100 protein-coding genes, 1 tRNA gene and 1 pseudogene (1 of these 102 cut by a window edge) are annotated in these 87801 nt (G+C 68.0%); 55 read left to right on the forward strand and 47 right to left on the reverse strand.

Annotation, left to right across the window (positions count from 1 at the left end; all coding sequences use genetic code 11):
* Positions 1-262, forward strand: the final stretch of a protein-coding gene (locus H7J06_RS17790; protein WP_264040339.1) for an LCP family protein. Its footprint begins 1772 nt before the window's first position; 262 of the gene's 2034 nt are visible here — the last part of the coding sequence; its start codon lies off the left edge, out of view; it ends in the stop codon at positions 260-262.
* 90 nt (positions 263-352) lie between these two features.
* Positions 353-1021 (forward strand): phosphate signaling complex protein PhoU, encoded by a 669-nt coding sequence (gene phoU, locus H7J06_RS17795; RefSeq protein WP_264040341.1) that lies wholly within the window; start codon positions 353-355, stop codon positions 1019-1021.
* Here phoU and H7J06_RS17800 read toward each other — a convergent pair.
* Positions 1015-1533, reverse strand: coding sequence for a MarR family winged helix-turn-helix transcriptional regulator (locus H7J06_RS17800; protein WP_264040343.1), 519 nt, complete (start codon positions 1531-1533; stop codon positions 1015-1017). The two genes, phoU and H7J06_RS17800, sit on opposite strands and share 7 nt — an antisense overlap.
* A gap of 80 nt (positions 1534-1613) precedes the next feature.
* Between H7J06_RS17800 and H7J06_RS17805 the strand changes: the two genes are divergently transcribed.
* Entirely contained in the window at positions 1614-2588 is a 975-nt protein-coding gene (locus H7J06_RS17805) for a quinone oxidoreductase family protein (RefSeq protein WP_264040344.1), read from the forward strand.
* Between the two features lie 17 nt (positions 2589-2605).
* Here H7J06_RS17805 and pstB read toward each other — a convergent pair whose 3' ends face one another.
* From pstB to H7J06_RS17835, 6 genes are all read right to left on the reverse strand, one after another.
* Positions 2606-3382, reverse strand: coding sequence for a phosphate ABC transporter ATP-binding protein PstB (gene pstB, locus H7J06_RS17810; protein ID WP_263993824.1), 777 nt, complete (start codon positions 3380-3382; stop codon positions 2606-2608).
* A gap of 9 nt (positions 3383-3391) precedes the next feature.
* Complete coding sequence (pstA, locus tag H7J06_RS17815) at positions 3392-4306, reverse strand: phosphate ABC transporter permease PstA (protein ID WP_264040345.1); 915 nt, start codon at positions 4304-4306, stop codon at positions 3392-3394.
* Positions 4303-5352 carry a phosphate ABC transporter permease subunit PstC gene (gene pstC, locus H7J06_RS17820; RefSeq protein ID WP_264040346.1) on the reverse strand — a complete coding sequence of 350 codons (1050 nt, stop codon included), beginning with the start codon at positions 5350-5352 and terminating at the stop codon, positions 4303-4305. Before pstC ends, pstA begins: the two co-directional genes overlap by 4 nt.
* A gap of 48 nt (positions 5353-5400) precedes the next feature.
* The gene (gene pstS / locus H7J06_RS17825) at positions 5401-6543 is read right to left on the reverse strand and encodes a phosphate ABC transporter substrate-binding protein PstS (protein WP_372515341.1); all 1143 of its coding nucleotides are present in this window, start codon (positions 6541-6543) and stop codon (positions 5401-5403) included.
* 124 nt (positions 6544-6667) lie between these two features.
* Entirely contained in the window at positions 6668-7588 is a 921-nt protein-coding gene (gene mshD / locus H7J06_RS17830) for a mycothiol synthase (RefSeq protein WP_264040347.1), read from the reverse strand.
* The gene (locus tag H7J06_RS17835; protein WP_264040349.1) at positions 7585-8370 is read right to left on the reverse strand and encodes a winged helix-turn-helix transcriptional regulator; all 786 of its coding nucleotides are present in this window, start codon (positions 8368-8370) and stop codon (positions 7585-7587) included. Before H7J06_RS17835 ends, mshD begins: the two co-directional genes overlap by 4 nt.
* A gap of 176 nt (positions 8371-8546) precedes the next feature.
* On the opposite strand from H7J06_RS17835, the gene lmeA reads away from it, so the two are divergent.
* From lmeA to H7J06_RS17865, 7 genes are all read left to right on the forward strand, one after another.
* On the forward strand, positions 8547-9344 hold the full coding sequence (gene lmeA, locus H7J06_RS17840) for a mannan chain length control protein LmeA (protein ID WP_264040350.1): 798 nt from the start codon (positions 8547-8549) through the stop codon (positions 9342-9344).
* Entirely contained in the window at positions 9341-9757 is a 417-nt protein-coding gene (locus tag H7J06_RS17845; RefSeq protein ID WP_264040351.1) for a TlpA family protein disulfide reductase, read from the forward strand. The genes lmeA and H7J06_RS17845 overlap by 4 nt, the downstream gene beginning before the upstream one ends.
* A 29-nt stretch (positions 9758-9786) precedes the next feature.
* Positions 9787-9879 (forward strand): Ms5788A family Cys-rich leader peptide, encoded by a 93-nt coding sequence (locus H7J06_RS32660; RefSeq protein WP_372515342.1) that lies wholly within the window; start codon positions 9787-9789, stop codon positions 9877-9879.
* Positions 9880-9965: 86 nt separating this feature from the next.
* Positions 9966-10430, forward strand: a complete 465-nt coding sequence (locus tag H7J06_RS17850; protein ID WP_264040352.1) for a DUF4395 domain-containing protein — start codon at positions 9966-9968, stop codon at positions 10428-10430.
* Positions 10431-10467: 37 nt separating this feature from the next.
* On the forward strand, positions 10468-11301 hold the full coding sequence (locus H7J06_RS17855; RefSeq protein ID WP_264040353.1) for a sulfurtransferase: 834 nt from the start codon (positions 10468-10470) through the stop codon (positions 11299-11301).
* A 1-nt stretch (position 11302) separates the two neighbouring features.
* The gene (locus tag H7J06_RS17860) at positions 11303-11605 is read left to right on the forward strand and encodes a DUF1416 domain-containing protein (protein ID WP_056560256.1); all 303 of its coding nucleotides are present in this window, start codon (positions 11303-11305) and stop codon (positions 11603-11605) included.
* 250 nt (positions 11606-11855) lie between these two features.
* The gene (locus H7J06_RS17865; RefSeq protein ID WP_264040434.1) at positions 11856-12494 is read left to right on the forward strand and encodes a heme-binding beta-barrel domain-containing protein; all 639 of its coding nucleotides are present in this window, start codon (positions 11856-11858) and stop codon (positions 12492-12494) included.
* Between the two features lie 487 nt (positions 12495-12981).
* Here H7J06_RS17865 and H7J06_RS17875 read toward each other — a convergent pair whose 3' ends face one another.
* Positions 12982-13836 (reverse strand): aminodeoxychorismate lyase, encoded by an 855-nt coding sequence (locus tag H7J06_RS17875; RefSeq protein WP_264040436.1) that lies wholly within the window; start codon positions 13834-13836, stop codon positions 12982-12984.
* A 61-nt stretch (positions 13837-13897) separates the two neighbouring features.
* On the opposite strand from H7J06_RS17875, the gene ygfZ reads away from it, so the two are divergent.
* Both ygfZ and H7J06_RS17885 read left to right on the forward strand, forming a co-directional pair.
* Entirely contained in the window at positions 13898-14977 is a 1080-nt protein-coding gene (gene ygfZ, locus H7J06_RS17880) for a CAF17-like 4Fe-4S cluster assembly/insertion protein YgfZ (RefSeq protein WP_264040355.1), read from the forward strand.
* A gap of 147 nt (positions 14978-15124) precedes the next feature.
* A complete protein-coding gene (locus tag H7J06_RS17885) occupies positions 15125-15313 on the forward strand; it encodes a DUF3073 domain-containing protein (protein ID WP_056560264.1) in 189 nt (62 codons plus the stop codon).
* Between the two features lie 35 nt (positions 15314-15348).
* Here the strand turns inward: H7J06_RS17885 and purM are convergent, their stop codons facing one another.
* Positions 15349-16428 carry a phosphoribosylformylglycinamidine cyclo-ligase gene (gene purM, locus H7J06_RS17890; RefSeq protein WP_056560266.1) on the reverse strand — a complete coding sequence of 360 codons (1080 nt, stop codon included), beginning with the start codon at positions 16426-16428 and terminating at the stop codon, positions 15349-15351.
* A gap of 68 nt (positions 16429-16496) precedes the next feature.
* Here purM and H7J06_RS17895 point away from each other — a divergent pair, with 68 nt between their 5' ends.
* Together H7J06_RS17895 and H7J06_RS17900 are read left to right on the forward strand one after the other, a co-directional pair.
* Positions 16497-16934 (forward strand): cupin domain-containing protein, encoded by a 438-nt coding sequence (locus tag H7J06_RS17895; protein WP_264040356.1) that lies wholly within the window; start codon positions 16497-16499, stop codon positions 16932-16934.
* A gap of 73 nt (positions 16935-17007) precedes the next feature.
* The gene (locus tag H7J06_RS17900; RefSeq protein WP_264040357.1) at positions 17008-17985 is read left to right on the forward strand and encodes an NAD(P)H-binding protein; all 978 of its coding nucleotides are present in this window, start codon (positions 17008-17010) and stop codon (positions 17983-17985) included.
* 29 nt (positions 17986-18014) lie between these two features.
* Here H7J06_RS17900 and purF read toward each other — a convergent pair whose 3' ends face one another.
* A complete protein-coding gene (gene purF, locus H7J06_RS17905) occupies positions 18015-19562 on the reverse strand; it encodes an amidophosphoribosyltransferase (RefSeq protein WP_264040358.1) in 1548 nt (515 codons plus the stop codon).
* A gap of 143 nt (positions 19563-19705) precedes the next feature.
* Between purF and H7J06_RS17910 the strand changes: the two genes are divergently transcribed.
* On the forward strand, positions 19706-20992 hold the full coding sequence (locus H7J06_RS17910) for a DoxX family protein (protein WP_264040359.1): 1287 nt from the start codon (positions 19706-19708) through the stop codon (positions 20990-20992).
* On the opposite strand, the gene H7J06_RS17915 is transcribed toward H7J06_RS17910, so the two are convergent.
* On the reverse strand, positions 20989-21381 hold the full coding sequence (locus tag H7J06_RS17915; RefSeq protein ID WP_264040360.1) for a sterol carrier family protein: 393 nt from the start codon (positions 21379-21381) through the stop codon (positions 20989-20991). The genes H7J06_RS17910 and H7J06_RS17915 overlap by 4 nt on opposite strands.
* Positions 21382-21397: 16 nt before the next feature.
* Here H7J06_RS17915 and H7J06_RS17920 point away from each other — a divergent pair, with 16 nt between their 5' ends.
* On the forward strand, positions 21398-22603 hold the full coding sequence (locus H7J06_RS17920; protein ID WP_264040361.1) for an MCE family protein: 1206 nt from the start codon (positions 21398-21400) through the stop codon (positions 22601-22603).
* Here H7J06_RS17920 and H7J06_RS17925 read toward each other — a convergent pair.
* From H7J06_RS17925 to H7J06_RS17945, 5 genes are read right to left on the reverse strand one after another with little or no spacing between them, the layout of a single operon-like run.
* A complete protein-coding gene (locus tag H7J06_RS17925; RefSeq protein WP_264040362.1) occupies positions 22573-23214 on the reverse strand; it encodes an Rv0804 family intramembrane glutamic endopeptidase in 642 nt (213 codons plus the stop codon). The genes H7J06_RS17920 and H7J06_RS17925 overlap by 31 nt on opposite strands.
* Before the next feature lie 43 nt (positions 23215-23257).
* Entirely contained in the window at positions 23258-25555 is a 2298-nt protein-coding gene (gene purL, locus H7J06_RS17930) for a phosphoribosylformylglycinamidine synthase subunit PurL (protein WP_308205803.1), read from the reverse strand.
* Positions 25556-25564: 9 nt separating this feature from the next.
* On the reverse strand, positions 25565-26767 hold the full coding sequence (locus H7J06_RS17935) for a cation:proton antiporter domain-containing protein (protein WP_264040363.1): 1203 nt from the start codon (positions 26765-26767) through the stop codon (positions 25565-25567).
* Between the two features lie 22 nt (positions 26768-26789).
* The gene (locus tag H7J06_RS17940; RefSeq protein ID WP_264040364.1) at positions 26790-27137 is read right to left on the reverse strand and encodes a VOC family protein; all 348 of its coding nucleotides are present in this window, start codon (positions 27135-27137) and stop codon (positions 26790-26792) included.
* Between the two features lie 16 nt (positions 27138-27153).
* A complete protein-coding gene (locus H7J06_RS17945; protein ID WP_264040365.1) occupies positions 27154-28398 on the reverse strand; it encodes a M18 family aminopeptidase in 1245 nt (414 codons plus the stop codon).
* A 100-nt stretch (positions 28399-28498) separates the two neighbouring features.
* Between H7J06_RS17945 and H7J06_RS17950 the strand changes: the two genes are divergently transcribed.
* The 3 genes from H7J06_RS17950 (at position 28499) to H7J06_RS17960 (ending at position 31171) form a co-directional block, all read left to right on the forward strand.
* Complete coding sequence (locus H7J06_RS17950; RefSeq protein WP_264040366.1) at positions 28499-29527, forward strand: Dyp-type peroxidase; 1029 nt, start codon at positions 28499-28501, stop codon at positions 29525-29527.
* Complete coding sequence (locus H7J06_RS17955) at positions 29524-30321, forward strand: family 1 encapsulin nanocompartment shell protein (protein ID WP_264040367.1); 798 nt, start codon at positions 29524-29526, stop codon at positions 30319-30321. The genes H7J06_RS17950 and H7J06_RS17955 overlap by 4 nt, the downstream gene beginning before the upstream one ends.
* 100 nt (positions 30322-30421) lie before the next feature.
* The gene (locus tag H7J06_RS17960; RefSeq protein WP_264040368.1) at positions 30422-31171 is read left to right on the forward strand and encodes an SDR family NAD(P)-dependent oxidoreductase; all 750 of its coding nucleotides are present in this window, start codon (positions 30422-30424) and stop codon (positions 31169-31171) included.
* A 58-nt stretch (positions 31172-31229) separates the two neighbouring features.
* Here the strand turns inward: H7J06_RS17960 and H7J06_RS17965 are convergent, their stop codons facing one another.
* From H7J06_RS17965 to purS, 6 genes are all read right to left on the reverse strand, one after another.
* Positions 31230-32555, reverse strand: coding sequence for a 9-bladed beta-propeller domain-containing protein (locus tag H7J06_RS17965; RefSeq protein WP_264040369.1), 1326 nt, complete (start codon positions 32553-32555; stop codon positions 31230-31232).
* Positions 32556-32587: 32 nt separating this feature from the next.
* Positions 32588-33325, reverse strand: coding sequence for a hypothetical protein (locus H7J06_RS17970; RefSeq protein WP_264040370.1), 738 nt, complete (start codon positions 33323-33325; stop codon positions 32588-32590).
* The gene (locus H7J06_RS17975; RefSeq protein ID WP_264040371.1) at positions 33322-34680 is read right to left on the reverse strand and encodes a WXG100 family type VII secretion target; all 1359 of its coding nucleotides are present in this window, start codon (positions 34678-34680) and stop codon (positions 33322-33324) included. Before H7J06_RS17975 ends, H7J06_RS17970 begins: the two co-directional genes overlap by 4 nt.
* Before the next feature lie 3 nt (positions 34681-34683).
* A complete protein-coding gene (locus H7J06_RS17980) occupies positions 34684-34968 on the reverse strand; it encodes a hypothetical protein (RefSeq protein ID WP_264040372.1) in 285 nt (94 codons plus the stop codon).
* Between the two features lie 75 nt (positions 34969-35043).
* The gene (gene purQ / locus H7J06_RS17985; RefSeq protein WP_264040373.1) at positions 35044-35718 is read right to left on the reverse strand and encodes a phosphoribosylformylglycinamidine synthase subunit PurQ; all 675 of its coding nucleotides are present in this window, start codon (positions 35716-35718) and stop codon (positions 35044-35046) included.
* The gene (gene purS, locus H7J06_RS17990; protein WP_264040374.1) at positions 35715-35954 is read right to left on the reverse strand and encodes a phosphoribosylformylglycinamidine synthase subunit PurS; all 240 of its coding nucleotides are present in this window, start codon (positions 35952-35954) and stop codon (positions 35715-35717) included. The genes purQ and purS overlap by 4 nt, the downstream gene beginning before the upstream one ends.
* A gap of 73 nt (positions 35955-36027) precedes the next feature.
* Here purS and H7J06_RS17995 point away from each other — a divergent pair, with 73 nt between their 5' ends.
* The 3 genes from H7J06_RS17995 to H7J06_RS18005 are packed head-to-tail and all read left to right on the forward strand — an operon-like array spanning position 36028 to position 37713.
* On the forward strand, positions 36028-36678 hold the full coding sequence (locus tag H7J06_RS17995; RefSeq protein WP_264040375.1) for an MBL fold metallo-hydrolase: 651 nt from the start codon (positions 36028-36030) through the stop codon (positions 36676-36678).
* On the forward strand, positions 36679-37296 hold the full coding sequence (locus H7J06_RS18000) for a hypothetical protein (RefSeq protein ID WP_264040376.1): 618 nt from the start codon (positions 36679-36681) through the stop codon (positions 37294-37296).
* A gap of 39 nt (positions 37297-37335) precedes the next feature.
* Positions 37336-37713 (forward strand): hypothetical protein, encoded by a 378-nt coding sequence (locus H7J06_RS18005; protein WP_264040377.1) that lies wholly within the window; start codon positions 37336-37338, stop codon positions 37711-37713.
* 44 nt (positions 37714-37757) lie between these two features.
* Here the strand turns inward: H7J06_RS18005 and H7J06_RS18010 are convergent, their stop codons facing one another.
* The 5 genes from H7J06_RS18010 to H7J06_RS18030 form a co-directional block, all read right to left on the reverse strand.
* Positions 37758-39404: an FAD-binding dehydrogenase gene (locus tag H7J06_RS18010; protein ID WP_275079571.1), complete on the reverse strand. Its 1647-nt coding sequence runs from the start codon at positions 39402-39404 to the stop codon at positions 37758-37760.
* Between the two features lie 23 nt (positions 39405-39427).
* Positions 39428-40141, reverse strand: coding sequence for a DUF2334 domain-containing protein (locus H7J06_RS18015; protein WP_308205804.1), 714 nt, complete (start codon positions 40139-40141; stop codon positions 39428-39430).
* Between the two features lie 70 nt (positions 40142-40211).
* The gene (locus tag H7J06_RS18020; protein ID WP_264040380.1) at positions 40212-40700 is read right to left on the reverse strand and encodes a glutathione peroxidase; all 489 of its coding nucleotides are present in this window, start codon (positions 40698-40700) and stop codon (positions 40212-40214) included.
* A complete protein-coding gene (locus H7J06_RS18025) occupies positions 40697-42826 on the reverse strand; it encodes a S9 family peptidase (RefSeq protein WP_264040382.1) in 2130 nt (709 codons plus the stop codon). Before H7J06_RS18025 ends, H7J06_RS18020 begins: the two co-directional genes overlap by 4 nt.
* A complete protein-coding gene (locus tag H7J06_RS18030; protein WP_264040383.1) occupies positions 42823-43713 on the reverse strand; it encodes a phosphoribosylaminoimidazolesuccinocarboxamide synthase in 891 nt (296 codons plus the stop codon). Before H7J06_RS18030 ends, H7J06_RS18025 begins: the two co-directional genes overlap by 4 nt.
* A gap of 40 nt (positions 43714-43753) precedes the next feature.
* On the opposite strand from H7J06_RS18030, the gene H7J06_RS18035 reads away from it, so the two are divergent.
* Both H7J06_RS18035 and H7J06_RS18040 read left to right on the forward strand, forming a co-directional pair.
* Entirely contained in the window at positions 43754-44368 is a 615-nt protein-coding gene (locus tag H7J06_RS18035) for a hypothetical protein (protein ID WP_264040384.1), read from the forward strand.
* A 137-nt stretch (positions 44369-44505) separates the two neighbouring features.
* Positions 44506-45330, forward strand: a complete 825-nt coding sequence (locus tag H7J06_RS18040; protein ID WP_264040385.1) for an endonuclease domain-containing protein — start codon at positions 44506-44508, stop codon at positions 45328-45330.
* A 7-nt stretch (positions 45331-45337) separates the two neighbouring features.
* Here the strand turns inward: H7J06_RS18040 and H7J06_RS18045 are convergent, their stop codons facing one another.
* Together H7J06_RS18045 and purB are read right to left on the reverse strand one after the other, a co-directional pair.
* Positions 45338-46540 (reverse strand): cytochrome P450, encoded by a 1203-nt coding sequence (locus H7J06_RS18045; RefSeq protein ID WP_264040386.1) that lies wholly within the window; start codon positions 46538-46540, stop codon positions 45338-45340.
* Positions 46537-47955 (reverse strand): adenylosuccinate lyase, encoded by a 1419-nt coding sequence (purB, locus tag H7J06_RS18050; RefSeq protein WP_264040388.1) that lies wholly within the window; start codon positions 47953-47955, stop codon positions 46537-46539. The genes H7J06_RS18045 and purB overlap by 4 nt, the downstream gene beginning before the upstream one ends.
* Before the next feature lie 40 nt (positions 47956-47995).
* Between purB and relZ the strand changes: the two genes are divergently transcribed.
* On the forward strand, positions 47996-49711 hold the full coding sequence (relZ, locus tag H7J06_RS18055; RefSeq protein WP_264040389.1) for a bifunctional ribonuclease/(p)ppGpp synthase: 1716 nt from the start codon (positions 47996-47998) through the stop codon (positions 49709-49711).
* Position 49712: 1 nt separating this feature from the next.
* On the opposite strand, the gene H7J06_RS18060 is transcribed toward relZ, so the two are convergent.
* On the reverse strand, positions 49713-50570 hold the full coding sequence (locus H7J06_RS18060; protein ID WP_264040390.1) for a methyltransferase: 858 nt from the start codon (positions 50568-50570) through the stop codon (positions 49713-49715).
* Between the two features lie 102 nt (positions 50571-50672).
* On the opposite strand from H7J06_RS18060, the gene H7J06_RS18065 reads away from it, so the two are divergent.
* A complete protein-coding gene (locus H7J06_RS18065) occupies positions 50673-51491 on the forward strand; it encodes a class I SAM-dependent methyltransferase (RefSeq protein ID WP_264040391.1) in 819 nt (272 codons plus the stop codon).
* Positions 51488-52465 carry a phytanoyl-CoA dioxygenase family protein gene (locus H7J06_RS18070; RefSeq protein ID WP_264040392.1) on the forward strand — a complete coding sequence of 326 codons (978 nt, stop codon included), beginning with the start codon at positions 51488-51490 and terminating at the stop codon, positions 52463-52465. Before H7J06_RS18065 ends, H7J06_RS18070 begins: the two co-directional genes overlap by 4 nt.
* Here the strand turns inward: H7J06_RS18070 and H7J06_RS18075 are convergent, their stop codons facing one another.
* From H7J06_RS18075 to H7J06_RS18085, 3 genes are all read right to left on the reverse strand, one after another.
* Entirely contained in the window at positions 52466-53890 is a 1425-nt protein-coding gene (locus H7J06_RS18075) for an APC family permease (protein WP_264040393.1), read from the reverse strand.
* 54 nt (positions 53891-53944) lie between these two features.
* On the reverse strand, positions 53945-54247 hold the full coding sequence (locus H7J06_RS18080; RefSeq protein ID WP_264040394.1) for a Rossmann-fold NAD(P)-binding domain-containing protein: 303 nt from the start codon (positions 54245-54247) through the stop codon (positions 53945-53947).
* Between the two features lie 192 nt (positions 54248-54439).
* Complete coding sequence (locus H7J06_RS18085; RefSeq protein WP_264040395.1) at positions 54440-55051, reverse strand: TetR/AcrR family transcriptional regulator; 612 nt, start codon at positions 55049-55051, stop codon at positions 54440-54442.
* A gap of 70 nt (positions 55052-55121) precedes the next feature.
* Here H7J06_RS18085 and H7J06_RS18090 point away from each other — a divergent pair, with 70 nt between their 5' ends.
* Entirely contained in the window at positions 55122-55556 is a 435-nt protein-coding gene (locus H7J06_RS18090) for a DoxX family protein (protein ID WP_264040397.1), read from the forward strand.
* Entirely contained in the window at positions 55553-56467 is a 915-nt protein-coding gene (locus tag H7J06_RS18095) for an alpha/beta hydrolase (protein WP_264040438.1), read from the forward strand. The genes H7J06_RS18090 and H7J06_RS18095 overlap by 4 nt, the downstream gene beginning before the upstream one ends.
* Positions 56468-56471: 4 nt before the next feature.
* Here the strand turns inward: H7J06_RS18095 and purD are convergent, their stop codons facing one another.
* A complete protein-coding gene (purD, locus tag H7J06_RS18100) occupies positions 56472-57740 on the reverse strand; it encodes a phosphoribosylamine--glycine ligase (RefSeq protein WP_264040439.1) in 1269 nt (422 codons plus the stop codon).
* A gap of 74 nt (positions 57741-57814) precedes the next feature.
* On the opposite strand from purD, the gene H7J06_RS18105 reads away from it, so the two are divergent.
* The 3 genes from H7J06_RS18105 to H7J06_RS18115 are packed head-to-tail and all read left to right on the forward strand — an operon-like array spanning position 57815 to position 60199.
* Positions 57815-59041 (forward strand): cytochrome P450, encoded by a 1227-nt coding sequence (locus H7J06_RS18105; protein ID WP_264040441.1) that lies wholly within the window; start codon positions 57815-57817, stop codon positions 59039-59041.
* A gap of 26 nt (positions 59042-59067) precedes the next feature.
* Positions 59068-59685 (forward strand): TetR/AcrR family transcriptional regulator, encoded by a 618-nt coding sequence (locus tag H7J06_RS18110; RefSeq protein ID WP_264040398.1) that lies wholly within the window; start codon positions 59068-59070, stop codon positions 59683-59685.
* Positions 59686-59704: 19 nt separating this feature from the next.
* Positions 59705-60199, forward strand: a complete 495-nt coding sequence (locus H7J06_RS18115) for an EspA/EspE family type VII secretion system effector (RefSeq protein ID WP_264040442.1) — start codon at positions 59705-59707, stop codon at positions 60197-60199.
* On the opposite strand, the gene H7J06_RS18120 is transcribed toward H7J06_RS18115, so the two are convergent.
* The 5 genes from H7J06_RS18120 to H7J06_RS18140 are packed head-to-tail and all read right to left on the reverse strand — an operon-like array spanning position 60196 to position 64949.
* Positions 60196-61422, reverse strand: a complete 1227-nt coding sequence (locus H7J06_RS18120) for a hypothetical protein (RefSeq protein WP_264040399.1) — start codon at positions 61420-61422, stop codon at positions 60196-60198. The two genes, H7J06_RS18115 and H7J06_RS18120, sit on opposite strands and share 4 nt — an antisense overlap.
* Positions 61412-61855: a carboxymuconolactone decarboxylase family protein gene (locus H7J06_RS18125; protein ID WP_264040400.1), complete on the reverse strand. Its 444-nt coding sequence runs from the start codon at positions 61853-61855 to the stop codon at positions 61412-61414. The genes H7J06_RS18120 and H7J06_RS18125 overlap by 11 nt, the downstream gene beginning before the upstream one ends.
* A gap of 3 nt (positions 61856-61858) precedes the next feature.
* Positions 61859-62710: an NAD(P)-dependent oxidoreductase gene (locus tag H7J06_RS18130; protein WP_264040401.1), complete on the reverse strand. Its 852-nt coding sequence runs from the start codon at positions 62708-62710 to the stop codon at positions 61859-61861.
* A complete protein-coding gene (locus tag H7J06_RS18135) occupies positions 62707-63468 on the reverse strand; it encodes an SDR family oxidoreductase (RefSeq protein ID WP_264040402.1) in 762 nt (253 codons plus the stop codon). Before H7J06_RS18135 ends, H7J06_RS18130 begins: the two co-directional genes overlap by 4 nt.
* Positions 63469-63479: 11 nt before the next feature.
* Entirely contained in the window at positions 63480-64949 is a 1470-nt protein-coding gene (locus H7J06_RS18140; RefSeq protein ID WP_264040404.1) for an aldehyde dehydrogenase, read from the reverse strand.
* Positions 64950-65133: 184 nt separating this feature from the next.
* On the opposite strand from H7J06_RS18140, the gene H7J06_RS18145 reads away from it, so the two are divergent.
* The 10 genes from H7J06_RS18145 (at position 65134) to H7J06_RS18190 (ending at position 72817) form a co-directional block, all read left to right on the forward strand.
* Positions 65134-65742, forward strand: a complete 609-nt coding sequence (locus H7J06_RS18145; protein ID WP_264040405.1) for a TetR family transcriptional regulator — start codon at positions 65134-65136, stop codon at positions 65740-65742.
* On the forward strand, positions 65739-66941 hold the full coding sequence (locus H7J06_RS18150; protein WP_264040406.1) for a cytochrome P450: 1203 nt from the start codon (positions 65739-65741) through the stop codon (positions 66939-66941). Before H7J06_RS18145 ends, H7J06_RS18150 begins: the two co-directional genes overlap by 4 nt.
* The gene (locus H7J06_RS18155) at positions 66942-67769 is read left to right on the forward strand and encodes an SDR family oxidoreductase (protein ID WP_264040407.1); all 828 of its coding nucleotides are present in this window, start codon (positions 66942-66944) and stop codon (positions 67767-67769) included.
* Positions 67766-69118, forward strand: a complete 1353-nt coding sequence (gene cyp51, locus H7J06_RS18160; RefSeq protein WP_264040408.1) for a lanosterol 14-alpha demethylase — start codon at positions 67766-67768, stop codon at positions 69116-69118. The genes H7J06_RS18155 and cyp51 overlap by 4 nt, the downstream gene beginning before the upstream one ends.
* 5 nt (positions 69119-69123) lie before the next feature.
* On the forward strand, positions 69124-69330 hold the full coding sequence (locus H7J06_RS18165; protein ID WP_079924352.1) for a ferredoxin: 207 nt from the start codon (positions 69124-69126) through the stop codon (positions 69328-69330).
* A gap of 2 nt (positions 69331-69332) precedes the next feature.
* Positions 69333-69872 (forward strand): nuclear transport factor 2-like protein, encoded by a 540-nt coding sequence (locus tag H7J06_RS18170; protein ID WP_264040409.1) that lies wholly within the window; start codon positions 69333-69335, stop codon positions 69870-69872.
* A gap of 96 nt (positions 69873-69968) precedes the next feature.
* Positions 69969-71096, forward strand: a complete 1128-nt coding sequence (locus H7J06_RS18175) for an NDMA-dependent alcohol dehydrogenase (protein ID WP_264040410.1) — start codon at positions 69969-69971, stop codon at positions 71094-71096.
* A 4-nt stretch (positions 71097-71100) separates the two neighbouring features.
* Entirely contained in the window at positions 71101-71532 is a 432-nt protein-coding gene (locus tag H7J06_RS18180) for a nuclear transport factor 2 family protein (protein WP_264040411.1), read from the forward strand.
* Positions 71529-72377: an SDR family NAD(P)-dependent oxidoreductase gene (locus H7J06_RS18185; protein WP_264040443.1), complete on the forward strand. Its 849-nt coding sequence runs from the start codon at positions 71529-71531 to the stop codon at positions 72375-72377. The genes H7J06_RS18180 and H7J06_RS18185 overlap by 4 nt, the downstream gene beginning before the upstream one ends.
* A 35-nt stretch (positions 72378-72412) precedes the next feature.
* The gene (locus tag H7J06_RS18190) at positions 72413-72817 is read left to right on the forward strand and encodes an HIT family protein (RefSeq protein WP_264040412.1); all 405 of its coding nucleotides are present in this window, start codon (positions 72413-72415) and stop codon (positions 72815-72817) included.
* On the opposite strand, the gene H7J06_RS18195 is transcribed toward H7J06_RS18190, so the two are convergent.
* Both H7J06_RS18195 and H7J06_RS18200 read right to left on the reverse strand, forming a co-directional pair.
* Positions 72814-74265, reverse strand: coding sequence for a sensor histidine kinase (locus H7J06_RS18195; protein WP_264040444.1), 1452 nt, complete (start codon positions 74263-74265; stop codon positions 72814-72816). The genes H7J06_RS18190 and H7J06_RS18195 overlap by 4 nt on opposite strands.
* A 69-nt stretch (positions 74266-74334) precedes the next feature.
* Positions 74335-75054: a response regulator transcription factor gene (locus H7J06_RS18200; RefSeq protein ID WP_264040413.1), complete on the reverse strand. Its 720-nt coding sequence runs from the start codon at positions 75052-75054 to the stop codon at positions 74335-74337.
* Between the two features lie 109 nt (positions 75055-75163).
* Between H7J06_RS18200 and H7J06_RS18205 the strand changes: the two genes are divergently transcribed.
* From H7J06_RS18205 to H7J06_RS18220, 4 genes are all read left to right on the forward strand, one after another.
* Positions 75164-75979 carry a hypothetical protein gene (locus tag H7J06_RS18205; protein ID WP_264040414.1) on the forward strand — a complete coding sequence of 272 codons (816 nt, stop codon included), beginning with the start codon at positions 75164-75166 and terminating at the stop codon, positions 75977-75979.
* Between the two features lie 21 nt (positions 75980-76000).
* Positions 76001-76075 (forward strand) — tRNA-Thr (locus tag H7J06_RS18210).
* 39 nt (positions 76076-76114) lie between these two features.
* Entirely contained in the window at positions 76115-76519 is a 405-nt protein-coding gene (locus tag H7J06_RS18215; RefSeq protein WP_264040415.1) for an HNH endonuclease, read from the forward strand.
* A 50-nt stretch (positions 76520-76569) separates the two neighbouring features.
* The gene (locus H7J06_RS18220; protein WP_264040416.1) at positions 76570-76929 is read left to right on the forward strand and encodes a hypothetical protein; all 360 of its coding nucleotides are present in this window, start codon (positions 76570-76572) and stop codon (positions 76927-76929) included.
* Positions 76930-77059: 130 nt separating this feature from the next.
* Here H7J06_RS18220 and H7J06_RS32410 read toward each other — a convergent pair whose 3' ends face one another.
* Positions 77060-77716 (reverse strand): hypothetical protein, encoded by a 657-nt coding sequence (locus tag H7J06_RS32410; protein WP_264040417.1) that lies wholly within the window; start codon positions 77714-77716, stop codon positions 77060-77062.
* On the opposite strand from H7J06_RS32410, the gene H7J06_RS18230 reads away from it, so the two are divergent.
* Together H7J06_RS18230 and H7J06_RS18235 are read left to right on the forward strand one after the other, a co-directional pair.
* Positions 77679-79259, forward strand: coding sequence for a glycoside hydrolase family 183 protein (locus H7J06_RS18230; protein WP_264040418.1), 1581 nt, complete (start codon positions 77679-77681; stop codon positions 79257-79259). The genes H7J06_RS32410 and H7J06_RS18230 overlap by 38 nt on opposite strands.
* 8 nt (positions 79260-79267) lie before the next feature.
* A complete protein-coding gene (locus H7J06_RS18235) occupies positions 79268-79747 on the forward strand; it encodes a hypothetical protein (protein WP_264040419.1) in 480 nt (159 codons plus the stop codon).
* A 7-nt stretch (positions 79748-79754) separates the two neighbouring features.
* On the opposite strand, the gene H7J06_RS18240 is transcribed toward H7J06_RS18235, so the two are convergent.
* Positions 79755-80660, reverse strand: coding sequence for a DKNYY domain-containing protein (locus H7J06_RS18240; protein WP_264040420.1), 906 nt, complete (start codon positions 80658-80660; stop codon positions 79755-79757).
* A gap of 29 nt (positions 80661-80689) precedes the next feature.
* Between H7J06_RS18240 and H7J06_RS18245 the strand changes: the two genes are divergently transcribed.
* Positions 80690-81832, forward strand: a complete 1143-nt coding sequence (locus H7J06_RS18245) for an XdhC family protein (protein WP_264040421.1) — start codon at positions 80690-80692, stop codon at positions 81830-81832.
* Between the two features lie 82 nt (positions 81833-81914).
* On the forward strand, positions 81915-82262 hold the full coding sequence (locus H7J06_RS18250; RefSeq protein ID WP_264040422.1) for a DUF732 domain-containing protein: 348 nt from the start codon (positions 81915-81917) through the stop codon (positions 82260-82262).
* Between the two features lie 7 nt (positions 82263-82269).
* Here H7J06_RS18250 and H7J06_RS18255 read toward each other — a convergent pair whose 3' ends face one another.
* On the reverse strand, positions 82270-83109 hold the full coding sequence (locus tag H7J06_RS18255) for an SDR family oxidoreductase (RefSeq protein ID WP_264040424.1): 840 nt from the start codon (positions 83107-83109) through the stop codon (positions 82270-82272).
* A gap of 212 nt (positions 83110-83321) precedes the next feature.
* Here H7J06_RS18255 and H7J06_RS18260 point away from each other — a divergent pair, with 212 nt between their 5' ends.
* The 5 genes from H7J06_RS18260 (at position 83322) to H7J06_RS18280 (ending at position 86318) form a co-directional block, all read left to right on the forward strand.
* Positions 83322-83678 (forward strand): intersectin-EH binding protein Ibp1, encoded by a 357-nt coding sequence (locus tag H7J06_RS18260; RefSeq protein WP_264040425.1) that lies wholly within the window; start codon positions 83322-83324, stop codon positions 83676-83678.
* 71 nt (positions 83679-83749) lie between these two features.
* Positions 83750-84127, forward strand: a complete 378-nt coding sequence (locus H7J06_RS18265; protein WP_264040426.1) for an intersectin-EH binding protein Ibp1 — start codon at positions 83750-83752, stop codon at positions 84125-84127.
* A 125-nt stretch (positions 84128-84252) separates the two neighbouring features.
* Positions 84253-84612, forward strand: coding sequence for an intersectin-EH binding protein Ibp1 (locus H7J06_RS18270; protein WP_264040427.1), 360 nt, complete (start codon positions 84253-84255; stop codon positions 84610-84612).
* A 47-nt stretch (positions 84613-84659) separates the two neighbouring features.
* A complete protein-coding gene (locus tag H7J06_RS18275; RefSeq protein ID WP_170220004.1) occupies positions 84660-84824 on the forward strand; it encodes a hypothetical protein in 165 nt (54 codons plus the stop codon).
* A complete protein-coding gene (locus H7J06_RS18280; RefSeq protein ID WP_264040428.1) occupies positions 84825-86318 on the forward strand; it encodes an alpha,alpha-trehalose-phosphate synthase (UDP-forming) in 1494 nt (497 codons plus the stop codon).
* Here the strand turns inward: H7J06_RS18280 and H7J06_RS18285 are convergent.
* The 3 genes and pseudogenes from H7J06_RS18285 to H7J06_RS18295 all read right to left on the reverse strand — a co-directional run.
* The gene (locus H7J06_RS18285; RefSeq protein WP_264040429.1) at positions 86305-86799 is read right to left on the reverse strand and encodes a mammalian cell entry protein; all 495 of its coding nucleotides are present in this window, start codon (positions 86797-86799) and stop codon (positions 86305-86307) included. The genes H7J06_RS18280 and H7J06_RS18285 overlap by 14 nt on opposite strands.
* Complete coding sequence (locus H7J06_RS18290) at positions 86799-87515, reverse strand: Rv1363c family protein (RefSeq protein ID WP_264040430.1); 717 nt, start codon at positions 87513-87515, stop codon at positions 86799-86801. The genes H7J06_RS18285 and H7J06_RS18290 overlap by 1 nt, the downstream gene beginning before the upstream one ends.
* 44 nt (positions 87516-87559) lie before the next feature.
* Positions 87560-87801 (reverse strand): annotated as a pseudogene (locus H7J06_RS18295) (mammalian cell entry protein); the annotation flags it as partial.

Consider the following 87801-nt stretch of genomic DNA (forward strand, 5'->3'; position numbering starts at 1 on the left):
GTTCTTCTCCTCCGGCAACGAGCAGGCCGCCGCCACCGTCGCCTCGTCGTTCGCCACTCCCGCCATCCCGCCGATCGAGCGCGTGTCCGGCATGGGCAACGTGATTCGAGTGGTGCTCGGGTCCGACTTCAATGCTGTGAACGCGCCGTCCCCGAGCGGGTCGTCGGTGCAGGTTCACCTGGTGCACGACCGCAGCGGCGAGAAGTCACATCTACCCGAAGACCTGACGGTCACCAACGCCGCCGACACCACCTGCGAGTGACCCGCTAAAGCCATTGCGGCAGGTGGCATTCACCTTTCGTTCATCCGGCAGGTCGTGACGATCGCAATGTGCAGCCCGTAGGCTTGGTACATGCGTACCGCCTACCACGAGCAGCTGGCCTCCTTGACGGACCAGCTCGGTGAGATGTGCGGCCTTGCCGGGGTAGCCATGGAGCGTGCGACCCAGGCCCTCCTCCAGGCCGACCTGGTTCTTGCCGAGCAGGTCATCACCGACCACGAGCAGATCGCCGCGATGAGCGCGCGCGCCGAGGAGTCCGCGTTCGTGCTTCTCGCGTTGCAGGCCCCCGTCGCGGGCGACCTCCGTGCGATCGTCAGCTCCATTCAGATCGTCGCCGACGTCGACCGGATGGGCGCCCTGGCGCTGCACGTCGCCAAGATCGCCCGCCGCCGCCATCCTCAGCACGTCCTCCCCGAGGAGGTCAACGGCTACTTCGCCGAAATGGGCCGGCTCGCCGTCGATCTCGGCAACAGTGCCCAGGAGGTCCTGGTCAGCAGGGATCCGGAGAAGGCGGCACGCATCCGCGAGGAGGACGACGCGATGGACGACCTCCATCGCCATCTGTTCTCCGTGCTGATGGATCGGGAGTGGCGCCACGGCGTGATCGCCGCCGTCGACGTGACGCTGCTCAGCCGGTTCTACGAGCGGTTCGCCGACCACGCCGTCGAGGTGGCACGGCGCGTCATCTTCCAGGTCACCGGTCGCTTCCCCGACGAGGAAGCCATCCCGGCACCTCAGTGACGAACGATCCGCACGCCGTCCTTGGTGGCGGCTAGCAGATCCCGCAGGACGGTCGCGACGACCTGGAGTTCGGCGTTGCCGTAGGCCGCCAGGAAGTCGCGTCGCGCGGCATCCATCTCGTCGTGCAGCTGCTGGTGGGCGGCGGCGACCAGCTCTCCGTCGTCGGTGAGCACCAGTTCCACCTCCTTGCGATTGCCCGGAATCGCCCGGCGGGCGACCAGATCGGCCTCGACCAGGCGTTGAACGTGCTTGGACACCGTTCCCTTCAGTTGACCGGACCGCGCCGCCAAGCCGACCACGCTGACGGGCCCGTCGGCGATCGCCGCGAGCAGATGCATCGACAGCGTCGACGCCTCGTGGACGCGGGCCGACAGACGGGCCGGACAGCGCTGGGCGATGAAGTCGCGTTCGGCGTCGTCGTCCTCACTGCCGGTCATCTCGATCTCGAACTTGTCCCCGACCGCTCCCAACAAGTCGACGACGTCGGCGACCAGTGCGGACTTGGTTTTCACGGAAACCATCTTGCCATCGCCAACTCGGCGTCGTACATTGTTTCCAGAGAAACCATATTTCTGGAAACGAAGGAGTCACCATGAAGGCCGCCGTCGTCGAACAGTGGGGCCAGGCACCGATCTACACCGACCACCCCGAACCCGTCGTCGTCGACGGCGGCGTGATCGCCACCGTGGAGGCGTCCGCCCTGACCAACCTCACCAAGGGTCTGGTGTCCGGAAAGCACTACGCCAGCCGGGAACTCGTGCTCCCGGCGATCCCCGGCGCGGACGGCGTCGCCCGGCTCGAGGACGGCACGCGCGTGTACACGGGAGCGCTCAAGCCGTACGGGATGATGGCCGAGCGCACCTTGGTCAACCCCCATGGCGCGGTGGTTCTGCCCGACGACGTCGACTCCGTGACGGCCGCAGCCATCCCCAACCCTGGGGTGTCGGCATGGATGTCACTCGAGCATGCCGCCGCGGTCCGTCCTGGCGATCACGTCCTGGTCCTCGGGGCCACCGGTGTCACCGGCTCCACGGCGGTCCAGTTGGCCAAGTCCGCCTTCGGCGCCGGTCGGGTGGTCGTGGCGGGCCGCGACACCACGCGGCTGGAATGGCTGCGCACCGTCGGCGCCGACGACGTGATCGCCATCGGGAACGAGGACCTGGGCGCCCGCGTGGCGAGCCTGCACGCCGAGCGCCCCTTCGACGCCGTCCTCGACTACCTGTGGGGCGAGCCGGCCGAGCAGGTGCTCGAGGCGCTCGGCTCCAACGAGCTCATGGCGCGCTACCACCACACCCGCTTCGTCCAGATCGGCTCGATGGCCGGGCTGACGATGACTCTGCCGGCGGGCATCCTTCGCAGCGCCGGCATCACCGTCAGCGGCGTCGGCCTCGGCAGCGTGCCGCCGGACGTGCTGGGACGCATCCGGGTCGAGGCGCTGCCGAAGATGTTCGCCATGGTGGCGTCGGGCGAACTGCAGCTACGGGTGGAACCGAGACCGCTGGCCGAGGTCGAGCGGGCGTGGACCGCGAAGGAGCCCTCGGGCACCCGAGTAGTGCTGACGCCCTAGGGGTTTCGCTGACTTCGCTAGCCGAAGCGGCCCGAGATGTAGTCCTCGGTCGCCTTCTGCGTCGGGTTGGAGAAGATCTTCTCGGTGTCGTCGATCTCGATCAGCTTGCCGGGCTTGCCCGTCGCCTCCAGATTGAAGAAGGCGGTCTGATCACTGACGCGGGCTGCCTGTTGCATGTTGTGCGTCACGATCACGATGGTGAAGTCCTGCTTGAGCTCGGAGATGAGGTCCTCGATGGCCAGCGTGGAGATCGGGTCCAGCGCCGAGCACGGCTCGTCCATGAGCAGAACGTCGGGCTGCACGGCGATCGCGCGGGCGATGCAGAGCCGCTGCTGCTGTCCGCCGGACAGTCCGCCGCCAGGCTTGTCCAAGCGGTCCTTGACCTCGTTCCACAGGTTGGCGCCCTTGAGGGACTGCTCGGCGACCTCGTCGAGAGCCTTCTTGCTGTGCCGGCCCTGCAGCTTCAGCCCGGCGACGACGTTGTCGCGAATAGACATGGTGGGGAACGGGTTTGGCCGCTGGAACACCATGCCGATGGTCTTGCGCACACCGACCGGGTCGACGCCCGCGCCGTAGATGTCCTCGCCGTCGAGCAGCACCGAGCCCTCGACGCGGGCACCCGGAATCACCTCGTGCATGCGGTTGAGGGTGCGCAGCACCGTCGACTTGCCGCAACCCGAGGGGCCGATGAACGCCGTCACGCTGCGCGGCTGCACCGACAGCGCTACGTCGGCCACCGCATGGAACGACCCGTAGTAGATGTTGACGTCTTTGAGATCGAGGCGCTTGGCCACGGGATGCTCCTAAACTTTCTTGGGAGAGAAGATCTTTGCGACCAGACGCGCCGCGACGTTGAGGATGGCGATCAGCAACACCAACGTCAGGGCCGCGCCCCACAGTCGGTCGGTGGGGACCGGGTTGGCGCCGGCACCGGCGGAGATCTGGTCGTACATCATGCCGGGCAGCGAGCCCATGAATCCGGCGAACATGTCGAAGTTGATCGACGCCGCGTACCCCACCAGGATCAGCAGCGGCGCCGTCTCGCCCATTACGCGGGCCAGCGACAGCATGATGCCGGTCACGATGCCCGACAGCGCCGTCGGAATGACGATGCGGACGATGGTCTTCCACTTCGGAACGCCCAGTGCATAACTCGCCTCGCGAAGGTCCATCGGGACGATCCGCAGCATTTCCTCGGTGGCCCGCACGATGACCGGAATCATCAGCAGCACCAGCGCCAGCGAGACCGCGAACCCCGACCGTTCGAAGCCGAGCGTCGCCACCCACAGTGCGTAGATGAACAGCGCGGCCACGATCGACGGCACGCCGGTGAGGATGTCGACCATGAACGTGGTGATCTTGCCCAGTCGCGTGCCGCCGCCGTACTCGACGAGGTACACCGCGACCATCACGCCGACCGGAATCGAGATCAGCGAGCACACCACGCCTTGGAGCAGCGTGCCCATGACGGCGTGGTAGACGCCGCCGCCCGGCGAGAACGCCGTGGTGCCCGCTTGGGAATTGGTGAACCAGACCGGCGAGGTGACCGCCGCGAGCCCCTTGCTGAACACCGAGTACAGCACCCAGATCAGCGGCACCAACGCCACCAGAACCGAGACCGAGACCAGCACGGTGGCCACGTTGTTCGTCAGCTTGCGCTTGGCGCTGACACCCTGGAACGTCGGCGCCTTGACCGGCTTGTCGAGTGTGGCCGTCATGCCTTCGCTCCCCGGCCCGCGACCGCCGCACGAGCCAGCGAGTTCACCACGAACGTGAGGATGAACAGCACCAGGCCCGCAGCGATGTAGGCGCCTGCCTTGTATTGGTCGTTGAATTCGCTCGCCGCCGAGGCGATCTTGCTGGCGAAGGTGTAGCCGCCGTCGAACAGCGACCAACCGAACGCCGTCTGGGTGCCGCGCAGGATGATCAGCAGGGCGATGGTCTCGCCCAGCGCACGGCCGAGCCCGAGCATGGCACCGCTGATGTAGCCCGACAGTCCGAACGGCAAGACCGTCGTCCTGACGACCTCCCAGCGGGTGGCGCCAAGTGCGAGCGCCGCTTCGATCTGACCGCGCGGGGTCTGGATGAACACCTCGCGGGAGACCGCCGTGATGATCGGAAGGATCATCACGGCCAGCACGATGCCCGCGGTGAAGATGGTGCCGCCGCCGGCCACCGACGCGGTGCCCGTCTTGAACAGGAACAACCAGTCCAAGTGGGTGTTGAGCCACACCGCGAACGGCTTGAGCACCGGAGCCAGCACGTACAGGCCCCACACGCCGTAGACGATCGACGGCACCGCGGCCAGCAGGTCGACCACGTAGGCAAGCGGCCCCGCCAGGCGCCGAGGCGAATACTGCGTCAGGAAGATCGCGATGCCGAGCGCGATCGGCATCGCGATCACCAGCGCGAACAGCGACACGAAGATCGTCACCTGGATCAGGTCGAAGATGCCGAAGGTCATCTTCGACGTGTCGGTGGTGATCCAGTTGCCGCCGTAGGTGAAGAAGTTCGCCTCGTTACGGCTGAGCGCGGGGATCGCGCGCCACAGCAGGAACACCGCGATCGCCGCGATCAGAACGACGACGGCGATGCCTGCACCCTGCGCCAGACCGCCGAAGATGCGGTCGCCCAGGCGCACCTTGGCGCCCTTCGAGGGGTTGGTGGTGATGGGTTCTGGAGAGGGAAAGGGCGAAGCGATCACTTCGCCCGATCCCGCGCCGGTTGGGTTCGGTGTCGTCACTGTCATCCCGTTGTCGGTCATTGCTTCCAGAACCCATCCTCACCGCGTTGGTGGCGGTATGCCAACCGACTAGGCAATTGCGTCGACGGACTTGAGCAAGCGCTCCTTGAAGCTGTCGGGCAGGGGCACGAAGCCGGCAGCCGACAGGTTGGCCTGACCCTGGTTGGCCGACACCGTGAGGAACGACTTCACCGCTGCGGCGGTGTCGGCGTCATAGCCCTTGGAGCAGACGATCTCGTAGGTGGCCAGCATCAACGGGTAGGCACCGGCCTCCTTGGAGGCGTACAGCGCGTTGAGGTCGAGCGTCAGGTCCATGCCCTCGGCCTTGAACTTGGCGTCACCGACGGCCTTCGCGGTCGTCTCGTCGGTCAACTCGACGGCACCCGCGCCGCTGTCGATCTGAGCGAACGGCAGGTTGGCCGCCTTGGCGGGGCTCTTCTCGACGTAGCCGATCGCACCCGGGGTGGCCTGGACGGCCTGCACGACGCCGGAGGACTTCTGGGCGCCCTCGCCGGCACCGCCCTGGAACTCCTTGCCGGCACCCTTGGTCCAGGTCTGCGGCGCCGCGGCGGTCAGGTATTTCTGGAAGTTGTCGGTGGTGCCCGACGAGTCCGACCGGTAGATCGGCGTGATCTTCGTGTCGGGCAGGGTGGTCCCGCCGTTGAGCGCGGCGATGGCCGGGTCGTTCCAGGTGGTGATCGCGCCGGTGAAGATCTTGGCCAGCACGTCGGCGTTGACGACGAGCTTGTCGACGCCCTCGAGGTTGTAGGCCATCGCGACCGGGCCGAAGACCAGCGGCAGGTTCCACGCCGGGTTGCCGCCGCACCGCTCGGTCGCCGGGGCGACCTGATCGTCGGCGAGCGCGGAATCCGAACCCGCGAAGTCGACCTGCTTGGCGAGGAACTGCGTCACACCTGCACCGGAACCGGTGGGGTTGTAGGACAGGGACTTGCCCGAGCAGACCTGACCCCACGCCTTGTTGAACTCGGCGATGGCGTTCTGCTGAGCGGTGGATCCCTCGGCGGTCAGGGCGGCCTTGCCGCCACAGTCGGCGGCGGCGGAGGAGGACGATCCCCCCGCAGATGCGCTCGACGACGACGTTCCCGAGTTGTTGTCACTGCCGCACGCGGTCATCGTCAGCGCGAGAGCTGCCGCGGACAATGCCACCATGAACGGAGTGCCGGCACTCGTGCCAAAGCGATTGAGCTTCACTGATCCCACTTTCGATTTTTTGTCTGCCTCAGGACTCCACGGCAACGTATTCGGCGCCGGTGGACGGGTCGCTGACGAAAGGTGAACGAGCAGTGAACAGCCTCAGCGATTTCACAGTTGAGGGCTAACGGGAGGTGTACGCCACGTCCGCGCTGAAGACCGTGAAATCCAGCCGTTCGTACGTCTTCACGGCGGCCGAGTTATCGGCCTCGACGTAGAGCGTCACCTCGGCGTCGGGGCCGAGCCGATCCGCCAAGTAGTGCAGTCCGACCAACGTCAGCGTCGACCCGAGACCACGCCCTTGAGCGGCCGGGTCGACGCCGACGACGTAGACCTCGCCGAGCGTGGGCCCGTGGACCTTCGTCCAGTGGAAGCCGAGGAGCCCGCCGGAGTCATTCCCCGAGTCGCTCCGCTCCTGCCCGCCGGTCGTGGCGTCGACGGCCAGGAACAACCCCTCCGGGTCGAACCACGACTCACCGCGCCTCTCGGCGACGTCGGCCTCGGTCCATCCGCCCTGCTCGGGGTGCCACGAGAAGGCAGCGTTGTTGACCCTGAGCAGTTCGGCGTCGTCCTCGGGTCCCGCATAGGTGCGCAGCAGCACGCCGTCGGACGCCGTCACGGGCGGCAGGTCGTGGAGCGGGCGGCGCATCTGCAGCAGTTCACGTGCGGCGACGAGGTCGAGCGCGGCGGCGGTGGCGCGCGCCGGCTCGAGGTTTCCGTGCGCCCACACTCGGGTGCCGGGCCCACCCTCGGCGAGGGCCGTGCGAATGAGCTCCGAACCGATTCCCCGCCTGCGGGCCACGGGGTGCACGACGACCTCGGCCATGGGGGGTGCGTCGTCCGTCGCCGGAGCCAGGTTCAGGTAGCCGACGACGTCGTCGTCGACTTCGGCGACGAGGTGGCCGGTGCGGTCCCTGGGTAGTTCCCGAAGAATCTGGTCACCGACGGGTGCCGTTCCGTCGGCGGCAAGGGCGGCGTCGACGAGGTCCGAGATGCGCCGTTGGTCAACGTCGGAAAGCGTTGTCCGCCAGGTGATTACGCTCACTGGGCTCGTAGCGGGTCGCCTAGGCCGTCGACGAAACCCGCCGGGTCCTGGTCGTAGGCGTCCACGTCGTCGTAGTCGTCGCCGGGGTCGGACTCGGGTGCCGGCGGGCGGCCTCGGGCCGGGCGGACCGCCTTGTATCCGACGTTGCGGACGGTGCCGATCAACGATTCGTACTCGGGGCCGAGCTTGGCGCGCAGCCGTCGCACGTGCACGTCGACGGTGCGGGTGCCACCGAAGAAGTCGTAGCCCCACACCTCCTGTAGCAGCTGCGCCCTGGTGAACACCCGGCCGGCGTGCAGCGCCAGGTACTTCAGCAGCTCGAATTCCTTGTAGGTGAGGTCGAGCGGCCGTCCGCGGAGCCGGGCGGTGTAGGTGCCCTCGTCGATGACGAGTTCGCCGAGGTTGACCTTGCCCGCGCTTTCCTGGTCTGCGGCACCGCCGCGACGACCGACGAGCAATCGCAACCTGGCGTCGATCTCGGCAGGGCCCGTGCTGGGAAGCAGGATCTCGTCGAGGCCCCATTCGACGTTGACGGCAACCAGGCCGCCTTCGTTGACCACCGCGACGACGGGGACAGCCGTGCCGGTGGTCCCCAGCAGCCGGCACAGCCCTCGCGCCGCAGCCAGATCGGTCCGGGCGTCGACGATGGCCACGTCCGCGGTGCCCGCCTCGAGGAGCGACGACACTTCGGTCGGGGCGGCACGGACGTTGTGCGCAAGAAGCGCCAACGACGGCAGCACCGACTCGGGGTGCGGGTCGACGGTCAGTAGCAAAAGATCCAACGGGTCCTCCAGCGCATTTCGGGAAGATCACCCGACGTCGGTGTCCGGGCAATCTCCCAGATTCATGGCTGACACGCGGCCGTTACCGGCCGACGATGGGCATAACGATAGCGTGCAACCTGCGAATTAGCCGCGCTGAGCGATTGGGCTCGACCCTGGTAGGCCAGAATGTCCGGGTGCGCAAGGTGCTGATCGGACTCGTCGCCACGGTCACGACCCTCACGGTCGGCGCCGTCGGCACCGACTTCGGGACCGCCATCTACGCGGAGTTCCACTGGGCGCGCAGCGTGCGGGCGGCCAATCACCTGCCGTTCGATCCCTGGGTGGGCATCCTCGGGTTCCCGTTCGTCACCCAGGCCACCGGCCACCACTACCGGGAGGTCGAGATCCGGGCGGGTGGGGTCGACCACCCCGTCGTCGGCAAGGCCTCCATCGAGGCGACGCTGCACTCGGTGGACCTGACCGGCACGTCGTGGCTGATCGGATCGGACGCCAGGCTTCCGGTCGGCAAGCTGGAGAGCCGCCTCATCGTCGACTCGACCCACGTCGGCCGCTTCATGGGCATCAAGGATCTGCTCGTCGAAGCGCCGCCGAAGGAGACCAACGACGCCACCGGGGGGACGACCGAGTCGGGCATCTCGGGCAGCCGCGGATTGGTGTTCACCGGGACACCCGTCGCGGCGGGCTTCGACAAGCGGGTCAGCGTGTCGGTGGACCTCTCCACCCCCGAGGACGACGTCACCACGCTCGTCTTCAACGCCACCGACGTGCTGACCGGCCCGGGCACGGCCGACGAGCCGGTGCCCGACGACAAGAAGGCGGCGGTGCTCGCCGCGTTCGACACCAGGATGCCGGGGATGAAGCTGCCGTTCGCGATCGCGCCGACCAGCGAGGGTGCCCGCGGCTCGGACATCATCATCGAGGGCATCACCACGGGAGTAACGGTGGCGGTCGACGGGTTCAGACAGTCATGAGCTCACTCGCCGTCGTGATCGTGGTGTTGGTGGTGGCCGTGGCGGTGGCAGTCGTGCTGGGGCGGCTGCTCACCAAGCGCGACGGCGTGCTGCGGAGCACCGACGACGCGTCCGCCGACGTCTCCGACTTGGGCCTGCCCCGCGGAAAGCCGGCGATCGTGCACTTCAGCGCGCCGTGGTGCGGGCCGTGCGCGGGGGTGCGACGGGTCGTCGACGACGTCTGCGCGGAGCTGCCCGGGGTTGCCCATCTCGAGATCGACGTGGACGCCGATCCGGCCGCTGCGCGGGCACTTTCGGTGCTGTCGTTGCCGACGACGTTCATCTTCGACGCCGACGGTCGGCAGCGGTACCGCAGCTCGGGGGTGCCGAAGGCCGCTGACCTGCGGTCCGCTCTCGAACCGCTATTGGCCTGACGACCCTGTCATTGGGTAAGCTGTCCCGCGTGTCCACCCGCGTTGAGCACGAGCTCACCAAGCGCCGCGCAGTAGATCTGTGCCGCGTCGCGGGTTTCTGTTGTCGTTGTCGTAGCTGCTGAGTAGCCGCGCGCACCTCGCGTCGCCCTCGGAGCAGCCGCTCAGGCATGCCCACGCCCAGCCTCGTCACGACCGCAGGAGTACACCGGTGCCGAACCAGACCACCCCACCAGATCAGGTCGACGTCCGCGGTCCCCGATTCACCGCATGGGTGACCACCGCGGTCCTCGTGATCGCGCTTTTGGCCTCCGCCTACAGCTCCGCCGCCGCCGCGGTCGTGCTCGGGGTCCAGGCGGTGGTGTTCGCGATCGGCGCGCTCGGCGGACCGCGCAAGCACCCCTACGGCCGGGTGTTCTCGGCAGTGGTCGCGCCCCGGCTGGGTCCGGTGACCGAGCGCGAACCCGTGCCCCCGTTGAAGTTCGCCCAGCTGGTGGGCGTGGTGTTCGCCGTCGTCGGAACCGTCGGCTTCGCCACGGGCCTGGTGACGCTGGGCCTCGCCGCCACCGCGCTCGCGCTGGTCGCGGCGTTCCTCAACGCCGCCTTCGGCATCTGCCTGGGCTGCCGGCTCTACCCGCTCGTCACTCACTTCCGCTCCACTGCCACCCCCGCCTAGTTCATCGAATACTGAAGCAACCGAAGGGATTTCATCCATGGCACGTTCCGACGTCCTGGTCAGCACCGAGTGGGCCGAGGCCAACCTCGACGCCCCCAACACCGTCTTCGTCGAGGTCGACGAGGACACCAGCGCCTACGAGGTCGGCCACATCGCCGGCGCCGTCCGGCTGGACTGGAAGGCCGACCTGCAGGATCCGGTGAAGCGCGACTTCGTCGACCAGCAGCAGTTCTCGAAGTTGCTGTCGGACAAGGGCATTGCCAATGACGACACGGTGATCCTGTACGGCGGCAACAACAACTGGTTCGCCGCCTACGCCTACTGGTACTTCAAGCTCTACGGCCACGAGAACGTGAAGCTGATCGACGGCGGTCGCAAGCGGTGGGAACTCGACGGCCGTCCCCTGGTCACCGAGGTACCCGACCGGCCAGCCACCTCGTACACGGCGTCCGCCCCGAACACCGCGATCCGCGCCTTCCGTGACGAAGTGATCGCCGCCATCGGCACCAAGAACCTGGTCGACGTCCGTTCCCCCGACGAGTTCTCCGGCAAGATCCTGGCGCCCGCGCACCTGCCCCAGGAGCAGAGCCAGCGCGCCGGGCACATCCCCACCGCGGTCAACGTGCCGTGGAGCAAGGCTGCCAACGAGGACGGCACCTTCAAGTCCGACGAAGACCTCGCCAAGCTCTACGCCGACGCCGGTCTCGACGGCTCCAAGGAGACCATCGCCTACTGCCGCATCGGCGAGCGCTCCTCGCACAGCTGGTTCGTCCTGCAGGAACTGCTGGGACATCGGAATGTCAAGAACTACGACGGTAGTTGGTGTGAATACGGCTCCCTCGTGGGCGCCCCGATCGAGTTGGGAAGTTGATATGTGCTCTGCACCCAAGCAAGGACTGACGTTGCCGGCCAGCGTTGACCTCGAAAAGGAAACGGTCATCACCGGTCGCGTCGTCGACGGTGCCGGCCAGACCGTCGGAGGGGCGTTCGTGCGCCTGCTCGACGCCTCTGACGAGTTCACCGCCGAGGTCGTCGCGTCGGCGACCGGGGACTTCCGCTTCTTCGCCGCCCCCGGCACCTGGACGCTGCGCGCCCTGTCCCCCGCGGGCAACGGCGACGCCAGCGTCGCGCCGTCGGGCGCCGGGATCCACGAAGTCGACGTCAAGGTCGCCTGAGCGTCACCGACGAGCGGTGCCCCCGATGAGTCGGGTGCACCGCCGGCGGGCGAGAACCCCCGGCCGCCGCACCGCCGGGCACCGGAACTAGACTCGACGCCGTGGTGCTCTTCTTCGAAATCCTGCTCATCGTGGCAGTCGTCGTCATCACGTGGTTCGCCCTGTACACGGTGTACCGGCTGATCACCGACGAGTTGTGACTGCAGACGACAACGCCGAGGTCCCGGACGAGGTCGCCGATTCAGCGGGAGTGGTGATCCCCGGGTCGGGCGACCGTGCCGTCGCCAGCGCCCTCGAGCGAGCCAAGATCACGGCCGCCAGGAACCTTCCCGCGTTCGACGATCTTCCCGTTCCCGCCGACACGGCGAACCTGCGAGAGGGCGTCAGCCTCAACGACGCGTTGCTGGCCCTGTTGCCGCTCGTCGGCGTATGGCGCGGTGAGGGCACCGGTCGCGGCACCGACGGGGACTACCCGTTCGGCCAGCAGATCACGGTGTCCCACGACGGCGGCGAGTACCTGAATTGGGAAGCGCGCTCGTGGCTCCTGTCCGAGAACGGCGAGTACGTCGGGCCGTCGCTGCGCGAGTCGGGCTTCTGGCGCTTCGTCAACGATCCGGAGGACCCCGCGGAGACTCAGGCGATCGAGCTTCTGCTGGCTCACTCCGCCGGCTACGTCGAGCTGTTCTACGGCCACCCCTTGAACCAGTCGTCGTGGGAGTTGGCGACCGACGCGTTGGCCCGCAGCAAGTCGGGCGTGCTCGTCGGCGGCGCGAAGCGGCTCTACGGCATCGTCGAGGGCGGTGACCTTGCGTACGTCGAAGAGCGTGTGGACGCCGACGGCGGGTTGGTCCCCCATCTCTCGGCGCGGCTGTCTCGGCACGTCGGCTAGTGCGGCTGCACATCCTGGCCGTGACGCTCGGTGCGACGGCTCTTGTGGCGTCGTGCGCCGCGGAGCCGCCTACCCCCGGCGACCCGCCGCCGTCCACGTCCAGCACCCACGGAACGCTCGCAGAGTGCCTCTCGAAGCACGGGATTCCCGTAGCAGCCGGTCCGGCCGCGGGGCCGCCGCCCGGGGTCGACGAGGCCGCCTGGCGAAGCGCGATGCAGGCCTGTTCACCGCTCGGTCCGGGGCCTGCGAACTAGTCCGGACATGGAGCGGCCCCCGAGCCGTTGGATCCTGGTTGGACGGACCGAGGGGCTCGGGGGCCGGGTGACTGCTGGGAATTCGCCAGCGCACGCTGGAAAACACCCGGTGCTGCTAGCGGGCAGCCACCTCACTTGTCCATGAGTCATTCAATTTCTGGACCACCTCCTTCCTGTGTAAAAACGAAGGTACTCCCGAATCCCAAAGCCGACAACCGGTTTTCGACTGGCTCTCAACCGACTGCGCCGACGGCCCCGTCGACGGCCGCCGCCATGTCGAACACCCCGGCGGACACGGGCAGCGCGTGACCGTCCAACGTGTGCACCCGCGCCGCCAACGTGATGCTCGAGAGCAGCCAAACCCCCTTGGCGGCAAGAAGATCCGCTACGCGTAGCGGACGCTCCGCACAGGTCTGCCCGCGCCGGCGCCCGACGTCGAACACCGCTGCGACGGTGGTGCCGGCGAGGATCGGTAGCGCCGCCGGCGGTGTCGCCAACGCGCCGTCGGAGGTCGCGATCACGACGTTGGACCGCGGCCCCTCGAGGACGAATCCGTCGGTGCTCACCAGGACCACGTCGCCGAATCCGAGGCGCTGGGCATGACGCAGCGCAGCGGCGTTGACGGCGTACGACAGCGACTTGACCCCCGCCGTCGACCACGGTTCGGTCGCGGGTCCATCCGCGCGAAGGTCACCCACGGCCACCCCGCGGTCCAACGTCATCGCCGACACCCCGTCCCGACGTGCGGCCAGGACCCGATCCGGCAGCGCGGACACCGTGACGAAGCCGACCGGTCCGCCGTCGCGCCCGCGGCCCCACACCAGCCTCGAGACGGCGTCTCCGGTGCCGCTCCACGCCTGGGCGGCCGTGGCGACGGCGGCGCGCCACCGGATCACGTCCGGTCGCGGCAGGCCGACGGTCGACGCGGAGCGCACCAACCGCTCGAGATGCCGGTCGAGGAGGCATGGGCGGCCGTCACGGACCAACAGGGTCTCGAAGACGCCGTCCCCGCGGGCGAACAACGGGTCGTCGACGTGCCCGACGGCGACGTCCGCCGTGACGACCTCACCGCCGAGGGTGACGACGATCTCGCCGCGGGAGGTCATGGCACCAGACGATAGTGCGGGTCGACCTCCGTACGCTGGAAGGATGTCTGCCGTCCCCGCCCCAGAATCTGGTCCCGACGCCGGCGCCACGTGGCACTACGGCGACCCGTTCGGTGAGCAGCGTGCCGCCCAGAACGGCGTCGTGGTGGTGGATCGCTCACACCGCGCCACCATCGCGCTCACCGGCCCCGAGCGTCGCAAGTGGCTGCACACCATCTCGACCCAGCACGTCGCCGACCTCCCCGACGGCGCCGTCGTCGAGAACCTGAGCCTCGACGCGCAAGGGCGTGTTGAAGATCACTGGCTGCAGACCCAGCTCGACGGCGTCACCGTCGTCGACACCGAACCGTGGCGCGGCGAGGCGTTGCTGGCCTACCTGCGCAAGATGATCTTCTGGGCCGACGTGGTGGCCGAGCCCGCGGACCTCGCGGTGCTGTCGCTGCTCGGTCCACGTATCGGCGACCCCGCCGTCCTGGCTGCCATCGGAGTGGCCGCGCTTCCGGCCGTGTCGTCGGCATCGGCGCTGCCAGACGGTGGTTTCGTTCGCACCCTGCGCCCCGGTGAGGTCGACCTGGTGGTGCCCAGGGACACCGTTTCGGCGTGGCGCGACCGGCTGCTCTCGGCCGGTGTCCAGCCCGCGGGTGTCTGGGCCTACGAGGCGCAGCGCGCGGCGGCGGTTCGGCCGCGGCTTGGCGTCGACACCGACGAGCGGACCATTCCGCACGAGGTCGGCTGGATCGGTGGCCCGGGCCAGGGTGCCGTTCACCTGGACAAGGGCTGCTATCGCGGCCAGGAGACCGTGGCGCGCGTACACAACCTCGGCAAGCCGCCCAGGATGCTGGTCCTGCTGCAGCTGGACGGCTCGGCCGACCGGCCGGCGACCGGCGATCCCGTTCTTGCAGGTGGGCGCGCGATCGGGCGACTTGGCACCGTCGTCGACCACGTCGACCACGGCCCGATTGCCGTAGCCCTGCTCAAGCGCGGCGTTCCCGCCGACACCCAGCTGAGCACCGGCGGCGAGACCGAGGTGAGTGCCTTGATCGACCCGGATTCGTTGCCCGAGGCGGCCGGGGTGGGCGCCGGACGGCTCGCCGTGGAACGTCTGCGCAGCGGTCAGCGTTGAAAACGACGTCGCCGCGCTCGCCGTGGGGATGGCCCTGCCAGCATGAGACCGCCGGGCACGGTAAAGTGTCGACAGGACGATAAAACACATTCAGATCGGAGCCGCCTGCTACTCGGGCCGCTCCGTTATTGCGCGAGGGGGTCCCCTATGGGCCGCGGCCGGGCGAAGGCGAAGCAGACTAAGGTTGCTCGCGACCTTAAGTACAGCTCGCCACAAACCGATTTTCAACGGTTACAGCAGGAACTGGGTGGTTCCGGTTCCCCCGAGCCGGACATCCTGAGCAGCGACGGGCCGGTGGACGACCGCTGGGTCGACGACGACGACTGGCGTCGCTGAGCGGTCCACCGGAACTCGGGCCGACGTCGCGGCGCTCAGAACCTCGGGTGTTGCCCGACCAGCTGAGCGCGCGACATTCCCTTGCCGCCCTTGGTGACGGTACCCAGGGTCCAGCAGTCCAGGTGTCGCGCAGTCAAGATCGCCAACGCACGGTCGGTGTCCTCCGGCGCGACGATGGCGACCATGCCGATGCCCATGTTGAACGTCTTGTCCATCTCTGCGCGTTCGATCCGCCCCCGCTGGGCGATCATGGCGAACACGGGAGCGGGCGTCCACGTTCCGCGGTCCAGCTCGGCGCTCAGCCCGTTCGGGATGACTCGCTCGAGGTTGCCCGCGAGCCCGCCGCCGGTCACGTGGCAGAAGGTGCGCACCTGCGTCTCGGCGGCCAGCGCCAGGCAATCCTTGGCGTAGATCCGCGTCGGCTCGAGTAGTTCCTCGCCGAGGGTGCGGCCGAATTCCTCGACGTGCCCGGCGAGGTTGCCGCGGTCGATCTCCAGCAGAACCTTGCGGGCCAGTGAGTATCCGTTGGAATGCAGGCCGGTCGACGCCATCGCGATGATGACGTCACCGGGCTTCACGCGATCGGGCCCGAGGACGTCGTCGGCCTCGACCACGCCCACCCCGGTGGCGGAGATGTCGTAGTGGTCTGGCGACATCAGCCCCGGGTGCTCCGCGGTCTCGCCACCGAGAAGGGCGCAGCCGGCGATGACGCACCCGTTGGCGATGCCCGAGACGATCTCGGCGACGCGTTCGGGTACGGTGCGGCCGACGGCGATGTAGTCCTGCAGGAACAGCGGCTCAGCCCCACAGACGACGAGGTCGTCGACGACCATCGCCACCAGGTCGAGGCCGACGGTGTCGTGCTTGTCCATGGCCTGCGCGATGGCCAACTTGGTGCCGACGCCGTCGGTGGACGAGGCCAGCAGCGGCTCGCGGTATCCCCCGCGCAGGGCGAACAACCCGGCGAACCCGCCGAGCCCTCCTCGCACCTCCGGTCGAGTCGCCTTCGCCGCCCACGGCTTGAACAGTTCGACCGCGCGGTCACCCGCCTCGATGTCCACCCCCGCAGATGCGTAGGAGGCGATGCTGTCGTCGGGCCGCTGATCCTCGCTCATCGGGTATGAGGGTACCGGTCGTACCGATCGCGGCGCACATTCCGGGACGGGTGTGACACGCTGCCCCCATGAACACCCTTCGTGGTCTGGTCACCGCCGCCGTCTTCGCGGTGACCGCGGCGTCTCTTGGTTCGGCCGCGACGGCGTCGGCCACCCCGAGCACGGGAGTGGAGGCCAGGATCCTGTCGCAGGCCACCGTGAACGGCCACGACTACATCACCAAGGAGATCACCATCGCGCCGGGCGGCAGCACCGGGTGGCATTGGCATCCCGGCCGAATCTTCGGCGTCATCCGGTCGGGCACGCTGACCCACGACTTCGCCGACTGCTCGGTCGACGGCATCTACTCGGCCGGCGCGCCCATCACCGAGGGCAGCGGCCCGGACCACGTTCACGTCGGCCGCAACCTTGGCTCCGAGCCCGTCGTGATGTGGGTTCTCTACATCGACGACGCAGGCGCACCGCTGGCGGTCGACGCGCCAAACCCCGGGTGTCCGTTTGAATAGGTCGCTTCGCGGACATCTGTATCGGTGACTGCTCCGAATACCTCGGTAGTGGACACCGACGGACGGAGGCTAGATGTCGGACGTTGAGTCGCGCCGCTCACTGGTGACGGGGGCAACCGGGTACATCGGCGGGCATCTCGCCGCGCTCCTGGTGGAGCAAGGGCAGACCGTGCGGGCGATGGCCCGCACGCCGGAGAAGCTGGACGACGCGCCCTGGCGCGACGGTGCCGAGGTGGTGCGCGGCGACCTGGGCGACCCCGATTCCCTGACGGCCGCGTTCGACGGGGTCGACGTCGTCTACTACCTCGTTCACTCGATGGGCACCTCGCGCGACTTCGTCAGCGAAGAGGAGAAGGCCGCGCACAACGTGGTCGCCGCCGCCGAGAAGGCCGGCGTACGCCGCATCGTCTATCTCTCGGGCCTGCATCCCAAGGGCGAGTTGTCCCGCCACCTACGGTCGCGAAACAAGGTCGGCGAAGTCCTCATGGCATCGTCGGTGGAGGCGGTGGTTCTGCAGGCCGGCATCGTCATCGGGTCAGGATCGGCGTCCTTCGAGATGGTGCGCCACCTGACCGACCGACTGCCGGTGATGACCACCCCGAAGTGGGTGCGCAACAAGATTCAGCCGATCTCGATCGACGACGCCCTGTACTACCTCTCCGAGGCGGCCGACGCGCCGATTCCGACGTCGCGGACCTTCGACATCGGATGCCCGGACGTTCTGGAGTACGCCGACGCGATGCAGATCTACGCCGAGGAGGCCGGCCTGCGCAGGCGGATCATCGTGGCGCTGCCCCTGCTGACCCCGAGCATCGCGAGCTGGTGGGTGGGCTTGGTGACGCCGATTCCATCGGGGTTGGCCCGCCCGCTGGTGGAGTCCCTCGAGCACGACGCGGTCATGTCGGAACACGACATCGACGACGTCATCCCGCCGCCACCCGGTGGCCTGACGAGCTACCGGGACTCGGTGCGGCGCGCGCTGGAAGGCGACGGGACGACGGGCAAGGGCCGTCGCCACCTGATCCGCTTCAGTTCGACTGCGCCGCAGTAACTTTCACGGACGTCGTGACGGCGGAGCCGTCAGGGACGACGCAGCGCCGAGGCATTGTCGTTTTCGGACTGCACACCGGTGCGGGCCGCGTTGGCCAGCATGTGCTCGATGACGTTCTTGCCAAGGGCGGACTCGCTGGGCAGTTCGATCGGGTACTCCCCGTCGAAGCATGCCGAGCACAACCGGGACGCGGGCTGCTCGGTCGCTGCGATCATGCCCTGGTGCGAGATGTAGTTCAGGCTGTCGGCGCCGATGGCCCGGCGGACGGCGTCGAGCATCTCGTCCTCGTTTGCACCGGCATTGGACGCGTTGGCGATCAGCTCTGCGGGCGTGGCGAAGTCGATGCCGTAGAAGCACGGCCACTTCACCGGCGGGGAGGCGATGCGCACGTGTACCTCGAGGGCGCCGGCCTCCCGGAGCATCCTGATCAGCGCACGCTGAGTGTTGCCGCGAACGATCGAATCGTCGACGACGATCAGCCGCTTGCCGCGGATGACTTCCTTGAGCGGGTTGAGCTTCAACCGGATGCCGAGTTGGCGGATGGTCTGGGACGGCTGGATGAACGTGCGGCCGACGTAGGCGTTCTTCATCAGGCCTTGCCCGAACGGGATGCCGGATTCCTGCGCGTAGCCGACGGCGGCAGGGGTGCCAGACTCTGGCACCCCGATCACCAGGTCGCCGTCGACGGGAGACTCGCGGGCCAGCCGCCGGCCGATGTCGACGCGAGTGGCGTGCACCGAACGACCGCCGATGACGCTGTCGGGCCGGGCCAGGTAGACGTACTCGAACACGCAACCCTTGGGCGTCGGGTTGGCGAAGCGGGTGGAACGGACGCCGTCGGCGTCGATGGCCAACAGCTCGCCGGGCTCGATGTCACGCACGAACGCGGCGCCGACGATGTCGAGTGCTGCCGTCTCGGAGGCCACCACCCAGCCGCGGTCCAGCCGGCCGAGGGACAGCGGCCGCACGCCGTGCGGGTCACGGGCGGCGTAGAGCGTGTTCTCGTCCATGAAGGTCAAGCAGAACGCGCCGCGAACGGTCGGCAACAATTCCAGCGCGGCTTGCTCCAGCGTGGCGTCCGCGGCGCCGTGCGCCAGCAGTGCGCCGAGGATGTCGGAGTCCGTCGTGGCGGCGGTGGCGCCGCGCATGTCGGTCAGTCCGGCCTCCCGGGCGCGGGCGGCGAGTTCGGTGGTGTTGACCAGGTTTCCGTTGTGGCCGAGCGCCACGCCGGTGCCTGCCGCGGTGTTCCGGAACACCGGCTGGGCGTTCTCCCACGTCGTCGACCCGGTGGTGGAGTAGCGGCAGTGGCCGATCGCGACGTGGCCTTCCATCGCCGCAAGCGTCTGCTCGTCGAACACCTGGCTGACGAGTCCGAGATCCTTGAACACCAGCACCTGCGAGCCGTCGGCGACGGCGATGCCCGCCGCTTCCTGGCCTCTGTGCTGCAGGGCATACAGGCCGTAGTACGAGAGCTTGGCCACATCCTCGCCGGGGGCCCAGACGCCGAAGACGCCACACTCTTCCTTGGGCTCGTTCTCGAAGTCGGTGTCCGTCTGCTCGATCTGCTCGGCGGTCACGATCAGTGTGCTCCCTGGGGGCTGTGGGTGACGGGCTTCAGTCTACGGTCAACTGCTGTCGAAGGTGGAATCGAAGCGCGGTGAGTGCGAACTCTTCAACAACGAGTAGTGGCCGCGCATTTCTCGACGGAGGTGGGACCCGAGTGCAACCCGACGACGAATCGCCCCCGAGCTGGAGCCTGGCCACCCGGATCGCGTTCCGCTTCTGTGTCGTCTACTTCGGGTTGTTCTGCCTTACGTTCGCGCAGATCACGTTTGCCTATGCCGGGGTGGTGGCCCGTCTGCTGCCCGACGGCGCCGTCATCTGGCAGATGGTGGCCCTGGAACCGGTCACCCGCTGGTTCGGTCGCACGGCGCTCGGCGTCGATGCGGTCCTGACACCCGGCTCCGGTAGTGGCGACCAAGCCGCCATCTGGGTGTACGTCGCGTTCCTCGTGGCAGTGTCGGTGCTCGTCACGGTGGTGTGGTCGGTGCTGGACCGGCGGCGCCGGTGCCATCCACGGCTGGCGGCCTGGTTCGCGGTGTTCCTGCGCCTGTGCCTGGGTGGGCAGATGCTGTTCTACGGCTTCGCCAAGGTCATCCCGACCCAGATGCCGTCGCCAGCCCTGTCGGCGCTGATCGAGCCGTTCGGAAACCTCAGTCCGATGGCGGTGTTGTGGCTCCAGGTCGGCACCTCCCACCCCTACGAGATCGCGCTCGGTGCGGTCGAGGTGCTCGCCGGGGTGCTGTTGTTCGTCCCAAGGACGGCGACGTTGGGCGCGCTGGTGAGCCTGGCCGCCACGGCACAGATCTTCTTGCTGAACATGACCTACGGCGTGCCCGTGAAGATCTTGTCGTTCCACCTGCTGTTGGTGAGTGCACTCCTGGTGGCGCCCAAGGCACGACGGGTCGTCGACGCGCTGGTGCTGGGCCGTGGCGTGGGCCCGGAGGTTCGGCCCCCGCTCTTCGGCTCGCCACGCGGCAACCGCCTGGCCACCGTGGCCCAGGTGCTCCTCGGGGTGTGGGTGGTGGTCGGGTGCCTGGTACTCAGCCTGCAGAGCTGGCGCGACTTCGGTGACGGGCGCCCCAAGCCGGACCTGTACGGCATCTGGCGGGTTACCGGATTCTCGGTCGACGGCACGCCTCGCCCTCCCCTGCTCGACGACGAAGTCCGTTGGCAGAGGCTGGTGTTCGATCGACCAGGGGTCGTCACCTACCAGTCGATGAACGGTGACCTGGTCGACGTCCCGGCCGACACGACGGCCGGCACCCTGACGCTGCCGGACGACGGTGGCTCGTTCGCCGTCGACCGCTCGGGCGATCGTCTGCGCCTGACCGGCCGGTGGCGGGACGAGCCCGTGACGATCACCCTCGAGCGGCAGCCCCTGGAGGACTTCACCCTGCGCAGCCGCGGTTTTCACTGGGTGCAGGAGGCGCCGTTCTTCGGTTAGGGCGCGAGGGGGACGACGGGTAGCCAGTCGGCGATCTCCCCGGCCCGCGACCCCGACGACTGCAACGTCCCGTTGGCGAGCGCGTCGGAAATCGTGAGCAGACCCGTGGCCAACCGGAGCCAGGTTCGTGGATCCGTCTCCACCACGTTGGGTGGATTGCCGCGCGTGTGCGCCAAGCCCGAGATGCACTGCACCGCAACGAAAGGCGGTACCCGCACCTCCACGCTGGCACCCGGCGCCTGCGCGGCGAGCGTCCTGGCAGTCAGGCGCACCGCGTCGGCGATGAGGCTGCGTTCCGGTGGAGCGGCGGTGTCGTCGCGCAGCCAGTCCGCGACCGCCGACACGGCGTCGCGGGTCTTCGTCGGATCCGCAATGCGACGGGCGGCCATACCCTAGTCTCCCAGAATGGCCTTCGACCGCCACCGGCCGCCATACCGGCTGGCGGGCGCGCTGTTGGTGGTCATCGTCGTGCTCTTCGGGGTGCTGCTGTCCAAGCAGTACCGCGGCGACTTCGTCGGACGGACCACACTCGTGGTGACCTCGGACCGGGCTGGCCTCGTCGTCGACCCCGGGTCGAAGGTCACCCTCAACGGCGTAGAGATCGGTCGGGTCGCCGCCATCGACACCACCGACCTCGACGGCCGCGAGCGGGCGATGATCGCGCTCGAGGTGAGGGACGACTACCTGCCGTCGATACCGTCCAACGTTCTCGCCGACGTCCGGGCCAGCACCGTGTTCGGCAACAAGTACGTGTCGCTCACGTCACCGAATCACCCCTCTGTGGAACGCATTTCGCCTGGCACGGCGATCCCCGCCCAATCGGTCACCACGGAGTTCGACACCCTCTTCGAGACCGTCACGTCGATGGCGGGCATGCTCGACCCGATCAAGCTAAACCAGACGCTGACGGCCACGGCGCATGCCCTGAGCGGCCTCGGCACCCGATTCGGCGAGTCGCTCTCCGACGCCAACGTGATCCTCGACGACCTGAACCCGCGGTGGCCGCGGCTCCGCGAGGACGTCGCGCTCACCGCGGAGCTGCTCGACGTGTATGCCGACGCCGCGCCGGACCTCGTCGACGGGCTCGAGGCGGCGGTGACGACGGCCCGCTCGCTCAACGCACGACGCGGCGACGTGGACGCCGCGTTGATGGCCGCGATCGGTTTCGCGGACGCGGCGGCAGATCCGCTGGAACGGGCGGGGCCCTTCGTGATTCGGAGTGCAGCGGATCTGCTGCCGACCACCGCCTTGCTCGACGACTATCGCGGCATGATTCTGTGCACCCTGCGCAACTATCACGACGTGGGGCCGCGGATCGCCTCGTCGCTCGGCGGTGACAACGGGTATTCGCTGGCCGCGTTCGGAACGGTGATGGGGGCGGGCAACCCGTACGTCTATCCCGACAACCTGCCGCGGATCAACGCCCATGGCGGCCCCGAGGGTCGGCCGGGATGCTGGCAGAAGGTGACCTACGACCTGTGGCCGCACCCGTACCTGGTGATGGACACCGGGTTCAGCCTTGCGCCGTACAACCACGTCGAGTTGGGTCAGCCCCTCGCCGTCGACCACGTATGGGGCCGTCAGATCGGCGAATCGACCATCAACCCCTGACGCTGGACGACCAACGCCGCCACGGCTCCGGCTTCGTTGACCGCGAGATGTGCGAGCATCGGCGCGACGAGACTTCCAGACCGGTCGTAGAGCCACCCGAACACCCAGCCGGCCACCCCAGTCACGGCGACGGTGCCGACCACGGTCTCACCCGCTCCCCGCGCGTCGGCGACGTGCGAGAGTCCGAATGCCACCGCTTGCAGGATGCGTCCCCACCGCGGCCCGAAGGACTGTGCCGCAACGGTTCCCAACGCGGCCCGGAACGCGGTCTCCTCGGACCAGACCGTGCCGATCGGGATGCGCACCAGCAGCCATTCCGCGACCGGTTCGGGCATGCTCCGTTTTCTCATGCCCACGCGGACGGCGGGGACGACCGTGGCCGACGCCACCGCCACGGCCACCGCACCCGCGGCCGACAGGCCGAGCCGTCCGCCGGACCTCGACGCGGGCGGTCGCAGACCGAGTGGGGCGTCGGTCCACCGGACGAGGACCGCGCCGAGCGCGGCGTGCACGGGTGTCGCCCACCGCGTCGGCAACCGCGGGGCGACCAGACCGCTCCAGCCCACCAGTGCAGCCGCCAACGTCAGAACACGAAGTCGACTGGGTCGCATCGATGTTCGTTGCCGGCGCCGGTCAGTGTCGAGGTGTCGCCACTCACCCGAACAGTCCGGGAAGCACGCTCTCCGACGTGCGGCGCAGTTCGTCGAGACTCACGGTGAACTGACCTTGGACCTCAATGGACTCGCTGCCCTCGTCGACCACGCCGATGCGCTCGGCCGGCAGTCCGCGCGCCTCGCACATGGCGCGGAATCTGCTCTCCTCGGTGCGCGGAACGGCGACGAGCACCCGTCCGGCGGACTCGGAGAACAGCGTGACGAAGGGATCGGCACCCTCGGGAAGGATGAGCCGGCAACCCGTTTCGCCCGCCAGCGCGGATTCGAGGACCGCCTGGATGAGCCCGCCCTCGGACAGGTCGTGGGCCGCGGAGATCAGACCGTCGCGTGATGCCGACACCAGGACTTCGGCAAGCAGCCGTTCACGCGCCAGGTCCACCTTGGGCGGCACACCGCCCAGGTGGTCCGCGGTGACCTGAGCCCAGACCGAACCGTCGAACTCGTCGTGGGTGTCACCCAGCAGGATCAACGTCTCGCCGGGTTCGGTGCCGAAGGCCGTGGGGACCCGTCGCCTGACGTCCTCGAGGACGCCTAGCACGCCGACGACCGGGGTCGGAAGGATCGGGGTGGTCCCGGTCTGGTTGTAGAAGCTCACGTTGCCGCCGGTGACCGGAATGCCAAGGGCCGCACAGCCATCCGCGAGTCCGCGGACGGCCTGGGAGAACTGCCACATCACGCCGGGGTCTTCCGGCGAGCCGAAGTTCAGGCAGTTGGTGACGGCGAGCGGCGAGGCACCGGTGACCGCCACGTTGCGGTAGGCCTCGGCCAGGGCCAACTGGGCGCCGGTGTACGGGTCGAGGAACGTGTAGCGGCCCGACGCGTCGGTGGAGATGGCCACACCGCGACCGGTCTCCTCGTCGATGCGCAGCACTCCACCGTCGGCGTGCTCGGCGAGCACGGTGTTGCCCCGGACGTAGCGGTCGTACTGCTCGGTGATGAATGCGCGGCTGCACAGATGGGGGCTGCCAAGGAGTTTCAGCAGCGTTTCGCGCAACTCGTCGCCGGTGGACGGGCGCGGGATCGACGCCGACGTGTCGGCGTTGAGGGCGTCCTGGGTGTCCGGCCGCTCGACGGGGCGCTCGTACACCGGGCCCTCGTGCGCCACGGTCCTCGGGGGCACGTCGACGACGGTCTCGCCGTTCCAGGTGATCTGCAGCCGGTCGCCGTCGGTCACCTCGCCGATCACGGTGGCCAGCACCTCCCACTTGCGGCAGACCGCCATGAACGCGTCCACGTTCTCCGGCGCCACCACCGCGCACATGCGTTCCTGTGACTCGCTGGACAACACCTCGGCGGGGGTCATGAACTTGGCCCGCAGCGGCACCTTGTCCAGTTCGATCGCCATGCCGCCGTCGCCGGCAGAGGCGAGTTCGGAGGTGGCACACGACAATCCGGCCCCGCCAAGGTCCTGAATGCCGATCACCAGGCCCGCGGCGTACAGCTCGAGACAGCACTCGATGAGCACCTTCTCCATGAAGGGGTCACCGACCTGGACCGACGGCAGCTTCTTGCGGCCGGGCCCGTCGCCCTCGTCGCCGCCGAAGGTCTCCGACGCGAGCACCGAGACACCACCGATGCCGTCGAGTCCGGTACGGGCTCCGAACAGGATGATCTTGTTGCCGGTACCCGACGCGAACGCCAGATGCAGGTCCTCCTTGCGGAGCACGCCGACGCACAGCGCGTTCACCAGCGGGTTGCCCGCATACGAGGGGTCGAAGATGGTCTCGCCGCCGATGTTGGGCAGGCCGAGGGAGTTGCCGTAGCCGCCGACGCCGCGCACGACGCCGTCGAGCACCCGCCGGGTGTCGGGCGCGTCGGCAGGCCCGAAGCGCAGCTGGTCCATCACCGCGACCGGGCGGGCGCCCATGGCCATGATGTCGCGGACGATGCCGCCGACGCCGGTGGCGGCGCCCTGGTACGGCTCGACGTAGGACGGGTGATTGTGGGACTCGACCTTGAAGGTCACCGCCCACCCGTCGCCGATGTCGACCACGCCGGCGTTCTCGCCGATGCCGGCCAGCATGCCGGCCCGCATCTCGTCGGTCGTCGTCTCACCGAAGTAGCGCAGGTGCACCTTGGAGGACTTGTAGGAGCAGTGCTCGCTCCACATCACCGAGTACATGGCCAGTTCGGCGTCGGTGGGCCGACGGCCGAGAATGCCACGAATCCGCTGGTACTCGTCGTCCTTCAGGCCGAGCTCGCGGAACGGCTGCGGCTGATCGGGGGTAGTAGAGGCTTGCTCGACACTGTCCACTTCGTGGGAGTACGCGGATGTCACCTCAGTAGTTTATTCGCTCATCCGGCGGGCGAGCGCCCGCGCGGCGACAGGCCCCCCGAAACCGTGCAGCACGACGCTGCCCAGCACCACGACGACCACGATCAGCAGGATGGTGTCCTCGTCGGGTGGGTCGAGCACGTTGTAGGCCAACAGCCCGAAGACGATCACTGCGGCGCCGCGTGGACCCAGGCCGCCCAGCATCACCCGTTCCGGCCACGTGAACTTCGAGCCGAACATGGCCAACAGGACGGGCAGCATCCGCACGAGCGTCAGCGCCAACAAACAGAACACCACGATGCCGACGGTGAGGTCGGCCCGCCAGTAGGCGATCAGGACCACGCCGCCGAAGACGAACCACATCATCGCCGTCAGCAGGAAGCCGAGGTCCTCGAGCAACTCCAGCTCACGCTCGGCGTCACGCGACTGCCGGTAGTAGTGGTACCCGACTCCGCACAGGTACGCCGCCACGAAGCCGTTGCCGTGCCACCAGATGGCCAGCGTGTAGGCCGCGGCCGGTGCGGCCACCACCAACACCCGCCGGGACTGTTCGGTCATCAGGTTCTTGCGCTCGGCGAGGTTGGCGCCCAGCGCGAGCCCGGCACCCACCAGGAACCCCACCAGGATCGCCTTCGCCGAGTGGGGCAACGCTTCGCGAAGCTCGTCCCACACCGAGCCCGCCTCGACGTGCTGATCGGCCACGGCAAGCGCAAAGAGGAAGATCGGCGAGAGGATGCCGTCGTTGTGTCCGGCCTCGACGTTGAGCAGGTCGCTCACCCGGTGCGGTACCTCACGGTGTCGCACGATCCACTGGGCGGGGGCGAAGTCGATCGGCACCACGATGCACGCGATGACGACGACCGTCGCCAACGACAGGCCGGGGAGCAACCACAGGCCGAGCAGGACGGCGATTCCCACGCTGAGCGGCAACGCCAAGAACAGCACCCGGACGGCCGAGCGCGGATGTTCGCCGAAAACCCCGGCGCGCATCGCGTTGGCGTCGACGAACAACAGGACCGCCAGGACGATCTTGGCGGCCTGCTCGGCAGTCTCGGAGTTGAGCGTGTCGGCCAGCGAGCCGTGGGTGGTGTATTCGACGACGGCGCCGGCGAGGAGGAGGAACAGCGGGGGCGTGATGCGCCAGCTCTCCATGCGTCGGGCCAAGAGGGCCCAGACGGCCAGAAGGAGCGAGATGGCGATCAGGGACAGCAACACGTCGGTGATCCTGCCTTGCGGACTATCCGCCCGCTATGCAGAACGCGTTGCCCTCCGGGTCGGCGAGCACCACCCAACGGAAGTCGTCACCGAAACCGTTGCGTTCGACCTCCCTGGCACCCAGCGCGACCACCCTGGCCACCTCGGCCTCCATGTCGTCGGCGTGCAGGTCGAGGTGCGCCTTGTTCTTGCCGGGCGTCGGGTCGGGCACCCGCTGGAAGCCGACGGCCGTGCCTCCCTGACGGGTCACCAGGACGAATTCGCCTGGCACCACCGCGTTGACCTCGCTCCCCAGTACGTCGGCCCACCACGCCGCGAGGGCGTCGGGGTCGGTGCAGTCGAAGGTCACCGTCGCCATGTCGAGACTCATGCCTGAAGAAGGTAATTCACACCGGCGACAGAAACGCTTGCAACGCGGCGGAATAGGCCCCGACGTCGTGCGCGCCCATCAGTTCGCGAGCCGAGTGCATCGCCAATTGCGCGGCGCCCACGTCGACGGTCGGGATTCCGGTGCGCGCCGCCGTCATCGGCCCGATCGTCGACCCGCACGGCAGGTCCGCGCGATGCTCGTACCGCTGCAGGGGTACCCCGGCCTGCGCGCAGGCCAGCGCGAACGCGGCCGCCGTCCGACCGTCGGTGGCGTAGCGAAGGTTGGGGTGCACCTTGAGCACGGGGCCGCCGTTGACGTCGATCAGGTGGCCGGGCTCGTGACGCTCGGGGTAGTTGGGATGGGTGGCGTGGGCCATGTCGCCAGAGGCCACCATCGAACCGGAGATGCGGCGCAGGAAGTCCTCCCGCCCCTCCCCGTCGATCAACGCGATGCGTTCGAGCACCGTTGGCAGAAGCTCGGACTGGGCGCCGTGATCCGACGTCGACCCGACCTCCTCGTGGTCGAAGAGCGCGAGGACGGGTACGAACCCTCGCGGCTCCGCGGCCAGGAATGCCTCCAGCCCTGCGTAACAGGTGCCCTGGTTGTCCAGGCGCGGCGCACTGACGAGTTCGCGATCGGCACCCACGAGCGTCGACCCCGTCAGATCGTGGGTCATCAGGTCGGCCGCCAACACCGAGCCCGGGTCGACGCCGGCGCGCTCGGCGACCCAGTCGACGAACGGCCGGACTCGGTCTCCGACGCCCCACACGGCGTTGACGTGCCGCTGCGGATTCAGCTCGACGCCCTTGCGGTCGTCGGACAGGTGGATCGCCAACTGCGGCACCCGCAGGATTGGTTCGTCGACGCGCACCAACACGTCCTCGGTCGCCAGTGACAGCCTGCCGCTGATCCCGAGGTCGCGGTCCAGCCAGGAATTCAGCCATGCTCCGCCATACGGTTCCAGCGCCACCACCTGCCAGCCGGCCACGACCCGATCGGTTTGCTGCTTGACCCGCAGGTTCGGGCTGTCGGTGTGTCCGCCGACGATGCGGAAGGGTGCGCCGTCGGCGGCGGCCTTCCACGCGACCAGGGACCCGGCCCGCACCGTGAAGTAGCCCAGCCCACCCGAGGGCCAGGCATCCCCCTCGGACAACTCGACGTAGCCGGCGGCACGCAGTCGTTCGGCCACGGTCGCGCACACGTGAAACGGCGACGGCGAGGCGTCGATGAAGTCGCACAATCCCTGCGGGGTCGCTGCCATTGGTCCATCTTGACGCCTCCCCCCGCCGGGGGTGGGGGGTAGCCGCCATCTTTGCGCCTTGACCGGCGTGCGCGGTGATCTTGACGCTAGGGTCGCTGATGTGTCCGATCCGCTGCCGCAGAAGGTGCTCGCGCCGCTGACGCCCGCCGCCATCTTCCTCGTCGCCACCGTCGACCAAGGCGGCGAGGACGTCGTGCACGACGCGTTGGGCGACCTCTCGGGTCTGGTGCGGGCGATTGGATTTCGCGACCCGACCAAGCAGCTGTCGGTGGTGGCCTCCGTCGGCTCGGACGCCTTCGATCGGCTCTTCTCCGGTCCGCGACCGGCCGAACTGCACCGCTTCGTCGCGCTCGACGGCCCGCGGCACCATGCACCGTCGACGCCGGGAGATCTGCTGTTCCACATTCGTGCGAATTCCCTCGACGTCTGCTTCGAACTGGCCGGGCGCATCGTCGACGCGATGGCCGGCGCCATCACCGTCGTCGACGAAGTGCACGGGTTCAAGTTCTTCGACAACCGCGACCTGATGGGATTCGTCGACGGGACCGAGAATCCCGACGGCCCACTTGCCGTGCGCGCCACCCAGATCGGCGACGAGGACCCGGATTTCGCCGGCGGAAGCTATGTCCACGTGCAGAAGTACCTTCATGACATGGGGGGCTGGAACGCGCTGTCCACCGAAGCTCAGGAACGGGTGATCGGCCGCACCAAGCTCGACGACATCGAACTCGGTGACGACGTCAAGCCGGCGAACTCACATCTGGCCCTCAACGTCATCACCGACGACGACGGCAACGAGCTCAAGATCCTCCGGCACAACATGCCGTTCGGCGAGATTGGCAAGGCCGAGTTCGGCACGTATTACATCGGTTACTCGCGGACGCCGACGGTCACCGAACGGATGCTCCGCAACATGTTCATCGGTGACCCGCCGGGCAACACCGACCGCATCCTGGACTTCTCGACCGCCGTCACCGGCACCATGTTCTTCGTTCCCACCGCGGACTTTCTGGACGACCCGCCACCGTTGCCCGAAAAAGTCTCGGCCGCAACCGCTTCCGCCGCGCCCACGACTTCACCTCCCACCGGCTCCCTGTCGATCGGCAGTTTGAAAGGACAACCCCAATGAACAACCTGTATCGCGAACTGGCACCGATCACCGACGAAGCCTGGGAAGAAATCGAATTGGAGGCCACCAGGACCTTCAAGCGTCACATCGCCGGGCGGCGCGTCGTCGACGTCAGCACGCCCGGCGGTCCGGCGAAGGCGGCGGTCAGCACCGGTCACCTGGTCGACGTCGCACCTCCCGGCGAGGGCGTCGTGGCCCATCTTCGCGAGAGCAAGCCCCTGGTCCGGCTGCGCGTACCGTTCACGATCGCGCGCACCGACGTCGACGACGTCGAGCGTGGCTCGCAAGACTCCGACTGGGACCCGGTCAAGGCGGCGGCAAAGCAGCTGGCGTTCGCCGAGGACCGCGCGATCTTCGAGGGCTACGCGGACGCGGCCATCGACGGCATCCGCAAGTGCAGCTCCAACGTCGCGCTCGCGCTGCCGTCGGACCCCAAGGAGATCCCCGACGTCATCTCCCAGGCACTGTCGCAACTTCGGCTCGCCGGCGTCGACGGTCCCTACTGCGTGTTGCTGTCGGCCGACGTCTACACCCAGGTCAGTGAGACCACCGCTCACGGCTATCCGATCCGCGAGCACCTGAACCGGCTGGTCGACGGCGAAATCATTTGGGCGCCAGCAATTGACGGTGCGTTCGTGCTGTCGACCCGCGGCGGCGACTTCGACCTGCAGCTCGGCACCGACGTGTCGATCGGCTACCTGTCGCACGACGCCCAGAACGTGCAGCTGTACCTCGAGGAGACGCTGACGTTCCTCTGCTACACGGCGGAGGCCTCCGTCGCGCTGACCCCGTAGCTTGGGGACGTGCAGCCACCCCGCGATGGAATAAAGATCCCGTGGGGGCGCTTGTGGTGAGTGGCTTCATCACAACTTCACCGCCCAGGAGGCGAGCCCGATGACCAATACACTCACAGGCAAGACGGCACTGGTTACCGGTGCCACCGCGGGCATCGGTTACGCGATCGCCGTACAGCTCGCCGCGGAGGGCGCCGAGGTCGTCGTGCACGGCCGCAACGCGGAACGCGGCGAGAAGACGGTTCAGGACATCGAGAACGCCGGCGGCAGGGCACGTTTCATCGCCGCCGACGTGTCGATCGCCGATGATGTCCGGCGGCTCGCCGACGAAGCGGGTGAGGTCGACATCCTGGTCAACAACGCGGGTATCTATCGCTTCGCGCCAACGTTCGACACCACCGACGCCGACTTGGACGACCAGATCAACACCAACCTCAAGGCTCCCTACCTCTTGGTGCAGAAGCTGGTGCCCGCAATGATCGTGCGCGGCAGCGGTTCGGTGATCAACGTGACCACCGTCGCCGCCACGACGCCAGCCGCGGGCGCAGGCATCTACGGCGCCAGTAAGGCCGCGCTGGAACTGCTCACCAAGCTGTGGGCCGACGAATTCGGCGCACAGGGCGTGCGCGTCAACGCCGTCGCCCCCGGCCCGACCCAGACACCGGGCACGGAAGTCTTTGGCAGCGAACTCATCGAGGGGTTGGGCCGCACCACCGCGCTCGGGCGCCTGGCCGAGGCCGAAGAGATCGCCAACGTCGTGACCTTCGTCGTCTCCCCTGGCGCGAGCTACGTCAACGGTGCGATCCTCACCGTCGGCGGCGGCGCGCAGTCAATCAAACCCGCGGCTTAACAAGAGATTTCGGCGTGGTCTCGTTCGATGAACGGACGGGACCGCGCCGCAGTCGTGTCTAGGCGGGAGTCACCAAGGAGAACAACTCGTCGTTGACCCGCTGAATCAAGGTCGTGTTGACGCGCCACACGTCCTTCCCCTCACTGAGCGTTTCGCCGGGCAGCGACCAAAGCTGCTCGCACGTGTCGAGGTCGATCCCCCGGGCCGCGGCGCCGTCGCCGCTAATCACCGCGACGATGCCGTCGGAGGCGATGTAGTAATAACCGAGACCCTCGACGTCACACGTCTTGACATCCTTCCCAGTGCGTAAATCGTATTGCTGCCAACTCTTTTCACGCTCCCCACCCGATTCGACGAGGAGCCTCTCCCCGATCAACCGCGTGTAGGGCATTGCCGTTGACTTCGGCAGTTCGAGGAGCGTGCGACCGTCGAGGCTGACGACGATGTCGGACGACTTCCCCTGCACCAACGGGATGTCGCGCGAGCCGGTAAGCATGGTGCCCTCGAGATCCCGTTGCCCCAAGGCGCGGCCGGACGAATCGAACAATGCCACCCGATCCCAGGTGTAGTCAGACGCGGATGAGTATTCGTAACCGAAACCACCCGGGTAGACATAGGCCATCCCCAACTGATTGCCATTTGGCACAACCGGTTTCAGTACTGTGCCGTCCGCGACCGAGAACACCACGTCCGTGACAGAGGAAGCAGCGCCGCCCTGGACGGCTATCGGCTGCGGTGGCGTGTCGTGCTCCCAGTCCTTCTGCTGGGCGATGATTCCATTTCCCGGCACGAACCAGGTCAGCTCGCCCTGCGCTCCGATGCCGTGCACACCCTCGCCGTTGACGGTGGCGACGGCGTAGACACCGGCCTGTTGGACGACCGGATCATTCCTTGTCGCCGACAGTCGCAATTCGGTAGGGCCGTCGTAGAGAAGGGCGCCGTTGTCGGCGTTCACCAACCAAGCGTGCGCGGGCGTCTGGGGATCACGGTCTTGGAGGATGCACAGCACCATTGTCGGACCGTTGACGAAGCAGTCGATGCCAGAGGCATTCACGGCAAGACCCAGTTCGACTGGGGGAAAAGCGCTTCGGCCGCTGGCCACGTCGATTCCGGCCAGCCACCAGCCCGTCCCCGTGATCCCTAGGAAGTAAGCTCGATCTCCAAGGTTCCGGATCAGCTTGGGAACCGTCCCGGGTGGCAGACCAAGCTTTGGTGACGACGTCCTCCAGCCGGGCACCGGCTCCTTCCGCATCGAGGAGGTGAGCAACTCCTGCTGCGGAAGGCCAAGTGACGGGGGCACTTGCGGTTGAGCTGTTCGTGCCGGCTCTCTAGTGGTGATGGCAGCGACGACCGCCACGACGACGATGGCCGCGGACGCAGCCACGATCCCCCACTTACGACTTCGGTTCAGTGGCACTAAGAGTCGATCTCGAACTCGGCGAGCCGCGCGACCGCCCGGCCGTCGGCTAGCTCGTCGCGCTTGTCGGGGTTGATCCAGTAGTAGCGGAACAAGCGACGAATGGCGTCGCCACCGGGAGCGTACGAATCGACCACTAGCGAGCGAATTGCCTCATCGCGAAACTTGACGAAGATCATTGCCCTGAACGGCGCCGGCCTTCCAGGTCGCCGGTCGGTTACCGCCACGACATCGTCCCAGCTCCCGTTCATCGACGACGATCCCTGGCTCATGTCGAAGCCGTCGGTGTCCAGCTTTATGAAGCTCACACCGCCGCGCTTGAACGTCCGCCACACGTCTACAACCCCCCAGATCGCGCCGGCGATCGCGACGATGATGACGTATTGGCCATTTCCCGGAGGAAGGGGGATGTCAATCTTGCCCAGCGGTGCACATATTGCGAACGTCGCCAACGCCAGGTACGCCCCGACCGTTCCCCACTTCACCAGGCCACCCACGATGCGGTCGGGTCGAATCGTCGTCCCGTGTTCGCTGGCGCTCGCGACAGGTCTCACCTTTCGGCGCATGACCAACAGCAAAGACGCCGTGAGGCAGAGAAACGCGAAGGCGAACCCCGTCACCACGACAACGGTGAGATATTCACCGTGGGCGAACGAGACGACGGCCCACCAAATGGCCGCAATCGCAAGCCCGTCCAACACGATGAAGAAAAAGGCGACCACCAAGAAGTTCTTCACGGGGGACACACTAGGTTTCCGACGATTCCCCCGAGGTACCCGAAGCCAAAACCACCGGTGGTGCTTAGAGCTGCTGCCCACACGGGAGCCAATTCCGGGGCCATCACCGTGAGCGCGGCATCGAAACCAATGCCGCCGACCACCCCGACACCCCCTGACCATGCGTTGACGCAGACATCGTGAGCTGTTTCCGCCGTCGCCACGTTGTAGAGCGCGGTCGCCACGCCGAGAGCCGGGCCTCCGAACTTGGCTCCTGCACCGATGTTCTCAAGCGCCTCAGCACTCAGTCCCGGAATTCCTCGCTCGGCTTGCTTCTCCAAACCGGTAAGAGCTCCCCCGGCCACGGTCGGAATCGGGTCGGCGAAGAACTCGTCCGGCAGGATTCCGTGCCTGACGCCACCCTTGCCGTCCGGTGTGGTGACCCCACCCGTGCACTTGCCGTCAGGCGTCCTCGTCATCACCACCGAAGTACCGTCGGTCCACCAAATGTTCGTGGTCTGTGTGCCGTCTTCACTTTCGGTGGTTAACGAGTCGGATACGTAATTGCCGGCCTTGTCATATTGTTCGACCTGGATGCTGCCTTCCGGCAATACATGCTCGCTTGGCGGCCAGCCACCCTCGGTCGTGATGACCTGCTTGCTGCCGTCCATCATGAACACCGTCTTGATGTGATTCCCGGTTCGTTCGTCCGTCGTCTCGGTAGTCTCGCGGACGCTGGTCGACAAATCCTGTTCGCGCACCATTTCCTGGAGCTGGCGACCCGCATCGGTACTCGGATCCGGTACCTCGTTGCCGGGAACTGGAGGAACCGGGCCGGGGGGACCCATTGCGTGCACCTGAAAGTCCCCGCCGGGACCTGCGCGCGCCACGAGCAGATTCCGGGTGGTCTCGTCGTCGGCGTCACCTACCGCCTGCACCAGCGGGTTGATCTCAGCTTGCGCCGTGACGGCCTGCTTTTGCAGAGCCGCCGCGTGCTCGGCCGTCATCGCCGCGGGCTTGACCAGGACGACCCACTGATCGTTGACGCTCAACTCGGTGCGGTCGATCACGTCGGCCTCGCGCAACAGGTCGGTCCGGGCCCTTCCGATATGCGCGGCACCGTCGCTCAAGGCCTTCGACACCGCATCCGCGTAGTCGAGGAACTTCGACGTTCTCGTAACCGCCCGCCCGAACATCTCATTGGCGGCTTCATGCGCACTACCAGACCATCCTCGGGTCTGCGGCAGCCGGTTGATTCCATCGTCAAGATGACGGACATCGTCGAATATCGCCTTACCGGCATCACCGATCGTCTTCGCGCCGGTCGACAGGGATTCAGGGTTCCAACTGGTCAGTCGCGGACGAGAAGGAAGCACGCGTCAGAACAATCCCTTGAAACTCTCCGCGAGCGAGTCGTCCTCGACTGCATAACGGTCTCCGGCGCCCCGTACCGCGACACCCATGGCGGAGACGTCCTTGACGATGTCATGCGCGGCCAGACCGAGATGCTCCCCGACCTCACGCGTTGCCCACTGCGTCGCCGAGCCAGGCAGACCGTCGGCCGCAGAGCTTGCCTTGCCATGGAGATCGCTGCCGCTCATCGCGACGGTCGCGGCGTCGACCTGCTCGGCGAAGCCGCGCAACAGATCTGGATTGACCAGCATCAACTACCCCCGCATCAACCGAGAATGACGATCTTTCGACGCTAACATCCGGCTTGGGTAGTTCCGATCGGCAAATTACGCCGCGAGCACCGCATCCAGTGCGGAGTAGAACAGCCCCAGCCCGTCGTCGGACGGGCCGGTCAGCGCCTCGGTGGCGTGCTCGGGGTGCGGCATGAGACCCACGACCCGGCCGTTGGCCGAGCTGATGCCGGCGATGTTGCGCAGTGACCCGTTGAGGTTCTCCCGGTAGCGGAAGACGACGCGATCCTCGCCCTCCAACTCGTCGAGCACGTCCTCCGACGCCACGAAGCGGCCCTCGCCGGACTTCAGCGGCACCAACAGGTCGGCGCCTTTCTCGTAGCGGGTGGTCCACGCCGACGAGCTCGACGCCACCTCCAGCCACACGTCACGACACACGAAGTGCAGGCCGGCGTTGCGGGTCAGCGCACCCGGGAGCAGTCCCGCTTCGCACAGCACCTGAAAGCCGTTGCAGATGCCCAGGACCGGCATGCCCCGACCGGCCGCCTCGACGACCGCACCCATCACGGGCGCGAACTTGGCGATGGCGCCGCAGCGCAGGTAGTCACCGTAGGAAAAGCCGCCGGGCACCACGACCGCGTCCACGCCCTTGAGATCGGCGTCGGCGTGCCACAGGTTGACCGACTCCGCACCGGCCAGCCGGACGGCGCGGGCCGCGTCGACGTCGTCGAGCGTTCCCGGGAACGTGACGACTCCCACCCTGGCGGTCATCCTTCTTCCCGGGTGACGGTCCAGTCCTCGATCACGGTGTTGGCGAGCAGCGACTCGGCGATCTCGTCGAGCGTCTCGTCACTGACGCTGTCGTCGACCTCCAACTCGAATCGCTTGCCCTGGCGGACATCTGAGACGCCTGACACGCCGAGGCGGCCTAGTGCGCCGACGATCGCCTGCCCCTGGGGGTCGAGGATCACCGTTTTGGGCATCACGTGCACTACGACGCGGGCCACGCGCGGCTCCTGTTCTGAGAAGTTGATTGCTCGGCGCTCACTCTACCGGGACGTGCCGGGCCACAATGGAGCCATGCAACTGACTCACTTCGGCCACTCCTGCCTGCTCGCGAGCTTTCGGGAGGGCGACTCCGAAACGACCGTGCTGTTCGACCCGGGCAACTTCTCCCACGGCTTCGAGGGCGTCACCGGGCTGTCGGCCATCCTCGTCACCCACCAGCACCCCGACCACGTCGATGTGGAGCGTCTACCTGCACTGATCGACGCCAACCCGCAGGCCGCGCTGTACGCCGACCCCATGACCGCGGCCCAGCTCGGCGGCGCCTGGCAGGCCGTCAACGTCGGCGACGCCTTCACCGTCGGTCACCTCGCGGTCCGCGGGGTGGGTGGCACCCACGCGGTGATCCACCCCGAGATCCCGGTGATCGACAACGTCTCCTACCTGGTTGGTGACGAGGGCCATCCCGCCCGGCTGATGCACCCCGGTGACGCGCTGTACGCGCCCGGCGAGCCGGTCGAGGTGCTGGCCACCCCCGCCGCGGCACCGTGGATGAAGATCTCCGAGGCGGTGGACTACCTGCGGGCGGTGGCACCGACGCGCGCCGTGCCGATCCACCAGGGCGTCGTCGCCAAGGAGGCCCGCGGCGTCTACTACGGCCGTCTGTCGGAGATGACCGACACCGACTTCCAGGTCCTGGAAGAGGAGAACGGCACGGAGATCTAGGTGGGGCGAGCAGAACGGCTGACCTTCACCGGCCACATCGCCGGGATCGGCACGGGGGCGGGCGTCCGGATGGTCGTCGGGTCATGGCTGGAGTCCCCCTTCGGTCGCTTCGCCGACGTCATGGTGGAGACCGCCGACGGGCATCGCGTCCTGCTGGCGCCATCCGAGGAGGTCGCCCAGTTCGTTTCCGCCACCTATGAATTCGACTCGATCGAGATCGGTCCGGTCCACGTGGAGCACACCACGGACGGCTTCTCGGTCGTCGCGCCAGGGCTCGTGGTCGACGGTCGGCTGGGCGGTCCCGCGCGCTTCGACGGGTTGCTGCGCATGGTGCCGGGCCGGCTCGCAACGGCACCTCTGTGGCTGCGGACCGTCGATCCCGTTGCGGCACGGCTGATTCCGGGGGTGCGTACCGCCGGAAGTGCAGGCAACGGTCGCCGCGAGTTCTACGGGGTGCGCCGGAGCAGACTGATTTCGGCCGTCGAGGGCGCCTTCCGCGACATGGACCTCGACGGGCTGGCACCCCTGGACCCGCCCGTCCGCTTCGGTTTCTCCTCGGCGCCGAGCACCCCGCAGATGGTCTCGGTCACCACGACGATCGACCTGCCCAGCACCTGAGCGGTCGCTGTGATCGGCCGTAGCGACCAATAATCCGGCATGCCGTCCCGATCACCTCGCGCCACCTCCGCCCGGCGCGAGGCCAGCCCGCTGCAGGCGGTGCATCCCGGTTACTATTCGCTGCACGGCGGCACCGCCTCGACCGCCCGCGTCCCGAACACCGCTTCATACAGCGGTACGCGGCCCACCTACCCCGCCGACGTCGCACAATCGCGCCTGTTCACGGAGCTGTTGCTCGACGAACTCGACGAACTGGAGGATCTCGTCGCCGCGGCCGAGCGGCGCAGCAGGCGCCGACGCGAGGACAGTCCGGACGATCCGGTAGCCATGTCGAACACCGTCGTGCAGCTTCGGGAGCGGATCGACGAGGTACGGCGACTGCTCGACGCTCTGCAGGGACGCTTCCCTCAGGACTGAGTGCGGGGCGGGCGGGCCGACTTTCGCTCAGCCAGATTTCAACGTCAGCCGACGTCGCGGACTGCCGCGCGACCCGCCGCGCGGCCGGAGAAGACGCAGCCGCCGAGGAAGGTGCCCTCCAGCGATCGGTAGCCGTGCACTCCGCCGCCGCCGAAGCCGGCGGCTTCCCCCGCGGCGTACAGACCGTCGAATGCCGTGCCGTCGGCCTTGAGCACTCGAGAGTCCAGGTCGGTCTCCAGTCCTCCCAACGACTTTCGCGTCAGGATGTGCAGCTTGACCGCGATCATGGGGCCGGCCTTCGGATCGGTGATCCGGTGGGGCGCCACGACGCGGCTCACGCGGTCGGGCAGGTAGTTGCGGGCGCCGCGGATGGCGGTCACCTGGCTGTCCTTCGTGTACCGGTTGGCCACTTCGCGATCGCGAGCAGTCACCTCCGCCTCGACGACGTCGTACTCGAGGCGTTCGACGTCGGGGACGTCGTTCATCATCGCGACGAGGTCCCGCAGCGTCGTCGCGGAGACGAAGTCGACGCCGCGGTCGACGAACCGTTGCACGGGGGCGGGCGCACCGGGCCTGATTCGGGCGAGCACCTGCCGAATGCTGCGCCCGGTCAGATCGGGGTTCTGTTCTTGGCCCGACAGCCCGAACTCCTTCTCGATGATGCGCGCGTTGAGCACGAACCACGTGTAGTCGTGCCCGGTCTTCGCGATGTACTCGAGCGTGCCGAGGGTGTCGAATCCCGGGTACAGCGGCGCCGGCAATCGTCGGCCCGTCGCGTCGAGCCAGATCGACGACGGCCCCGGGAGGATGCGAATGCCGTGCCGGGCCCACACCGGGTCGTAGTTGGTGACGCCCTCGGTGTAGTGCCACATCCGGTCACGGTTGATCAGATGGCCACCGGCGGACTCGGTGATGCCCAGCATCCTGCCGTCGACGTGCGCGGGGACGCCGCTGAGGAGTTGACTGGGGACGCGGCCCATCCGGGCTGGCCAATTCTCGCGGACCAGGTCGTGATTGCCGCCAATCCCCCCGCTGGCGACGATGACGGCCGGTGCCCGGAATTCGAACTCGCCGACGACGTTTCGTGACGAGGCGACACCGCGGGCCGCGGTCGACGGTTCCAGCACCGCCCCGCGCACCCCGGTGACGGCGCCGGCGTCGACGATCAGGTCGTCGACGCGATGACGGTAGGCGAAGCGCACCTTGGCACCCGCCGCGAGCAACCGGCGGGCGAAGACCTCGACGATCGCCGGACCGGTGCCCCACGCGATGTGGAAGCGAGGCACCGAGTTGCCGTGTCCGCGAGCGTCATAGCCACCGCGCTCGGCCCAGCCGACGAGTGCGAAGGTCTTCAGGCCGCGCTCGCGCAACCAGCTGTGCTTCTCCCCCGCCGCGAAGTCCACGTAGGCGTGTGCCCACTGCCGCGGCCAGTGGTCTTCGGGTCGGTCGAATCCGGCGGTCCCCAGCCAGTCCTGCAACGCCAACTCGTGACTGTCGCGGATGCCCAGTCGCCGTTGTTCGGGGCTGTTCACGTAGAAGAGCCCGCCGAAGGACCAGAAGGCCTGCCCGCCCAGGTTGGCGGCGTTCTCCTGGTCGACGATCAGGACCGAGCGGCCCTTGTCCAGCACCTCGCAGGCGGCGACCAGACCGGCGAGCCCGGCTCCGACCACGATGACGTCAACATCGGCCATGAGTCCACGTTAGCCGCAGATGCTCAGGCGGCGTCCGGAACGTCCGTCAACGCCGGCTTTGGCGCCCAGCGGTAGACCGCGGGGGTGCAGCGGTGCAGCAGCGCGAGGTCGACGGCGTCCAACATCGCCTGACGTGAACCCGGTCGGCGCAGCTGCCCGGCGGCGACGGCCAGGCGCACGGTGCCCTCGCGGCGCGCGGTGCGTTCGGCCGAGAGCACCAGCGTGCGGCACCACCACGTCTCGGTGAGGAAGCCCTCGCCGATGCCGACGACCCTGGTTCTCGTCGTCGTCCCCCGCACCAGATCGGTGATCCCGCCCAGCTCGGCGACCAGCCGGAAACCATTGCGCGGCAGTGCGGTCAGCGTGCCCGGCGAGACCGTCCACCCCGGTGCGGCGAACAATCTGGTCCGGAGTCCGAGGTGCTCGAGCACGCGGTCGGCGCCCGTCAACCGCAGATTTGCTTCGTGGGCCTGCAGGGTCGCGAACTCGCCGCGGCGCTTCTTGGTGGCGGCCTCGTCGTAGCCGTGCAGGACGAGCGCGTCGCCCTCGGCCCGGCGCCGGGTCAGCCACTCGACGGTGTGCGCATCCCGGTCGAGCCGATAGCCGCTCTTCTGACGTGGTGCCACCAGGAGGGAGGCGGGCACGTTGCGCGCGGTGAGTTCGCCGCGGAAGGCGTCGGCGTCTGCCAACGTACGGTCGGTAATCCCGGAGATCGAGACGATCAGTTCCCCAGCCACGTCTGGCAGTATCGCAACGTCAGGTGTGCAGAAGGTGTCGTGCACGTGCGTGGGAGTTGACGTCTTGGGGCTACCGCGGCAGCAGGGCCTCGATGGCGCTGACCACTTCGGGGGCGTCGGGTTCGGTCCGCGGCCGGAACCGGTTGACCACCTCGCCGCCGGGTGCCAGCAGGAACTTCTCGAAGTTCCACTGCACGTCCCCGGCTTCACCGTCGGCGTCGGAGGCCTTGGTCAACTCTGCGTAGAGCGGGTGGCGGTCGGCGCCGTTGACGTCGACCTTCGCCAGCAGTGGGAACGTCACGCCGTAGGTGGTGGAGCAGAAGTTCTGGATCTCCTCCGCGGTGCCCGGTTCCTGGCCCATGAACTGGTTGCACGGCACCCCGAGCACGGTCAGCCCGCGATCGCCGTAGTCCTCGGCCAGCCGTTCCAACGCGGTGTATTGCGGCGTCAGACCGCACTTGGAGGCCACGTTCACGACGAGCACCGGACCGTCGGCGAACTCGGCCAGTGACGTCGGCGTGCCGTCGAGGGTGGTCAGTGAAATGTCGGCGAGGCTCATGGCCGTGACGCTACCGCCTCGGCGCCATAGCGGTCCCGGTCGGCGGTCGCCAGCACCCAGGCGTACATGAACGCCGCTTCCTTCCAGCGTTCGTAGCGTCCGCTGATGCCGCCGTGACCGGCGCTCATCTCGGTCTTCAACAGCACCGGATGCGCGTCGGTCTTGCTGTGGCGCAGCGCCGCAACCCATTTCGCCGGCTCGACGTAGTACACCCTGGTGTCGTTGAGCGACGTCATGGCGAGAATTGCCGGATAGTCCTTCGCCTCCACGTTCTCGTACGGCGAGTAGGACTTCATGTAGCGGTAGACCTCCTCGCTGGCCAGCGGGTTGCCCCATTCGTCCCACTCGGTCACCGTCAGCGGCAGTGACGGGTCGAGGATCGTGGTGAGCGCGTCGACGAACGGCACCTGCGCGAGGATGCCCGCGAACAGCTCCGGCGCCATGTTCGCCACCGCACCCATCAGCAGGCCGCCGGCGCTGCCGCCCATTGCCACGAGATTCTCGGGCCGGGTGACGTCGGTGCCCACCAAATGTGCTCCCGCGGCTACGAAGTCGACGAAGGTGTTCTTCTTCTCGAGCATCTTGCCGTGCTCGTACCACGGCCGGCCCATCTCGCCGCCACCCCGGACGTGGGCGATCGCGAACACCACGCCCCGGTCGAGCAAGGACAGGCGTGCGATGGAGAACCGCGGGTCCTCGCAGGACTCGTAGGCGCCGTAGCCGTAGAGCAGCGTCGGGGCCGGAAACGTCAGGCCAACACGGTGAATGACCGACAGCGGAATCCGCGTCCCGTCGGGCGCGAGCGCCCAGTCCCGCCGTTCGACGTACTCCTCGGGCCGATAGTCGCCGAGGACCGTCTGTTCGCGCAGCAGAGTCCGTTCACCGGTCGCCAGGTCGACGTCGTATACGCGCACCGGAACGATGAACGAGGTGGTCCCCACCCGGAGCACCGGCGCCGACCAGTTCGGATTGCCCGACAGGCCCGACGACGTCAGCTCCGTCTCGAAGGTGATCTCCTCGGGCGCTCCGTACGTGCCGTCTTCGGCGATGCGCCACAACTGAATACGCGGTAGCGCGTCACTTCGGTAGCTGACGACCAGGTGCCGGTCGAACGCGTCGACGGCGTCGAGGCGGACGTCGGCGCGGTGTGCGACGAGCGTGCGAAACGCCGACGGATCGTCGACCGGTGCCTCCACCAACATGAAGTTCTCGGCACCGTCGTTGTGCAGGATCAGGAAGCGGTCCTCGCCACCGACGACGGCGTGCTCGACCGAGTACTCGACGCCGTCACGGCGCGGCAGGATCGAGACGAATTCGGCTTCCCCGTCGGCGGCGTCGCCGTAGAACACCTCGGAGGTCACGGAGCTGCCTGCGGCGATGAACACGTACTTGTCGCTGCGACTGCGACCCACCGCGACCCAGAACCGCTCGTCGGGCTCGTGGAAGACCTTGGTGGCCGGCAGACCGGCGCCGAGGCGGTGACGCCACACGGTGTCCGGGCGCCACGCGTCGTCGACGGTCGAGTAGTAGACGGTGTGGTTGTCCGCCGCCCACGTCGCTCCCGCGCCGATCCCCTCGATCACGTCGTCGTACAGCTCGCCGGTGCGTAGGTCCTTGAAGCGCAGGGTGTATCGCTCGTCACCCACGACGTCGACCGAGAAGGCAAGCGTGTGACCGTCGACGCTGATCGACGCCGCCCCGAGCGAGAAGAAGTCGTGGCCTTCGGCTTCGACGTTCTCGTCGAGGAGCACCTGCTCCCCTGGGACGGGCTCGTTCTCGTCGAGCTGCGGTGGTGTCCAGTCCGTGAGATCGGCGACTGGGCAACGACAATGGATGCCGTACTGCTTGCCCTCGACGCTGCGCCCGTAGTACCACCACTCGCCGCGGCGGGTGGGCACCGACAGGTCGGTCTCCTTGGTCCGGGCCTTGATCTCGTCGAAGATCTTCTGCCGCAACGGCTCCAAGTACTCGGACTGCTCGTCGGCGTAGGCGTTCTCGGCCTCCAGGTAGGCGATCACCTCGGGGTCGGACTTGTCCCGCAGCCACTCGTAGTGGTCGACGAAGACGTCGCCGTGATGCTCGCGGCGGTGCTCGACGCGCTTGGCAATCGGCGGGGTGCCGGTCATTTGGCTCCGATCCAGTCTGCGAACTTCAACCCGGAAATACGTTCGTACGCTTCGATGTAACGCCCTCTGGTGGCATCGACGATGTCGGGCGGCAGCGCCGGAGGTGGCACGTCGCCGCTGCGGTCCCAACCCGAGTCGGGGCCGGTCAGCCAGTTGCGGACGAACTGCTTGTCGAAGCTGGCCTGCACGACGCCCTCCTGGTAGGCGTCGGCTCGCCAGTAGCGTGACGAGTCGGGGGTGAACACCTCGTCCGCCAGCACCATCTGGCCGTTCTCGTCGACTCCGAACTCGAACTTGGTGTCGGCGATGATGATGCCCTTGCCCAGGGCGTGGTCGGCAGCAGTGCGGTAGACGTCCAGCGTCAGGTCGCGCAATTGGGCGGCCCGATCGGCGCCGACCGTCTCGACGATCGCCTCGAAGCTGACGTTCTCGTCGTGGCTGCCCAGCTCGGCCTTGGTGGCGGGGGTGAACAGCGGCTCGGCGAACTTGCTCGCCTCGGTCAGACCTGCGGGGAGCTCGATGCCACACACCCGGCCGGTGGCGCGGTAGTCGACGATGCCGGACCCGGTGAGGTAGCCACGGGCGACGCACTCGACCGGCATCATGTCCAACTGCTTCACCACCAGCGCGCGGCCGAGGACCTCGGCCGGAATCCGCTCGTCGTCGGGCGGTCCCGCCAGGTGATTGGGCGTATCCAGCAGGTCGAAGAAGAACACGCTCATCGCCGTGAGGATGCGGCCCTTGTCGGGGATCTCGCTGTCGAGGATGAAGTCGTAGGCGGAGATGCGGTCGCTGGCGACGAACAGCAGGTGGTCGGCGTCGACGCGATACAACTCGCGAACCTTGCCGCTGGCCAGATGTTGGTAGTCGGTCAGAGCTGGGCGCATCGGCCAAGACTATCGGGCCATCTGTGCTGGGATCACATCCATGAGCTCTCGCTACGTGCCGTACGCCACCACCCCCGGCCGGCTGCTCGCCCAGTTGACCAGCGACGCCGTCGTCGTCGTGTGGACCATCGTGTGGGTGCTCGTCGGACTGGCGGTGCACTCCGCGGTGAGTTCGATCGCCGCGGTGGGCCGCCAGCTCAACGACGGCGCCACCGGGGTCTCGGACAATCTGAACTCCGCGGGCGACAGCACCGACGACGTCCCCCTGATCGGCGAAGCGCTGAGCAAGCCGCTACGCGCCGCCAGCCGAGCGGCACTGGACATCGCCGGCGCGGGCCACAGCCTCGACAGCACCGCGACGTGGCTGGCAGTGGTGTTGGGTCTGGCGGTCGCCGCACCTCCGATCCTGTTCGTCGGGCTGCCGTGGCTGGTGTTGCGCATCCGGTTCTTCCGACGCAAGTGGACGGCGCTCACGCTGGCGGCGACCCCCGCGGGTGAGCAGTTGCTGGCGCTGCGCGCATTGGCCAATCGCCCGCTGGCCAAGCTGGCGGCGGTCAGCATCGACCCCGTCGGCGCCTGGCGTCGTGACGACGCGATTGCCATTCGCGGGTTGGCGAACCTCGAGCTGCGGTCCTCGGGCATCCGCCGCAAGTAACTTCCCCCCGCGATTTGTGTGCGATTTGTTGCGCTGACCGCTCTCAAAAGCACGCAAGTCGCAAGTGGAACCCGGCGCTAGCCGCCGCCGTCCAAGATGGCGTGATAGATGACCTCCTCCGTCGGCACGATGGCGTCGTGACGCTCGCCCAAGCCAGCGCCGCCGGACTGAGCCGCCATGCAGTCAATCGCCGAGTGCGGTCCGGTCGATGGCGTAGGTGCTCACCCGGGGTCTTCTTCGTGGACGACCGGGCGTTCAGTGACGCAGCACGTGTTCGGGCCGCAGTCTGGGGGCACGGCGCCGACGCAGCCGCAAGTGGGCTTGCGGCGGCGTGGTGGCATTGCGTCACGCAGTTTGCACCCGACGTGGTGGAAGTGACTGTGCCCAGAGCTGCACATCGTGTCGATCGTGACGGCGTTCGTATACGCCGGCGCGACCTCGCGCAGATGGACGTCGTCGAGCGCGATGGTCTACGCGTGACCGCTTTGCCTCTGACCGTCGTGGAGGCCGCAACCCGCCGCGGCGGCGGAGCGAAACTGCTCGATCGAGCACTCCAACGACATACACAGCTGCCCGCACTGTGGTCGGCTCACCTTCGCAACAAGGGCAGGCATGGTTCGCCAGCCGCACGTCGACTCCTGCAGGCAGCAGATGACGGCGCCCGGTCGGAGGCTGAGCGCGTGCTCGTGCGACTTCTCCGGACCTCGGGGATCACCGGATGGAGAGTCAACCGTCAGGTAGCTGGTTATGAGGTCGACGTCCTCTTTAGGGACGCGAGGGTGGTCATCGAAATCGACGGCTTTGCCTTTCACAGCGACGCCGAGACGTTTCAACGCGACCGGAGCAGGCAGAACGCCATCGCCCTGGCGGGCTACCAGATACTGAGGTTCACTTGGTTGGACCTCGTCGAGTATCCAGAGCGAGTGATCGCGGAGATCCGCCGTGCGATTTGCGGTGGTTGAGGAGCGGTCACCGCTCCTTTGCGACCGCAAATCGCACGGGGAGGTGACGGATGCCCGTGTGCCGACTGCTCCGTGTCCACTCGACGGGCCCCGCCAACTCCGCCGACGCGAAGCGGGCCAACAGCTCCTCGAACAGCACCCGCAACTCCAGACGGGCCAGGTTCGCACCGAGGCAGTAGTGCACGCCCTGCCCAAAGCCCAAGTGCGGATTGGGCTTTCGCGTGACGTCGAAGACGTCCGGGTCGGCGAAGACCAGGTCGTCACGGTTCGCCGAGCCCTCCCAGATCTGCACCTTCTGCCCGGCCTGGACCTGACACCCGCCGAGCAGCACGTCGCACGTGGCCGTCCGGCGCTTCGACGGCGACGGCGAGGTCCACCGCACCATCTCCTCGACGGCCGTGGGCAGCAGACCCGGCGACGAACGCAGCAACCGCATCTGGTCCGGATTGGTGATCAAGGCCAGCAGTCCACCGGCAATCGCGTTGCGCGTGGTCTCCGCACCGGCGCTGAACAGCAGGCTGAAGAACAGGTAGAGCTCGAGTTCGCCGAGCGCGCAGGCCTCGTCGTTGGCCACGATCGAGAGCATGTCGTCAGTCGGGGCGGCCCGCTTGGCGGCCACCAACTCCGCACCGTAGGCGTACATCCGCGCCCCGTCCTCGGCGCTCGCCGTGCGACCGAGGTCGAACTGTGGCTCGATGGCGTGGAACAGCCAATGGCGTTCGGACTCCGGCACTCCCAGCAGAATGCAGATCATCTGCATCGGCAGTTCGGCGGCCACGTCGACCAGGAAGTCGACGGGCCGACCCGGCTTGAGACCGTCCAGCAACCGCCGCGCCCGCGACCGCAGGTCGTCCTCCACGCGCCCGATCATCCGTGGGGTCAGGCCGGAGCTCACCAGCCGTCGGATCTGCGCGTGCCGCGGGTCGTCCATCATGTTGAGCACCTGGCCGGCGATCGACAGGTCCCCAAGCAGCGTCCCGCCGTACGGCCGCTCACCGCCCGTCACCGACGAGAACGTCGCCGGATCACGCAGCACGGCAAGGCTTTCCGCGTACGTCGCGACGGACCAGAAGCCCTCGCCGTCGGGGGTGTGTTCGGTGGGCTCGTGCCAGTAGACGGGAGCTTCGCGGCGGTGCACCGCGAACAATTCGTGCGGAAATCCCGCCGCGAAGTTGTCCAGGTCGGTGAAGTCCACCGCCGCCAAGCTCACAGGATGGCGCCCGAGGTGTAGGCGGCCGCCTCAGGGTATCGGCCCACCAGCTCCTCGACGGCCGCGACCACCGCGTCCACCTGCGCGCCTGCCGCACCGGTGAACGCCTCCTTGTCGGCCAGCGCCGCATCCAGTGCCGCGCGGTCCAGTGGCAGTCGAGGATCGGCAGCCAACCGGTCGAGAAGGTCTGGCTCCAAGCCACGTTCGCGCATCGCCAGCGCGACGGCGACCGCGTGCTCCTTGATGACCTCGTGAGCCGTCTCGCGTCCGACGCCTGCGCGGACGGCGGCGATCAGGATGCGGGTGGTGGCCAGGAACGGCAGGTAGCGGTCCAGCTCGCGCTGGATGACGGCCGGGTAGGCGCCGAATTCGTCGAGCACGGTCAGGAAGGTCTCGATCTGGCCGTCGAGGGCGAAGAACGCATCGGGAAGGGCGACCCGGCGCACCACCGAGCAGAAGACGTCACCCTCGTTCCACTGCGCGCCGGCCAGTTCGGCGGCCATCGACCCGTACCCGCGCAACACCACCTGCAGGCCGTTCACCCGTTCACAGGACCGGCTGTTCATCTTGTGCGGCATCGCCGACGAGCCAACCTGCCCCGGCGCGAACCCCTCGGTGACGAGTTCGTTGCCCGCCATCAGCCGGATGGTGTGGGCCAGCGACGACGGCCCGGCCCCGAGCTGCACCAGCGCCGAGAGCACGTCGTGGTCCAGCGAACGCGGGTAGATCTGTCCAACACTGGTCAAAACGTCGGCGAATCCCAGGAATTCGGCCACCCGCCGCTCGAGGGCGTCCAGCCGTGCGGTGTCGCCGTCGAACAGGTCGAGCATGTCCTGCGCAGTGCCCATCGGTCCCTTGATCCCCCGCAGCGGGTAGCGGTCGATCAGCTCCGTCAGCCGGGTCAGCGCGATCAACGTCTCCTCGGCCGCCGAGGCGAACCGCTTGCCCAGCGTCGTCGCCTGCGCCGCGACGTTGTGCGAGCGGCCCGCCATCACCAAGTCGCGATAGAGGTCCGCGCGCTCGGCCAGCCGCGCGACCACCGCGACACCGTGGGCGTGGACGAGCTGCAGTGAGCGGCGGATCTGCAGCTGCTCGACGTTCTCGGTGAGATCGCGACTGGTCATGCCCTTGTGCACGTGCTCGTGGCCGGCGAGGGCGTTGAATTCCTCGATGCGCGCCTTGACGTCGTGGCGGGTGACGCGCTCGCGTTCGTTGATCGAGGCCAGGTCGACCTGCTCCAGAACTCGCTCGTAGTCGTCGACGACGCCGTCGGGCACCGAGACGCCCAGCTCAGCCTGGGCGCGGAGGACGGCGATCCACAGCCGCCGCTCCGCGACGATCTTGGCTTCTGGCGACCAGATCGCCACCATCTCCGCGCTGGCGTACCGATTGGCCAGGACATTCGGAATCGTCACGGATACACAGCTTACGACCCGGCTGAGGCAAGCTAGACCGATGTACTTCGTCGGCGTGGACCTGGCGTGGGGTGAGCGCAAGCCAACGGGCGTCGCGGTCGTCGACGACGGCGGCCGGTTGGTCTACGTCGGCGTTGCGCAGGACGACGCCAGCATCCGGGCGGCGATCGGGCCCTACGTCCAGGACGACTGCCTGGTGGCCTTCGACGCGCCGCTCGTGGTGACCAACCCGACCGGTCAGCGGCCCAGCGAGGCGGCCCTCAACCGCGACTTCGCGAAGTTCGAGGCTGGCGCGCACCCCACCAACACCGGCAAGCCCGAGTTCGCCGGCACCCCGCGGGCGGCCCGGCTCGCCGCCGAGCTGGACCTCGACATCGATCCGAATTCCACGGCGCCGCGGCGGGCCATCGAGGTCTACCCGCACCCTGCGACCGTGGCACTGTTCCGGCTCGGCCGGACGCTGAAGTACAAGTCGAAGCCCGGTCGCAGCGTCGCCCAGCTCCGCTCCGAGTTGCTGCGACTGCTGGACCTGATCGAGACGCTCGCCCAGGCCACGCCCCCGCTGCGGGTCGCCGACCACGACGGCTGGATCGCCCTTCGGCACGCCGTGGAGACGGCCGAGCGCAAGAGCGAGCTGCGCCGCGCCGAAGACCCCGTCGACGCGGTGGTGTGTGCCTACGTCGCCCTGTTCGCCACCCGCAGGCCGGGCGACGTCACGGTCTACGGCGACGCCGAGACGGGCGCCACCATCACCCCGACCCTCCCGCCGGACCTGTTCCCCGCGCCGCAGGAGCCGACGCCCGGTGCGGTGCGCGACGCCATCGCGGAGTTCGCCGCCAGGCGGCCCGCGCTGATCGGCGCGACCGAGCGCTACCTCCATCTCGTGACGACGTTGCTCGACGACGCCGGCATCAACTACCTCGATGTGACGGCGCGAACCAAGAGCGTGGCGTCCTTCGCGGAGAAGGCCGACCGCAGCGTCGACGGCCGTCGCCTCTACACCGATCCACTCTCCGAGCTCACCGATCAGATCGGTCTGCGGATCATCACGTTCCTGCGCGACGACGTCACCACCGTGGCCAACCTGCTGTCCGAGGAGATGCAGCTGCTCGACGATCGCGACATGGGCCAGGAGACCGCCCGTGAGGGCCGTTGGGGTTACGCCAGCAGACATCTGCTGGTGGCCGTCGAGGGCGAGCAGCAGCCCGCGTCGATTCAGGTGCGGACGGTTCTTCAGCACGCGTGGGCGGAGTTCGAGCACGACATCCGCTACAAGGGCTCCATTCCCGAGGAGGACGCCCCGGATCTGGATCGCCGGTTCACCCTCGCGGCGGGTCTGCTCGAGTTGGCCGACCGGGAGTTCTCCGCCATTCGCGAGCGCCTGAAGAGTTCTCCGCCCGCGGCGCGTTCCGAGCAATCCGACGACCCGCGCATCGGAACCCCCGTGTTGGCCACCTATCTGGGCAACCGCTTCCCCGACGCCGGCTGGTCGCGCACCGAGCACTACGCCTGGATCTCCGGGCTGCTGCTGGAATTGGGCGTCGACTCGCTCGACGAACTCGACGAGCTGCTCGCCGGTCTGGACACCGACGCGGTCAACGCCAAGATGGACTACCGCTACCCGGCGGGTGCGGTACGCCGCCTCGACGACGCGCTGCTGGCTCGTTACGGCGACCGCTACGTGGGCCTGACGGGCAACGCCCACCGCGTCGCCCAGCTGCAGGCGCGTCTCGAAAAGCTCTCGGCCGCGGGATGATTCAGGGCTTGCGAGCCATGATCACGTCTACCGGGTGGGGCACCACGCCCGGATGACCGGGCAGGGAGACGTCGCGTAGGTAGTCGAGCAACCGTTCGCGCGCCGACGGTGTCAGCGCGCGCGAGCGGGCCCCGATCAGGAAGTCGAGGACGTCCTCGCCGCGCCCCAGCGGATCGCTCAGGGCGTCCCGGACGTCAAGGCGTCCGACGATCGTCTCGGTGGCGACGGACAGGCCGCGCCGTTCGAGATCGGCGTGCACGTCCTCGGCGAACCATGGCGTCCGCCCGGCCCACGGACACAGCATCTCGGTGAGGACGCACAACGGTTCCAACGGCGCGACGGCGGCCAGCAACAGCCCGCCCGACCTGAGCAGGCTCAGCCCGTGGTCGAGCGCCGCGGACAGGTTCGCGACGTAGTAGAGCGAATGCACGAAGTGCACCAGATCTGCGGGATGGCCGGCGTCGTGGTCGGCGAAGTCACCGATCACGACGGTCGGGACGAGTCGCTGGAGGCCAAGCGAATTCATCCGCTCGGCGAATCCGGCAGCTGACGCCGCATGCGGTTCGACGCCCGTGTACCGCACCCGGCGCCCGCCGGTCGCCAGCGCGGCGGCCAGGGGCGCGTCGACGCTGCCGTCGCCCACCCCGACCCCGACGACGCGCACCGGTTCGCAGTCGACGAGCAGCGGGGGCAACTCGCCCACCAACCACTCCTGCAGGCGGCGGCGCTGATCGCTGGCCGCCTCGTAGCGGGCGTGGGTGCGGGCGTACCGCTCCCTCGTCAGCGCCGGGAGAGCCGGCTGTTCCAGGACTCGTTCCCGTAAGCCCGCCAGGGGCACGGGCAGCCCGATCAATGTCATTTGCTGCCAGTGTCCCTCGAAGAGCGGCCAGGACGGCTCGATCGTCGACGCCGACACCGTTGCGTAAGAATCGGTCGTCGGGATCCGTGGTTGGCTTGACCGATGACGAAACCCGACACCGCCCAGCGCAGCCTCGACCACTGGAGCGAGGCCGGGCGGGCGGAGATGCAGGCGTTCTACGCCCTCGCTACGGAGGACTATCGCCAACTCTCCGGCGCTCGCGACTGGAACGCCGACCTCGCCGGGCATGCGGTCGACGGGCGGGTGAAGCTGCTGGACGTGGCCTGCGGGAGCGGCAAGTTCCCCACGGCGCTGCTCGCCTCGGGGCTGTCGACGGAGCCGGTCGTCGAGGTGGACCTGCTGGACCCGTCGGCGTTCAGCATCGCCGAGGCGCGCGCCGCGCTGGCCCCGCCGTTCGTGGCGGCCGGCGAGCACGAGCTCCTGCTCCAGGACTTCACCGGCACGGGGTACGACGTGGCGTGGGCCACCCACGCGCTCTACGCGCTGCCACCCGCCGAGCTGACCGCGGGCGTGGCCAAGATGGTCGCGTCCCTTCGCCCCGGTGGTTTCGGGGTGGTCGCCCAGGCGTCGTCGCGCTCGCACTATCTGACGTTCTACGACGCCTATCGCGCGTCGTTCGCGCCCGACGCCACCCCTTACACCGATGCCGAGGGGGTCACCGCCGCGCTGCGTGACGCGGGCGCACCGGTCGACGTTCGGGTGCTGAGCTACCGCACCGGGACGTCCGATCGTGCCGTCGCGGAGGGCTTCCTGCAGCGCTGTGCGTTCGACGACACGGTGACCCTCGATCAGATGGAGGCCAGCGAGACACTCGGCGCCTACCTCGCCGGCTGCCGAGGACCCGACGGTGCCTACGAGTTCACCCACGAAGCGCACCTGATCACTTGGCAGCAGCCATGATTCGCAACCCGCACCTGTCCGACGCCACCGCCGCGGGTACCGCGGCCGACGTCGCCGTCGAGTGGGACCGGGGCAACGACCAGTGGTGGGACTGGTACATGTCCCTGGCCGACGGCCCGGCCCCCGACGGCCCGCTCGTCGACCCGCCGGTGCACGATCCCGGGCCGCTGCCGTCCGACGACGAGGTCGTCGCCGAACTCGACGTGGCGTATCCGATCACCGACGAGCAGATCCGGCGGTTCCGTGCCGACGCGTTCGTCAAGTTGCCCGGCGTGCTCAGTCCCGGGACGGTTCGCCGTCTGCGGACGAGGCTGCGCGCCATGCTCGACGAGGCCGTCGATCCAGAAGTCGGCTTCCAGAGCCGCGAAATGATGTGGCTGGACGACGATCTGGTACGCGCCGCGGTGCTGTCGCCGCGCATCGGCGGCATCAGTGCGGCACTACTGGGGACCGACCGGGTTCGGCTCTATCACGACAACGCGCTGTCGAAGGAGCCCGGCGCGGGACGCACCCCGTGGCACTACGACGCGCACCACTTCCCGCTCGACTCCCCCCAGGTGTTGACGGCGTGGATCCCGTTGCAGCCCACCCCACGGGAGATGGGTCCGTTGGCCTTTGCCCGCGGCGCCGACGTCGGAGAGCTGGTCGACGATCTCGAATTCGACAAGCACGGCACGTCCTACGACCGCGGGGTGTCGGAAGCCCTTCGCACACACGGGGTTCAGGTCGAGGATGGGCCGTTCGCGGCGGGCGAGGTCAGCTTCCACGGGGCCAATTGCTTCCACACCGCGGGGGCCAACCGCACCACCGAGGCCCGCGTCGTGCTGGCCAACACCTACTTCGCCGACGGCACCCGCGTCGTGCCCAGCCCGACCATGGTCAGCGGCGACTGGCGCAAGTTCATCCCCGGCGCCGAGCCGGGACAAGTGGTGGCCAGCCCGCGCAACCCCCTGCTGAGACGTTGCGTCCGTTAGCTACTTGGGTCCGGAGTCGATGTCCTCGACGTCGACCATCCGCGTCGACGTGATGCCGACGGCGCGGTTGATCGCCACCGTGAGCCCGAACAACAGGACGCCGAGGACCACCAGCGCGATCGCCAACACGTATTGCTGCAGGGGCCGGCCCGACAGCGGCAGCACCAGATAGGCCGAGGCCACGAAGCCGACCCACGGCAGCCACGTCGGCGTCCTGAAGTGATGGCCGTTCGCTTGAACGTCCTTGCGCAGCACCAGAACCGCGACGTTGACCACGGCGAACACCGCCAGCAGCAGGAGCGACGTGGTGCCGCCCAGGGTGGAGATCGCCTCGTCGTTGGCGAACGCCGTGACGTAGAGGATGAGTCCGAACGCGATCGAGGTGGTGAACAGGATTGCCACCCACGGAGTCCGGCGCGAGGGATGGACCGTGCCGAGCACCGGCGGCAGCACGTGTTGCTTGGCCATGCCGTAGATCAGCCGACTCGCCATCAGCATGTTGATCAGGGCGGTGTTCGCCACGGCGAACATCGAAATGAAGGGCAGGATCTTCTCGATCGGCAGACCGGGTGCCCCGGCCTTGACCACCTCGACGAGCGGCGTCTCGCTGGCCTCGAGCGTGCCGATCGGGACCAGCGCCACCGCGACGACGGCGACCACGATGTACACGACGCCCGCGATGCCGAGGCCGGTGAGCAGCATCTTCGGGAAGATCTTCACCGGATCCTTGGTCTCCTCGGCCATGTTCACCGAGTCCTCGAACCCCACCATGGCGAAGAAGGCCAGCGACGTGGCAGTGGTGACGGCGAGGAACGCGTTCTTGTCCTCGGCGGTGTCGAAGGCGATCACCCGGGAGAAGTCCACCGCGTCACCACCCTGGGTGAACGCCCAGAAGCCGACGAAGATCACCAGCATCAGGCCGGTGATCTCGACGATGGTGAGCACCACGTTGAGCTTCACGCTCTCGCCGACGCCGCGCAGGTTGACCGCGGCGACCATCACCATGAACAGCACCGCAACGGCGACGATTCCGGCCGTGCCCCAGTCGAATCCGAAGCCCTTGAAGAAGTTCGAGGCGAAGAACCGCGACGCGGTGGCCGCCGAGGTTATGCCCGAGCACATCACGATGAACGCGACCAGGAACGTGACGAAGTGAATGCCGAACGCCTTGTGCGCGTAGAGCGCGGCACCCGCCGCCTGCGGGTACTTGGTGACCAGTTCCAGGTAGCTGAACGCGGTGACCATCGCGATGAGGAACGCCACCAGGAACGGCAGCCACGCGGCACCACCCACCTCGGCCGCCACGTCGCCGGTCAGCGCGTAGACACCGGTGCCGAGGATGTCTCCGACGATGAAGAGAAGCAACAGGCCAGGGCCCATCACGCGTTTCAGTCCGGGCTGTTCCTCGACGGTGGCCTGCGCCATGACGCCTCCCTGATGGTTCGCTGTGAGTCAGGGTCCAACCATTGCAGGAAAAGGTCAATCACGCACTGCCATCCACTCGCGCGACGTGTCCGTCATCGCCGAGACCTCGGCGAGGAACCTCGCCACCATGGCGGCGTCCTGTGGCCGTTGCCACCCGAACGTGGTCGGCCGTTGCGCCCGGTCGTGCCAGAAGTGCGGCGAGTGCGACGCAGGCCGGGTCGCGACCAGCCAGACCGCGGTGTCGCCGCCGTCGGCGGCGTCGCGAAGGATCGGCCCGGTGAGCTTCTCGAACGTCGGAAGGGCTTCGGAGACAGCGGGAGTCCTCGCCCATCCGGGATGCATGCTCTCGACGCGCAAGCGGCCATCGCCTCGCCGAGACCGGACGTGGCCCCGGTGACGACGACGCGCTTGCCGGCCATCGACGTCGGGCTGGGGTCAGCGGGCCACCAGAGCCTGCGCACGCCCGACCCGATCTTGGAATGGCCCAGCACGACTGAACGGTCCAGAGCGGCGTCGACCAGGTTGGTGAGGAACATGCCCCGAACGTGCTCAGCCGAAGGGCGCGAGCACGTCGATGACGTCGACGAGCGTCGCGCGGGCGGCGGCCCTCGGACCGTCCCCCACGCCGACGAGGGACGCGACGACCGCGCCGTCGACCGCGCACACCAAGGCCGTCATCAACTCCGCCCGCACGGACCGCCCGGAGCGCTCCACCACCTCGACAACGGCCTCGGTCCGCTGCTTCATGATGCGGCGCTGGACGTCGCGCAGCCCGGGTTGACGGGCGCAGGCGATGTAGCGCTCGTAACGCGAGATCAACTGTTCGGAGACCCGGGTGTCGGGTCCGTCGCCAACCAGGAAGTCGACCAGGACGTCGGCCGTCGACTCGGCGCCACGCTTGCGCCGCGGGAGGGCGGCGACCCGGGTGTCCAGGATCTCGGCCTCCCGGATGCCGACGTACTCGACGGCGCGCTCGACGAGGTCGTCGAGGGACGAGAAGTAGTACGTCGTGGAGGCCAGCGGCAGGCCCGCCCGGCGGGCGACGGCACGATGCCGGACCGCGTCGAAGCCACCTTCGCACAACAGCTCGGCGGCCGCGCTGACCAGCGCGTACCGTCGCCTCTCCCCCTTGGGGGTGACCGCTGCCGTCACGTGTTGCATGCTGCCAGCAACGGCCCCACGGTATGGGGCTTTCGGCAGACTGCAAGGCTGCGAACGGAAAGCGAGGCCCATGCGCACACCCGTGTCAGACCCACCCGCCACATCTGTCCCGCGAGTGCTCGCTCGGCTCGCATTGGGGGCCGCCCTGGTGTTCGCCGGAGTCAGCCATCTGACCTTCGCTCGGGATTCCTTCTACGCCCAGGTGCCGCCGTGGCTGCCGCTCGACGCCACCTTCGTCATCGTCGCCTCGGGGGTCGTGGAGATCGCCCTCGGCGCCGCCGTTCTCCTCGTGCGACGACGACGCGCCCAGGTCGGCTGGGCCGTTGCCGCGCTGTTCGTCCTGGTGTTTCCCGGAAACGTGTCGCAGTTCGTCACCCACAGCGCCGCGTTCGGGCTGAACTCCGACCTGTCCCGCGGCATCCGGCTGCTCTTCCAGCCGCTGTTGGTGGTCTGGGCCCTGTGGTGCACCGGCGCTTGGAGGGCGCTGCGGGCGTCGACGGCATGATGGCCCGCATGACAGCCAAGCTGAGCCGTCGCGCCATCCTGCGACTCGGCGTCGGAGCCGCGGCGGGTGCCGTGGGCGCGTACGCCGTCAGTTCGTCGTTGAGCCAGGCCCCGGTGAGCCGGCCGCCGGTCGCCATGACCGGGATCGGCGCACCGCTGGCGCCGCCCCGCCCTCCGGTGCCCCTCGAACCACCGGCCCCAGCCCCGACCTACGTCACCGGGTCGTTCGTGTCCGCGGCCCGCGGCGGCGTGACGACCAATTGGGCGATCGCCCGGCCGCCGGGACAGACCGGTCCGCTGCGTCCGGTGATCGCCCTGCACGGCAAGGGGCAGGACGCGGCGGGGGTGATGGCGGGCGGTGTCGAGCAGGGTCTCGCCCAGGCCGTCGCGGCCGGCATTCCGCCGTTCGCCGTCGTCGCCGTCGACGGGGGCGGAAGCTATTGGCATGCAAGGACCTCCGGCGAGGACTCCGGCAAGATGGTCCTCGACGAGCTGATTCCCATGCTGGGCGACCAGGGCCTGGACACCTCGCGTGTCGGCTTCCTCGGCTGGTCGATGGGCGGCTACGGCGCCCTGCTGCTCGGCTCGAGGCTCGGTCCGGCCCGGACGGCGGCGATCTGCGCGGTCAGCCCGGCACTGTGGACGTCGTCGGGCGCGACGGCCCCCGGCGCCTTCGACGGGGAGGCCGACTTCGCCGCGAACAGCGTGTGGGGGCTGCCGAACCTGGGGTCGATTCCGATCAGAGTCGACTGCGGCGACAGCGATCCGTTCTACGCCGCCACCAAGCAGTTCATCGGGCAGCTACCCAACCCGCCCTCGGGTGGGTTCTCCCCCGGCGGCCACGACGGCGCCTTCTGGAGTTCACAGCTGCCCGCCGAAATCGCCTGGATGGCACCGATTCTCGTCGCCTAGCTGGCTACTGCCCGACGCGACCTTCGGCCGCAGCCAACCCGATGTCGGTGCGAAAGTGGCCGCCGGGCAGGCGAATTCCCGCCATGACGGCGTAGGCCGCGTCGCGGGCGGCGGCGAGATCGGCACCGGTGCCGACGACGGACAGGACCCTGCCGCCCGAGGACACGACGGCGCCGTCCTCACGCCTGGCGGTACCCGCGTGCAGCACGCCCGGCGCGTCCGAACCGGTGATGACGTCGCCAACGCGAGGTCGCCCCGGGTAGTTCTCGGCGGCCAGTACCACCGTCACCGCGGACCCGTCGCGCCACTGCAGCGGCGGTAGGGCGGCCAGCTCACCGACGGCGGCGGCGCGCAGCAGCTGCCCCAGGGGGCTCTCCAACAGCGCAAGCACCGCCTGGGTCTCGGGATCGCCGAAGCGGCAGTTGAACTCGACGACGGCGGGGCCGCGGGAGGTGATCGCCAACCCGGCGTACAGCAGGCCTGAGAACGGGCATCCGCGCGCGACCAGTTCGGCGGCAACGGGTTTCACGACGTCGTCGACGATGGCAGCCAGGACGTCGGCCGGCAACCAGGGCAGCGGCGTATAGGCGCCCATGCCGCCGGTGTTGGGTCCGGCGTCGCCGTCGCCGACCCGCTTGAAGTCCTGTGCGGGTAGCAGCGGCACCACCGTCTCGCCGTCGACGACGCAGAACAGCGAGACCTCGGGGCCGTCGAGGAACGACTCGAGCAGCACGGGGTGCCCGGAATCCAGCAGGCTCGCCGCGTGCGCACGGGCGGCGAGGCGGTCGACCGTCACCACCACGCCCTTTCCGGCGGCCAGCCCGTCGTCCTTGACCACCCAGGCGTGATCGCCCGCGGGCGGGCCGAAGCGATCCAGCGCGGCGTCGAGACGGGCGGGGTTGTCCACGATCTCACTGCGCGCGGTGCGCACGCCTGCGGCGTCCATCACGTCCTTGGCGAAGGACTTCGCGCCTTCGATGCGGGCGGCGTCCTTCGACGGCCCGAAACAGGCGATGCCGGCCGCGCGCACGGCGTCGGCGACGCCGAGGACCAGCGGCACCTCGGGCCCGATGACGACGAGGTCGGCGTCGATGCGCTTGGCCAGTTTCACCACGTCGTCCCCGGAGGTGACGTCGACGTCGTATTGCTCGGCGATCGACGCCGTGCCCGCGTTCCCGGGTGCCACGGCGAGCGCCTCCACCTCGGGGTCGCGACGCAGCGCGAGCAGCAGCGCATGTTCACGGGCACCGGATCCGACCACGAGGACTCGCACGGTCGTCAACCCTAAACCTTCGAAACACGGCCATACACTTCGAGCCAAGATGTATGGTCAATCTCGTGACCACGATGCAGAACGGGTGCCCCTTCGGAGCCGGGTACGACTTCACCGATCCCGACGTCCTGCTCCGGGGGATCCCGGTGACGGAGTTCGCGCAACTGCGCAAGACCGCCCCCGTCTGGTGGAACGAACAACGAGAGTCGATATTCGACGACGGCGGCTACTGGGTGATCAGCCGACACGAGGACATCAAGGCCATCTCGCGCAATGGCGACCTGTGGTCGACCAACCGCAAGGGCGCGGTGATGCGTCTGCCCGACGGCGTGACCGCCGAGCAGCTCGACCTGACGAAGGCGCTGCTGATCAACCACGACGCCCCCGAGCACACCCGGCTGCGCAAGATCGTCTCGCGCCTGTTCACGCCGCGCTCGGTGGCCGCACTCGAGGAGAAGCTCGCCGTCGCGGCCCGCGAGATCGTGGCCGAGGCCGCGGCGAAGGACGGCGGCAACTTCGTCGACGACATCGCCACCAGGCTGCCGCTGCTGGCCATCGCCGACCTGATCGGCGTGCCGGAGTCCGATCGCGAGAAGTTGTTCCACTGGACCAACTGCATCATGAACACCGACGACCCGGACTTCGACTCCGACCCCACGATGGCCAACGCCGAACTCATGGGCTACGCCTACAACATGGCCGAGGAGCGCAGGCGCTGCCCGGCCGACGACATCGTCACCCGGCTCATCCAGGCCGACATCGACGGCGAGGCGATGGGCGACGTCGAATTCGCGTTCTTCGTCATCCTGCTGGCCGTGGCCGGCAACGAGACCACCCGCAACGCCATGACCCACGGCATGAACGCCTTCTTCGACAACCCAGACCAGTGGGAGCTGTTCAAGAAGGAGCGCCCCGCGACGGCGGTGGACGAGATCGTCCGCTGGGCCACCCCGGTGCACTGCTTCCAGCGCACGGCCCTGGCCGACGTCGAGTTCGGTGACGTCACGATCGAGGAGGGGCAGCGAGCCGGTCTCTTCTACAGCTCCGCCAACTTCGACGAGTCCGTCTTCGAGCGGCCCTTCGAGTTCGACGTGCTGCGCAACCCCAACCCGCACTTGGCCTTCGGGGGCAACGGCGCACACTTCTGCATCGGCGCCAACCTCGCCCGCATGGAGATCAAGCTGATCTTCAACGAGCTCGCCGACCAAATCCCCGACATCGCCAGAGTCGCCGAACCGCAACGGCTTCGATCGGGTTGGATCAACGGCGTCAAGGAGCTGTCGGTCTCCTACCGAGGCTGACGCGGCGTCCGGTTACGATTTCCGGCGTGCGCACCCACGGCTGGTCTGGATCGGCGCCCGCGACCGACGACGAGGCCGTGGCGCGAATTCTGGACGCCGCGAGCAAGGCCGTCGACGAGCGCGGTGCCGACGTCAGCATCGCCGACGTCGCCCGCACCCTCGGCGTCACCCGGCAGACCGTGTACCGGTACTTCGCCAGCACCGAAGCACTTCTGGTGGCCGCCGCCGTGCACGCCGCCGACGACTTCCTCGAGCGGCTGGCCGAACACCTGCGAGGTCTCACCGACCCGGTCGACGCCGTCACCGAGGCCATCGCGGCCGCGCTGGAGTGGCTGCCGAAGGACAAGCACATCGGGCTTCTGATCGCACCGGGTCGCGCCGACGAACACACCGCATCCGTCACCTCCGACGTCGCACTGCAATTCGCGAACGCCATGCTGCGCCGGTTCGACGTCGACTGGGCAGGCCACGGCTTCTCCGACGCGGAACTCGACGGGCTCGCCGAGCACCTGCTGCGGATCATCCAGTCGTTCGTCATCGACCCCGGCCGGCCGCCCCGCACCGGGGAGGCGCTCCGGGCGTACCTCAGGCGGTGGGTGGGCAGCGCCATTTTGCCGCCGGGTGGGGGCTTCGACCCGTCCTAGACTCGGTGGCGTGAGCGCAATGGACGGGTTCCGCTCGACGTGGTCCCGGGCGAATGACACCTTCGGCGACGGCGTGCCCGCCTCCGGAGCGGAGTTCGACCAGAGCGGTGCGCTGCGCGAGATGCAGGCCGCCGTCGAGACGGCGGCCCCCGGGTGCGGATGGACGGGTGCCGCGTCGGCCTCCTACTCGGAGGCGAATGCGCGCCACGCCGCCGTCTTGGGCGACATCGCAGACCTGGACCGACGATTCGCCGCCGAGGTGGACCGATCCGCCGCCGTGGTGATCGCAGGCCGGCGCGAACTCGGTCGACTGCGGACGTGGGTGACCGACGCCGCCGCGGCCACCCCACGAGGTCAATCCGGCGAGTGGATGCGAATGATCATCGCCGCCAAGGGAATCGGCCGCGTCGGTCAGACCGTCCAGCAGGCCGCCGCCGAGATGGGCGTCATCGGGCGACGGCTGACCAGCCTCGCCGAGGAGTACGACGAGCTACCGGGGGTGCGCGACCGCTAGACCACCGTCAGCGGCAACGACTTTCGCTCCTGGAACACCCAGGACGCGCCGCCGGAGAACTTGGTGACGGCGACTTCGCCGAGTTCCTTTGCTGGCGTGTCGGAGTCGATCACGCGCACGGTCCAGTCGGTCTCGGTCCCGGACACCTCGGCCCGCAGGTGCGGGTCGACGGCCTGCACGATGGCCTGCAGCGGCAGGTCGGCCATCGGCGACACCAACGAGATCCACGAGCCGTCCTCGTAGGCGGGCGAGCGGCGGACGTGAACGAAGTCCGGGTCGACGACGGCCGACACGTAGGCCGCCGGGTTCAGCAGCGGGTGCAGTTCGAGGACGCGCAGCGCACCCCTGACGTCGCGCGACAAGCCGAGTGCCCGGTGGATGCGCTCGGCGGCGACCCCGGCGATCCCGATCAGCTGTTTGGTGCGGATGGACCTCTCGAGCGCCTGGTCGTCCTTCGCTCGGGCACGGACCGCCAGGGTGAAGGACAGCACCAGCAGGTGCATCTGCAGGCAGACCTCGTCGGCGATGCGCACCAGCGCGGAGTGCGAGAACGCCCCGAAGTCGACGTCGGCCAGCAGCTCACCCGAGTAGTCGGCCGCCCCCTCGTCGTCCGGGTCGATCGCCGCCAGCTCGCACGAGTGCGCGTGGCTGGCCGCGACGACGTCCATCGCCGGAATGAACGGAACCTCCGGGTAGGACTCGTCGATGATGACGGTCCACGCGCAGTGCGGCGTCCGGCCGGACGGAATCCGGGGTGGCCGGTGGATCGGGCGCACCTGGGCCTTGCGGTTGGTGGCCAGCGCGGTGGCGTCGAACGTCGGGTCCTCGATGTCGTGGCACATCCCGTGGACGTAGTCGTCGCCCATCGGCTCCACGTCGAGCAGCGCACCACAGTGGTCGAGGTGGAACTCCCCGTGCCACCGGTCGTGCACGGTGTAGCGGAAGTCCATGAACTGGGGCGGCGCACCGATGTCGAGCTGCAGACCCTTGAACAACGTGAAGATATCGGTGCCCTCGTACTTGAGCGCCTTTTGCATCCGCCTGGTGTACAGCGGACTGGACGCCGCCCACTCCTCGATGGCGATCTGCAACATCTCGTCGCGGCCCCACGCGCTGATGCAGTGCGCCATCCCCGAGCGGTCGATCAGCTGGCCGATCAACAGCAGCTCCGGCACCAGGGTGGCGAGCTCTTCGCGCGACAGCGCGGCATACCTACTCGTCATCGAGCGTCTTCCCCGTGCTCATCTTGACCGCCGAGTTGACGTTGGCGCGCTTGTCCTCGCCAGAGCCCGTCTCGGCGTTCTTCCTTCGCTTCGCGCTGACCTTTCCCACCACTCCGTTCAACCCGGCACCCCGTGGGAAGCCGACGTACTGGGTGAGGAAGATGGCCATCTCCTTGAGTTCCTCCTCGGTCAGCTCACCGTTGGCCAGCGCGGCGTTGACCTGAATCTCGGCCAGACCCTGTTCGCCCAATGCGGTCACGACGGCCAGCGTCATCAACCGCTTGTCCCGCATCGACAAACCGGGTCGGGTCCAGATGCTGCCGAAGAGATGGTCGACGGTGAGGTCGAAGAAGCCGTCGCCCTCGATGTTCGGCATCTCCCACGAATACACCTCGTTCATCTTCTCGAGGCCCTTGCGGCGCAATTCGTCCATCGTCTAACTCCTCTCGTGCGGCACGCCGAGGCCGTCGGCCAGGTCTCGCAGCGCGATCTCGGCCAGCGGCAGGTCCACGCCGGCGGCCTCACCAAGTCCCAGGGCCAACCGTAGATCCTTCTCGGCCAGACCGCGGGTGTGGACGAACATGTCGTACAGGAAGTGGTCGGACGCCAGCGGGGACGTGTCGTCGCGGACCATGATCGCGCCCGGGCCGCCGCTCTGGGCGTCGCTGTGGCGGACGACCCGGCCAAGTTTCTGCAGGTCGATGCCCGCGGCTGCCGCCAACTTCTGTGCCTCGCATGCGGCGGCGAACCCGATGAAGGTCAACATGTTGCGCGCCAGCTTCATTCGCGTGCCCGCTCCGGGCTCGCCCGCGCGGACCACCATCGACGCCCATTGCTTGAAGACGGGCTTGACGCGTTCGTAGGCCTCGTCGTCGGCGCCGACCATGACGGCCAGCTCGCCCTTTGCGGCCGCCCCGGCGCCACCGCTCACGGGGGCGTCCACGATGTGAATGCCCTTGGGCCGCAACTGCTCGGCGAGCTCGGCGGCAGTGTCCGGCTCGATGGTGGAGTGGATCGCGACCACGGTACCGGGCCTCGCGTGGTCGGCCAGTTCGGCGACGACGTCGCGAACCTGCGCGTCGGTGAGCACGGTGACGCTGATGACGTCGGCGGCGGCGACGTCGGCGACGCCGTCGGCGAGGGTGGCTCCGAGCTCGGCCAGCGGCGCCATCGACTCGGTGCGCACGTCGAAGACGACGAGCCCGCCGGGCCACTCGACGAGGCGCTTGGCCATCGGGGCGCCCTGATTGCCCAGGCCGATGTAGCCCAGCCGCACGTCAGCGCTCATCGGATGATCTGGCCGCCGTCGACGTTGAAGATCTGGCCGGTGATCCACTTCGCCTGATCCGACAGCAGGAACAGACACATGCCGACGAGATCCTCCGGCTCCCCCATGCGGGACAACGGAATCCGCTTCACGATGTCGGCGACCATCTCCTGCGGGGTGGTGCTGCGGTTCGCCTCGGTGTCGATCGGACCGGGCGCGATGGCGTTGATCCGGATGTTCTGCCCGCCAAGCTCGGTCGCCAACTGCTGGGTCAACCCGTTGATGCCGACCTTCGCCAGACCGTAGAAGTTCGAGTACAACCAGGCTGCGGTGGAGGACTGGTTGACGATCGCCCCGCCGCCGCGCTTGGCCATCTTCCGGTAGACCGCGCGCGTGCACAGCAGTGCGCCGTCAAGGTTCACGCTCATGAACTTCTTGTAGTACTCCCAGTCCACGGTGATCAGGAAGTCGAGCTTCATCCCGCCGAAGATCGCCGCGTTGTTGACCAGGTAGTCGATGCCACCGAACTCCGAAAGCGTCTGCGCGGCCATCTCCTTGGCCGAATCCGGATCGCTCACGTCGACCCGCACCGCAAGTGCGTTTCCGCCCTCGCCCTTGATGGCGTCGGCCACCTTCTGCGCACCCTCGACGTTGACGTCCGCGACCACCACGGCCGCACCCTCGCGGGCCAACGCCTCGGCGTAGGCCTGCCCGATGCCACCACCGGAACCGGTGACGATCGCGACCTTGTCCTTGAACTGATCCCCGTACAGACCCATTGGGCGTCTCCTCAATTCGCTGCCGTGGCAATGGCCTTGGTCTCGAGATACTCCTCGAAACCGGCGATTCCCATCTCCCGGCCGATGCCGGACTGCTTGTAACCGCCGAAGGGCATGTCCGCCGAATACCAGACGCCGCCGTTGACGTTGACCGTGCCGACGCGCATGCGCGCGGCGACGGCCGCGGCCCGATCCTCGTCGGCGGAGAACACCGTGCCCGACAGACCGAAGGGCGAATCGTTGGCGATCCGCACCGCGTCGTCGTCACCGTCGTGCGCGATGACCGTCAGGACGGGCCCGAAGATCTCCTCGCGCGCCACCCGTGCGCTGTTGTCGAGGCCCGCGATGACCGTCGGATCGATGAAGAAGCCGGTGTCGCGGTCGGCGGGGCTACCGCCACCACACGCGAACGTCCCACCCTCGGCAATCGCCGAGTCCAGGTATTCCTGGATGCGGTCTCGTTGGCGCGCGGATATCACTGGGCCACAGACCGTTCCGGACTTGGTCGGATCACCCGCCTTCAGCCCCGACATGGTGCCCGCGGCGGCCTCGACGGCTTCGTCGTAGCGCTCCCGCGGCACCACCAGGCGAGTGGTGATCGCGCATCCCTGCCCGGCGTGCATCGACGCGGTGAACGCCGCCATGGAACAAGCGCCCGCCAGGTCGGCGTCGTCGAGCACCAGGAACGCCGACTTGCCACCGAGTTCCAGGAACACCTTCTTCAGCGTCGCGGCACCGTCGGCCATCACCGCCCGGCCCGTGTTGGTCGAGCCGGTGAAGGACACCATGTCCACGCGCGGATCCGTCGACAGCAGCGCACCCACGCCGTGGTCACTGGAGGTCACTATGTTGACCACGCCAGGCGGGAAGTCGGTGTGCTCGACGATGAGCTCACCCAACACGGTTGCGCACCAAGGCGTGTCGGGCGCCGGCTTGAGCACCACCGTGTTGCCCGCCGCCAGCGCGGGGCCGAGCTTGGCGAGGTTGATCTGGTGCGGGAAGTTCCACGGCGTGATGGCACCGACGACGCCGACGGCCTCGCGCGCGACCGTGCGGTGCGTCTTGATGCCCATCGGCGCCGCGATGCCGAGATCGGTGGTCCACTGGTAGGACTCGGCGGTGTCGGCGCAGAAGCTGAGATCCTCGATCGGCCCCTCGAGCTGGGCCATCGACGTCAGCATCACCGGCGCGCCGACCTCGGCGATCGTCAGCTCGCGCAACTCCTCCACGTGATCGCGCATCGCCTGCTGCAGTTGACGGATGCACCGCACGCGGAGTTCGACGTTGGTGGACCAGTCGGTGTCGTCGAACGCGCGGCGCGCGGCCTCGATCGCCGCGCCCATGTCCTCCGCGGTCGCATCCGCCGCGACGCCGAGTACCTCTTCGGTCGCCGGGTTGACCGTCGGGAACGTGCCCCCACTACCCGCGACCAGCTTGCCGTCGACGAGCAACCGGCTCTCGCGATCGCCTAGCAGCGCCATCACAACTCCCGTTCTGGTCCTGGACACCTGTCCGGCCATGTTGAGTCGAACCATAACCACAGGTGCGCGGGCATGGCAAGACCGACTCGGTCGACAGACGCGAAAGTCGGTGATCAGCTGCGCATTCGATTCAAACGATGCCACGCGCTTGCCGATTGCCGACCTCGTCGGATAACTTGGACATGTGTCCAGTGATGCCGCGGCTTCGGTCGCCGAGCCGACCGCGTCTGCGCTCGACGAAACGCCGCGCAACAGACGGCAGGAAGAGACCTTTCGCAAGGTCCTCACCGCGGGCATGGAGATGCTGCGGGAATCCTCCTACGCCGACCTGACCGTGCGCGCCGTCGCGGCGCGGGCGAAGGTGGCGCCGGCCACCGCCTATACGTACTTCTCGTCGAAGAATCACCTGATCGCCGAGATCTACCTCGACTTGATGGGCAAGGTGCCCTATTACACCGACGTCAACGAGTCGATGTCGACCCGCGTCGAGAAGGCCCTGCGCAACCTCACCCTGGTGGTCGCCGACGAACCCGAGGTGGCTGCCGCGTGCACCACTGCGCTGCTCACCGGCAACGATCCGACGGTGCGCCGCGTCCGCGACCGCATCGGCATGGAGATCCACCGCAGGATCAAGTCCGCGGCCGGACCCGACACCGATCCGCGGGTGGTGTCCGCCCTGGAGATGACGTACTTCGGTGCGCTCGTCAACGCCGGCAGCGGCGCCTTCACCTACCACCAGATCGCCGATCGACTGAGCTACGTCGTCGGCCTCATCTTGGGAGAAGCCACATGACCGCCAGCACGTCGGACGTCCTCCTGGACCCCTACGACTACGACTTTCACGAGGACCCGTACCCCTACTACCGACGCCTGCGTGACGAGGCACCGCTGTACCGCAACGAGGATCAGAAGTTCTGGGCCCTGTCCCGTCATGCGGACGTCGTCCAGGGTTTTCGCAACAGCACCTCCCTGTCGAACAAGCACGGCGTCTCGCTCGACCCGATTTCCCGCAACGAACACGCCCACCGGGTGATGTCGTTCCTGGCCCTCGACGATCCCGGGCACCTTCGGTTGCGGACCCTGGTCTCGAAGGGGTTCACCCCCAGGCGAATTCGCGAACTGGAAGCACGGGTCACCGAGATTGCCGTTGCGCACCTGGACGCCGCGCTGCAGTCGGATCGCTTCGACTACGTCGACGACTTCGCAGGCAAGCTGCCCATGGACGTGATCTCCGAGCTGATGGGCGTGCCCGAGTCCGACCGGGTCCGCATCCGCGCCCTCGCCGACGGCGTGATGCATCGTGACGACGGCGTGAAGGACGTGCCAGCCGAGGCCATCCAGGCCTCGGCCGACCTGATGGTCTACTACGCCGACATGGTCTCCTCCCGGCGCGCGAAGCTCACCGACGACCTCACCTCGGCACTCGTCGAGGCCGAGATCGACGGCGACAAACTGACCGACGAGGAGATCATCGCGTTCCTCTTCCTCATGGTCGTCGCCGGCAACGAGACCACCACCAAACTGCTTGCCAACGCGGCGTATTGGGGCTTCAAGAATCCCGATCAGCTGGCCCCCGTCTTCGACGACCACTCACTGGTCAAGCCATGGGTCGAGGAGACGTTGCGTTACGACACCTCCAGCCAGATCCTGGCCCGCGCCGTCTCCGCCGACATCACCATGTACGACACCACCATCCCCGAGGGCGACGTCCTGCTGCTGCTTCCGGGGTCGGCGAACCGCGACGACAGGGTGTTCGACAACCCGGACGAGTACCGCATCGACCGCGAAATCGGTTCCAAGTTGGTCAGTTTCGGAAGCGGCGCCCACTTCTGCCTGGGCGCCCACCTGGCCAGAATGGAAGCACAGGTGGCGCTGACCGAGTTCTTCAAGCGCGTCCGCGGCTACGAGGTGGACGAGGCCAACTCGGTCCGGGTGCACTCCAGCAGCGTCCGCGGCTTCGCCCACCTGCCCATCACCGTGAAGGCCCGATAGATGCCACGTTTCGCTCCGCTCCCCGACCGCAGGCCCGCCATCGTCGCGGGCGCCTCCGCCGGCATCGGTGAGGCCACGGCCATCGAACTGGCCGCCCGCGGCTTTCCCGTCGCCCTCGGTGCCCGCCGCGTCGAGAAACTCGACGACCTCGTCGGCAAGATCCGCGCCGACGGCGGCGAGGCGGTGGGCTTCCACCTCGACGTCACCGATCCCAACTCGGTGAAGTCGTTCGTGGCCAACGCCGTCGACGCGCTCGGCGAGATCGAGGTGCTCGTCGCGGGCGCCGGCGACACCTACTTCGGCAAGCTGGCCGAGATCAGCTCCGACGACTTCAACTCGCAGCTGCAGATCCATCTGGTCGGCGCCAACCGACTGGCCACCGCGGTGCTCCCCGGAATGCTGGAACGCCAGCGCGGTGACCTGATCTTCGTGGGTTCCGACGTGGCGCTGCGGCAGCGCCCGCACATGGGCGCCTACGGAGCGGCCAAGGCAGCTCTGGTCGCCATGGTCACCAACTTTCAGATGGAGTTGGAGGGCACGGGTGTTCGCGCGTCGATCGTGCACCCCGGGCCGACGAAGACCTCGATGGGCTGGAGCCTGCCCGCCGAGCTGATCGGTCCCGCACTGGAGGACTGGGCCAAGTGGGGCCAGGCCCGCCACGACTACTTCCTGCGCGCCTCCGATCTGGCGCGTGCCATCACGTTCGTCGCCGAAACGCCACGCGGCGGCTTCATCGCGAACATGGAACTTCAACCCGAAGCCCCCTTGGCGAGCGATCCATCAGAGCGCCAGAAGCTCGTCCTCAACGAGGAGAACTTGAACTCATGACCACTGCGATCGTCCCTCGCGTCTCGGGCGGCGAAGAGGAGTACGGCCACCTCGAGGAATTCCGCACCGACCCCATCGGTCTGATGCACCGCATCCGCTCCGAGTGTGGCGACGTCGGCTGGTTCCAACTGGTCGACAAGCAGGTCGTCATGCTGTCTGGCTCCGAGGCCAACGAATTCTTCTTCCGCTCCAGCGACGCCGAGCTCAACCAGGCCGAGGCTTACCCCTTCATGACACCGATATTCGGGGAGGGCGTGGTGTTCGACGCCGACCCCGAGCGCCGGGCAGAGATGTTGCACAACACCGCATTGCGCGGCGAGCAGATGAAGGGCCACGCCGCCACCATCGAGAACGAGGTCAAGAAGATCATCGCCGACTGGGGCGACGAAGGCGAGATCGAACTGCTCGACTTCTTCTCGGAGTTGACGATCTACACCTCGACCGCCTGCCTCATCGGGCTGAAGTTCCGCGAGCAGCTGGACAGCCGTTTCGCGCACTACTACCACCAGTTGGAGCGCGGCACCGATCCGCTCTGCTACGTCGACCCGTATCTCGACATCGAGAGCTTCCGCATCCGCGACGAGTCCCGCGTGAAGCTCGTCGCGCTGGTGCAGGAGATCATGGACGGCCGGATTGCCAACCCGCCCAAGGACAAGCAGGATCGCGACCTGCTCGACGTGCTGGTGTCGATCAAGGACGACGACGGCAACCCCCGCTTCACGGCCAACGAAGTCACCGGCATGTTCATCTCACTGATGTTCGCGGGTCACCACACCAGTTCGGGCACCTCGTCGTGGACCCTGATCGAGCTGCTGCGCCATCCCGACGTCTACGCCGACGTCCAGCAGGAGCTCGACGAGCTCTACGCCGACGGCCAGGAAGTGAGTTTCCATGCGCTGCGGCAGATTCCGAAACTCGACAACTCGCTGAAGGAGACGCTGCGCCTCCACCCGCCGCTCATCATCCTGATGCGCGTCGCCAAGGACGAATTCGAGGTCGCGGGTTACCCGATCCACGAGGGCCAGTTCGTCGCCGCGTCGCCGGCCATCTCGAACCGGATCGCCGAGGACTTCCCCGACCCCGACGACTTCAACCCCGACCGCTACGACAAGCCGCGTCAGGAGGACCTCGCCAACCGGTGGACGTGGATCCCATTCGGCGCGGGCAAGCACCGCTGCGTCGGCGCGGCGTTCGCCCAGATGCAGATCAAGGCGATCTTCTCGGTCTTGTTGCGCGAGTACGGGTTCGAGATGTCACAGCCCGCCGACAGCTACCAGAACGATCACTCGAAGATGGTCGTGCAGCTGGCCCAGCCGGCCAAGGTGCGCTATCGCAGGCGAGTCAAGTAGGCACCATGGGCTGCTACCGCGTGGAACTCGACGAGGACCTGTGCCAGGGCCACGCCATGTGCGAACTGGAGGCCCCCGACGTCTTCGCGGTGCCCAAGCGCGGCGTCGTCGAGATCCTCGACGCCGAGCCCCCCGACGACATCCGCGAGGACGTCGAGCGGGCGATCGACATGTGTCCGACCCAAGCAATTTCCCTCAAGGAGAAGGACTGACAATGGCGTCACGTGAGCAATTGGAAGAATGGACGCAGCGCTGGCTGCAGGCCAACAAGGACGGCGAGGTGGCCGGTGACTGGAAGCTGCTCGCCGAGTTCTACACCGACGATGCCACCTACGGCTGGAACATCGGTCCCAAAGAGGACGTGATGTGCATCGGCAAGGACGAGATCCGCGATGTCGCGCTCGGCCTGGAGATGGAAGGCCTGGAGAACTGGAATTACGAGTACCAGAAGGTGCTCATCGACGAGAAGCAGAACGAGATCGTCGGCTTCTGGAAGCAGGTCGCCAACAAGGAAGACGGCACGCGCGACGAGATCTACGGCATCGGCGGGAGCTGGTTCCGGCTGAACGACCAGCTGTTGATCGAGTGGCAGCGCGACTTCTTCGACTTCGGCCACGTCCAGAAGGCCTTCATCAAGCTCATCGAATCCGGTGACCTGACCCCGACCATGCAGAAGCGCATCGAACGCAGCATGGCCGGCGAGCAGCTGCCGGGCTACTACCCGCTGGGCCAGAGCCCAGTCCCCATCTGGTAGCCCCACCAAGCAGTTGCTTGGGGTGGGTGTGATCCACTTAACTAGAGGTTCTAGTCTGTTGTCACTGACTCAAGTCGCAAGTCGAGAGAGGTACTCGTGAAGACAAAGGGCGCACTCATCTGGGAGTTCAACCAGCCATGGTCGATCGAGGAGATCGAGATCGGCGATCCCGTCAAGGACGAGGTCAAGATCCAGATGGAAGCCTCGGGCATGTGCCACTCCGATCACCACCTGGTGACCGGCGGCATCCCGATGATGGGCTTCCCCGTACTCGGCGGCCACGAAGGCGCCGGGATCGTCACCGAGGTCGGACCCGGCGTCGAGGACCTGGCACCCGGTGACCACGTCGTCCTGTCCTTCATCCCGTCATGCGGGCGCTGCCCGTCATGTCAGGCCGGCCTGCGCAACCTCTGCGACCTGGGGGCCGGGCTGCTCGGAGGCGTCGCCGTCTCCGACGGCACGCACCGCATCACCGCGAAGGGCCAGCCGGTCTTCCCGATGACGCTGCTGGGCACCTTCAGCCCGTACATGGTGGTGCACAAGAGCTCCGTGGTGAAGATCGACCCCTCGATCCCGTTCGAGGTCGCCTGTCTGGTCGGTTGCGGCGTGACGACGGGCTACGGCTCGGCGGTCAAGGCCGGCGACATCCGCCCCGGTGACGACGTCGCGATCATCGGCGTCGGCGGCGTCGGCATGTCGGCGCTGCAGGGCGCGGTGAACGCCGGTGCGCGCAACCTCTTCGTCATCGAACCCGTCGAGTGGAAGCGCGACGCCGCACTGAAGTTCGGTGCGACACATGCCTATCCCGACATCGAGTCTGCCTTCGCCGGCGTCGCCGAGGTGACGCAGGGGCTGATGGCCAAGCAGGTCATCGTGACCGTCGGCGAACTCGACGGCAAGGACGTGGACAACTACGTCAACCTGACCTCCAAGGGCGGCACTACGGTGCTGACCGCCATCGGCAGCATGATGGACACCAACGTCACGTTGAACCTGGCGATGCTGACCCTGATGCAGAAGAGGTTGCAGGGCACCATCTTCGGTGGCGGCAACCCGCACTTCGACATCCCGCAGCTGCTGTCGATGTACAAGGCGGGCCGGCTCAACCTCGACGACATGGTCACCCGCCAGTACCAGCTGGAGCAGATCAACGACGGCTACACCGACATGCTCGAGGGCCGCAACATCCGTGGGGTCATCCGCTTCACCGACGCCGACAGGTAGCGAAATGTCGCAGGAGACAGCGGAGTTGACTCCAGTGGTCGCCGCCTCGGAGGCGTCGTGGCGATGCGTCCAGGCGGGCGACCGCGAGGGTTGGCTCGCGCTGATGGCCGACGACGTCGTCGTGGAGGACCCGATCGGCGAGGCCGTCACCAACCCCGACGGCACCGGTGTCCGCGGCAAGGAGGCGCTCGCCGCCTTCTACGACGCGAACATCGGGCCCAACCGGCTGACGGTGACCCGCGAGGAGACCTTCCGGTCGAGTTCCCCCACGGAGATCGCCTACATCCTGGTGCTGCACACCGCGTTCCCCAACGGCTTCACGGCGACCGTACGTGGGGTCTTCACCTACCGGGTGAACGACTCCGGGCTGATCACCAACCTGCGGGGCTACTGGAACATGGACGCCATGCAGTTCAGCCAGGAGGACGAGGCCTGACCTCCGGCGCAGTCGTCGTCGGCGGGTCCCGCGGGATCGGGCTCGCCGTCGCCGGGCTTCTGGCGGCTCGGGGCTTCGGTGTGGTCGTCAACGGGCGCGACGCCGATGCCGTCGACGCGGCCGTCGCCCACGTGGGAGGTCGCGCCGTCGGCTTCCCCGGCTCGCCGGCGGACCCGGAGACGGCCGACGCGCTGGTCGACTCGTGCGTCGAGCACTTCGGCCGGATCGACGCGCTGGTCAACTGCGCGGGCACCGCGGAGCCGGCAGGCTCGTCGATCCTCACCGTGACCTCGGGGCAGTTCCGGGAGCTCCTCGACGCGCACCTCGGCACGGTGTTCGAGACGTGCCGGGCCGCGGCGCCCAAGATGGTCGCCCAGGGCGGCGGCGCGATCGTCAACACCAGCTCGTTCGCGTTCCTCGGCGACTACGGCGGTACGGGTTATCCCGCGGGCAAGGGTGCGGTCAACGGCCTGACGCTCGCCATCGCGGCCGAGCTGAAGACGGCCGGAGTCCGAGCCAACGTGGTGTGCCCGGGCGCGAGGACGCGGTTGTCGACCGGCCCGGAGTACGAGGCCCAGATCGCGGACCTCAACCGTCGCGGGCTGCTCGACGACGTCAGCATGCAGGGCGCGCTCGACGCGGCGGAACCCGAGTACGCCGCGTCGACCTACGCGTATCTGGTCAGCGACGCAGCCACGGACGTGACTGGCCAAATCTTCATCGCCGCAGGGGGTTTCGTCGGCCGCTTCGACCGGCCCACACCGAGCGTCGTGGCCTACCGAGACCACCACGACTCGCCCCCGTGGACGGTGGACGAGCTGGACGGCTTCGTCCGCCGCCGCTGATCGCCCTCCCAGGGCCGGTCTGGCATGCTCGAGCCATGGCCTCCGTGTTCACCATGATCATCAACCGCGAGATCCCCGGCCGATTCGTCTACGAGGACGACGAGGTGGTCGCCTTCCTCACCATCGAGCCGATGACCCAAGGGCACACGCTCGTCGTCCCGCGCGCCGAGATCGACAACTGGCAGGACGTCGAGGCGGGCGTCTTCGCCAACGTGATGGCCGTGGCACAGCGCATCGGCAAGGCCCAGTCCAAGGCGTTCGGCGTGGAACGGACGGGCCTAATCATCGCCGGCCTCGAAGTGCCGCACCTGCACGTACACGTCTTCCCGGCCCGCGACCTGTCCGACTTCGGCTTCGCCAACGTCGACCGCAACCCCTCGCCGGAGTCGCTGGACGAGGCGCAGGCCAAGATCACGGCCGCGCTGGCCGAACTGGACTAAACGGTGGCGGGCTCGTCGGCGTCCACCACCGGCACGTCGGCGACCCGCGGCAACTGAACCGTGAATCGGCAGCCCTGACCCGGCGCCGTCGTCACGCTGACCGTGCCGCCGTGCGCGTACACCAGGGAGTCGACGATGGAGAGTCCCAGCCCCGTGCCGCCGCTGGCCCGCGCCCGGGACGAATCCGTGCGGTAGAACCGCTCGAAGATCCGGTGCGCGTCCTCCCGACTCATGCCGGGTCCTTCGTCGGCCACTTCCAGGATTGCGCTGTCCTGCCTGGTGCCGACGCGGATGGCGATGTTGGCCGACTCCGGGGTGTGCTGCAGCGCGTTGGCCACCAGATTGCCCATCACCTGCCGCAGCCGGGCCTCGTCGCCGAGCACCTCGGGCGTCCCGGGGCCGTCCAGGACCTCCATGGTGACCGTGCGCTTCGGCGCGACCGACCGCGCGTCGTGGACGGCGTCGCTGGCCAGCGACAGCAGGTCCACCCGGCGCTGCTCCATCGGGCGCTGGGCATCCAGTCGCGCCAACAGCAGCAGGTCCTCGACGAGCAGGCCCATCCGTTGGGACTCGCTTTCGATGCGACTCATCAACAGCTCGACGTCCCGTGCGGCGCCCTGGCGGTACAGCTCGGCGAACCCGCGAATGGTGGTCAACGGCGTACGAAGCTCGTGGCTCGCGTCGGTGATGAACCGGCGCATCCGGTCCTCGGACGTACGCGCCTTCTCGGCCGAGGCCTCCGACGACGCCACCGCCCGCTGAATCTGGGCGAGCATCCCGTTGAGCGCCAACGACAATCGGCCCACTTCCGTACGGGTGTCCCGTTCCGGAATGCGGCGGTCGAGCTCGCCCGCCGCGATGGCCGCGGCGGTCTGCTCCACCTCGACGAGCGGGCGGAGGCTGCGGTGCACCACGGCGAAGCCCGCGATGCCGAGCACCAACAGCACCGCGACGCCGATGCCCACCTGCGACCACGTCAACGCACGAACGGTGGATGCGACGTCGGAGAGGTCGATGGCGACGGTGGTCAGTTCACCGTGCAACCCGCGTACCGTCATCGCCCGCCACTGCACGTTGGAGTGGTCGATGGAGCCGACGGTGACGGGTACCGGTCCGACGTCGTTGCTGTCGGGCAGGGCGGGCTCGGCGTCCCGGTCGTTGACCGCCATCCAAATGCGACCGTCGGAGTCGATGCCGCGCACGTAGAAGTCCGACGGTGGCCTGGCCGGGTTCGGATCCTCCATGGGCGTGGCCGGCATCCGGCGGGGAGCCTGAGCCCATCCTCGCGAGGCGTCGAGCAGGGTCTCGTCGACCCGGTTGATCAAGGTGTGCCTGATGATGGAGGTGACGGCGACGCCCGAGGCGAGCAGGCCGCATGCCACCAGCACGAGGGTCGCGGCCACGAGTCCCACCCGCAGTGGGATGCCGCGTCCCCGAAAGCCTGACATTCCCCCGGTCATCCCCACATTGTGCAGAAAGCGCGGCCGTCGGCTGGCGAACTCACGCACGAGGGTGCGTCAGCGCGGTTCGCGCAGGACGTATCCCACGCCGCGCAGGGTGTGGAGCAGACGCTTCTCGCCGGTGTCGATCTTGCGACGCAGGTACGACACGTAGGACTCGACGACGTTGACGTCGCCGCCGAAGTCGTACCGCCAGACGTGGTCGAGGATCTTCGGCTTCGACAACACCGTGCCGGCGTTGATGATGAAGTAGCGAAGCAGGGTGAACTCGGTCGGCGACAGCGAGACGGGCTCGCCGGCCTTCCACACCTCGTGGGTGTCCTCGTCGAGCTCGATGTCGGCGAACGTCAGCCGCGCGCTGCGGGGCTCCTCGACGCCGCGACCCGAGCGGCGAAGGATGACGCGCAGCCGCGCTACGACTTCTTCGAGGCTGAAGGGCTTGGTGACGTAGTCGTCGCCACCGAGGGTCAGGCCGGCGATCTTGTCCTGGAGCGAGTCGCGCGCGGTCAGGAACAGCGCGGGCGAATCGATGCCGTCGGCGCGGAGCCGGCGAAGCACGCCGAAGCCGTCCATCCCGGGCATCATCACGTCGAGAATGACGGCATCCGGGCGGATCTCCCGCGCCTTGTCCAAGGCCGCGGGGCCGCTCGACGCGGTGTGCACCTCGAAGCCCTGGAACTTCAAACTCACCGAGAGCAACTCGACGATGTTGGTTTCGTCGTCGACGACGAGGATTCGCGCTTCGGGGATGAACTCCGGAACTGCAGCCATGGCCATGTGAACAATGTCCTCCCATTCCCATGCATTGACGCTGCTCGAGCGCTGTGAGATTCCTGTGAGTTGATCTCGGGCAAGCTAGGTGTGACCCCCGCCATAGACTGGGCGCATGAATCTTGGCAAAGCCCTCGTCGACGTGGCGACCGCACCGGTACGCATCGGTCTTGCCGTCGCCGACGTGGGCCTGGGCATCGCCGGGGAGACCCTTCAGGTCGTCCAGCGCGGCCTCGGCGAGGGCACTCTGCCCGCGGGCAGGTCGTCGTTGGCGCAGATGCTCGGACTCGAGGACGCCGTCGAACGCGCCAACCGCCTGGCCCGTCTGATGGACGACGACGCCCCGCTCGGCCGCGCCCTCGCACCGGACGGGCCCGTCAACAGGATGCTGCGGCCGGGCGGACTCGTCGACCAGCTCACCGCCGAAGGTGGCCTCCTCGACCGGCTGACCGCCGAGAACGGCCCCGTCACCCGCGCGGTGGCGCCCGGCGGACTGATCGACCAGTTGACCGCCGAGGGGGGATTGGTCGACCGTCTGACCACCGACGACGGGGCGGTGTCCCGGGTGATCGCCCCGGGCGGACTCGCCGACCAGTTGCTCGCCAACGACGGGTTGATCGAGCGCATCCTGCGCGAGGACGGCGTCGCGGACAAGCTGCTCGCCGAAGGCGGCCTGCTCGACACCCTCACCGCCGAGCAGGGCGCGTTGATGAAGCTGGCCGACGTGGCCGACACCCTCAACCGGCTCGCGCCGGGGCTCGAGGCGCTGACCCCGACGATCGACGCACTCCACGAAGCCGTCATCACCCTCAGCCAGGTGGTCAACCCCCTGAGCAACATCGCCGGCCGAATCCCGCTGCCGCGCGCCCGGGGACGACGGCCCGTCACGCGGCCGATTCCCGCCCCACGGGTCGTCGACGCCGACGAGTGAGCCGATAAGCTAGGCGCGCACGCCTCCTTAGCTCAGTGGTAGAGCAACATACTTGTAATATGTAGGCCATCGGTTCGATCCCGATAGGGGGCTCCAACGATCAATCCTGTCGGTGGGCGGTCGTAGCCTCCGCACATGAGGCAGTGTCGCCATTCCGGTTCCGCGCTCTCCCGTCGTAGCCAGAAGATGTACTGCGACAACGCATGTCAAGCCGAGGCTCGGCGAGACTCCGGTGTCAAGCGGTGGCTCGAAACCGGTGAAGCAGCGGTCGACAGTCGGCGAACGCACTACATCCGGCAGTACCTCTCCGACGCCCAGAACGGTTGCTGTGCGATCTGCGGCGGGGCGAACACGTGGCTCGGCGAGCACCTCGCGCTCATACTCGACCACGTCGACGGAAACCCGACGAACAACAGACGGGAAAATCTGCGGCTGGTCTGCCCGAACTGCGACTCACAGCTCGTGACCTACAAGAGCCGAAACCGGGGCAACGGGCGACACTCCCGCCGACGGCGATATGCAGACGGGCAGTCGTACTAGATACTCGCAGGCGCGGCCGCCACGTCCGCCATCAGCCGAGGAGGAAACTCATGTCCGAAGCCGGTGTCTGGGTCGCTTGGGGAATCCCCGCCCGCGGACGCGAAGGACAGGCGTTGGCGCTCCTGAAGTCGTCGCTGACGGGTTACCTCGAGCAACTCTCGACCGAGGGTCGCATCGAGCGTTACGACGCCGCTGTCCTCAAGCCGCAGAGCACCGAGCTCGGCGGTTTCATCCTCATCCAGGGCACCCACGACCAGATCGACGCACTGCGCACCGACCAGGGCTTTCAGACGTGGGTCACCCAGATTCAGTTGGTGGCCGACAAGGTCGGGATCGTCGACGCCTGGGTCGGCGGCGGCCTGGCCGAGGCCTTTGCGCTGTACGAGAAGGCGCTCGAGAAACTGGGCTGACGAGTTCGCCGGTAACGCGCCCGGCCTCTGCGACGAAGGCAACAGGAGTGAAAGTTGTGAATGTCAGCTTTCACCGATGAGCCCGGAGATAGTGCGATTCAATTGCTCTGCTCCGTCGGGGAAGAGCAGTTCAGCGCATCGGAAGGGCCAACATGGGAGCCTCCAGGTACATCGGTCGGGTCGGCGGTCTAGCCGTCGCGCTGGGAGTCGGCACGGCCGTGGCGACGGGATACGGCGTCGCCGCCGCCGACGACACGTCGACCAACTCGTCGAGCAGCCAGTCGGCGAGCACCGCCAGTGCCAGCACGTCGGGCGACACCGCGGCCTCGCCGTCGTCGCCGTCCACCGCGGAATCGTCGACGGAGCCCACGACCGCGACCACCACCACGACTACGTCCACCGGGACCGACGTCAAGCCCACGGGCACCGCCACGTCGGGCACGGTGGCCAGCGGGGTGGTCAGCGCGCAAACCAACACCGGTAGCTCGGGCGGCACGGCATCTGCCACCGCCACGCCGACGCCCAAGCCGACGGCCACGCCCGAACCGACGGCCACGCCCGAAGTCACCGTCCCCGATGCCGCCGCGCCGGACGTACCGGACAGCACCCCGACCCCGACGCCCACCCCGACCAAGAAGCCGAAGCCGAACGACACCCCGGCGGCTCCGACCGCCGCCACCGCGGCACCTGCCTCGACGGCGACGGCCAAGACGTCCGAGCCGACCGCGGCCACCCCCAACGCGGCGAAGGTGACGGCCGACGACCCGGCGCCCAAGGCGACGGCCACTCTCGCGGTCGTCTCGGCCGCCGCGAAGTCGACCTCCCCCACGCCGACCGCCCTCGTCGTCGACGTGACCCCGACCGCCCCGGCACCCGCTGCACCGCAGAACCCGCTGGCCGTGGTGGGCGGCATGGTGTCGAGCGTCGTCAACTGGATGCTGGCCCCCTTCATGGGTGCAGGGGCGCCGGCTGCCGCCGATCCCCCGCTGGCGTGGTCGCTGCTGGCGTACGCCCGTCGCGAGTTCGACGACTTCGTCAACGCCGTCACCGGGCGCGCCACCGCGGCACCGGCCGTCACCGCCGACGCCACCACCCTCTCGTTGGCCGCCGCCACCACCGCCTTGGCCCAGGCGGCCGCCGTCAACGTGCCCGGCTTCCCGCTTCCCGGCGCACAATTGAGCCCGTCGACGCAGTTCGTCCAGTGGGTGACGGGCAATTACCAGACCGGCAACCCGTTGATCGCCGACACCCTGACCCGCTTCGGCATCACCGGCACCGACGTCGGCGTCATCTGGGACAACGGCATGGTCGACGACCCCACCACCCCGTACAACGAGCACCAGGTGTTGATGGCGTTCGGCGACACGTTCAGCGGCGCCAACATGACTGGCAACTGGCGCTTCAACGTGCTGCTGCGCAGCGCCGACACCGTGCTCTCCGACGGAATCACCATCCCCAACGGAGAGTGGTACAACGGCAACATGTTCGGCGGCACGCCGTTGAGCAGCCCGACCACCGCCCGGCAGATCATCCACCCCGACGGCCTGCCCGCGGGCGTCACGCTCATCCCCACCGCGGGCATCTCCATCCCGACGCCCGGCACCCAGTTCGGCGTCACCCAGTACGTCAACTTCATGTCGGTGTCCAACTGGGGCGCCGCCGGCCAGTGGAACACCAACTACTCCGCGGTCGCCTACTCCACCGACAACGGCGAGAACTGGACCGTCGCACCGACTTCGGTGCGCTACAACGACCCGTGGAGTGGCAACGCGAACTTCCAGCAGGGCGCCTACGTCCGTCCCGGCGACGGGTACGTGTACAACTACGGCACGCCGAACGGCCGCCAGGGTGCCGCCTACGTCTCGCGGGTCGCCGAGAAGGACATCCTCGACACCAGCAAGTACGAGTACTACAGCGCCGGTTCGCCGGGCGGCTGGTTCGGCTGGGGCGCCACCCCGTCGGGTTGGTACAAGAACCAGCCGGCCAAGGCCTCGGCGGTGTTCGGGCAGGACACTGGCGCCTGCGGCGTCGCGAACCCCGGCAATCAGGTCAGCGAGATGTCGGTCCAGTACAACAAGCAGCTCAAGAAGTACGTCGTCCTCTACGGCGACCAGTTCAACAACATCGTCATGCGGACCTCGGACACGCCTCAGGGTGGCTGGTCGGGCGCAAAGGTGCTCATGGCGCAGCAGCCCGGTGGCATCTACGCGCCGATGATGCATCCGTGGTCGCCGGCGACGATGGGCACCGGCACCGACCTGTACTGGAATCTGTCGCTGTATTCTCAGTACAACGTGATGCTCATGAAGACCGATCTGACGAAGGTCTAGGCCAGCTCGTGTTGCGCGGCATCCTGACGGGGGCGGCGGTGACGGCGTTGGCGCTGTCGCCCATCGCGGTGGCGAACGCCGATCCCGCTGCGCCGCAGGCGAATACGCCGTGCACCGCGGAGGTCAAGGATGCGCTGACGTTGCCGGCCGGCGCGGAGGCACCCCTGGCCTGCGACGGCACCAGCTGGCAGCCGGTCACCGATCCCTATCCGATCAGCGACGAATGGGTCAGCTCCGGGCCGGTGACGACGTTGCACGGCCAGGGTCGCCGCAACCCGATGCTCGAGTCCGGCCAATGGACGGCGACCCCGCTGACACCCAACACCACCTGTGGCGCAACCCAATTCGCGGTGATCTCCGGAACACCCACCCTGGGTCCGCCGCAGTCCGACCGCGGCGAACCCGGCCAGCCACTCCAGTTGGAGGTGGTGCCCCGGCTCTTCACCGTCGAGCTGACCGGCGACTGCCTGTGGCGGCGATCGCCCTAGGTGCCCACTAGGGGGCGACGAACACCGACGTCTCCGAGCATCCGGTCACCACGTGTCCCGGCGGGAACGACCGCGGATCGGCGTCGACGATGACGTCGTCGCGGTAGTACGCGTGCGTGTCGTCGGCGGAGCATTCGAACGCCGCATTCAGCACGTGGAACGTGGCGCCGTCGGCATCGGGAACCGGTTTGCCCATCCAATACCCGTGGCGGGCGTCGCGGGCGAACGGACCTTCGAGGACGTCGAAGGTCCGGGGATCGGCGGCGGCGATGCGATCGGTGAAGTAGAAGACACCGTGGTCGTCGCGCGAGTACCCGCCTCTGAGCACCCGGAACGTGGCCGGGTCGGCACCGGCGACGGGGTTGCCGTTCACCTGCACGACGCGGTCGTCCCTGGTGAACAGGTAGTAATCCGAGTCCGAGACGATCCTGAAGTGGGCGGGGTCGTCCGACAGAATCCGCCCGTCGGACCAGTACACCGCGTCGGAGTCCCTGGCGAGGTTCCCGTCCAGCAACTCGAAGTGGTCGGGATCGTCGCTGAACACCGTGTCGCGTTGGTAGACGTGATCGGCGTCCTTCGCGAAGTCCGGGCGGTCGAGCAACTCGAAGGTCGCGGGATCGGCGTCGGCAAGCGCCCGCCCGTCGACGTAGACCGTCGAGCGGTCCTTGCCGAAGGTGCGGTCCAGCGGGTCGAACGTCGCGGCGTCGGCGCCGCCGACCTCGACCGCCTTGCCGGGGAAGGCCTGCAGGTAGAAGACGGCGTCCCCTCGCACGTGATAGCCGGCCGAATCGAAGAGGGAATCGGGCGAGCCGCCGCGGTCGCAGCCCGCCAGCGCCGCGACGACGGCGACGCACACGGCGGCGGTCAGCCTGCGCATCGCCGTGGCGGACGGGGCGATCCTGTCATGGGCCAACGGTACTCGGCTGGACCTAGACTCGGGGCGTGCGCGACGTTCTCGAGGAGCTTCTCTCGGTGTGGCGTGCCGGAGGTACGGCGGGCTTGGCGACCGTCGTGCGCACCATGAAGTCCGCGCCCCGCGCAGCGGGCGCGGCGATGGTGGTCTCTCCGGACGGCTCGGTGGCGGGTTCGGTCTCCGGCGGCTGCGTGGAGGCCGCGGTCTACGACCTGGCCGGCGAGGTCGTGCAGACCTGTCGGCCCCGGCTTCAGCGCTACGGCATCACCGACGACGACGCCTTCGCGGTGGGACTGACGTGCGGCGGAATCATCGACATCTTCGCCGAACCCGTGTCCCGAGAGACCTTTTCGCAACTGGATGTCGTCGCCGACGCCATCGCGTCGCACCACCCGATCGCCGTCGCCACCGTGATCGCCCATCCCGACGTCGAGTGGATCGGCCGGCGGCTGGTGGTCGGCGAGGCACGCGCCGAGGGCTCGCTGGGATCGGCCCGCGCGGACGACGCCGTCGCCGACGACGTGCGCGGACTGCTCGCCGCGGGGCGCACAGCGGTGCTCACCTACGGCCCCGACGGCCAACGCCAGGGCGAGGGCATGGAGGTCTTCGTCTCCAGCCATGCGCCACGGCCGCGGATGATCGTCTTCGGCGCCATCGACTTCGCCTCGGCGCTGACCCGCCAGGCGGCCCTCCTCGGCTATCGCGTCACGGTGTGCGACGCCCGTCCCGTGTTCGCGACGCCCGCCCGGTTTCCCGCCGCCGACGAGGTGGTCGTCGACTGGCCCCACCGCTACCTCGCCGGCCAGCAGGAGCTGGGGGCAATCGATGCCAGGACCGTAATCTGCGTCCTCACCCACGACCCCAAGTTCGACGTGCCGGTGCTGGCCGTGGCGCTACGCCTGCCGCACGTCGGCTACGTGGGCGCGATGGGGTCGCGCCAAACCCACCTCGACCGCCTCGACCGGCTGCGTGAGGTGGGGCTGTCCGACGCCGAGACGGCCCGGCTGTCCAGCCCCATCGGGCTGGATCTCGGGGCCAGGACTCCCGAGGAAACGGCGGTGTCGATCACCGCCGAGATCATCGCCCGAAGGTGGGGTGGCGGTGGCCGCTCACTCACCGAACTGGACTCCCGCATCCACCACGACGGCTCCGACGCCAGGGCTCGGTCGTAACGCCCTCCCGCGGCCGGACGATATCCCGGTGAGCTTTGCTGGCGTACTGTCGGCATGAACTTCGTCGGGACAGGGGTGGCAGATGAGTGCGAAGAACTTCGGTGCGGCACTGCTGGTCGCGGCGGGTGCGACCGTTGCGGTCGCGACGGCCGTCCCGGCCCACGCGGACCCCACCGACGACGCCCGAGCACAACAGATCGACCAGGCATTCCTCAAGGCCGTCAAGGGTCAGGGCCTGAAGCTGAAGTCCGACGCCTTCGCCCTCGACCTGGCCCACTCGACGTGCGACGTGTTGACCCGCACCGGTTCGGTCGAAAACGCGCTGCGCCACATTCAGAACGCCACCGACTGGTCCGACAGCAAGAAGATCGGCTCCTTCGGCAGCCTCGCGGTGCAGGGCTACTGCCCGACGTCGATGCCCAAGCAGTAGCTGGGCTCTAGCCGACCACTCCGCGCAGGCCGTCGGCGCCGAAGACGGGTTCGAGCATCGCCGAGTAATCGGGACCGCGCCGGACCAACTGGCCTCCGTCGACGTTGATGACCTGACCGGTGATCCAGCTCGCCGCATCGCTGAGGAGGAAGACCGAGGCGTTGGCGACGTCCTCGACCTCACCGACGCGCGGCAGTGGCGTGCTGACGCGGTAGTCCTCGCTGAGTTCCGGCGAATCAAGCACCAGTGCAACGAGTTCGGTGCGGATGAGCCCGGGCCGGATCGAGTTGACCCGCACCCACGACGCGCCGAGCTCGTCGGCCCCCAACTGCATCAGGTGGTCGATCGCCGACTTGCTCACGCCGTACGCCCCGAACCATCGGTGGGTGTTGCTGGCCGCCACCGACGAGATGCCGACGAACGAGCCGCCGCCTCCGCGGACCATCTCCCTGGCGGTGTGCTTGAGCACGTACATGGTGCCGTTGACGTTGAGGTCGACGGTGCGTCGCCACGCCTCGGAGTCGACCTGGGTGATCGGGCCGATCGTCTCCGAGCCGCCCGCGCAGTGCACGACGCCGTTCAAGCGGCCGTGCCACGCGACGGCGGCGTCCACCATGTGAGCGACTTCGTCCTCGTTGGTGACGTCGGCGGGCTCGTATCTGACCCCGCCCCAGCCCTCGCCCGCGCGCGAGGTGATTTCCTCCTGGGCGGCGGCGAGACGATCGGCGTTGCGACCGACCAGCACCACGTCGCCACCCGCCGCCGCGACGGCAGTGGCGACACCCTTGCCGATGCCGCTCCCGCCGCCCGTGACGACGTACGTCCGATCCGCCAATGAAAGCTGCACCGTTGCCCCTTGTCGCAGAACTAGAACACGTTCTCGTATGTAACCACACCCCGACCCGCATGCGGCACAGCGAACGTGGAGCCTCCCCACAGAAACCGTACGCACGCACCACTTCACACCCGAATCAGCGGCAGATCTCCACCATCTCGGCGTATCGTCGTGGCCACTGATGGGTCCCGCGCACGACGGGTCCACCGACAGAAAGCGTGGCGATGACGACCCAACAGCTCTCAGCACGACGACTGCTCGTCGCCGGCGGATTCGCCGTCGCCATCGCCGCCGCACCGGCGGTCGCCGCGTTCGCCGGTCCGTCGGTCGCGCCGTTCTTCGGAGCCGCGTGCCCCAACGGTGAGACCGAGGACGTCTACACCGACGCGTGCACCCCCGACCTCGTGCCGAACTCACCGGTAGTCCAGACCTCGCCGGGCGGCCTGCCCTCGGTTGACGGAGTTCCCTGCACCGGCGGCAACTCGGGCCAGTGCATCGGCCTGTCCGAGGACGCCCCGCAATACGTGCCGCCGACGTCGTCGGTCGGGTCGAGCCCGACCGTCACCGGCTCCACCAACTAGCCGGACGCGACTCTCCGGAGACAACTCGCAGTATGTAAGCAGATTCTTGCCAGCTTCCCTACAATCCACGCATGTCGCACTCCGAGTTCTCCGTACGTCGTCTCATCCTCGCCGGTGGGTTCGCCCTCGCCGTCGCCGCATCTCCGGCCGTGGCCGCGTTCGCCGTCCCCACTGGCGGACCCGGCACACAGCTGGCCGACGACTGCGCCGCGGGTGAGGACGCCGACCCGTTCACCGGCTCCTGCGTGCCGTTCGCAGTGCCCAACTCGCCGTTGCCGCCGGCGTTCACGACGCCCGCGGGCAACCCCGACATCCCGGAGATCGACGGCGTGCCGTGCACAGGGCGCGACTCCGGCGCGTGCATCGGTCTGTCCGAGGACGCCCCGCAGTACGTGCCGCCCACGTCGTCTGTCGGATCGGATCCGACGATCACGGGCTCGACCAACTGACGGAGCGCTTTCAGGGAACCCGCGGAACTCGTGCAGATTCGCGGGAGCTTCCCTACAATTCCTGCGACGAACCGTCAATATTCTCGGGCGCTACGAAGACTCCCGAAAACACAGAAAGCGTGACCATGCCGCACCTTGAATTCTCAGCACGACGAATCATCCTCGCCGGCGGATTCGCGCTCACCCTCGCCGCCGCCCCCGCGGTGGCCGCCTTCACCGTTCCCCTCGTCGCGAACGCCGCGCCCGCGGCGTCGTGCCCCGCCGGTGAGGAAGAGGATCTGTACACGGGTTCGTGCCTGCCCCACACCGTACCCAACTCGCCGACGAACAACGGTTTCCCCGAGTCGAACGTCGACCAGTCCCCCGGCAGCCTGCCGTCGGTCGACGGTGTCCCGTGCACCGGCGGCAACACCGGTCAGTGCATCGGCCTGCAGGAGAACGCACCGAAGTTCGTGCAGCCGCCGACGAGCATCGACGGCGGGTAATACCCATCATGGGTTGGGCGGCTCGCCGAGTCGCCTAGAGTTGGTGCATGGCTGCAAAACCTGATCCTGCCGAAATCGGCGACGTCGAGCCCCTGGCCGACAGCACCGCCCGCATGGCGAGGCGCGTCGTCGCCGCCTATGCCACCGACGCCGACGAGTGCCGCGTGTTCCTGTCCATGCTGGGCATCGGACCGGCAAAGCTCGAGGCGTAGATGAGCTCAGGAGGAAGCCCACCAGCCGACTCCGGGCACACGGAGGTCGTCGCAGAGGGCGAATCCGACTTCGTCGTCGTGGCGAATCGGCTGCCCATCGACATGGAGCGGCGACCCGACGGCTCCACGTCCTACAAGCGGAGTCCCGGCGGTCTCGTCACGGCGTTGGAACCGCTGCTGCGGCGACGGCGCGGGGCATGGGTCGGCTGGCCCGGTGTCACCGACGGCGACGAGGAGCCCATCTTCGAGGACGACCTCGAGATGCGGCCCGTCGTGCTGTCCGGCGACGACTTCGCCGACTACTACGAGGGTTTCTCGAACGCGACCCTGTGGCCGCTGTACCACGACGTGATCGTCAAGCCCATCTACCGCCGAGAGTGGTGGGACCGGTACGTCGAGGTGAATCGTCGCTTCGCCGAGGCGACGGCCAAGGCGGCGGCACACGGTGCGACGGTGTGGGTCCAGGACTATCAGCTGCAGCTGGTGCCGAAGATGCTGCGCATGCTGCGGCCCGATCTGACCATCGGTTTCTTCCTGCACATCCCATTCCCACCCGTCGAACTCTTCATGCAGATGCCGTGGCGCACCGAGATCATCGAGGGATTGCTCGGCGCCGACCTCGTCGGGTTCCACCTGCCCGGTGGGGCGCAGAACTTCATGATCCTGGCCCGGCGTCTCCTGGGCGCCAACACCTCACGGGCCAACGTCGGCGTGCGGTCCCGTTTCGGCGAAATCCAGGTCGGCTTCCGCACGGTGAAGGTGGGCGCATTTCCCATCTCCATCGACTCCGAGGAACTCGACACCAAGGCGCGCAACCGCGGCGCCCGTCAGCGCGCCAAGGAGTTGCGGGCCGATCTGGGCAATCCGCGCAAGATCCTGCTCGGCGTCGACCGGCTGGACTACACCAAGGGCATCGACGTTCGGCTGCAAGCGTTCTCGGAGTTGCTGGACGAGGGCAGGATCGACCCGGAGAACACGGTGTTGATTCAGCTGGCGACGCCGAGCCGAGAGCGCGTGCAGAGCTACAAGGTGATGCGCGAGGACATCGAGCGCCAGGTCGGGCACATCAACGGTGAGTACGGCAAAGTCGGGCACCCAATCGTGCACTACCTCCACCAGGCGCTGCCGAGGGACGAACTGATCGCGTTCTTCGTCGCGGCCGACGTCATGTTGGTCACGCCGCTGCGCGACGGGATGAATCTGGTGGCCAAGGAGTACGTCGCCTGCCGGAGCGATCTCGGCGGCGCCTTGGTGCTCAGCGAATTCACCGGCGCCGCAGCCGAACTCAGGCAGGCCTACCTCACCAACCCGCACCACATCGACGGCGTCAAGGATGCGATCGAGGCGGCGCTGGCGCAGACCCCCGAAGAGGGCCGTCGCCGCATGCGGGCGCTGCGTCGGCAGGTGCTGGCCCACGACGTCGACCGCTGGGCGCGCTCGTTCCTCGAGGCCTTGGCCGCCACTCAGGACGCGGAGACTCCTAGATCGGAGTGATGTTCTTGATCCGCCAGTCTTCGCCCACCTTCTGGTAGTCGACCTTCAGCCGGCTGCCGTCGTACAGCGGCTGCTTGGTCTTGTCGGTGAGCACGCGGTTCATGTAGACCATCACCGAGCCCGAATCACGGTGCGCGTCAAGCATTCCGACGCCCACGATGTTCACCTGACTGATGAGCTGACGTTGGCGCGCCGCGGGTATGACGTTCTTGGTGGTGTCGTCCTCGTACTCGCGACGGAAGTCGGGTGTCAACAGCCGATAGGCGTCGGTGCGACTGCGCTCGATCGTTTGATAGTCGAAGCCGAGGATGATCGGGATCTGCTGGGCCGCCAACTGGGGCAGTTCGGCCCTGGCCTCCTGCTCCCCGACCCGCTCGACGCGGTTCCAGTACAGCGTGCCGCCGAATCCGGCGAGCGCGACGAAGCCGGCCGCGAGGAGCACGCCGACGAGCACCGCCATCCTGGCGCTCCAGCGACTCATCAGTTGCCCCCGTCGGGATACTTCAGGTCGTAACCCGTCATTCGTCCGTTGTCGTCCTCGTGCACGATGACCCGCAGTCGGTACGGCTTCGACGGTGCGTTGACGCCGTCCAGATTGGTCACCGTCACTCTCACCGACACCAGCACCGAGGCGTTGTCCGCGGTGTCGTCGATCTTCTCCAACGCCGATCCGTTGATGACGGCCTCGGAACTTGCGTTGGTGTCGCGGAAGATCGCCTTGAGGTTCTCGACGTTGTTGCCTTGGCTCATCATGTCGCGCAACGGGCCGCTGATGCCGTTGACGAACCGGTTCACGCTGTCGTCGATGTTGTTCTGGGTATAGCTGAACATGTTGACCACCGTCTGCGACGCGGTGTCGACGAACCTCTGATCCCGTGCCGCCTCTGCGCGTGCGTGGCTCTGCTGGGTGAACAGCAGCGCCACCACCCCGGCCATCGCGGCAACCAGGAAGGCCGTCACGCCGAGGGCGAGTGCCGCGACCAGCACGCGATGCGGTTGCCGCCGCGGCGGGGGCCCGACCGGCTTGGCGGGCCGCACCTTGGCCACCGACGGCGAGTCGACCACGACGTGCTCGGGAACCTCCGGAACCGTGCCGGACGCCGGGCCGGCGGCCCTGGACGCGCGGCGACGCGCAGCGGCTTTCCGCACCGACTCCGGTGTGTCCGTTGCCGATTCACCGGTAGTCGTGTCTGTCATCGGTCCTCCTGGCTCGCTTCTCCAGCCCTCCGCAACGTAGCCAATTACGACTGCCTCGGATCCAACATCAGGTCCACCCAGGTCTCGGCGGTGTCCGCCTTGTCGATCCCGGCGGCGAACACGCCCGTGCCGCCGGCGGGGTCGACGAAGACGCCGTTCTTCGAATCGTACGTGGCCGCGGCGGGACCGCTCGCCTGCGGCGGCGCGGCCCCCGAGGGGACGGCCTCCGAGGGCAGCAGCGGACCCTGGCCGGGCGGAAGCTCGGCCGGCGGTGGCGCGTCCGCAG

Origin of the sequence: Mycolicibacterium hodleri, from assembly GCF_025822245.1 — a bacterium.
Lineage (GTDB): Bacteria > Actinomycetota > Actinomycetes > Mycobacteriales > Mycobacteriaceae > Mycobacterium > Mycobacterium hodleri.

Coding starts and splice junctions, on each gene's coding strand:
- H7J06_RS18250 (WP_264040422.1), top strand. CDS start 81,915: ATGAGTGCGAAGAACTTCGGTGCGGCACTGCTGGTCGCGGCGGGTGCG.
- H7J06_RS18135 (WP_264040402.1), bottom strand. CDS start 63,468: ATGGGTCTGTACGGGGATCAGTTCAAGGACAAGGTCGCGATCGTCACC.
- H7J06_RS18095 (WP_264040438.1), top strand. CDS start 55,553: ATGATGGCCCGCATGACAGCCAAGCTGAGCCGTCGCGCCATCCTGCGA.
- H7J06_RS18165 (WP_079924352.1), top strand. CDS start 69,124: ATGGGCTGCTACCGCGTGGAACTCGACGAGGACCTGTGCCAGGGCCAC.
- H7J06_RS18275 (WP_170220004.1), top strand. CDS start 84,660: ATGGCTGCAAAACCTGATCCTGCCGAAATCGGCGACGTCGAGCCCCTG.
- H7J06_RS18270 (WP_264040427.1), top strand. CDS start 84,253: ATGCCGCACCTTGAATTCTCAGCACGACGAATCATCCTCGCCGGCGGA.
- H7J06_RS18025 (WP_264040382.1), bottom strand. CDS start 42,826: ATGACCGGCACCCCGCCGATTGCCAAGCGCGTCGAGCACCGCCGCGAG.
- relZ (WP_264040389.1), top strand. CDS start 47,996: ATGTACTTCGTCGGCGTGGACCTGGCGTGGGGTGAGCGCAAGCCAACG.
- H7J06_RS18065 (WP_264040391.1), top strand. CDS start 50,673: ATGACGAAACCCGACACCGCCCAGCGCAGCCTCGACCACTGGAGCGAG.
- pstC (WP_264040346.1), bottom strand. CDS start 5,352: ATGACCGACAACGGGATGACAGTGACGACACCGAACCCAACCGGCGCG.
- H7J06_RS18035 (WP_264040384.1), top strand. CDS start 43,754: ATGAGCTCTCGCTACGTGCCGTACGCCACCACCCCCGGCCGGCTGCTC.
- H7J06_RS18090 (WP_264040397.1), top strand. CDS start 55,122: ATGCGCACACCCGTGTCAGACCCACCCGCCACATCTGTCCCGCGAGTG.
- H7J06_RS17920 (WP_264040361.1), top strand. CDS start 21,398: ATGGCCTTCGACCGCCACCGGCCGCCATACCGGCTGGCGGGCGCGCTG.
- H7J06_RS17900 (WP_264040357.1), top strand. CDS start 17,008: ATGTCGGACGTTGAGTCGCGCCGCTCACTGGTGACGGGGGCAACCGGG.
- H7J06_RS18085 (WP_264040395.1), bottom strand. CDS start 55,051: ATGCAACACGTGACGGCAGCGGTCACCCCCAAGGGGGAGAGGCGACGG.
- H7J06_RS18205 (WP_264040414.1), top strand. CDS start 75,164: ATGAATCTTGGCAAAGCCCTCGTCGACGTGGCGACCGCACCGGTACGC.
- H7J06_RS18195 (WP_264040444.1), bottom strand. CDS start 74,265: ATGTCAGGCTTTCGGGGACGCGGCATCCCACTGCGGGTGGGACTCGTG.
- ygfZ (WP_264040355.1), top strand. CDS start 13,898: ATGTCTGCCGTCCCCGCCCCAGAATCTGGTCCCGACGCCGGCGCCACG.
- H7J06_RS18140 (WP_264040404.1), bottom strand. CDS start 64,949: ATGGCGCTGCTAGGCGATCGCGAGAGCCGGTTGCTCGTCGACGGCAAG.
- H7J06_RS18150 (WP_264040406.1), top strand. CDS start 65,739: ATGACCGCCAGCACGTCGGACGTCCTCCTGGACCCCTACGACTACGAC.
- H7J06_RS18060 (WP_264040390.1), bottom strand. CDS start 50,570: ATGACATTGATCGGGCTGCCCGTGCCCCTGGCGGGCTTACGGGAACGA.
- H7J06_RS17955 (WP_264040367.1), top strand. CDS start 29,524: ATGAACAACCTGTATCGCGAACTGGCACCGATCACCGACGAAGCCTGG.
- H7J06_RS18070 (WP_264040392.1), top strand. CDS start 51,488: ATGATTCGCAACCCGCACCTGTCCGACGCCACCGCCGCGGGTACCGCG.
- H7J06_RS17805 (WP_264040344.1), top strand. CDS start 1,614: ATGAAGGCCGCCGTCGTCGAACAGTGGGGCCAGGCACCGATCTACACC.
- H7J06_RS17845 (WP_264040351.1), top strand. CDS start 9,341: ATGAGCTCACTCGCCGTCGTGATCGTGGTGTTGGTGGTGGCCGTGGCG.
- H7J06_RS17980 (WP_264040372.1), bottom strand. CDS start 34,968: ATGCTGGTCAATCCAGATCTGTTGCGCGGCTTCGCCGAGCAGGTCGAC.
- H7J06_RS17960 (WP_264040368.1), top strand. CDS start 30,422: ATGACCAATACACTCACAGGCAAGACGGCACTGGTTACCGGTGCCACC.
- H7J06_RS18285 (WP_264040429.1), bottom strand. CDS start 86,799: ATGAGTCGCTGGAGCGCCAGGATGGCGGTGCTCGTCGGCGTGCTCCTC.
- phoU (WP_264040341.1), top strand. CDS start 353: ATGCGTACCGCCTACCACGAGCAGCTGGCCTCCTTGACGGACCAGCTC.
- H7J06_RS18265 (WP_264040426.1), top strand. CDS start 83,750: ATGTCGCACTCCGAGTTCTCCGTACGTCGTCTCATCCTCGCCGGTGGG.
- H7J06_RS18130 (WP_264040401.1), bottom strand. CDS start 62,710: ATGAGCGCTGACGTGCGGCTGGGCTACATCGGCCTGGGCAATCAGGGC.
- H7J06_RS18155 (WP_264040407.1), top strand. CDS start 66,942: ATGCCACGTTTCGCTCCGCTCCCCGACCGCAGGCCCGCCATCGTCGCG.
- H7J06_RS18170 (WP_264040409.1), top strand. CDS start 69,333: ATGGCGTCACGTGAGCAATTGGAAGAATGGACGCAGCGCTGGCTGCAG.
- H7J06_RS17855 (WP_264040353.1), top strand. CDS start 10,468: ATGGCACGTTCCGACGTCCTGGTCAGCACCGAGTGGGCCGAGGCCAAC.
- H7J06_RS18030 (WP_264040383.1), bottom strand. CDS start 43,713: ATGCGCCCAGCTCTGACCGACTACCAACATCTGGCCAGCGGCAAGGTT.
- H7J06_RS17925 (WP_264040362.1), bottom strand. CDS start 23,214: ATGCGACCCAGTCGACTTCGTGTTCTGACGTTGGCGGCTGCACTGGTG.
- H7J06_RS18115 (WP_264040442.1), top strand. CDS start 59,705: ATGGACGGGTTCCGCTCGACGTGGTCCCGGGCGAATGACACCTTCGGC.
- H7J06_RS17885 (WP_056560264.1), top strand. CDS start 15,125: ATGGGCCGCGGCCGGGCGAAGGCGAAGCAGACTAAGGTTGCTCGCGAC.
- H7J06_RS18020 (WP_264040380.1), bottom strand. CDS start 40,700: ATGAGCCTCGCCGACATTTCACTGACCACCCTCGACGGCACGCCGACG.
- H7J06_RS18280 (WP_264040428.1), top strand. CDS start 84,825: ATGAGCTCAGGAGGAAGCCCACCAGCCGACTCCGGGCACACGGAGGTC.
- H7J06_RS18105 (WP_264040441.1), top strand. CDS start 57,815: ATGCAGAACGGGTGCCCCTTCGGAGCCGGGTACGACTTCACCGATCCC.
- H7J06_RS18220 (WP_264040416.1), top strand. CDS start 76,570: ATGTCCGAAGCCGGTGTCTGGGTCGCTTGGGGAATCCCCGCCCGCGGA.
- H7J06_RS18005 (WP_264040377.1), top strand. CDS start 37,336: ATGCCGTCCCGATCACCTCGCGCCACCTCCGCCCGGCGCGAGGCCAGC.
- H7J06_RS17940 (WP_264040364.1), bottom strand. CDS start 27,137: ATGAGTCTCGACATGGCGACGGTGACCTTCGACTGCACCGACCCCGAC.
- H7J06_RS18290 (WP_264040430.1), bottom strand. CDS start 87,515: ATGACAGACACGACTACCGGTGAATCGGCAACGGACACACCGGAGTCG.
- pstA (WP_264040345.1), bottom strand. CDS start 4,306: ATGACGGCCACACTCGACAAGCCGGTCAAGGCGCCGACGTTCCAGGGT.
- H7J06_RS17915 (WP_264040360.1), bottom strand. CDS start 21,381: ATGGCCGCCCGTCGCATTGCGGATCCGACGAAGACCCGCGACGCCGTG.
- H7J06_RS18215 (WP_264040415.1), top strand. CDS start 76,115: ATGAGGCAGTGTCGCCATTCCGGTTCCGCGCTCTCCCGTCGTAGCCAG.
- H7J06_RS17895 (WP_264040356.1), top strand. CDS start 16,497: ATGAACACCCTTCGTGGTCTGGTCACCGCCGCCGTCTTCGCGGTGACC.
- H7J06_RS18180 (WP_264040411.1), top strand. CDS start 71,101: ATGTCGCAGGAGACAGCGGAGTTGACTCCAGTGGTCGCCGCCTCGGAG.
- H7J06_RS18200 (WP_264040413.1), bottom strand. CDS start 75,054: ATGGCCATGGCTGCAGTTCCGGAGTTCATCCCCGAAGCGCGAATCCTC.
- purM (WP_056560266.1), bottom strand. CDS start 16,428: ATGAGCGAGGATCAGCGGCCCGACGACAGCATCGCCTCCTACGCATCT.
- H7J06_RS18010 (WP_275079571.1), bottom strand. CDS start 39,404: ATGGCCGATGTTGACGTCATCGTGGTCGGAGCCGGGCTCGCCGGTCTG.
- H7J06_RS17860 (WP_056560256.1), top strand. CDS start 11,303: ATGTGCTCTGCACCCAAGCAAGGACTGACGTTGCCGGCCAGCGTTGAC.
- H7J06_RS17945 (WP_264040365.1), bottom strand. CDS start 28,398: ATGGCAGCGACCCCGCAGGGATTGTGCGACTTCATCGACGCCTCGCCG.
- H7J06_RS18190 (WP_264040412.1), top strand. CDS start 72,413: ATGGCCTCCGTGTTCACCATGATCATCAACCGCGAGATCCCCGGCCGA.
- H7J06_RS18260 (WP_264040425.1), top strand. CDS start 83,322: ATGACGACCCAACAGCTCTCAGCACGACGACTGCTCGTCGCCGGCGGA.
- purQ (WP_264040373.1), bottom strand. CDS start 35,718: ATGACCGCCAGGGTGGGAGTCGTCACGTTCCCGGGAACGCTCGACGAC.
- H7J06_RS18125 (WP_264040400.1), bottom strand. CDS start 61,855: ATGGACGAATTGCGCCGCAAGGGCCTCGAGAAGATGAACGAGGTGTAT.
- H7J06_RS18120 (WP_264040399.1), bottom strand. CDS start 61,422: ATGACGAGTAGGTATGCCGCGCTGTCGCGCGAAGAGCTCGCCACCCTG.
- H7J06_RS18075 (WP_264040393.1), bottom strand. CDS start 53,890: ATGGCGCAGGCCACCGTCGAGGAACAGCCCGGACTGAAACGCGTGATG.
- H7J06_RS17995 (WP_264040375.1), top strand. CDS start 36,028: ATGCAACTGACTCACTTCGGCCACTCCTGCCTGCTCGCGAGCTTTCGG.
- cyp51 (WP_264040408.1), top strand. CDS start 67,766: ATGACCACTGCGATCGTCCCTCGCGTCTCGGGCGGCGAAGAGGAGTAC.